Here is a 115343-nt window from a genome sequence, read left to right on the forward strand (position 1 = left end):
TATGCGCGCGCGATAACAATTCATCACCAACTGTTACGGTAAGTAAAAAGTCTATGAAAAGCCCCAAGGAAACGAGAAAACCAAATTCTCTAAACGCTGGTATCTTCACAAACAAAAATGATAAGAAACCGACAGCCGTTGTGAACATTGAGAAGAATATAGGAGTTGAAATATGCTTACGAACATTGACTTCGGTTCTGAAAATTGCATTGTAATAATGCAGAGGATAAGCTGAACCGATAATTATTAAAAACGATGCTGTCATCGATGTGAGGATATTTAGAACTCCTCCGAACGCAAAATGAATAGCATATGTGTAAATCGAAGCCATTATTGGTACGAGGAGTGAAACTATAGTTGCTCTTAAAGATTGCGTTTGATAAAAGAAAATAGCAAATATAACTCCAAACATCAAAATGGGATAGAAAAACATTGATCTCTTTAGCTCGTCAAAAAGCTTATTGTTTACAGAAGCTTCGGACAAAACAACTACTGGCTCATTTTTAAGAGCATTTGTAATTTTCCTGACGATAGGTTCAACTTGCCCGTCTATAGATATCATTACCAAAAACAGAGCATATCTTCCATCTTTGGATATAAAACTTCGATATTCTTTTGGCAGATTTTCTAAGTCCAGAGCGTCATTTTGTATATATGCCTCGGCTCCTGGGTAGTTCAATATAGATATTACAGTCTGAACATTTTCAAAATTCTCAAGTTTTTTGTGTAACCTTCTTAAGTCCTTCAAGCTTCCTGGTTTATCAAGTCTTGCAGTAGCTTCATAAATTACTGTTACCCTTGCCTTATCACCAAATTTAAGACTCATACGCACAAGGTTTTGAACCGAAGGGTCATCTATCTCCGTTATAGGCTTACCTGGTTTGTAGCCCGGTAAAAATGTTTCAATTCTAGTTTCAATTTTTGCATTATTTAGGATGATGATAACGGAAAGTACTAAAATCAGAAGGCTGATAATGGTAAACTTGTATTTGGCTATATAATCCAAAAAAGTAAACCCTAAGTTTTTTCTCACCTTGTTTATCACCTCTCCAGCGAGCAAATATTACATATTCAATCAAAATTGTTTAAAGAACAGAAGGAACAGGTCTCAAAAGTGCTTAGATATAAATCATTTTCTTCGTCATTCCGCCATCAACTACGAAATATTGTCCGGTAATGAAACCGCTTTTTTCTTCATCTACAAGGAACAGTACTATTTCTGCGATATCAGAAATGGTTCCAGCACGCCCAGTTAAATGTTGTGCATGTTCTTTCTCAGAAATTACCTCGCCCTCATGCAAAATCCAACCAGGACATATTGCATTAACTCTTATTTTTGGTCCTAATGAATTAGCCAGCGCGTGCGTAAGACCTAATATTCCTGCTTTCGATGCACTGTAAGCTTCGTTACCCGGTTCGGACATCAATGCACGGGTTGAGGAAATGTTTACTATAGCTCCTCTACCTGCTGTTTCAAGTATGAGTGGTACCCCAAACCGCGCCATCAGGAAGTACCCTGTCAAGTTCACATCTATAACTCTTTTCCATTCGGAAACAGAGAGGTCAAGAAAATTTTTGAATCCCCCTATCGCAGCGTTATTGACGATCGCATCCAGTCTTTCGAACCTTTCCTTGAGCAGTATGTAAAACTCACTTACTGAATATTCATCAGATGTATCTCCGTGGTATAAAAATACTTTCTCCTGATCCTTAATCGGAAAATTCTCAAGAGCTTGCTTATCGTAATCTATTATACCGACCCTCCAACCAATTTCGAGAAATTTCAAAGCAATTCCCTTTCCTATGTTTTTTGCACCACCGGTCACAACTACCACTTTTTGGTCATTGCTCCTCATGCTCTCACCTCAACCTTTTTTGATTTGGATCTTGTTGATTTACAAAATTATTATATCATTCATCACCGAAAGTGGTATAATTTTAGTAAGGAATAATACTTTGGTATATGGGGAAGGTGTTTCCCATGAGGTCCACGACTACGGCTAACAGGCTACCAATATTGTTGCGTGTAGCTGTGATATTTCTTGTAGCTACTCTAGTTATTACTTCGTTTCTTATATTACGTTCAGGATTGCAAAAAAAGGAGGTGAAACATATGGTGGTTTCCTCTGTTTTTAAAGACAAAGAATTCATACCTAAGAAGTATACGTGTGAAGGACAAGATGTCAATCCTGAACTGGTAATTTCTAATATCCCTGATGGTGCAAAAACAATAGCTATAATTTGCGACGATCCTGACGCACCAATTGGTACGTTTGTTCACTGGGTACTTTGGAATTATCCAGTGAATGGTCCAATCGTAAATATTCCAGAGGCCCTTCCAAAAGTTGAGAAACTTCAAAACGGAGCTATGCAAGGATACAATGACTTTGGAAAAGTTGGGTATAACGGACCATGTCCACCAAAAGGTCATGGTGTACACCACTATCATTTCAAAATTTACGCCGTTAACTCCCTTATAGAGCTGAAGGGAAAAGTTACAAAAAAAGAACTAGAAAAAGCGTTGAGTGGTAGAATCCTTGCACAGACAGAAATAGTGGGATTGTATGAAAGGAAATAGTATTAAAATCTCTGGTAAATTCCACCAATAAACTTTATTAACGTAATCGGTGTTTAACCTTAGATTGTGAAATTCTAGTGTACTATCAATCTTGAAACGAAATAGAACTGAAGATAATAACCTACAAGCCCTACGGATACTTGCCCAATATTTGATTTCAAAGAAACTGGTCTACTCTGTAAAGATCGATAAGCTCCTAAAATCCTCAACTCAAAGTAAGTGTCTGAAAAATTTCAGGAAATGGTAATCAATCTTGCAGTACCCTCAAGTGTACATAAAGCCACATCCCTTCATAAGGATTATTAGGTTGTGCTCACAAATTTTTAGGCATTTTACCTACATAAGCCATTCAACACGTATATTCCAAAGTAGTTTTCCTTAGGTTGTTGTTAGAAAGATTGTCAGGAATCTTTTCAACGGTTAGAATACATGTTAGAATTAATATTGTGTTCATTTTCGAATAAAGAACAAACTGGAGGTATTCTATGGAAACAGTCGTAGTTGTAAGGTATTCTGAGATAGGACTAAAAGGGAAGAACAGAGAATGGTTTGAAAAAAAGCTTATTGACAATATTTTGAAAATTGTCAAACCAGCCGCAGTGAACAAAAGGTATGGAAGAATCATTGTTAGAATTGGTAGGAATAACGCAGATTTGATTTTGGAACGATTGCATTATGTATTTGGAATTCAAAACTACAGCCTAGGGGTTTCCGTTGGGCATGACTTAGAGGAACTAAAGCAAGTTGTTCTCGATTTAGCTAAGAAACATGTGAATGAGGGGTTAAAAACGTTCAAAATTAACGCACAAAGAGGATACAAAGATTTTCCTATGACCAGTCTTGAGATAAACCGAGAGTTTGGGGCATATGTACTTCAGGCTTTCCCTCACTTGAAAGTCGATGTTCATAATCCCGAATTCGAGATTGGAATTGATGTTAGGGAAAAAGAAATATTCGTTTTTTCTGGAAAAATCCAGTCGTCTGGAGGGCTTCCTGTTGGAGTATCTGGAAGGGCTTTATTGTTGCTGAGTGGAGGAATCGATAGCCCTGTTGCAGGATGGTATGCAATGCGCAGAGGACTTGAACTTCAAACCGTTACCTTCCTGAGTCCACCACTTACAACTGAAAAATCGGAAGAAAAAGTTCTTAGTGTTGGAAAAGTGCTCAGCAAATACCTACCAAACGGTCTGCGAATGTGGATAGTCCCGCTAACAGAGGTTCAAACTTACATAAAGGAAAATGCACCTGACGAATATTCACTGATACTGCAAAGACGGTCTATGATGAGAATTGCAAGTATGATTGCACGTAGAGTGAAGGCAAAGGCAGTTATCACAGGTGAAAACCTTGGTCAGGTTGCTAGTCAAACGATAGAAAATATGGCAGCGATAGAAGAGGCAAGCTCGCTAATTGTGTTAAGACCTCTTGTGGGATTTGATAAAGTGGAAATAACTAACAAAGCAAAGGAGATAGGAACCTTTGAGATATCAATTAAACCTTACATTGATAGTTGTGTCGCATTTGCCCCAAAGCATCCGGCGACAAGGTCCAACATAAATGAACTAAGGGAAATCGAAGCAAAATTAGGGAAGCTACATGAATTGGAGTTCGAAGCATTTAAATCTCGAAAAAGTTACAGAATAGTAAGTGAGGAGTGATAGAGGATTAGTATTACCTTATCTGAAAGGAGGAAAGAAGATGCCTGAATTCTCAAATGCATTCAGTGGATTAAAAAATGATAGAAAATTAACAAAGGAAGAGTTGATAAGAGCTATAAGGTTTATGATAGCGGCAGAATATGAAGCTATTCAACTTTATACCCAGCTTGCCGAGTCAACTGACAACGAATTGGTTCGCAAAGTTCTTCTAGACATAGCGGATGAAGAAAAGGTGCATGCTGGAGAATTTTTGAGATTACTTATGGAGCTTGATGATAAGGAATTTGAGTTCTACAAAGAAGGGTACGCAGAAGTTGAGGAAGAAATAGAAAAGCTCAATAAGAGGAGACAACCGAAAAAGAAATCGTAAACTCAAACAGGGGACGTTTATCATTGCGTCCCCTTTTTAACTTCTTATTTTTCTCAACTTATGATATAATTCTTTTAGATTTTAAAGTTCCTAATACGAAATTCTGAAGACGAAAGGAGTGGAACTTATGTACGTGAACACGAAGGACATTTTGGAAAAAGCTAGCAAAGAGTACTACGCGGTTCCTGCTTTTAACATCAACAACATGGAGTTTTTCCATGCAATACTTGAAGGTGCATTGGAAAAAAGAGCGCCACTTATCATTGAAACAAGCGAAGGTGCGATAAAATATGCAGGAAACGGGGACATATTTAAGGGTGCACGATATTTCGTTGAGTTGGTAAGATTATTTGCCGATAGTGTTGATATACCGATAGCGCTCCACCTTGACCACGGTAAGCATTTTGAGTATATAATAGCAGCGATAAAGGCAGGATATTCTTCGGTTATGATTGACGCTTCTGAAAAGCCTTTTGAGGAAAATCTTAAGGAAACTAAAGAGATAGTAAAAATAGCGCATGCAGCAGGTGTTTCTGTCGAAGCCGAGCTTGGACAACTCGCAGGTGTTGAAGATAACGTAGTTGCTGCTGAGTCCGTGTTGGTAGATCCTGAGCAAGCAAAGATATTTGTCGAAGAGACGGGCGTCGACTTCCTGGCTCCAGCAATTGGAACGAGCCACGGCGCATTCAAGTTCAAAGGTGAAGCAAAGCTCGATTTTGAAAGACTCAAAAAGGTTAAAGAACTGACAAAAATTCCACTTGTTCTCCATGGTGCCTCGAGTGTTTTGCCAGAATACGTGAAGATGGCAGAGGAATACGGAGCAGACTTAGGCGGAGCAAAGGGTGTACCCGAGGACCAACTTAAGAAGTGCGTTGAGCTTGGTATAAACAAAGTCAATACAGATACGGATTTAAGAATTGCCTTTATCGCAGGACTTAGAAAGTTCCTAAAAGAGAATCCAAAAGAGTTCGATCCAAGGCATTACTTAGGGGCAGGTAAGAAATTAGTCAAAGAAGTTGTTATGAACAGACTTGAATTCCTTGGAGCAGCCGGGAAAGCATAATCCCAACTTCCTGAAATGAGAATTTGTGCTTAACTTTTAAACACATACAGAGGAGGGATCCAAGTGCGAGTCTTGGTTGTTAACTGTGGGAGCTCGTCGATAAAGTATCAGTTCCTTGATATGGATACAGAACAGGTACTGTGCAAGGGACTTGCGGAAAGAATAGGAATCCCAGGAAGCAGAATTGTTCACAAGAAAGATGAGCAAAAAGTTGTTATTGAAAAGCCAATGAAAGACCATGAAGACGCTCTCAAATATGTACTTGAACTGATAGTTGACGAAAAGGTCGGAGGAGTAAAAGACTTGAGTGAAATTGATGCGGTTGGTCACAGAGTTGTCCATGGTGGAGAAAAGTTCTCAGGCTCAGTTTTGATTGATGACGAAGTGATGAGAGCACTCGAAGAATATTCGTACCTTGCTCCACTCCACAACCCACCGAACATAATGGGTATAAGAGCTATGATGAAACTTTTGCCAGGAGTTCCAAACGTTGCAGTCTTTGATACAGCATTCCATTCAAAGATGCCAGCAAAAGCGTATCTTTACGCAATACCCTATGAATACTACAAGAAATACAAAATCAGAAGGTATGGTTTCCATGGAACAAGCCATAGGTATGTATCAAAAAGAACTGCAGAAATCCTGGGACTTGATTATCAGAAATCCAAAATCATAACAGTTCATCTCGGCAACGGAGCATCCGTAGCAGCTGTTATGAATGGTCACAGTATTGACACATCGATGGGGTTTACTCCACTTGAAGGATTGGTAATGGGAACGAGAAGCGGAGACATTGACCCATCAATTGTGACATTCCTTATGGAAAAAGAAGGCTTGACTGCCGAAGAGGTTTATACAATTCTTAACAAAAAAAGTGGAGTACTTGGCTTAACAGATGGTTTCAGCTCAGATATGAGAGATATAGAAGACAAAGCACTTGAGGGCGACCCAGTTTGCAGACTTGCCCTGGACATTTACGAATACAGAATTGCAAAGTATATCGGCGCTTACGTGGCTGCAATGAACGGTGTTGATGCAATAGCATTTACAGCAGGTGTCGGTGAAAACTCCCCAATAACAAGGAAAGAAGTTTGTGAAAACTACCTTGGTTACCTCGGCATAAAGATAGATGATGAGAAAAACAATGTGAAGGGTGAAGAAAGGATTATAACAACACCAGATTCAAAAGTAAAAGTTCTCGTAGTTCCAACAAACGAAGAGCTCATGATAGCAAGAGATACTAAAGAGATTATAGAAAAAGGTTTAAGGCAGTTGGAATACTAAAAACTGAAGTTCTCTAAACTAAAATTTGCGGTATAATATATATCGGTGACTTGGAAATGTTGGGCACTTACTCAAGTGCCCAACATTCTTTTAAAAAACAACGAAGTAAATTTAGTAAAGAAGGTGAATAAATTGATAATAAAGAAGCGCTATGTTTATCTTGACGCACCATTGAAGATAGAAAACAAAGAGGCAACTTCCACTACCACTGAAGAACAAGTAGAACAAACTAAGGAAAAAGAAAAACAACTCCTTGAAATCGTGGCTAAAGCAAATCGTGAAGCCGAACAGATTGTTTTGGAAGCGCAAAATCAAGCGCAACAAATACTTTTGCAAGCCCAGGAAGAGTACAATAGAATTATCGAAGAAGCAAATCAGAAAGCACTTGTCATTACCAAAGAGGCAGAGCAGAGTGCTCAGAGCATGCTCACGAATTTACAAAATCAGATACAGTATTTGCTTGAAAGTTTTGAACAACAGCTCGATATTTTCTACAATGAATATTGTGAGAAGCTAACATCTATTTCGCTCGTGCTCATTGAAAAGTTTTTAGAAAAGAACATAGACCCTGAGGTTGCAAAAAGAAAAATAGAAAAGATTCTTACACACCTTGCAGGTTCAACAAAGGTTAAAATTCATATTAATCCGAAGGATGCAAAGCTTATAAGTGAAGAAACGTTAGAATATGCAAAATCAAAAGGTTACGAGATAGTATTGAACGACAATGTGGAACACGGTGTTATTGCCGAAACCGAGCTTGGAACAATTGATGCAACTTTGAAATTTCAATTCGCATTACTGGAAGAGATTTTCGACGAAGTATTTAAAAAAGAGGAATGAAAAATTGCCATGAGGGGATAAGAACATTATGACCAATAAAAACGTTAATTTTAAGAAGTGTAATTCATTTAAGTTGATGGAACTATTCGAGGAAAAGGTTAAAGAAATAAATCCATATGAATACATCGGAGAGGTCCAAAAAGTCATAGGCCTTACAATAGAATCGAAAGGTCCAGATGCAGCCTACGGAGAACTTTGTAAAATCATAGTAGGCAATAAAAAGGCGCTTGCTGAAGTCGTCGGATTTAAAGAAGATATGACAGTATTAATGCCATTAGAAGACATAACAGGTTTGAAAAAAGGTTGTGAGGTCATAAAAACTAACAAGACCGTAAGCATACCTGTTGGTGAAGAATTGCGTGGAAGGGTTGTTGATGCACTTGGAAGACCTATAGATGGAAAAAGACTTGTACTTAGAGAGTATCGTCCCATTATAAACGAAGCCCCAAACCCACTTATTCGAAAAAGGATTTTAGAACCACTTCCGGTTGGTGTTCGTGCTATCGATGGCTTTATCACACTTGGAAAAGGACAAAGGATAGGTATCTTCGCTGGTAGTGGTGTTGGTAAGAGTACACTTCTTGGAATGATTGCAAGGAATACAATGGCTGACATAAACGTAATAGCGTTGATAGGAGAGCGTGGAAGGGAAGTTAGAGAATTTATTGAGAAAGACTTGGGAGAAGAAGGTCTAAAACGTTCCGTTGTTGTAGTCTCAACATCAGACCAGCCTGCTTTGTTGAGAATCAAAGCCTTACTTACGGCAACGACTATAGCAGAGTATTTCCGAGATAAAGGCTATGCTGTTATGTTAATGGTTGACTCGTTAACAAGATGGGCGATGGCTCAACGTGAGGTTGGACTTGCTATTGGCGAACCACCTACAACACGAGGTTATCCCCCAAGCGTTTTTGCACAACTTCCTAAAATCCTCGAACGTGCTGGTAACTCTGACAAGGGTAGTATAACTGGTATCTACACGGTTCTTGTTGAAGCTGATGATTTCAACGAGCCTATTTCCGATACTGTTCGTGGTATCGTTGACGGGCATATAATACTCTCTCGTCGCCTTGCTGAATCAAACCATTATCCGGCGATAGATGTACTCATGAGTGTTAGTCGTTTAATGACAGACATTGTAAAACCAGAACATCTTCATGCAGCACGCTTGCTAAGAGATATAATGGCCACATACAATGACGCAAAAGACCTTATAGATGTTGGAGCATACAAAAAGGGAACAAATCCCAAGATAGATAAGGCTATAGAACTCATTGACGAAATCAACAAGTTTCTTAGACAAGGTATTCATGAAAAGATGACGTTTGAAGATACTGTTGAGTATTTATTGTCCATCGCTAGAAAACTTTGATATTTAGGGTGGTAACGTTATGGACTTTGATAAACTGATTGAAAAGTTCTCCGAAGAGCTCAAGAAATCAAAGTTTGTTGTTGCACTCACCGGTGCAGGTGTCAGTGTTCCCAGTGGAATACCGGACTTTAGAAGTCCAAATGGGCTTTACGCGAAATATGGTCAGGATATCTTTGAAATCGATGAGTTTTACAGAAATCCAGATAGGTTTTACAATTTTGCAAGGGAAGGTCTTATACCTATGTTGTCAGCACAACCAAATATCGTTCACAACATGCTGGCAAGGCTGGAAGAAGCGGGAATATTGAAAGGGGTCATAACTCAGAACATCGATGGTTTGCACCAAAAAGCAGGCAGTAGGAATGTTGCAGAAATTCATGGAAGTGTTAGAGTTTGGAACTGTTTGAAATGTGCTAAACGTTACGAAATCCTTGATGATAAGCAAAGAGAGTTTCTGTTATCTACCAATTTCAGATGCTCTTGTGGCGGTTTGCTAAAGCCAGATATAACTTTCTTTGGTGAAATATTACCTATGGATGAGTTTGCAAAAGCTCAGAAATGGGCAGAAAGTAGCGATTTGTTCCTAACTTTAGGCACCTCGCTCGTAGTTTATCCAGCTGCACAATTACCTATTCATGCTCTCAAAAATGGAGCTAAACTTGTAATTGTGAATAAAGGAGAGACACCTCTCGATAGGTATGCAACATTTAAGTTTGATATTGACTTGATCGAATTTTCAAACAAGCTTCTTAAGGCACTTAACATTTCTTTGGATTGAATTCAGAATATCTTTCGCCTGTAATGACAATACGGCACTTTTCCTGTTTTCTCATAATAATCTTGGTGATAATTTTCAGCAAGCCAAAATGTCGAAGCTTTCCTAAGCAGAGTTGCAACCTTGTATCGTTTCTTTAGTTCTTCTATTATCTTTTCAGCAATTTCTTTTTGTCTCTCATTTGTGTAGAATATGGCACTTTTGTATTGCTCACCAATATCAGGTCCTTGCCCGTTTTCTTGTGTGAAGTCGTGAATTTCAAAGAAATACTTTACCAGTTGTTCCTCGTTTATTAAGTTTGGAACGAATATGACCTCTACGGTTTCCAAATGTCCTGTCAATCCGGTACATACTTGTTCGTATGTTGGATTGGGCCAACGTCCACCCATGTAGCCGACTCTTGTATCCACAACCCCATGGAGTTGTTTGAAAAGATGTTCAACGCCCCAGAAACAGCCACCAGCGAAAAACATTCTATCGATAGGTGGTTTTTGCCCTTCTGGTATAAACTTCAAAGAGACTGAATTCACGCAGTGCCTGACATTCTTTTTTGTGAACCCTTCTCCATAAAAGATATGTCCCAGATGAACACCGCAACAGGCACAAATAATTTCCGTCCTTATTCCGTCCTTATCGATTTGCTTAAATATCGCACCAGGAATCTCATCATCAAATGCTGGCCAACCACATCCAGAGTGGAATTTATCAGAAGAATTGTATAGTGGTATTCCGCAATTCTTACACACGTAAATGCCTTTTTCGAAATGGTTTTCGTATTCTCCAGAAAATGGTGGTTCGGTGCCTTTTTCAAAAAGCACGAATCTTTCAAATTCGCTTAGTTCCAGGTTGATGATTTTCTTTTTCATACTTTTTCCTCTCTTTACGCTTTCTTACTTATTACCAATTACCAAGGAACTCGACCGGGAGCAAACCTTCTTTCGAGAGCTTTTTTGGCTTCCAAAATAACAAACTCATCGCTTGAGTAGACAACAACACCGGTGGTTGCAAATGGCTTGTTTATATGTATTTCGCCCTGACTAATATAAATAACTGAGTTAACCAAGACAGCTTTTCTCAAAGTTTCGAGTTCCGGAGGCTTAATAGACCAATACAACTTTGCTGGCACACCGTTTAAGAATAAAAAACCATCCTTATCTTTTGTGATAAAAAGTGCTGAATATCCAAGGTTGCGTAGTAAATTTGCTTTCCCTTCGTCTTCAACTAATACCGGATATGTGAGTCTACGTGTCACGAGTGACGAGATCAAATTTACGTCGATTTTCCCTCTTGCATCAAAAATAGGAATTACTCCCGCAATGGAAAGACCAGTAGAGAACTTTTCATATATATCGGCAGTTATATAGGGAGACTTGTGCACTCTGTAAAAATAATCTTCGTCATCCACACTTAACGTATCAAGTGGACCAACAAGATAATAAGAAAATCCTTTGGATTTTACATACCATCCGACATATTTGCCAACGTCTTGGGCAAGTAGAGTATTTCCAAGACTTCCAAGTGTCAATAAACTTATATCTTCAATAATTTCTTCTAACCTTTGCGTGCAAATCAAACTAGCTTGAACTTTCAACGGCCATAATCTATTTAGATTAGTTGATGTTTCCACGTTAGTTGGAAGATTCAATGCCCCGAAGATACTCAGGGAAAAGGCGAACAAAACTATAAAGAACACCATTTTCTTCATTAGATTTACTAACAAAATCCGCCACCTCTTTTAACTTGTCTACGGCGTTTTCAACGGCAACTTTTGTACCTGCAACTTCGAACATATAAATATCATTCTCGTTGTCCCCAAAAACAACAGTGTTCTTAAGGTCGAAGCCCAAATAATCCGCTAAAAACTTAAGGGCATTACCTTTATTAGCATCAGCAGGGACAATATCCAAAAAGATTGGAAAACTCTTGAAAACATTCGCTCTTCCATCCACAATTTCTTTGAGAGGTTCGATTAAGTTGTCCAGAATACCTTGCTCGGCAATCGCTAACATTTTTATCGGTGGATGTTCGATTGCTTTTAAGTCATTAACTACGTAGTAAGGAACGTCCGCATGTTTTGCATATAACTTTATTTCTTCGTTGTCTTTTTCGCTGTAAAGCTTATCATCGACATATGTTTGAACGTGGATGTTCCTTTGCCTGAGAAAGCCTATAACCTTGTGTACTGTTTCCATATCTAATGTTTTCTCATAAATAAAACCTACGTTTGGAACGTATACAACCGCTCCATTGTAGGAAATTATTGGGAAGATATCCTCACCAAAAACATTTTCCAATAACTTTTTAGCAGATATATGCATTCGTCCAGTTGCAAAAATTACATTATCACCGTTTTCAAGGATGTTTAGTATCAATTGCTTCGTTTCTTGTGGAAATTCATTTTTAGAATTCAGCACGGTTCCGTCCAGGTCAAAGACGAAAGTTTTCGCATTTTTTAGTTTTCGAATATTACTCAACCTACTTCCCTCCGTTCCTTTCGTTTGTTACCTTTAATTCTCATTTGTAAATTTTAACCAAGTTTTCCACAGCATCAGAAATTGTTCCTCACTGAGCTGCTCAGGTCTTGCACTTGATGGAATGTTTGCTTCTTGGATTATCAGTTCTAAAACATTCGTATCTTTAGTTATGGTTTTTAGATTATTGTATATCGTTTTTCTCTTTTGAGAGAAGCTATTGGAAACAAATCTCCAAAAAGATTCAAGTTGTGAACCATCTGCAAATGGGAAAGGTTCTTTCCTTGTAATTTTCAAAACAACACTATCTACTTCCGGATTTGGCACAAATGCACTTTTTGGAATCGTCAAAATTTTTTCTACGTTTGCAACCGTTTGGAGCACAACAGTTAGAAATCCTCTATTAGAGCTACCCGGTTTTTCTAGTAATCTTTCCCCAACTTCCTTTTGCATCATGATAAATAATGCTGAAAATGGTGTAAAAATAAGCCTTTTAAGTATGGGAGCGGTGATGTAATAGGGAATGTTCGAAACACATTTGTATCCACTTGGAAGAAACGACAGGTCAAGTGCTAGGAAGTCGGAGAAAATTAGATGGACATTTGGAAATGTTAATAACCGTTCTTCAAGGATAGGCTTGAGCCTTTCATCTATTTCTATAGCGTAAACCGTTGCACCAGTCTCTGCCAGTGCAACGGTTAAAGTTCCAGCTCCCGCACCTATTTCAAGGACTGTGTCATTCTTGTTTACTTCTGATAATTCAACAATCTTTTTCGCAAAAACTTCGTTGGACAAAAAATTTTGACCCAAAGATTTTTTTAAAGTAATACCATATTTCTTCAAATAATCAGAAGTTTTCAGCTGCAAATTCACCATCCTCTGAATTTACTTTGTTGCGATTATTTTCCACTTTTCGGAGCATTTTGCGTATTTTTCATATTTTGTTGGTTTTGGTGCATTTGTGGCATTGTTGTTCCAGGTTTCTTTTCTGCCAATCGTTCTACCACAATTCCGTTATTGTATTCCATTCTTACGATACCCTTCTCGTCTGTTGTTATCTTTATTTCAGTTCCTTCGTAGCTGAGAACGTAAGAACGGTCAGATAGTCGTTTCAGCATTGCAATTCCTGATGCCTTGTCTGTCTTTGATGGATTGAAGAGTGCTTGTGGTATGAGTATTTGGAAACGTGGCTGAGGCATTCTCAATATCATTTCAAAATGAGGGATAATAAAGTTGTTATCTAATAAGACGATATTTGGTTCTGTGAATGTGAATGTTTTAACAGAGGGTGCTTTTGGATCATAATACGCGTATAGTGTTATTGTAGTTTTACCTGCTTTATTAACACCAAGTATTTTAGCAACCAACTCTCCGTTTGTCTTAAACGTTGCTTCGTAAACTTGGAAGAATCCGTTAGGACCATAAGCAGTTCTCGTTTCGATAGTATATTTCTCACCGTACTGTATTTCACTAACACTTATCCATCCGTTTTTTGTATATTCAACTCGAATACGCCCAAGTTCCATGTTGTCAATACGCGCGATGTATTCAACACCAAACGTTGTTGCAGAAATGACAAGTAGCAACATTCCAGCGTAAATTAACCCTACAATACGTTTTTTCATATGATTCACCTCCAAGATAATCATACAGGATAAACCTTAAAAAATCATTAGAATTTCGAATAATTCTTACCTCATTCCAGTACCTCTTCCACGGTTCCATACAACGGACCCGCTGTGATTTTTGTTACCTTTACTACAACGGTTTTTCCAATAAGTTCATGTGAACCTTCAAAAGAGATAATTTTGTTACGTATATCCCTTCCGTAAAATAGGCCATTCTTTGCTTGAGCCTCAACTATTACCTCAACTCTTTTGTCTTTGTAGGATTCATTTAACTCTCTGTTTATCATTTTCTGCAGATTCAACAAGTAAGACATTCTACGGACCTTTGTCTTATATGGTACATCGTCTTTAAAATGTTTCCATGCAACAGTTCCTTCACGTGGAGAGTAAATAGCAAGGTTGAGTCTTTCAAATTTTATATCTTTTACAAGTTTAACCGTCGCTTCAAAGTCCTCGTCAGTTTCTCCAGGGAAACCTACGATGATATCACTTGAGATAGAGGCATCCGGAACAATATTTCTTATGTTGTTTATCAAATCAATATATTCCTCACGAGTGTACCTTCTATTCATAGCTCTTAATATCTTATCACTTCCGTGCTGGACTGGGAGGTGTATGGATTTCGCAATCTTGGGATTTTCAACCATAGCTTGTGGTATTTCTAAAGAAAAGTCTGTAGGGTATGATGTCAAGAACCATAGTCGCTTAACTCCATCAATTTGTGCTGTTTCTCTTAGCAATTTAGCTAATGATGTTCCGTCATTCAGGTCTTTTCCATACGCATCTACGTTTTGTCCAAGGAATGTGAATTCCTTGTAGCCTTTTTCAACTAATGTGCGTACTTCAAGTAATACACTTTCCATTGGTCTTGATTTTTCTCTACCTCTTGTATACGGCACTATACAGTAAGTACAAAATCTGTTGCATCCGTATATGATGGTTATCCAGGCGTGGTGTTTTGAACTTCTGGTTTCCACCTTATGGTAATCAATCTCATCGAGTGTATCATCAAGATAAATTTGTTTGGCACCATTTTTAGCATTCAAAACAGCTTCTGGGACTTTAGCAATCGCACGAGTTCCAATAACAAATGAAACACCTCTTTTAAAGAGGTTCTCTTTTTCTTTATCGGCAACACAGCCCATAATTCCTATTCTTTTCCCTTTTTTTCTGAGCTTTCCAATATGACTATAAACCTTATCTTCTGACTTCTTTCTTACAGCACATGTATTGAGAATTACTATGTCAGCTTCATCCTCGCTATCAACAACTTCGAATCCTCCATCTAGAAGCAGTTGCTTAGCTATTTCCGTGTCGTTTTCATTCATCTGGCAACCGTATGTATAAATATGGACTTTCATACTGAACCTCCTTAAGATGCACATGTCATAGTTGTATATTTTCGTAAAGTAATTATACTTTATCTACTCAAAAATTCAATCTATGTGCACCAAGAAAGATAAAAAATTCGTCCATCTAATTAAAAAACAGATGGACGAATCTAAGGTATTCTCTCGAACGTTTTACACAGGACTATATTAAATTCTGCACATATTCAACTACGACTTCGATAGCCTTTTCGTTGTATCCCCCACGCGGTATGATTATATCTGCATGCTTTTTCGTAGGTTCAACATAAGCATCATGCATTGGCTTTACAGTATTTAAGTATTGGTCTATAACCGACTCGATAGTTCTTCCACGTTCGAAAATATCCCTTTGCAACCTTCTTATAAATCGTTCGTCTCCTTCTGTGTCTACGTATATTTTCAAGTCAGCCAATGCTCTCAGCTCGTCATAGTAAAGAGCGAAGATGCCCTCAATTAACAAGATTGGCTTCGGTTCGATCTTTGTAAAATTTCCCGTTCGCGTATACAAAGTAAAATCGTAATCAGGTAATTCTATAGCTTTTCCTGTTAAGAGTTCCTTCACATGTTTCACAATCAAAGTGTGTTCAATCATATCCGGGTGGTCATAATTGTATTTCTTCCTCTCTTCCAAGGGTATGTGCGACATGTCTCTATAATAATTATCCATTGGGAGCATGACACATTTTTCAGAGCCCAATCGTTCCATAATGCGCTTAGCAACTGTTGTCTTCCCTGAGCCAGTTCCTCCTCCAATAAGTATGATATACATTCTTCGCTACCTCCTGGAAGTAGTATCGAACTCTACAGTTTGGACGTCCGTGATTTTGAAAAGGTCTTCTTAACATAATTCACAGCAGCTTCTAATGAAACTCCCCTTTCGACAGCATCGCGTACATGACCATATCGAACAGAAAAGTTGAAATTTGGAGACAGGCTTTTTGCCTTCATCTCGATTTGCTGAGCTAGCCATTCGGAGCTTCCTTCTCCGTAAATCGCAATATTGCTAACACCCAAAATCAACGAAAGATTTCCAAGAACATATGCGAGCTTATCTATGACTTCAGAATAAATCTCTTTTGCCTTACTTTCGTTAGTTTTATATAAATTTCTAATTGTCTTCAATTCACTTAGATAATTTTCCTCGTGGGCTATGAACTCAACAAATGATATCGAACTTCCAGTATATTTTCTGAAAACGACAAAATCAGAAGCGACAGTTTCAAGGCATCCATAAGCTCCACAATAGCACTTTTCATCTCCACCGAAGTATATATGTCCTAAGGCAATGTTCTTAAACTCATCTTTACTGAAAAGAGCGTGGTATTCGTAATAACAAGCTCCGATACCTGTCCCGTAGTTCAAAACAAAGACACGTTCTCTTCCAGTAGTTTTGGATTCATAGGCTGCGATTGCTTCAACATCTGACAAAATGACGTAAGGAACACCCAAAGATTTGAGTTTCAACGATTTCACAGGTTCGTATCGCTCAAGTTTTAGAATCTTTGAGTAAACTTTGTCATCAACAACAGTTCCAGAGAACGCTATTCCAATGCTGTCAAAATCATAGAACTTCTCAATAGTCTTCCTTAGAAGTTCGTTGATACCTTCGTTGTTTAAAAACTCACTTTTCATTTTGTATTCCGCACTCTCTAATTCTTCACCTTTTCCATTGTAAACAACAGCTCTTATACGTTCCCTACCAACATTTATTGCCAGGATATGCCAAGCTTCTTCAGAAATCGAAATCAATTGAGGAGGTTTCCCCGTTGCTGGGAATTCCTCCTCAATCTCTATATAATCTCGTAATTTATCAAGTAGATATGTCATTGTTGAAGGATTAACACCGATAATTTTCTCAAGTTCCTTTCTCCTAAGTTTTTTTGCTCTCAAAATATGAAGCAGTATTTTAGCTTCGTTATTCAACTCCCTACCTCCAGTCCAGATAAAACAAAGAGTCAACTATTTTCTGTCCACCCTGATTTATATTATACAGAATAACTTTCATTTAACAACAGATTTTATAATTTCCAAATATCTCTTCACATGCGCAGTTGATAAATACGTTTTTCTAACCTTTTCTTTAGCATTTTTTCCAAATTCGCGGAGTCGGCTTTGATTTTCCAAAAGGTCACAAACAGCATCTGCAAGTTCTTCAACGCTTTGCCTCAAATATCCGTTAACACCATCATCAATCTGAATTTTAACCCCGCCAACTGGTCGTGCAACAACAGGATGTTCTTTCCACATCATTTCACTAATTACAAGTCCAAAGCCTTCCCTAGTAGCTGTGTGCAATCCTAAAGTAGAAAGTCTTTGAATAGCATTAACTTCTAAGTGACCCACACCTTTAAGGTCAGTGAGGAATAGGATATCCTTATCGACACCCGCATACCGCAGGACATCTTCAAAGAAAATCCAACCTTCCGGATCATCTTTCGCCATAGCTGAGACTATTGCAAGTTGTACGTCAAATCTTTCTTTCACTTTACGATACACATTGATAGCTGAAAACAAATCTTTCCAGGGGTCAAACCTGGCAACAACAGTTATAATAGGTCTTGAGACGTCGATTTTGTAACGATCAACTACGCTTTTTAACTCTGCTTCTGAAATTTCTCTGTTCTTTGGACTGAGAGGGTCAATGCTTGGAGGAAATTCAACTGCAATGTTGTCAAATGGTGCTCTTACATAGTCCATTATATGGAATAGTGCTTTTTCATACTTTGTCATCTTAGAAGTCAATCTATTCCAGACTTTCAGGTTGGGGGTGCTTGTGTCAATATGACATCTCCAAATGTATTTTGTGTGAGTACCAGACCTGAAATATGGGATGTAGGCAGGTTGAGGGTCGTGGATTATTACAACGTCGGCATCAAGATTCAGTCTTTTGGCATTTTCTTCGTTCACTTTTTCAAACAGTTCCCATTCTTCTTCTGAAATTTCAATATCAGCACCTTGAAGAGCATTGTGAAGTTTCTTAGTTACATTAAAAAACTCCATAGGTGCTTCAAGTACTTCCCAGGATGCATCCAACCCTGCATCCTTCATTAAAGGAACAATAGTCATGAGCAGTTCAGCGACACCACCACCATATGCAGTTGCGTTAACGTGCACAACTTTGAGCCCTTTCAGCTTTTTTCCAAGTTCGAATATAGCTTCCACATCTTCTTTCGAGAATACACTGTAATCAGCAAGCCTCTTAACTGGCAGTTCTACAGTCATAACCAACGCCTCCTCCTGACGGTTTTAGAGTTGAAAAAATACACTTCGTTCCATGGGAATTTTGAATTTCGAATTTTCTTCAAAGACATTGTATCACAAATCTTGAATTGCAGACTAAGTATAAAATAGACAAAAAAACTGTAAATTGTTTCATAATGACATATTATGGAACAAAAACCACCTATCCCTATGCCTTATGCGTTATTACTCGCAATTTCGATATTTTTTTATTCCACACATGTCGTGATATACTACATTTGAAATTCGAACATACCCACACTACTTGATAGTGTTAACTTGTAGTGATGAAAGAGTGTAAGTGTGAAAGAATGCAATTGATATTGCCATTGTGTGTTTTCCAAAGATTCTTCACTACACAAAAGCCTTGAATGTATTTTGCTAAATTCTTCGTATTCTTCAGCCCTCGCTTGAGTCGGAAAAAGTCTTTCAACAATGAAAACTTAGATTCACATTGATTGTTTTTACCGAGCGGTACCACTACGTGATTGATATTTCTGAACAACAGCTTTACTGCACTTTCATATGCACCAAGTCCATCAGTAATAAGTTCAATGTTTCTAGGTTTTGAATTACCAAAGAACTTCTCGAGCAATACTTTGACTTGTCCCATATCACGATACTTTGAGACATGCCAACAAAGAATTAAGTTAGTTTCGTGATCAACTAATAGCCAAACATAGTACTTTTGTTCTTTGAACACAAGAACAGTTTCATCAGCATGAACTGAGAAAACATTTTCGATGGTAAATGTTGGAAAAAGTACAGAGAATAAAGTACACAATTTAATAACCCATTTGTATATGGTGACATGAGATACTTTGATATTAAGAGAATGAGCAAGAGAGCGATAAGACATATTGTGTTTCATATACAAAACAAAAGCCTTTAAGACGAAAAAGATAGGGAAGCGGAAATATTTAAATTTCTCAGGAATAAGGGTGACTGGTTCGGGGAGGTTAAAAGGTACTCTATCTTTGGTACGACAAGCTCTACAACGGAAGACAACGAAAGAGCGACGGACTTTGTAAATTTGCATAGATTTACCACAAGAAGTGCATTTGGGATAAGGGAAAGAGAAGTTTTTGCGTTTGTGAGAATGGGAGAGTTTGAAAGAATGATGGCAGAGTTTGCAAAGGAATTGTTGGTTACCGTATTTGTCATGACCGTTTTTGTATAAGCTGGTGGAACCGCATTTTGGACAAGAGAGCGTTGAGTTGTTCATATCGGGATACCTCCTTTGTCGAGAGTTGGTTGGGGGGTGTCCCCTCTTTATAAGGATAATGCGGTTTTTGGAAAGTTTCAATACTTTTAGTTAACATTATCCACTACTTAATGGGAGGTGTAAGTATGAGGAAGTTCTTATTGGGAATTTTGTTGTTAACACTTGCGGTGGTAGCGTTTTCCAGCTCTCGAGTTACGATAACTATGACGGCAGGTGCAGTTGGTAAAGAACTTGAGGTTCTTTACGCTCAGCTTGATGTTTTCATGAGGCAGAACCCGAATATCAAAGTTTCCGTCATGCCTATGCCAAACTCATCAACAGAAAGGCACGACCTTTATGTTACCTATTTGGCTTCGGGAGAGAAAGAACCCACAGTTCTAATGCTTGATGTCATTTGGCCAGCAGAATTTGCGCCGTATCTTGAAGATTTAACAGCTGATAAAGATTATTTTGAACTTAACAAATTCCTTCCTGGTACAGTTAAAGCCGCTACAGTGAATGGAAGGATTGTAGCGATTCCATGGTTCACCGATGCAGGCTTGTTGTATTACAGGAAAGACTTACTTGAAAAATATGGCTTCAAGAATCCTCCAAAAACATGGGATGAACTTGTAAAGATGGCAAAGACAATAACAGCAAAAGAAAAGAACATGGTTGGTTTTGTATGGCAAGGTGCAAGGTATGAAGGTTTGGTTTGTGACTTCATGGAGTACCTTGTTTCATTTGGCGGCGATGTTCTTGATGATCAAGGCAATGTGATTATAAACAGTCCAGCTGCTGTAAAAGCACTCCAATTCATGGTTGACCTTATTTACACGCACAAAGTCTCTCCGCAAGCTGTTACAACATACATGGAAGAAGAGGCAAGAAGAGCCTTCCAGAATGGTCAAGCAGTGTTCATGAGAAATTGGCCATACGCATGGTCTCTATTGAACGATCCCAAAGAGTCAAAAGTTGCTGGAAAGGTTGGAGTTGCACCACTTCCAGCAGGCCCAGCCGGAAAATCAGCAGCAACTCTTGGTGGATGGATGCTTGGTATCAACAAGAATGCTACCCCTGAGGAGAAAGAAGCTGCTAAGAAGCTCATTAAGTTCTTGACAAGCTATGAGCAACAACTTTACAAAGCAATTAACGCAGGTCAAAATCCAACGATGATGGATGTTTACAAGGACCCAGCACTCAAAAAGGCAGCTCCATTTATGGTTGAATTGTATGGAATGTTCATTAACGCCGTTCCAAGACCAAGGACAGCAAAATACAGTGAAATATCCGATGTTATTCAGAAATACGTACACGCTGCTTTAACAAGGCAGACCACACCGCAAAAAGCTATCGAAGATATGGCGAAAGAATTGAACAAAATTCTTGGAAAATGAAATGAATCGAGAATCAGTACGAGTAACCAAAACAACGAGAACTACAACCGGGGGTTAGCCCCCGGTTTTTCAAGAACATGGAGGTGAAGCTTTTGAAGGCAAAGACCAGAGAGACAGTTATAGCATGGTGGATGGTGTTACCCGCACTTTTAGTAATTTCTGTTATTGCTTTCTTCCCTCTATTTAAAACATTCTACGATAGCTTCTTTGAATTTGGATTGAGACCAGATATAGAAAAAAAGTTTGTCGGGTTTAAGAATTACATAGATTTATTCCACGACGATCGTTTTCTTGATGCTTTGAAAACAACGATAATCTTCACTGTTGTTTCTGTGGCTCTTGAAACTGTATTTGGCCTTTTGATAGCTATTATTGTGAACCAGCCTTTCAAATTCAGAGGAGCTGTAAGAGCAGCCATGCTTATTCCTTGGGCAATACCAACAGCGATATCATCACAAATGTGGAAATGGATGTTCAATGACCAGGGAGGAATAGTGACGAAATTTTTAGAAAAGCTAAATATAATTGAACCAGGTTTTCCTATCCTTGGCTCACCAAAAACCGCACTTTGGGCGATTATCGCAGTTGATGTATGGAAAACGACACCTTTTATGGCTTTGCTTATACTTGCGGGGTTGCAATTAATTCCAGAGGAGTTGTATGAAGCTGCAAGAATAGACGGAGCTAATCTGTTACAGAGGTTCACAAAAATTACTCTCCCAATGCTGAGTTCAACGATAGCTGTTGCTTTGATATTTAGAACACTTGATGCTTTAAGGGTTTTTGATGTTGTATTTATAATGACTCGAGGAAGTGTAGGCACAGAAACTTTGGCTGTTTATAACCGTGTATTGCTGATGGACAGGGCTTTTACAGGTGCATGGTTTGGTTACGGTTCGGCACTTTCTGTGATCATATTCTTGTTAATCTCGATATTTGCAATAATCTATATAAAGAGCTTGAAGTTGAAACTGGATTAATGACCAAAAAAATAAGAGGTGATAACCGTGTCCACAAAAGCAAAAAAGTTGATTTTCAAGGTAACCTTAACCATTGCAGTTATATTCGTTTTAATATGGTGCATTTTTCCATTCTACTGGGCGGTGGTATCATCTTTGAAACCCAATATAGAACTCTTTGATCCAAACCCAACTTTATTGCCTAAAAATCCGACGTTTTCGAACTATGTAAAGGTCTTTGCGGAAAGGCCATTCCACGTAAACATCTGGAATAGCATAGTTGTGTCTGGTATAACCACATTAACTACACTTATTTTCGGTTCTTTTGCAGGATACGCAATAGCACGCCTACGCATGAAAGGTAAAGCATTTGTAATGGCTCTTATTCTTTCTGTTAGTATGTTTCCGCAGATTTCTATTTTAGGTTCGCTCTTTGTTATCCTTAGAAAACTTGGAATGATAAACACTTACCAAGGCTTAATTCTGCCATATGTGGCTATTACATTGCCACTAACTACTTGGATACTCCAAAACTTTTTCAGGGACCTTCCAAAAGAGATAGAAGAAGCTGCAGCGATTGACGGGTGCTCGCGCTTGAGAACTCTCTTCCAGATAGTTTTTCCTATGTCTGCACCAGGTTTGGTTGCAACGGGACTTTTAACGTTCATAACGGCATGGAACGAGTTCCTTTTTGCATTTACGTTCATGCAAAAACCACAGTATTACACTGTTCCTGTCGCTATAGCTATGTTTGCCGGCAGAACTCAGTACGAACAACCCTGGGGTCAGTTAATGGCTGCTGCTGTTATTGTGACTGCCCCATTAGTAGCCTTAGTTTTAGTGTTCCAAAATAGAATTATATCTGGTTTGAGTGCAGGTGCGGTGAAAGGATGAACAGGTCGAAAACAGGTATGATACTTTTTGTCGGAGAACTCCTAGCGGATTTTATAACTCTGCAAGATTTTTACGTTGCCGAGGAATTTGTCATAAAGACAGGAGGTTCTCCAGGGAATATAGCACGGTTTGCCTCTCAGCTTGGGGTTCCAACCAAAATCATTTCACGTGTGGGAGACGACCCTATTGGTAGCAGAATTTTGAAAAAGTTAGAGCAAGCTGGCGTGGATATTTCATCAGTTCAGATAGACAAACAACATGGGACAACACTTGTGTTTGTTCGAAAAACTCCAAACAGTCCTGATTTTTTCGTAATTCGAGGTGCGGATAGGTATCTCAAATTAGATGAGGATGAGATTGAGAATATCTTAGGAGGAGCTAATATCGTTCACCTGAGTTGCTGGATGCTAACACATGAGCAATTGTACGAAACAACAATGAAGATAGTCCGCAAAGCGTTAGAAATGGGTATTCAGATATCATTTGACCCAAATTGCCGAGATAAATTATTCAGTTGCAAAAAAATAAATCTCTCAAGAGTTTTTGAATTATTAAAGTACACAACGTATTCAAAGCCTTCCATAGACGATGCATTGGCCCTATTTGGAATGCCTGACAATCGAATTTCGGATTGTGAAAAGCGAAGTGAAGGGTTATTTTCTTCAAACGAAATAGACATTGAACTGGTCAAATATTATGTAAGCAAGTTTCATGAACATGGCGTAAAATACGTTGTACTCACGGTAGGCAAAGATGGCGCATTCGCTTCTGATGGAGAAAGCCTAGTTCATATACCAGCTTCCGCAAGGAAAGTAGTTGACGCAACAGGTGCAGGTGATGGATTTTGGGCTGGGATTTATTATGGACTAATCAATGGTTATGATTTTCTACAAGCTTGTAATATAGGTTCGATGGTTGCTGGTTACATAGTCGGATTTGTTGGTGCGGAGGTTGATATAACTGATCTGAAAAAAGAATTCGAAAATAATATTCTGAGAGGATGAGGTGAGACTTTGAGCACAACAAATACAATAAAAAAGGTAGCTTTCTTTAATCCGCAGGGGAATTTTGATAAAGATGACAGTCACTTAACAGAGCATCCTGACTTCGGAGGACAACTAGTTTATGTGAAAGAGCTTGCAAAAGCTTTCGGAGAACTTGGCGTAGAAGTCGATATTATTACGAGACAAATTATTGATAAAGACTGGCCTGAATTTGCAGAGCCTTTCGATTATTATCCAGACGCTCCTAATGTTAGAATAGTTCGAATACCGTTCGGCGGAGATAAATTTTTGTGCAAGGAAGATTTATGGAAATATTTGCCCGATTACGTTGACAAGATTTACGAGTTATACAAATCAGAAGGAAGATTTCCTGATTTTGTGACTACCCATTATGCTGATGGCGGTATTTCAGGGGTAATGTTCCTTAAAAAGACAGGGATACCGTTTTCATTTACAGCACACTCTCTTGGTGCATGGAAACTGGAAAAGGTCTTAGAATCAGGGATGTCACGTGAAGATGCCGAGAGGAAATACAAATTTACAGTGCGTATTACAGCTGAGAATCTCTCAATGCATTATGCTTCGTTCATAGTTTGTAGTACGAATCAGGAAAGATATGAACAGTATTCGCACAGGCTCTATGAGATAGACCCGTACGATGATAAGTTCAAAGTTATTCCACCAGGAATCAATCACAAAATCTTCAATCAAGAACCCAAACCTGAAGACAAACAGATGGAAGAATACATCGAACAGCTACTTGTGAAAGCACCTATAAAAAGGCACAGATTGCCGTTCATAATAATGTCCAGTAGAATCGATAGAAAGAAAAACCACATTGCCGTAGTGAAAGCTTTCTTGCAAAATGAACATCTCAAAGATAGAGCGAACTTACTTATTGTCGTACGTGGTATTAACAACGTCCTGGAATATGTAAACACTGAAAAAACAGAGGAAGCAATTATTCTTAAAGAAATAGTCGAAAGTTCTGATAATGAAATAGGAAAGAGCATATTTTTTGCAAATGTGTCCAACCAAAGACATTTGGCAAGCTTGTATCGCGTTGCTGCTGCAAGAGGGTCAGTGTTTGCACTACCAGCTCTCTATGAACCTTTTGGGCTGGCTGTTGTTGAAGCCGCTGCCTGTGGTTTGAAAATTGTTGTGACAAAAAACGGCGGACCAGCGGAAATATTTTCACATGGAGAAGGGCTTCTGATAGACCCAAGTAATATCAATGATATCGCAACAAAACTACTACTGGCTCTGGAAAAATTTGACTGCCGAAAGTCTGTGGAACTTGCGAAAAAGTTCAGTTGGGAAAACACAGCGTTAGCATATTTGGAAAATATAAAACATGTCTTAGCTAATCCGGACAGCATAGTTAGTGTAGACGAGCAAAGGCTTAAAAAATTCTATGACCTAATTAATACACTCTGAAAAAATGTCTGATTTTTTAAAATTGATAAGTCCCTCAGGACAGACCGAGGGACTTTTTTGCTTTTTAATTAAAGTATTGAGCAAATATTCTTTTCTCATCAGTTGAATAATTGTGTGGGGGTGGTATAATTTTAAACGATGACCCAATCTTGCGCTATGAAAAAGGGGTGGATTACTTTGAAATTAAGACATCTTTTGGAAGCCATTCAGAAGTTTGTCGTTTTTGACAACATACCAGAAGAATTAAAAGACAAAGATGTAACTGGTGTTTTCAACAATTCAAGAAAGGTTATTCCAGGTTCTCTGTTCATCTGCAGGAAAGGTACAAAGTTTGATTCACATACCATTGTTGACACACTTTACAAAGAAAGTGGAGTAATCGCCTTTGTCACAGAGAGAGAAATCAATAACAACCTTCCTTACGTCCAAGTTTATGATAGTAGACTTGCGGAAGCTTACCTCGCGGCTGAGTTTTACGAACATCCTTACAAGAAGCTAATAACTTTTGGAGTAACTGGCACAAATGGAAAAACTACATGTGCGCATTTATTTCACCATTTAATGCAGCAACTGGGACTCACAGGAAGTTTGTCCGGAACAGTCATGAACGACATTATGGGTGACAAGTTCTATATACATAACACCACTCCTGATGCGCTCACAATAATGGAAAACATGGCAAAAACGGTAAAGAGTGGTGGAAGCTATTATTCAATGGAAGTTTCCTCTCATTCGTTAGACCAAGCACGAGTAGAAACCATCAGATTTGATATAGCAGGTCTTACAAACATAACCAGAGACCATCTGGATTATCACCCGACTTTTGAACATTACGTGAATTCAAAGCTCCACTTGTTTGATTTGCTTAAAAAAGATGGAATAGCAGTTGTTCATGAAGATTATGCACCGCTTGTGTCAAGCAAAAAGCTGCCGAAGCTTGTCACATTTGGAACAAGTGAAAGTGCAATTTATAGGATTTCAGATATATCAACTACTTGGAATGGGACAACCTTTACACTCACATCACCTTACGGTACAAAGAAAGTCTATACACAGATGATAGGTGATTACAATGCTTTCAATGTTACGCTGGTCATTGCCGGGTTATTCGAGCTTGGATACGAACCCGACGAAATCATCAGTTATGTAAGCACGTTTAGAGGTGTTGACGGAAGGTTTGAACCAATTCCAGAAGCAAGAAAACTTGGAATTGAAGTAATAATAGATTTTGCACACTCACCTGACGCCTTAGAAAAAGTTATACTTGCCGCGAGAAGACTGACAAAAGGAAGAATTATAGTTGTCTATGGAGCTGGTGGACAAGCTGATAGAGGCAAAAGACCGATGATGGCAGAAGTGGTAACGAAACTCGCGGATATAGCGATACTTACAACAGATGACCCTCGTGGAGAAGACCCAGAGGAGATTATAAAAGAAGTTGAAAAAGGTGTCCAACCTAATTCCCTTTCACTCACCGTCCTTGATAGACGCGAGGCTATAGATACAGCAATAACACTCGCAACAAAAGGAGATGTTGTGCTTATTACCGGAAGAGGCCATGAACCATACCAGATATTCACGGAAACATTAAAGATACCTTTCAAAGATAGAGATGTTGCTTTGGACATAATTCTCTCAAAGATTAACAAAAATCACTCAAGAGATGTGGATAAATAATAATTGGGGTGTTGGTGAACGAAATGGAACTGAAAGACTTGGTTGGTCGTCGTTTTGTTACAGATTCCAGAGAAGTAAAGCCTGGCGATGTGTTTGTTGCAATAAAGGGTAACAGAGTAGATGGACATGACTTTGCCCATCAAGCAGTTCAAGCAGGTGCATTTGCTGTTATTGTTGAAAAAGACGTGTCACTGCCTAACCAAGTAGTTGTTCCAAACACAGTTGAGTTTCTTGGAATGTACGCTAGTAAGATACTAGAAAAATTCCGCCCGAAGATTGTTGGTATAACAGGGTCCAATGGTAAGACGACAACCAAAGAAATAGTTTCAGCTGTGCTCAGCGCAGAAATTCCTACATTTAAAAACGAGGGGAATCTTAATTCAGAGATCGGACTTCCCCTTTCAATTATCAACTCTTATCGTGGTGAACCTGTTGTTGTTTTGGAAATGGCTCAAAGAAATGTTGGAGATATTGAATACCTTTGTAAGCTCTTCCCTCCAGATATAGGTGTTCTTCTCAATGTAGGAAGTGCACATGTTGGTGTTGTTGGTAATGTTGAGAATATATTCAAAGGCAAATGGCAAATTGTTGAGAATTCAAAACAAGCTTTGGTTAATTTCGATGATAAACGGATGAGATGTGAAAAATGCAAATACTTTGGCACAAAAGGTGGAAACTACGTTTTGAAAGAAAGAAGGTTTGACGGAAAAAACACGTTACTAACGTTCGAAACACATGAAGGTGAATTTTATTACGCTTTGCCAGGTTTTTGGCCAAAAGCGATGGCTATATCTGTTCTTGTAGCATTCGCAATTGCCGATATGTTGGACATTTTATTCAATCCTGTAAAACTTTTAACTTTCAAACCTCTTAAAGGACGCTTTAACATCTATAGACTTGGGAAAGCTTTCATAATTGACGATACATACAACGCGAGCTATGAGTCTTTTAGGCACGGGATAGAAGAAATCAAAGAACATTTTCCCAGGCCAGCTTATGCAGTTGTTGGTGCAATGAAAGAGCTTGGAGAGTACTCTACATATTATCATCAGTTGCTATCAAAACTGCTTGAGGAAATTGATGGCGTCATAGTGTATGACAAAGAACCAGAATCCAAAGATATAGCCCCAAACAATCTTTTATTCAGAAGTGAGAAAGAAGATGAAATTGTAAAGTTCATTAAGGATAAGATATTGGTATCTGAGTTTTCTGGAACTCTTTATTTCAAGGCATCCCGAGCAGTTGAGTTAGATAAGATTGTTGACAAGCTCTTAGAAGGTTTAAATATATGAAAATATAACTTTACGGAGGTCCGAAAAATGCAAACATCGAATCTTTTTTTGGCAACAGTTCTAATTGCAGAATTCCTGATAGGTTTATTAGCCTTTCCACGATACATTGGCTATATGAAAAAACTAAAATTAGGACAGTACATAAGACAAGAAGGGCCTGATTTGCATAATTATAAAGAAGGCACCCCAACAGCAGGAGGTATAGTCTTTTTATCAATCGCACTTATAGCCGGAATCGTTCTTGGAGTGAAAAAAGAACTCCTGCTGACAATTTTGTTCTATGGTTTTATCGGGTTTTTGGATGATTTCGTTAGCATAGCAAAGAAGCGCTCTTTGGGACTTAAGGCCTGGCAAAAGTTAGCATTACAGATGCTGTTTTCGGTATGGATAGCCTTCACTGTTCTCCAATATCGTGAAAGCACTATATTTGGTCTTCCCGTTCCAAAGTGGTTTTTTTACATATTTACGATGTTTCTAATTTCTGGGTATTCCAACGCGACTAACCTGACAGATGGACTTGATGGACTTGCCGGATGGGTATTCATCACTAGTTCATTGCCATTTTTGCTTTTGGCAAATGATTATAATCAAGTAATCTCAATATTAGTTCTCATCATGCCATTGCTTTCGTTTCTTGTGTATAACACAAGACCTGCAAAAGTTTTCATGGGTGACACAGGTTCATTGGCACTCGGAGCTTATATCTCGACATATGCGTTAATGACAAGCAATGAACTTCCGCTTATTTTCTTTACAACCATATTCTTGTTGGAAACGATAAGTGTAATACTCCAAGTTGGTTCATTCAAACTCAGGGGAAAAAGGATTTTTAAGATGGCACCTATACACCACCATTTTGAACTGCTCGGCTGGCCAGAAGAAAAGATAGTTGGTGTCTTCAGTGCTTGGAACCTTGCAATTGCAATTACTTATCTCTCTTTCGCTTTAAAGTTTTAGAATATCAAAATCCTTTAACAACGGGGGTTTTTGTTACTTGCGTTACTTGAATCCGTATTCGTTGGGATTTATTTTTAGCACATTGTTTTCCGCTCTTTTTGTCTATTGTTGTAAAAAGTTTAACGTACTTCTTGACCATCCATCGGAGAGGAAAGAACACAAAGAAGCAGTTCCTCTCGTAGGTGGTGTGGTTCTCTTTATTTACACATTGTACTTAAAATTCAATCAACAGTTCACAGATATAAGGAAAGAATTGCCGCTCTATATTGTATTCACGATAGGTCTGATTGATGATTTGATAGAACTGCGTTATTACACGAAGTTACTTTTACAATTCTTTGCAGGTATGTTTTTTATCAACGCATATCATTTTGTATTTACAAACAATGCAAAGCTCGACACTTTTTTGACCCTCGTTTTTTTCATGACGCTTTTGAATGCTTTCAACCTTGTGGACGGAATTAACGGACTTCTCATAGGATTGGCAATAATTTACTTTACATTCACGCAGAATTTTATATACCTACCAGTGCTCTTTGTTTTGTTCCTTTTTAATGTTTTTGACAAATTGTTTATGGGTGATTCCGGTGCATTTTTGATTGCTTACTTGCTCATCTCTGATGAACAAGTTCCCAGGGAACTTACTAGAGCTCTGGTGTTTTTTGGCTATCCTATGTATGAAATAGCCTCCTCATTTCTGAGGAGGCTACTTTTGAAAAAGAATCCGTTCAAACCTGATAGGTTTCACTTGCATCACATAGGAACCAAACTTTTTGGCAGTACGTTCTTTTTGATTCTTGCATACTCGTTGGTCATAGGTTTTGTTTTGTTATCAGCCAAGAAATTCGGGTTGTTCGTCTATATCGCTATCAGCTTGTTGATTTTTCTCTTTCAGTTCATTTTTATCAAAAACAACTGTATCAACAGCTCCAATGGCATGACGGAGAGAGACAAGAGCAACTTCTAATTGTGAATCGTTTGGTTCAGCAGTAGTAAGTTTTTGTAAAATCATACCAGGAAGTGCCAAGAATCGGATTTTTGGATATCTGTCAAAAAGTCTCAACAACTCATAAGAGATTCCTGCAACCACGGGTATTGCGATGATTCTGAAAACAATGCGACCTAACATTGTAACTCCGAGAAGACCATATAAACTGTGCACCAGTATTGCGATTATTAAGAAAATCATAACAAAATTCGTTCCACACCTTGGATGTATTGTTGAGTATTTCCTTGCGTTTTCGACAGTCAGTTCCTCGTTATGTTCGTATGTATGAACTGCCTTATGCTCAGCTCCATGGTATCTGAATACGTTTTTGACATCCTCAAAGAGCGATATGAAAAACACGTATGATAGGAAAAAACCCAACCTTATCAAACCATCCACCAAAGAAAAGAGAAATTCGTTATCTTTGAATCCCAACCATTTTGTTAAATAAGCAGGAAGGACAATAAACAAGCCTACAGCCAAACCAACAGCAACAAGAATTGAGAAGAAAGATTCGCCTTTCTTCATTTTTTCATCAGAAGAGATTTCAGCACTGAGATTCAGCGCCTTTATACCAAAGTAAAGAGAGTAGTACAGGCTTATAAATCCACGTATAAATGGTATTCTCATCCATTTTTGACTGACACTTGGAGTTCCAAGCTCGCGAACTTGTATCTCCCCTGACTGCGTTCTAACAGCTACAACTACCTTTTTACCCATCATTAAAACGCCATCAATTACCGCTTGACCACCGACTTTCAAAATCTTCACCTCTTTCCCGTTTGCTTTACATTTAAAAAAGGTGCCACAACGGCACCTAATATTAAAATTATCGCTCACTTTCCTTTTTAATTTCTTGGTAAAATTCAATAATCTTCCTTGCATTTTGGTCTTCTAATATGATTTTGTAGAACTTGTAAGCTTCCATATCTTCGGGGGTGTTTTTTGTCATAAAATAGCTAACTACTTTGCTTCGGAATTGTTGCAAATCTTCTTGCGACATTTGTGATATTGAATAGACTATCTCGTAAATCCTTTCGTCTGTAATGCAAGCTTTTGCAATAACTCTCAGTTCTTCCAACCGCTCCTCCATCTTCCATCAAATTTTTTCAGTTCCACAAAATTAGTTTTTAGACTCACTTTTTTGAAGGTAAACCTTGAAAGATATACCGGTTCTTGTTTCATTACCGATTTGAATTTCAATGAAAGCTGGGACAACGTAGAGGTCTAATCCTTCCTGCTCCAAAAATCTTCTTGCAACCGCTAAAGATTTCGATGCTTGGTTAACTGCGCCAGCACCGATGGCTTGAATCTCTACCTTTTCGTTCTTCTTCAGTGATCCAACAATGGCACCCGCAACCTTGTTTGGACTTGACTTTGAGCTGACTTTCAAAATCTCCATAATGCCTATCCTCCTTGTTCTACAGAGATTAGAATTGGCTTAATATGTTACTAAGTTTGACTATATTTTACCACAAAATTGTTAAAAAAGCAAATTCTTTTTGCAAAAACCAATTTTAATAAGAGGATTCGTAGGTAGATATCAAAAGTTGTCCAGAGGTTGTATTTATGCGGGGAAAAGAATTTTATTGGCAAAATCTTATCCAAAATTTGACATTACTTCCTAAAAAGTGGTATACTATGTGCAGTAATGGGGGTACTGGGGATAGGTGGGAGCTGTCTCTATACGTTATGTGTGCACGCCACAGGCGTGCACACTTTCATTTTTATTATTTTCTACACAGAGAAGAAATATATTTCGAACCATCGTCAGGAAAAACGGTGGCAACGCGCTGTAAACCATATTTTTCTTTAACTAATATACTTGCGATTAGATTAGCAGCGGACGATATTCCCACAAATATTCCTTCCTTCCAAAGCTTAGAAGTCCATCTTATAGCTTCTTCGTCATCTACCTGAATTATTTCATCTACCAGCTGTAAATCTAAAATTTTAGGTACGAATCCAGCACCGATGCCTTGGATTCTGTGTTTACCTGGCGTTCCCCCGGTTATAACCGGTGATTGTAAGGGTTCTACACCTATAATTTTGATTTCAGAACAAAAGTTTTTCAGAAACTTTCCAACACCTGTTATTGTTCCACCGGTTCCGATACCCGCTACAAAGGCATCTAACTGAAAATCCATTTGGCTTAACAACTCTGGTCCAGTTGTCACAAAATGTGCATTGACGTTTTCAGGATTTTCAAATTGATTTGGCATGAACGCAGATTTTGTTGAAACAATCTCAAGCGCTTTTTCTACCGCCTTTGACATGTTTTCAGTAAGGATTACATCTGCACCTAAACTTGTCAATATTTGACGTCGTTCAACCGAAACAGTTTCTGGCATTGTAATGATTGTTTTTAGACCAAGTCTTGAACCTATCCAAGCGAGGGCAATTCCCGTATTACCACTGGTCGGCTCAACAATGATAGTATTGGGATTTATTAATCCATTCTGTATAGCCTTTAGAATCATAAAGTATACTGGTCTGTCTTTAATACTACCGGTTGGGTTATTTCGCTCAATCTTAACATAAATAGAGTATTTCTCCAGATAAACAAGAGGAGTCTTTCCAACGATTATATTTCGAAACAAACGGAGATATTCAGATAGTAACCGATTGCTGAGACATTCGTTCGTCACATTAATACCTCCTCTAAGTTGTTTTCATTTCTGAAACAAAGTCCATCAGACCCTTCACCGTCTTTGTGTATTGCAGAGTGAGATAGATGAGGGTTTGCATTTTCTGTGTTATTTTTAAAAACAATACGTGCAGGAATTCCAACAGCGGTTGCATCTTTTGGAACATCAGAAATAACAACACTGTTCGCGCCTATTTTGGCGTTGTCACCGATATACACTGGTCCAAGCACTTTTGCGCCTGCTCCGATTATCACATTCCTCCCAACGGTTGGATGGCGTTTTCCTTTTGTTATGTATTTTGCACCAAGAGTAACACCATGATACAGTACTGTACCACTACCGACTACCGCTGTTGAACCGATAACGAGACCTGCCCCGTGGTCTATTACAACCCCCGGTTCTAACAGTGCAGCTGGATGAATATCAACGGTGTACAATATTCGATTGATATGGTATATTAGATAAGCTAAGAACTTGAAACCCGACACGTAAAGCGCATGCGAAATTCTGTAAAGTCTTAACGCTCTGAAACCAGCGTGGAAGAGATACTGGTAGGAACTTTCGAAAGAGGGATCTAAACGTCTTAGGTATTCTTTGTCAAGCTTAATAGCCCTACTCGCATTAATTATCTCTGCTGTGAGCTTTTTAAATTTTCTGAAATCTACCAAAAGATGCACCCCATTACAACCACTCTCCATCCATGTGAATTTACTCACTTAGGTCAGACTAAGTATAGGGTATCATAACATTCCAAATTTGTCAAGCATGGAAGAAAAACCTTTAGATTCTTAAAAAGTTCACTTAAGAATAACAGAAACTCACTCTTGAAATTTTTGATAACTTTGTGGTATAATAGACTTGGACATTGTAAAAGGTTATACCAAAGTTCAAGGAGGAGGCGTGATGGTAAAAAGTGATGTGAAAGACGTGAAAAGCGAGATACGCGAGTTGTTGAAAGAAAAAGGTGTAAAACCTACTGTTCATCGAGTGGAGATTTTAGAATACCTTAGTAAGACTTACTCACATCCTTCGGCAGATGATATTTATGAGCACTTTGTTAAAGAGCAAAGACTATCAGTGCTTTCAAGGGCAACTGTATACAACACACTTAGAGCTCTGGCAGAGGCTGGATTGGTCAAAGTAATCATTACTCCCGATGCTATAAGATACGATTTCGCAAAGGAAAATCACCACCATTTTTACTGCACACAATGTAAAAAGATATACGATGTTGAACTTAACGTTGAGCTTCCTAACATTAGCAAAGTTGATGGTCATGAAGTTCGAAATGTGCAACTCGCATTGGTAGGTGTGTGCAAAAGCTGTTTAAATCGCTGATAATGTACCAGTTTTTCAGATATTTTTGTTCATCTGTCCTCTGTCAAGGGAAGATGAACATTGTAAAAAATTCGATAGTGTTAACTTGTAGTGATGAAAGAGTGTAATTGTGAAAGAATGCGATTGATATTGCCATTGTGCGTTTTCCAAAGATTCTTCACTACACAAAATCCTTGAATATATTTCGCTAAGTTCTTCGTATTCTTCAGCCCTCGCTTGAGTCGGAAAAAGTCTTTCAACAATGAAAACTTAGATTCACATTGATTGTTTTTACCGAGCGGTACCACTACGTGATTGATATTTCTGAACAACAGCTTTACTGCACTTTCATATGCACCAAGTCCATCAGTAATAAGTTCAATGTTTCTAGGTTTTGAATTACCAAAGAACTTCTCGAGCAATACTTTGACTTGTCCCATATCACGATACTTTGAGACATGCCAACAAAGAATTAAGTTAGTTTCGTGATCAACTAATAGCCAAACATAGTACTTTTGTTCTTTGAACACAAGAACAGTTTCATCAGCATGAACTGAGAAAACATTTTCGATGGTAAATGTTGGAAAAAGTACAGAGAATAAAGTACACAATTTAATAACCCATTTGTATATGGTGACATGAGATACTTTGATATTAAGAGAATGAGCAAGAGAGCGATAAGACATATTGTGTTTCATATACAAAACAAAAGCCTTTAAGACGAAAAAGATAGGGAAGCGGAAATATTTAAATTTCTCAGGAATAAGGGTGACTGGTTCGGGGAGGTTAAAAGGTACTCTATCTTTGGTACGACAAGCTCTACAACGGAAGACAACGAAAGAGCGACGGACTTTGTAAATTTGCATAGATTTACCACAAGAAGTGCATTTGGGATAAGGGAAAGGGAAGTTTTTGCGTTTTTGAGAATGGGAGAGTTTGAAAGAATGATGGCAGAGTTTGCAAAGGAATTGTTGGTTACCGTATTTGTCATGACCGTTTTTGTATAAGCTGGTGGAACCGCATTTTGGACAAGAGAGCGTTGAGTTGTTCATATCGGGATACCTCCTTTGTCGAGAGTTGGTTGGGGGGTGTCCCCTCTTTATAAGGATAATGCGGTTTTTGGAAAGTTTCAATACTTTTAGTTAACATTATCAAAAATTCAAGGGGAGGTGTGAACATGAGGGATATGACGAAAAAGTTCCTTGAAGATGCATTTGCGGGCGAGTCCATGGCACACATGAAGTATCTCATTTTTGCAGATGAGGCTGAAAAATCCGGATTTAAGAAGTTAGCAAAGCTCTTTAAAGCCATTGCTTATGCAGAATTCGTTCATGCTAGAAACCACTTCAAAGCGCTCAAGAAGTTGGGAGATAATCCAGTCAACATCCAGTCCTGTATTGCAGGTGAAACATTCGAAGTAGAGGAAATGTATCCTGTTTACAACGAAACAGCGAAGTTGCAAGGGGAAAAAGAAGCACAAATCAGCACATACTATGCGTTGGAGGCGGAAAAAATTCACGCTGAAATGTATAAGAAAGCGCTTGAGCTTGTAAACGCAGGAAAGGACTATGAAGCTGAGAAAATCTACATTTGTTCAGTGTGTGGTTATACAACTGAAGAAGAGGCACCAGAAAAGTGCCCAGTGTGTGGTGCTCCAAAATCAGCATTTGTTGAATTTTAAATCTTCACACCTATGGAACCCATGAAAGGGGGTTAAAAAATGATAGGTGATTTTGTGAAATCAGGAGATTTTAAAGGTGAAAAGCACGTCCCTGTAATCTGTGCTCCAGACAAGGTCAAGAAAGGCGAATGGTTTGAAGCTGAAGTATCTGTGGGAAAAGAAATTCCGCACCCAAACACAGTTGAACACCATATTGCCTGGATAGAACTTTATGCAATGCCAGAAGGCGCACCATACATATTGAGAATTGGAAGATACGAATTCTCACCAACGCTCGAAGAACCCATCGTCAAAGTCAAAATAAGACTTGAGAAAACATCAAAGCTAATAGCCTTATCCTACTGTAATCTCCACGGTCTTTGGGAAGGTTCCACCGACGTTGTTGTAGAAGAATAAGAATAATAGGTTTCCAATAAGTTAGCTTAAAGCCCCCTGGTCCAGGGGGCTTGTTATATTTCATTGTTTAAAGAGCATTGTTAGAAACGTAAGTATCGGGGAAACCAAAAGTGCCGGTAAGTAATTCCCCACCTTCGTATCTTTTATCTCAAGTATCCTCAGACCTATTCCAAAGACCATCAAACCACCGGCTGCAACAAGGTCATTTAGATACATCGGGTCTGTCAAAAAGGTTAGTAGTCCTGCAAAGAGTGTTATTCCACCTTGGACTACCAACACACTGACAGCGGAGAGCATCACTCCAAGCCCATAGGTTGACGAAAGAACGATAGACGAGACAAAGTCAAGCAGTGACTTTGTGTAAATAAGACTGCCATCACCTTTGAGACCTGCAGTTATGGAACCAACAATTGTCATAGGTCCTACAAGGAACAACAGTGAAGAAGTCACAAATCCAGTTGAAAAATCGCCTTCTTTGATGTTATCTCCAATTGCTTTTAACTTGCCTTCTATATTAAAAAATTCGCCGAACACACCACCCAGAACCATGGAAAACAATACTATTAAAAAATTATTTGCACCTAGAATCATCTTTGAACCTATTCCAATCGTCGATAAACCAACGGCTATAAATAAGACTTTCTTGTATCTTTCCGATATACCTTTCCTAAAGAAGAAACCAATAGAACTACCAAGAACAACGGCAACGGCATTTACAGCTGCTGGTATCAAACCTGTTACGTTTGCCATATTCAAATCCCCCCCTAGTTTTCAAAGGTTATTCATCCTAGAAAGGCAAATAAATTGCAAAATTGATAAAGCTTTTAGGTTTATCAAGTAAGTCTTTTCCGCCAGCTTCAAGAGAAAACGTTACGTAGTTTATACCACTTATTCGAAAGTCGTAACCTACTGACAAAAATAGGTTTAAATTTGACCTGTAAGGTAGATAAAAACCAGGCGATACATATAACCCTTGTGTCTGTTTGGAAGATAATCTAAGACCAAATGATACATAGTTAACTCCTAAGTCGGCGAAAATATAAGAATAAGAATCATTCGACATCCTTAACTCGATTCCGACAAAATTCTCAACGTTTAGAAACACAAAGACTTTCGAAACAGCGGTGTTTCCGAATGTACTAGAAGAAAAAGGCAGAAGCATAATGACGAGTAAAGTAAACAATAACCCCATTTGTTTCACAGTACCTTCACCTCCGTTTAACTGTTTATTTATTCAAAACTTTCGATTAAGGCGTTATATAATGCATTGTGTAATCGCTTGTCTGTCGCCTTTGGAAGAATCATATATCTATCTGGTTCAACCATTTTTGCGATTACTTGCGCGGCTTTCATAAGTATTGAAAGTGTTATTTTTCTTTGCTTTTCGACAGCAGCACGCATGATTCCTGGGAATGCCAGTAAGTTATTTACTTGGTTTGGATAATCGGACCGACCTGTCGCAACTATAAATGCCCCATTTTCATAAGCGACTTCAGGTGCTATTTCGGGTGTTGGATTAGCAAGAGCAAATATTATAGGCTTCCGTGCCATTCGCTTAATATCCTCACCTGTCAAGATATTGCCCTTTGAAACTCCGATGAAGGCATCAGCTTCCTTCAAACACTCTCTAAGAGTTGCAGAACTGTTGCTTGGATTTGTAAGTCTTGCAATTTCCAAATGGTATTTATGAAGTGATGTCTTTTCGTTCAATAAACCGTTGATATCACAAGCAAAAATATTCTTTGCTCCAAATTCGAGAAGAAGTTTTACTATATTGTAGCCAGCAGCACCTATACCGTTTACTACAATTTTCACATCTGATATTCTTTTATCTGCCAATTTCAAAGCATTTAACAACCCAGCTACCACAACGACGGCTGTTCCTTGTTGGTCATCGTGAAATATGGGAATAGTCACTTCCCTATCGAGGCGGTTTAATATATCAAAACATCTTGGAGCAGATATGTCTTCTAAATTTATTCCTCCAAAAGAAGGTTCAAGAGCCTTTACAATGTTTACTATTTCCTCTACATTTTGAGTGCCAAGACATATTGGAAACGCATCCAAATTTCCGAATTCTTTAAAAAGCATAGCTTTTCCTTCCATAACTGGTAAAGCACCGTAAGGACCTATGTTGCCAAGACCAAGGACCGCACTCCCATCACTTACAACCGCTATTGTATGTTTGCGTCTTGTATATATAAAGCAATGTTCTGGGTTTTTTGCACATTCGAGTGCAACCTCCGCTACTCCAGGTGTGTAGAGATATTTTAAGTTATCTTCAGTAACTTCCAAGGGTGTGGTTATCCTGTATTTTCCTTGTAAAAGCTTGTGAATATCTAAAGGTCCCACTTGTCATGCACCTCCTGCTATATGACCAAAAAGCAAATCAAGGATGATTCTCTGTTTTTATTCTATTTTTGTACTTTTTCCCGTTCTTTTTCCCAATAATTCGTTCTTTTTCCCAATAATTATGATATGATATAATTACCTTTAGAACTGGTTCCAAGTGGTGTATTACCGATTTTCAAAAGAGGTGATATATATTCTCTTAGTGTTGAACAAACTTTTGGCGTTGTCTGGGTTGCTGGTGTCCGTCGTTAACTTCGCATATGTATTAGATAGAAGAGTTTACAAAGTGTCTAAAGCTGCTATTTATGTAGCTGTACAGGTTTTACTGTTCGGTGGCATAGAGTTTTTCAAGTACGATGTGCCTAATATACTTTTTCTAGAAAGGTTTCAAGACATACTTTTACTATATATTCCAGTCGCTATCTTGTCTTTCAGCTTGGACTTGTCAGGTATTCAGAAATCTAAGCGAATGACTTTACCTGTATACTCTGTACCGACTTTTTACCTAATTTTAGCATCTACTAACAAATTTCACAAGTTGTTTTGGGTGAGTGAGATAAGAACCGAATTTTACGGTTCAGAGAAAATGCGCCCATATGGTGGGTTCATTCCCTGGACGTATTTTATTTTTTCAGTCGTTTTACTCGCGCTCGCTTTTATTTATATAGTCAATAGTAGGAAACTCGACTTGAGAACGAAGTACCTTGCAGGTTTGACTTTTGCCTTTGGAACACTTGGATCGGTTACAGCATATCTTCTGAATTTCAACTATACTTTTCTTTCTTTCATATTGTCACATACAACAATGTTCCTGGACCTTTTAGCTGTAAATTATGTGTGGAGGAAGCTATTACTTTCTGCACGATACAGTGCATACGAACACGCTGAAGAGGGATATATCGTGATTGATAAACGTAGTGAACGTGTTATTGATATTAATGAAAAGGCGGCTCACCTCTTGAATTTGGATAGAAAAGCTATAGTTGGGAGAAAAGATGAGAACGTACAAGCTTTAATTGAAAGGAGCGGAGAAATAGTCTTTGAAGCGAACAAATATCTGAAGATTTCTACCATCGAAGATGAGAAGAACGGAACGTTGCTTGTTGTTGTAAAAGACGTAACAGCAGAAATCATTTCTAAAAAAGATATTGAAAAAGTGCAAAGTCATTTCAAAACTCTTTTCGAGAATATTCCTGATGGAGCTGTGATTTTAGATGAAAAAGGAAAGGTAATTGAATGTAACAAGCAATTTTTATCGATGTTTGGGTATACGAAAGAAGAGGTATTGGGGAAAAATATAGGTGACTTGATAGCGCCAGATGATTTGAAAAATGAACCAGAAAAACTTCAGAAATTAGCTATCGAACAAAAAGCATCAAGGGTTGAAACAATCAGGAAAAGAAAAGATGGTTCATTAATCGAGGTTAGAGTTACCGTATCCACTATGGAAACGGGGGAAGAAACATTTATGCAGGCGGTGTATACAGACTTAAAAGCAGAAAGAGAAGCGATGAACAGGGTTAGGAACATTTTACAAAAAGACACACTTACAGGACTTTACACAAGGCAGTATTTCATAAGAAAACTGAGTTCCGTAATCGAATTTTCTTCCACAAATGACTACAATGCGGTTATTGCAATTAATATTAGAGGATTCTCGTTGTTTAACAGTACCAGAGGACATAATTTCGGTGATGATTTGCTAAGAGAAATTTCAAGGAGGTTGAAGAGCGTACTTCGCGAAGGCGATACCATAGCTAGGCCCTACGCAGATGAATTTTGGATTTTGCTTGAAAAAGTTGGGAAAGACTACAGACAAGCTAAAGTAACAGTGGCAAACATCGTTGGGAAACTTGAATCAGAACTTAGGAAGTTCTACAACATCAATGGAGAAATTTTGGACATAAGATTCTCAACCGGTATATACATCTTTACTTCAATGGATTCCCCGGAGGACGTGTTAAGAAAACTCAACTTAGCACTTGCACGTGCGAAAACATCGACTGATGGTGTGGTTTACTACAGTGCCCTTATTGATAATGAGCTCCAAGAATTAGCTGCCAGAGAAAGGGAACTGAAAGAAGCTGTCTACAACGGAGAATTAAAGATTTTCTTACAACCTATATGTAATTCATATTCGGAAGTGGTTGGAGCTGAAGCCTTATTGCGCTGGGTAAAGAAGGATGGTTCCGTAGTTCCGCCAATGGACTTTATAAGAGTTATAGAGGAAAATGGGATGATAATAACTGTTGGCGAAGAAGTACTAAGACAAGTGTGTGAATTCATACTTGATAACGATACTTCTATAGGTTTTATCGATGTGAATGTGAGTCCTGTACAGCTGAGATATCCAAATATGGCTGACCGCTTTATCGACATTATTTCAGCTCATAAAATTGATCCAAGAAAAATAGTAATTGAGTTCACAGAGAACATTCTTATAGAGATGAATCAAATAGTTAAGGACAACATAGAAAAACTGTTGAATTTTGGTTGCCAGCTTTGTATAGATGACTTTGGAACAGGATATTCATCGCTTTCTTACTTAACACTTTTACCGTTGAATAAAATAAAAATAGACAGGTCTTTTGTATCGCGAATACCAGAGGACTCGCGGTCAGTAAAATTACTTGAAGCGATTTTTAATATTGCACGGTCATTTAATTTGGATGCAATACCAGAAGGTGTGGAGAACGAAAAACAGCTAGAAGTGTTATCAATGATTGGTTACAGGCTATTCCAGGATTATTACTTTGGGAAGCCAATGCCTGTTGAAGATTTCGCCAAGATTTTACGTGAAAGGTCGAAGTTTACGAAAAGTTAATTTTTTAGATTAATTGATACAAAGCATTTTTCACTTAATCTCACCTCAGAGGAGTATAATTATCTCTGAGGTGATTTTTTTGATATATACAATTCTAAGTTCCAGAGAAGCTCAAGAATGGATAACTGAGCAGCGTAAGTTGTGTGTCAAACAATTCAACGTTTCCGTTGTTATTGATGTGCTGCGCGCAACATCTACTGTAATTACAGCACTGTCAAATGGTGCAAGAAGTGTTATACCGGTTTCAAACATTGAAGAAGCTCTGGAGTTGAAACATCGGCATCCAGAATATATAATTGCTGGCGAACGCGGTGGACAAAGAATAGAAGGCTTTCAACTTGGAAACTCACCTACAGAGTACGCTGAGGCAGTTGTTAGGGATAAAACCATTGTTCTTACCACAAGTAATGGAACAAACGCTATAATCCATGCCTCGAATTTGGCTGAGAGAGTTTTGATAGCATCTTTTCTAAATTTAACTACTGTTGTGCACGAATTAGCCGGTTATGATTCTTCAACAAACATTGCTATCGTTTGCGCAGGCAACAACGGTGAGATTTCTTACGAAGATACACAAGTTGCAGGAGCGATTATCTCAAAACTTACCAAGAACCGTGCTCATTATTTATCTGACAGTTCTAAAATAGCAATGAAACTATGGCATGCTCTTAAAAAACCGAATTTCTCAGGTGAACACGCAAAAAAACTTTCTCAGTTAGGTTTTGACAAAGATTTAGAATTCTGCCAAAAGGTGGATTACATACCGATTTTAGCCGAACTAAGGGATGGTAAAATAATTAAGGTGGAATATAACAGAAAATTCAAACGAGGTGAAAAAGATGTTAGAGCTGGTTGAGGTATCATACAAAACAAATGAGAAAGAGATATTGAGTAATGTGAGTATGAAGTTCCTACCTGGATACAAATATGCTGTAATAGGGACTAACGGTGCAGGTAAGAGTACTATTGGGTACGTTATAATGGGGCTGAGTTCGTACAAGCCTTACAAAGGAAAGATTTTACTTAATGGAAAGGATATTACAGACTTGCCAGTAACAGAGAGGGCAAAGCTTGGAATTACATTAATGTGGCAAGAACCCGCAAGATTCGAAGGAATGACTATCGAAAACTACTTGACGCTCGGAGGGAAATTGTCGGTTCAAAAAAGTGAAGTAGCTGAAGCTATGGAGTTTGTAGGTCTCAATCCAAATCTTTACTTGAAGAGATTTGTTGATAAAACTCTCAGTGGAGGGGAAAGGAAACGCGTAGAACTTGCTTCCATAATTCTACTAAAACCAAAGTACGCGATTCTTGACGAGCCGGATTCGGGTATTGATTTGATGAGTTTGAGCATAATTAACGATGTCGTCAACTACATTGCTCAATACGGTGGGACTCCAATAATTATAACCCATAGAGAGGAAATGGCCTATAACACGGATTATGGATACCTAATTTGTGCAGGAAAGGTGCTTATGCATGGTAAAACAGAGGATGTTCTGAATGCATTTCGTAACACCTGCGAAACATGTGCTCATCCGAATATTCCTGAAATTAACGAACTTAGAAAGTAAGGGGATGAAATTATGGACGTAAAAAGAGAATTTGAAGCCATTGTAAAGACTGCGGAAAAACTTGGAACTGATGCATCTAATTTTATGGATAAGCGTATTGCTTCAATCATAATTAGTGGCAATAGAGTTATAGGTCTAAACAATGTTCCAGGTTTGAAGCTAGTTCCGACAACGTTGGAGAATGGCGTACAAGTTGATATGGAAATCGAGGAGAACACTCAAATTCCTTTTCCTGTACATGTGTGCACAGGTTATCTAGAGAAGAAAGGATATCAACGTGTTATATTCAATATCAGGGTAAAAAGGAACGCCAAAGTCAAATTCACTGCACACTGCGTTTTCCCCCAAGCTGAAGAATTTACACACGAGGCAACGTCTAACGTTATTGTTGAAGACGGAGCTGTTATGGAATACAACGATGAACATTACCATAGCGATGCGGGGACGATAACGTTGAAAACGATAACAAATGCGGTAGTCGAAAATGGAGGAGTTTATAGAAACACATTTCATCTCACAAAAACCAGGGTTGGCAAGCTGGAAGTAAAGATGAACCTCACTTTGAAGGACAATGCTGTAGGTGAACTTGTCAGTAAGGTAAAAGCTTCGAAGAACGATGAGGTTGATATAAATGAAACAATTCATCTCGATGGTGAAAAGGCAAGAGGACTCGCTAAAACGGTCGTTGTTGGACTTGATGAAAGTAAGGTTAATGTTTTGAACGAGGCATATGGAAATGCACCTTATTCAAGAGCTCATATCTCGTGTGAGGAAATCACAAAAGGAGAAAAAGTCGTAGTAGCGACCACACCTATTTTGAAAATCACAAACGACCTTGCAGAGTTAACCCACGAAGCCTCCATAGGACGTGTGAGTGAAAAGCAATTAGAAACTCTCATGGCTAAAGGATTAACAGAAGAAGAGGCAACCGAATTGATAATCAAAGGGCTTCTTATGTAGCTTTTCCTCTGCAACAGGTGGTCTGAATGATAGCTACGATTATCACTATCCACTTGTTCTTTGCTACCGTTTATCTTGTTATTAAAGAACCGGAAGTTGTGGTAAAAAACAAAAAAGTTGTATTAGACTATGCTAGGGTTTCTTTGGGCGTGCTTGGATTGTTGCTGGCTTCAGGGATAGCGTCTCTTACAACGATAAAATCTGCTATAATGCCTCAAATGAATATAGTTCCCTGGCAGATACTTATCATTTTCTTTGGCTCTGCTTACATATGTGGTTCCCTTGATGCCTCAGGTGTGCTTAAGCTCATCGCTTATAAATTTGCGAGCGTTTCAAAGAATGGAAAAAGGTTGTTCATAAATCTTGTTCTTCTTGCAGGTATCCTTACCGTATTCACGTCAAATGACATCGTAACCTTGACACTGACACCTATCATAGTTTATATAAGCCAGTATACAAATATAAACCCTATGCCTTATTTGATAGCTGTTTTCTTTGCTTCGAATACTTGGAGTATGTTTTTTTACATAGGAAACCCAACTAATGTTGTGGTTGCACAAGCCTATTCGCTTAACTTTATGGAATATGCAAAGCTGATGTTCTTTCCAACAATTGTGGCTATACTCACTTCATTTTTCGGTTTTTATTTCAAGTATAGAAACATTTTACCAGGAAAGCTGAATATTGCATTCATTCGCGAAAATAGTAGGGTAGAACTTCAAAGTTTCATTAAAGACACGAAATACACTTTTCTATCGACTGGCTTTTTTGTATTATTCTTTATCACCATAGCCATTGGAGATTTGATAGGTCTGCAACTTTGGAAATCAATTTTGCTATTTTCTGGTATATATCTTCTGCTGAATACTGCTTTTTCAGATGTGCTTTCTGAAAGAGATGAAATCGTTGTTGAAATTGGAGGATTCGAGTATAATCTCACATTTTTGTTTGACACGGTGAAAAGAGTTCCATGGAAGATGTTGCCACTGGTGCTGACTTTCTTTGTGTTTGTTCATATTTTTACCCGGTTTGGCATAACAAGGTACGTTGGTTCACTCTTTAACTTTCAAAACGAGTTAATTGCAACGATTATCACAACCTTTACTACGGCTTTTGCTGCAAACGTTATGATAAACCAACCTATGACAATATTCTTTGCTCAAGCGTTTTATAAAAAGCCGATAAACTACGCAATGAGCTTAATTGTAGGTTCGAACATCGGTGGAAACATAACATTGATAGGTGCTTTAGCAGGTGTTATGTGGTCCAGAATACTAAAATTTTATGGAATAGAAATGAACAACAAAATATTTGTCAGGGAAACATTTTTTGTCGCCCTGTTAGTTTTATTTACCACTAGCATAGCGATTTATATGGTGTATATGCTATAATGTCACCGCTGGCTCTAGTATTACGGAAATGAACAATGATTGTCGTACCAAAGAAAGGAGAGTTAAAGAGAATTATAAAAATCTATAACACCTTAAGCGAAGCGTTGGGAGAGGAATAGTGACTTAGTGTTTCTTAAAAAATTCAACAGAAAAGTTTAAAGGAGGTTTGGTTATGTTTAACTTTTTTGTGTTATTCTTAGAATACATACTTTCGGCCATGATAATTTTGTTGGCACTGAGGTTTATGAAAAAAGAAGGTGCTTACGTAGCACTTGCTACTCTTATTATTGCATCCAACCTCGGTGTTGCAAAACTCTTCAAATTGTTTGGAATTGAAATGACGGCGGCAAACATGAGTATGGGTATGGCGTTTGTTATTTATTCTATTTTGACAGAAGTATATGGCAAAGAAGAAGGAAAAAAAGCTGTTTGGACCGGTTTCTTTGCACAACTTGCTTTTGTTTTGCTTGGTTTGGTTTACACAAGTTATCTTCCTTCGCAAAATGATTTTGCTCAGAGTTACTTATCACAAGTTTTTGCGGTAACTCCTAGGATAGCATTTGCAAGCTGGACAGCATTCATACTTTCTGGTTATACAGCGGTATGGATACATCACACGCTTAAAGGAAGAACGAAGTTGTGGCTGAGAAACAACGTTGCAACAAAAATAGGACAGATTGTTGATAACCTGATATTTGTAACTATTGCATTCCTAGGTATTGTGGACTTTAAGACATATCTCCAGATATTTATCACAACAAGTATCGTTGAATTCGCATTAGATTATGCAGATACATGGGTTGTATACCTCGGAGTTGGTTTTCTGAAGGATGAGGGGCACGATGGAAATTTTAAAATAGCAGAAGCTAGGGATTAAATTTTTCAACCAAATCGGTATAAAAAATCTTAGCTTCTTGCAAACAGGGGAGAAAGTTCCCCTGTTTTTTATCGTTACTTGGGTTCAGTCAATCAATTGCTTAAGAGTAATTCGTCGAAAATTATACAGCTTATGATACAATTTATTCTGATATACATCTGACCTTTTAAAAAGGAGGGTGCCTTGTGATTTATAAATTCCTGTTCTTTATGTCAGTTTTTTTCATAGCATTTGGATTAGTTATTGGTAACGTCAGCATACCATCACAAATTGCCACAATCATCAAATCGCCTGATTACTTGATAACGGATTATGTAGAAATTGCTGGAGTTGGTGGAGCATTCTTTAACAGCGGTTTACTTATGCTTTTATTTACATTGCTTCTCAAATTACTAAGGGTTGATCCTACTGGTGTTTCAATTGCTGCTATTATGACAATTGGTGGTTTTGCCCTATTTGGAAAAAATTTATTCAACGTTTGGCCAATAGTAACTGGTGTTTTTCTCTATACGTTAATGGTAGGCGAAAATCTCAGGACGTATCTATATGTGGCATTTTTTGGAACCGCACTGGCTCCAATAACCACTCATCTGGTATTTGGTAACGAATTTAACATATTAGGGATTGTGATAGTTTTGTTTATAGGTTTTTTTCTACCACCTATTGCAAGCTTTGCGTTAACACTTCACAAAGGGTACAATTTGTATAACGTTGGTTTCACGGCAGGATTTCTAGGAATGTTCATAGGTGCACTTTTGAGAGCATATGATCTTCACCCGGAACCAAGGTTGATATGGCATGAAAGAAATCAACTTTTATTAGCTCTTTTCTTATTTTCTTTGTTCTTTACCATTTTTCTTTTTGGATTCAAGTTGAACGGTTGGAAATTAACCAGTTACAAAAACATACTCAAGTACTCAGGAAAACTTCTAACTGATTTTGTGTTGCTGGAGAACGAAGCAGTAACTCTTATGAATGTCGGAATTCTTGGATTGTGTGGCACCATTTATGTTCTCGCAGTAGGTTCAAAGCTCAATGGTCCCACGATAGGTGGTATTATGACACTTGCTGGTTTTGGAGCTCTTGGAAAACATCCCAAAAATGTTTTGCCTGTGGCAGTAGGAGTTATTATAGGAGCTCTAACGAATTCGCAACCTTTTAATAGCCCGGCTATGGTTCTAGCTGTTCTGTTTGGAACTACTCTTGCACCGATTGCTGGAGAGTTCGGCTTTTTGTGGGGAGTTGTCGCAGGTTACTTGCATAGCGCTTTGGTTATCAATGTTGGTAGTCTACATTTCGGAATGAATCTATATAATAATGGCTTTTCTGGAGGGTTCGTTGCCATGTTCCTATTACCTATAATAGAGGCTTTTAGGAATATGAGAAATATATTTTTGGAACGAACGAAAGGAAAAAATGAGGAGTGATAAGCATGGAATTTGAAAAATTGATAGTGTCTGTTGTTAACGAAATGACCTACTACCTTTTAAAAAACGGTGCCCATGTTGTTTCCACAGAAATTGTAACTTTGGAAAGAAGTTTTTACATAGTGTTAGAAGCTCGAATGAATGTCAAAGATGAAATGTTAACTGAATTAAGGAAAATTTCCAAAATAAAAGACCATCCAGAACTGCGTTATTATTCAGCACTTGCGACAAGTGTAGGAAATTTGCAAGATATATTCATCATTGCTCCGAATATGAAAAAGTTTGAAGTTTTTGAAGATGACAACGGTATAAAAATAGAGATATTTGTTGAACGGTAAATTAAAAGTAAAGACTGCTTGAGAGGAGTGTCAGATTCTCTTATGTTCTACCTTGAAAGGATGCGCCATCCCCTAAAGATTTCAAAACCTGCGATTTTGGTTATTGATGTTCAAGAATACTTTTTTTCTGAGTCTTCACCAGCCTTTCTCAGAGGTAGTGAGAGAGTAAAAGAGAATATTCGCACATTTCTTAAACAAATTCGCCAGTTGTCGGAAGAACTTTCTGTGAGTACACCTGTTATAGCAACCATACATAAAGGTGGAAGCGAAAATATGAAGCGATGGTGGGGGAACGCTGTGGAAGACGTATGGGCTAAACTTGCAATAGAGCAGGAGCTGGTTGACGTTGTAATTTACAAAGATACCTACGATGCGTTTTACATGACAGAACTTGGGGATATTCTCAAGGCAGAATCAGTTGATCAGCTCATTATCACCGGTGTTATGACCCATCTTTGTTGTGAAACAACAGCACGTTCCGGATTTATTAAGGGATACGAAATTGTAATGGTCGAAGATTGTTTGTGGGACAAAGACGAGTGGTACCATTACGCATCATTGAAAAACCTGGCTCATGGATTCGTTGTTGTCTCCACAAGCCAGGAGGTTATTGAACGACTTAAACTTATCAAATAATTTTTCAACAGGGATTTCTTATTTAACTTCTGCAAGTTTAACTGAACGTTTCTTAAAGGAAAGCAAAATGCCAAGGAACACAGAAAGCAAAGCAGCAACTAAAACCCTGTAGTTGGAAGGTAGTAAGAATGTCACTGTGTGAGCTGGGATCCAGAAGAACGGGATAGTTTTCCCAAGCACAAACTTCACAAAAAACCTCCAATCAATAGCATTTAGAACATCATCGAATTTTGTGGTGAATATTTTCTTCAAATTGCCGTTGCCAAGGTCTATGTACGCATCTGTGATTCTGTGAAATGCCATGAATGTAGGAGCAAAGATTAGATTCATAAGAACGCTCGTATAAAAAGCTTGAAAGAAAGTTCTTGCATTGTTGGTATAAGGAAGCAATTGCTTTTCCAGTAGTGCTTTTGTTCCTGAGAAGAAAAGTTCAAAGACAGTAACAAACACTACGCCCAAAAACCCCCATACGATAAACCTATAAATTACACCCACCGGTGTTGAGTACTTTCCTTTCGATATTCTTAACGATAAAATCTCGCCGAATGTAGCTAAAATCCCAACTTTCAAAAAACCCAAGATGTAAGGATGTGATGAGTTCAAATTTACGTATATAGTTCTTGTCTTATCGTTTAACAAAAGGATCGCAAGTATCACGAAAAATAAAATTGTCAAAGTATCACCAAAAAGCAGTCTCGGACTTTTTTCCTGAGCACTTCTAATGGTATGCTTCATCATTTTTGAGCCTCCTTAAAATTAATTACTCAGCTAACCCAACAACGGCAGCAAATCGCTTTTTTGTCTTTTCTCTTCGGTAAGAATAGAAAAACTCCGTATGTTTGTATGTATCCACGTTCGAGAATTCTATCCTGAAAACCCCTACAGAATTTAATGTTAACTGAACTGCTTTCCACAGGTCCACATATATCTTTTCTTCAACTTCTTTGACAACCTCTCTTCCAAACTTCATTAAAAATTCGGTAGCCACTTCTGGCCCAACTTCAAAACTATTTGGACCAATTGATGGACCAATAGACACAAAAATTTCTGAGGGTTCACTACCAAATTCTTCATTCATTCTTAATATCATCTCTTTTGCAATTTCCAATAAAGTACCTCTCCAACCAGAGTGTGCAACCCCTACAACTCGTTTTACTGGGTCGTATGCAATGATAGGCATACAATCAGCGTATGTGGTGACAAGAAAAAGCCCTTTCTCATTCGTTATCAATCCATCAACTTCTCGAAGTTTTCTATTCCAGTATGGTTTTCCTATGTCTTCACTTGTCACAACCTTGACGTTTTTGCTATGGACTTGGTGTGAAAATACACATCTTTCAGGATTGATTTTCACCTTTTTTGCAAAGAACTCAAAATGCTTTGGAAAATCCTCACAGCTGATAGCCAAGTTCAGCTCAGAAAAAGCGTTATGTTCTTCATTGCGCGTAATTTTTCTGGTAGTTACATAATGTACAAGTTCAGGAAACTGGCTGAGTAATGGAGATTGAGAAACCCAAACACCATCAATTTCTTTCAATAAATAATTGCCAATGTGCTTTATTTTATCCATTTTCTCACCTCTTCTAATTGCACATTTTTTTACATGCAGGCCCAATTACTGAGCTACCTTCTTTCAATATTAATTATAGCATATATAGCATATGCTGCTGTGATGACTCGCTCTTTTCCTAACTTCTGCTTTTTTTGATAGCCACCGTTACAAACAGTACCTTAAACCTCTGCTAAGTTGAAACCGATTTTTCCTAAGCGTTTACAACTACTCTTTTTCTTCCTTTCCTTTGGAAATCTCTTTCTTCCTTGAGTATGCATTAGAAATTTCTAGTTTCCAACGTTAGAAAGAGCTTCTTATAAATGATATACTGAATATTGGGAAAATTAGCACCTAGTGTTTTGGAAGGGGGGAGTGAACTTGAAGGTAATATCCTTTGACGAAGCTGTTGAGTTTGTTAAACCTGGTAACACTGTTATGATTGGAGGATTCCTAGGAGTAGGCACTCCAGAAGGGATAATAGACAAAATCGTCGAAAAAGGTATTGGAAATCTCACAGTAATAGCCAACGATACCGCTTTTGAAGACCGCGGAGTTGGAAAACTTGTTAAAAACAAGCTGTGCAAGAAGGTAATAGTCTCACACATAGGAACGAACCCAGAAACGCAGAGGCAAATGATAGCAGGAGAGTTGGAAGTGGAGCTTGTTCCGCAGGGCACTTTGGCAGAACGTATTAGAGCAGGTGGTGCTGGCCTTGGAGGTATACTTACACCTACCGGCGTAGGAACTGTGGTTGAAAATGGCAAGCATGTTATTGAAATTGAAGGGAAGAAATATTTGCTTGAATTGCCCTTAAAAGCCGATATTGCACTAATAAAAGCCAAGAAGTGTGACTATTACGGCAACCTTGTTTACAACTTTACAGCCGAGAATTTCAACCCGCTGATGGCCATGGCTGCTGAAATTGTGATTGTCGAAGTTGAAGAGATCGTGCCCGTCGGAGTCTTGGCACCCAATGAGATAAGAACACCTGGAGTTCTTGTAGATTACGTCGTAGTTTCTCAGGGGGTGAAGTGATATGCCAGTTGACCCAAAAGAAAAGATAGCAAAAAGAGTTGCTCAAGAATTAAAAGAAGGGGACCTTGTAAACCTTGGTATTGGACTCCCAACACTTGTAGCTAATTATATACCAAAAGGCGTGCATATCTTTTTCCAAAGTGAGAATGGAATAATTGGAATGGGACCGGAACCGGAGAAAGGTTTTGAGAATAAAGATTTGACAAATGCAGGAGCAGGGTTTGTTACCGCACAACCAGGAGCAATGACCTTCGATAGTGCATTTTCATTTGCAATGATTCGTGGTGGCCATTTGGATGTAACTGTTCTTGGGGGCCTTCAGGTTGATGAAGAAGGTCACCTTGCAAATTGGATGATACCGGGCAAGATGATACCAGGAATGGGTGGTGCAATGGACTTAGTTACAGGCGCAAAACGAGTTATCGTTGCTATGACCCACACAGCAAAAGGCGAACCAAAAATAGTTAAAAAGTGCACATTACCATTAACTTCCATCCGACGAGTTGACCTCATTGTGACAGAACTTGCCGTTATAAGACCAACCGACGAAGGACTCGTGCTTGAAGAAATAGCCGAAGAAACGACACTTGAAGAAGTACTTAAATTGACAGAAGCGAAATTGATAGTCTCCGAAAAGTTAAAGAAGTTTTAATCCAAGATTTGCTGTGGAGGATGAGAAAAAATGGAAAATGCAAAAAATTCACGGTTGCCAAAGGCAATGATTAGAGTTCGTATGAGCCAAGCAGATGCACACTATGGAGGAAACTTAGTTGACGGTGCAAGAATTTTGCAGCTTTTTGGAGACGTGGCTACTGAACTCTTAATCAGATACGATGGGGATGAGGGACTTTTCAGAGCGTATGACAACGTAGAGTTTCTCGCACCTGTTTTTGCCGGTGACTATATCGAGGCATATGGGGAAATTGTGGAGGTTGGTCGCACTTCAAGAAAGATGAAGTTTGAGGCCTACAAGGTCATTCATTCCAGACCGGATATAAACGATAGTGCAGCTGAAGTTTTGGATGAACCGATTCTTGTCTGTAAAGCGAGCGGAACCTGTGTTGTTCCAAAAGATAAACAGAGATACAACCACGAAGAATGATAAAGTAAGTCAAAGACTGTATCAGCAATTTGGTAATTTGTGAGGTGAAAACCTATGGAAAAGTTAATTATTACAGTCGCAGTCACGGGAGCAGAAGTAACAAGAGAACAACAACCTAACCTGCCAATAACACCAGATGAAATTGCAGAAGAAGTTTACAGATGCTGGCAGGCTGGAGCATCTATTGCACATATACATGCAAGATTACCGGATGGGACTCCCACTCAGTCAAAGGAAGTTTATGCCGAGATTAAACGAAAAATCCAAGAAAAATGTGACATAATCATACAGTTTTCAACGGGTGGAGCTGTGTGGCACACACCTGAAGAGCGAATCCAATGTTTAGATGCTATGCCAGAAATGGCTACGCTTTCTGCTGGTTCTTGCAACTTTGGAAACGATGTATTCATGAACTCTCCATCTTTCATGGAATTACTTGCCAAGACTATGAAAGAAAAAGGCATCAAACCGGAGATAGAAATATTCGAACCAGGGATGATAGAAAATGCTTTGAGGCTTGTTAAAAAGGGATTGTTGGAACTGCCGCTCCATTTTGATTTTGTTTTGGGGGTTCCTGGTGCAATGACTGGAACTATCGAGGATTTGTTGTTCTTAGTCAAAAAAATACCAGAGGGTTGCACATGGTCGGTGGCGGGGATTGGTAGGTACGAACTTCCACTAGCTGTCCATGCAATAGTTATGGGTGGACACGTAAGGGTAGGTTTTGAGGACAACATCTATTACAGGAAAGGCGAACTTGCAAAAAGCAATGCACAACTCGTTGAAAGGATAGTAAGGATAGCAAGAGAAGTTGATAGAGAAATCGCCACACCTGATGAAGCAAGAAGAATATTGGGTATTAAGAAACAATAAACGAATAGATTTTTCAGGAGGTATCAGTATGAAAAACATTAAAGGATGTCCATTTGGAACACACAGGGTTATTGAACCAAAAGGGACTCTTCCTCAAGCAGCAACAAAAATTGATAACACAATGGAAATCTACACTAACGAACTCCTAATAGATGTCAAAACCCTAAACGTAGATTCCGCTAGTTTCACGCAAATTAAAGAATCATGCCATGGAAATGTGGAATGTATCAAGGATACTATATTAAAAATCGTTGCCGAACGTGGAAAATTGCAAAACCCAGTGACAGGTTCAGGTGGTATGTTGATAGGTGTTGTTGAAGAAATAGGTCCAGACTTTCCAACAGACCTAAAGGTTGGAGATAAGATAGCAACACTCGTTTCCTTATCGCTCACTCCTTTGAGGATAGATAAGATACTTAATGTAAATGTTGATACCGACCAAGTGGACATAGAAGGTAAAGCGATCTTATTTGAAAGTGGTATTTACGCTAAGTTGCCTGATGATATACCAGAAAAGCTCGCGTTAGCAGTTTTAGACGTAGCAGGTGCTCCAGCTCAAACACGCAAGTTGGTCAAACCAGGGATGACAGTCTGTATTATTGGTGGCGGTGGAAAATCAGGTGTGCTTTGCGCGTATGAGGCGATGAAAGCTGCTGGTAAAGATGGGAAGGTCATAGTTGTCGAATACTCACCAGAAAACGCAAAAAGGGTAGAAGAGCTCGGTCTTGCACACCATGTTATCATAGCGGATGCTACAAAGCCAGTTGAAGTTTATCAGAAAGTCATGGAAGTTACCGGTGGGCAGTACTGTGATGTAGTAATCAACAACGTTAATGTGCCAGCTACCGAGATGTCCTCAATTCTTATCACAAAAGATGAAGGTATTGTTTACTTCTTCAGCATGGCAACATCTTTCACAAGAGCTGCACTCGGTGCTGAAGGTGTAGGGAAAGATGTGACGATGATAATAGGAAACGGTTACACGAAAGGTCATGCAGAAGTGGCCTTGAATATACTCAGGGAATCGAAGAAGATAAGAGAACTATTTGAGAAATTGTATGTCTAACATGATGGGAGGTATCCTAAAGATGGCGAGACATTTTAAAGAAATTCCACTTTGGAGAAACGTTACGGAAGAAGAATGGAACGACTGGAAATGGCAACTAAGAAACAGGATAATGGATGTCGACACATTGAAGCAGGTTATAAACCTTACACCCGAAGAAGAAGAAGGTGTAAGGAACGCTTTGAAAACCCTGAGAATGGCGATAACACCGTATTACGCAAGTTTAATGGACCCAGATAATCCAAAGTGTCCAATAAGACGCCAAGCCGTTCCAACTGTAAAAGAACTTTACGTATCCCCATGGGACATGACAGACCCGCTCCACGAAGACGAGGATTCACCAGTACCTGGGCTTACTCACAGGTATCCTGACAGAGTTTTGATGCTTATTACCGATATGTGCTCAATGTACTGTAGACACTGTACACGTCGAAGATTCGCGGGTCAACACGACCGGGCAAGAACAAAGCAGGAAATCGATGCCATGATTGAATACATCAGAGAAACACCTCAGGTAAGAGATGTGCTTTTGTCCGGTGGCGATGCCCTACTGGTTGGAATTGAGATGCTTGAATACATTCTTAAAGAGCTCAGAAAAATCAAACACGTTGAGATAATAAGGATAGGAACAAGAGCACCTGTTGTCTTACCACAAATCGTGACTCCAGAATTAACTAACATGCTTAAAAAGTATCATCCAATTTGGTTAAATACACACTTTAACCACCCAAAAGAGATAACACCTGAATCATCAAGGGCATGTGAGATGTTGGCTGATGCAGGTATACCGTTGGGTAACCAAACCGTGCTTTTGAGAGGTGTCAACGACAGCCCATACATTATGATGGAGCTGGTTCACCAGCTTGTAAAAATAAGGGTCAGACCATACTATATTTACCAATGCGATCTATCTATGGGATTAACACATTTCAGAACCTCTATAAAGAAAGGTTTAGAAATAATGGAAGCGCTTATAGGTCACACATCCGGCTTTTGTGTTCCTTCTTTTGTTGTTGATGCACCAGCTGGCGGTGGAAAGATAAGAGTTATGCCAAACTACGTCATATCCATGTCCGACCACACGGTTATACTGAGAAACTACGAAGGTGTCATCGTTGCTTACCACGAACCTGAAGATACCACTAGTGATGTTGATGACTCAGAATACAGGGCAAAATACAAATTCTCGGGTGTTGCTAGCCTATTTACAGACAAAAAGATAAGTATCGAACCGGCACATCTTGAAAGACATGAAAGGATTAAGGAATGGAAAGAGAAAAAAGGAGGCAAGGAGAATGAACATTGATGATATTTACGTTGGTCAGGTTTACGAAGTGAAGAGAATTGTAACAGATGAGATGGTTAAGCTCTTTGCCGAAGCTACAGGTGATAAAAACCCTGTGCATCTTGACGAAGAATACGCCAAGAATACCATCTTCGGTGGGAGGATAGCGCACGGCATTCTATCACTTGGAATTATCTCATCTGTCCTCGGTATGGAATTCCCAGGCGCAGGGACAATTTACTTAATGCAAAATGCCAAGTTTAAAAGACCTGTTTACATCGGAGAAGAGGTCACTGTAAAGCTTATAGTCAAAGAAATCGATAGAGAAAAACGAAGAGTACTATTGGAAACCTACGTTGTAAAAGAAAATGGTGAAAATGCTATCGAAGGTGAGGCACTGGTAAAGATTTGAGATAATATGGCTGGAATAGAAAAAGTAGAAAGCGGAAGTGATTTTGAAAAGCTCATTAACGAAATCCTAAAAAGGAAAGTCATTGCTATCATAGGGCTTGAAAAGAACACAGGCAAAACAGAAACGCTGAACTTTATTGTAAAGCATGTAAGCCCTCAAAAAAGATTGGCACTAACATCCATAGGTACAGATGGAGAGGAAAAAGATTTAGTTTTCGGCACGTTTAAACCATCTGTATATGTAGATTACGGTTTTGTATACACAACAACCGAACTATTTTTCAAAAGAAAAACAGTGCTTTCAGAAATCATACATATTTCACAGCAACATACGCCAACTGGACGTGTTATCATCGCAAAAGCATTAGAGCCGGGAAAAGTCGTACTTTCAGGACCACCAACAGCTGTGTGGATGGAAGAGACTGTAAGATTGTTGAAAGAGCATTCAGACATTGTTATCATCGATGGTGCGCTTTCTCGCTTTAGTCAGGCAACACCTTTTATCGCCGATGGTATAGTTCTTGCAACTGGCGCAGCCTATTCTTTGGATAAAAGAGAAATAGTAAAACATACCCGATACATTTACACACTCTGCCAGTTGCCTGAAGTAAGCATGGAAGACAAAGAAAAATTGGCGCTGGCCAATACCGTTCACGTATTTCAAGATGGAGATTGGAAAGATTTGGGTATAGAGTCCGCACTCCAGCTTAATAAAATCTTTGATACGAGTTTAGATGCCAATACTAAAAAAATATACATTCCCGGGGCACTTACCGATAACGTCTTGAGATTTGTAAGCACCAAGAGCGTTGATGAAGTAATAGTTAGAGATTTCACGAAGATTTTTGTTTCGTATGAAAACTATATAAAATACAAGCCGACAATAAGAGTACTGAAACGTGCAAACATAATAGGTATCACTGTTAACCCGTTTTCCCCAACAGGGTATGTATTAAATTCACATGAAATTATCAAAGAGCTTAAGAAACATGTCGATGTTCCTGTAATCGACGTGAAACTAGAAACAGTTAACAATATTTGACCAGTTAAGTGGGTGAATTCTCTTATGTCACTTAAAACAATTCCTCCCAAAAGGGAAGACTTTGAAAGATTAACAGGGTATGAGTACATTAAAAATAAACTTAATCCCAAAACACAGATGGGACAAAAATACTTTAAACACATTCAACCGATGACTTACGAGCATATACTCGAGCACTTTGATGATACCGCATTTGTCATACGCTTGATTGAACGTGAAGCTAAATTAATCGCTGATATTGAACATGATTTAGAATGCATCCTTGATGTTTCAAGAACGATAGAGAAAATAACAAACAGCGAAATACTTGATGAGATAGAACTGTTCGAATTGAAGAATTTCGTTCTTGTTGCACAGGAAATCAGAAATAAAACCCAGCAGGTGTTTTCTAGTCATGAACGTTTTTCATTGCCCGATTTAGAAGAAGTAATAGACCTTCTTGACCCTGAACGCCTCAGACTCCCGACGTTTTACATTTACGATGCTTACGACGAACGTCTTTCTCAAATCAGGAAACAGAAAAGAGAGTTATTACAAAAGAAAAATGCAAAGGATGATAATTTAAAAGAACGAGAAAGTATTGAAGACGTTGTTCTTCAATTAACAGAGCAGGAAAGAAGTGTAGAAAACGAAGTATTAGAAAGGCTATCTAAAAAACTTTGGAATTTCGCTGATTTATTGGAAAAAGCTCTTCAAAAAATTAAATATCTCGATATCATACTCGCAAAAGCTAAGCTATCGGTAGAGTTAGAACTTTCAAAGCCAATTGTACATAGTAAAGACCACGAGCTCCAGAACATACGAATAACTGGAATGTTTAACCCCCAATTAAAAGAAGAGCTTGCAAAACATGGCAAAAGCTACCAACCTGTTGATGTAACGATTAAGCGTGGGGTTACTGTGATTGTTGGAGCGAATATGTCAGGTAAAAGTGTGGTCTTAAGAACTGTTGCATTAATTCAATACATGGCACTCTTAGGATTTTTTGTACCGGCAAAACATGCAGAACTTCCGTTTTTGGAACTCATAGCACTTGTAACTGAGGATTTTCAGCGACCATTGAGCGGACTTTCCTCGTTCGCTTCGGAGATAACTTTAATAGATAGCGCGTACAGAGATTCTCAGAATACTTCTGCACTTATACTGATAGACGAGCCTGCAAGAACCACAAATCCATACGAAGGTACAGCAATAGTTAACGCACTTGTAAAATGCTTTGAAAAAACAAAAAGCTTTGTAGTGATAGTTACTCACTTTGATGATGTTGAATGTCATACACGTTTCAGAGTCAAAGGTTTAAAGGAAGATGCACTGAAAAATATCCAATCAGTTAACGACATACAAGAACTGATGGATTATGAACTCATTCCCGATGATGGAAAGACAGTTCCAAAAGAAGCTATAAGAGTGATGGATTTGTTAGGCGTGAGCAAAGATATAGTATCGCAAGCATTGAAACTCTTGGACAGACATTCCGAAGAATACAAATAACATAAGACAATTAGATCCTACTATCAGGGAGGGGAAAATCGATGGAGCATTTTGAAAGCAAACTGGGGATAGATCCGAAAAGGGTGGAAAAAGCCCGGCAATTGGCAAAAGATATCGCAGTTGATGTTGTTAATTTTGTTCAAAAATACTCAACTGTTAGTGTTGAAAGGACCATTTGTAGGTTCTTTGGAATAGATGGAATTAACGAAGAAGGTGTGCCATTACCAAACGTTGTTGTTGACCATCTAAAAGAAAAAGGAGCTTTAGAAAATGGTGCTGCCTTATACATCGGTAATGCTGTGCTTGAGACCGGTATGACTCCTCAAGAAATTGCCGAAGCCATTGCTGCTGATAAACTCGACCTCACAAAATTACCGATGCATAACATTGATGATATCAAAGGCGTTGTCGATGAGTTAGCTGACAAAGCAATTAAAATCATTGACGAGAAAAAAGCAGAAAGGCAAAGAATGCTTGAAGAACTGGGTGACCCACCACAACCTTACATATACGTTATCGTCGCAACTGGAAATATATACGAAGACGTTGTACAAGCACAGGCCGCAGTAAGACAAGGAGCAGATATCATTGCAGTTATCAGGTCGACCGCCCAAAGCTTGCTAGACTACGTGCCTTACGGAGCAACAACGGAAGGGTTTGGTGGGACATACGCAACACAAGAGAACTTCAGAATAATGAGAAAGGCACTTGACGAAGTGGCAAGGGAGGTAAAAAGGTACATAAGACAAACGAATTATAGTTCAGGTCTATGTATGCCTGAAATTGCAGCACTTGGTGCCTTGGAGAGACTTGATGTAATGCTAAACGATGCATTGTACGGTATTCTATTTAGAGATATTAATATGATAAGAACAATGGTTGACCAGTACTTTTCCAGAATTATACTCGGGTATGCTGGGATTATTATCAACACAGGTGAAGATAATTATCTAACAACAGCCGATGCCTACGAACAAGGTTACACTGTAATCTCCTCACAACTCATCAACGAACAACTCGCGTTACTCGCAGGTATTCCTGAGGAGCAGATGGGACTTGGGCATGCATTTGAGATGGACCCATCACTGGAAAACGGATTTCTGTACGAATTGGCGCAAGCACAGTTATCAAGAGAACTTTTCCCAAAAGCGCCTCTTAAATACATGCCTCCAACAAGATTCATGACCGGTAACATCTTCCGCGGTCTTGTCCAAGATGCTATGTTCAATGTCGTTGGTATTTGGACAAAACAAGGTATCCAACTACTCGGAATGATGACAGAAGCCATACACACACCGTTCCTCTCAGACAGATATGTGGCTATCGATACAGCAAAGTACATATTCAACAACATGCGTAACATCGGCGATGAAGTTATTTTCAAGCCCGGCGGAATAATCCAAAGAAGGGCTCAACAAGTACTTGAGCAAGCGATAGAACTGTTGGAAAAGATGAGAGAAGACGGTTTATTCAAATCACTTGAAAAAGGCGTTTTTGCCAATACAAAACGTCCGATAAAAGGTGGAAAAGGACTTGACGGAGTCTTCGAAAAAGGAAAATATTATTACAACCCGTTTGTTGAAAAGATGCTCAAAAAGCAATTAGACCTGTGAGGTGAAGAAGATGGGTGGAGGACTCTACTCTCTCGAGAAAAAAGATTTCGATAAAACGTTGAATTTAAAAGCCATAAAGCCATATGGCGACACAATGAACGATGGTAAAGTTCAAGTTAGCTTTACATTACCTGTTCCAGATGGTGATGAGGCTGTAGAAGCGGCAAAACAACTCATGAAAAAGATGGGCTTAGACAACCCAATGATTGTTTACCATTACCAACTCACACCGGGGTTTACGTTCTTCATAGGCTATGGCGACTGTGTGCACACTGTAGATTTCACAGCTATTAAGGTTCCAAAAGTAGAAGTTCACAAAATGACGATGGAAGAAATAGACGAGTTCATTGAGAAAAACATTGGAAGAAAGCTTGTAGTCGTCGGTGCAACAACCGGAACAGATGCACATACAGTTGGGCTGGACGCTATTCTTAACATGAAAGGGTTTGCTGGTCATTATGGACTTGAAAGATACAAAATGTTTGAAGTATACAACATGGGAAGCCAAGTACCAAACGAAGAATTTGTTGCGAAAGCTATAGAAGTGAAAGCCGATGCTTTACTTGTTTCACAAACCGTAACGCAAAAAAACATTCACATAAAGAACTTGACGCACCTCATAGAATTACTTGAGGCGGAAGGGATCAGGGATAAAGTGATAGCTATCGTTGGAGGTCCAAGAATTACCCACGAACTTGCAAAGGAACTTGGTTTCGATGCTGGTTTTGGTCCCGGAACATTTGCCGAAGATGTTGCCGCATTCATTGCACAAGAGTGGGTTAGAAGGTTCGGAAATAAGAAATAAAGTCCATAAAAAAAGAAAAAAGCCCTGGATTTTCCAGGGCTTTTAATTTTGGTGGAGCCGATGGGATTTGAACCCACGGCCTCTACCGTGCGAAGGTAGCGCTCTCCCAGCTGAGCTACGGCCCCACACATAGTATCTTTGTACCTCCGAAATTTTAGCACATAAGTTCTATTTTTTCAAGAGGGTCATCAACAGAAGAGAAGTTGTGTATGCAAACTAAGTCAGTTAAAAATTCCACGAAAAAGGGTATAATAGTATCAGAAGATAGTAACACTTTGTTATTCATAAAAGGGGGTATGATACGTGAGGAGATACATTTTTAAGAAAGGTCGGAGGTATACGTTCTTATCGATAGTTTTAATAGGAATCGTCGTTGTTATACTCCTGGCTTTAGTGTACTACAATTCACTTAAAGGCATAGTCGAAAGGCACTACGGTGATTTCAAGGTACTCACAATCAGGGAAGCTTTCGAAAATGCATTCAAGAACGTGTCAATTCAACCTTCTGGATTTGCAATAGTCACTATAACGGCCATAGATGAAATGGGTAACATATATACTGCCCGTGTAACAAAAGAGGGTTTGATGAGTATCGCTATTGGTAACCAAATTAGTCAAAATCCAGAAGAGCTGTATAAAGCAATCTACGCGAAGGCGTTTTATAACCTGGTCTTAACCCAACCCATTGCAGACTTTGAATCTTCGGACCCAAAAAATGTGTTGAAGTATCTAAACGATGTTAGCTATGATTATTTCCAAGAAGATGGACGAGAGTATGTTGTGTTGGTTGGAAAGGACGAGCCTGGAAACACGATACAAATCGTATACAACATCAGCAAAGTCAACGGTAAAATAAGAATAATTGCTGAGAAAGTCTTTGTGAATGGCAAGTTATTGAGCGATGCTGGAAAGAGAATTTTCCTTGCGAAGGTGTATAAAAAATCCATAGAGTATGACCTTATTGAAGTTGTAAAAAATAGCTTTTTGAAAGATTATCCCGGAGTATCGATCGGTGAGGTATTTTCCAAACTAAACAACGCAAGGTGGACGATAAAAAACGAAGGTAAAAAGATGGTAGAATTTAACGGAATGGATGTTATAGAGGGAAAAGAGACTGTTATAACCATTGGCTTTAAAATAGACGAAAACGGCGAAACTATTGTTTCTTATGCCTTGTTGAACGGTCAGGATGTGGATAAAGAGAGTATACCCTATTTACTATCATATTTGTATAACAGATATTCTAATATCGATAGGAACAAGGAACTTGACAAGTACAAACAAATCATATTCTCAACAAAGATTCCAAATTCAACGAAAACCTTTGGAGAGCTTTTCACAGAATATGCTACGAATGACAAGTGGAATATAGAATATGCTATCGACAGTGTAAAATTAAGTGTTACAGCACAAACTATGAAGAACGATAAATTCTATATGGAGTTCATCTTCAGAAAGGATGGAGTTTATCTTGGCAAAGCTACGCTTAATGGTGAGGAAACAGAGTTTGACGTTTTAACCAACGTGATATTTGGAAATAATGCTGACAAAGTACAAAAAGTTAAATCAGGCAAGATTGTGAAGTACTCAAGCTTTACAAACAACGAAGAGGCTTTCAGAAGCTATCTGAAAAATCCTACATGGTCATATGATAAAGAAAAGGACAGAGTCATATTGACAGGTGTTGGGAAGTACGGAACGAAAAACTGGAACTTCACATTCGTTTTTGACCTTTATTTCGGGAGGGAACCCATTCTTGAAAGTATGTATATGGACGGAATTGCTGTCATCGATGAGGTATCGGACTATATAGTTTCTAAGATCTTCAAAGTTGACACCTTAGGTAACAACTTAGTTGAACTTGTAAAAAATTCCATATTCATATCGAAGACGTATGAGGAAATACTGGGACCAAAGGGTTGGAAACTTGATAGAAACAACGATAGAGTCCTCTACACAAGCGATAATTTGCAAATAACATTTGCAGTAGAACCGGCTGGTCAGGTAAAAGTTGTTCAACTTTTCTACAACGGTGAAGATTGGACAACAAGATCTTATGATGTCTTAAAAACACTTGAGAATGGTGGTAGCCTCATATCTTTAGAACAATCGCAACAGAAACCAGTGGAACCAGAACAACCTCAGGAACAACCTCAAGAACAAACAACAACACCGCAATATGGACAGTTCTGATTTTCGTACCCCAGCAGATGAAACAATTTTAACCTTTAACACACAAGGCAGGCTGACTTCAGCCTGCGCTTTTTCTTTTCTTAAAGCTGAAAGAATGTGAGGCTTCCCGTCCAATTAGTTCGTCACTAAACTTGAAGAATGCCGAGTGGCAAATAGGAAAGTACTTCAAAAGTGCTTAAAGAGAGGAACATATATGGAAAACAAGTGTGATTTGAGGCTTATGGTTTTAGCAGTCCTATTCCTGTTGGCAATTACTGTTTATTTACTCAGAGCGAAAGTCGAATTTCTCGAACTTATGGAAACTAGCGTAGAGACCGAATTTGAAAAATCCACATGCAGATTCCAAAGTTTGGAAATACATATAATTCTGACTTTGAAGACAGTTTAAACAGTAACGTTCAGGAGAAGGTCAGAAATATAGTCGAAGAGGTTAAAGCTGTTGCACACCAAGTTGCAAAAGATAGGATGCTACGAAGCAAATACGAAGTCCGCATTTCGACAGAAGTAAAGTTTAAATCGAAAGATTTTGTGAGCTTGGTAATATACTGCTACACATTCACAGGCGGTGCTCACGGTGTTACTACCTTTGACACATACAACGTTGACCTCAAAAATTCAAAACTCCTTACACTGAACGACATTTTCTTTGACACATGCGATTACGGGTAAACCATTAAGGATTTTATCACTAAGCAAGTAAGGAATCGAAAAGAAGAATTCTTCCCAGAAGCGGTTGAATACATCAAAAAAGAGGACATAACCAAACACCCATTTACAGTTACAAAAAAAGCCACTTCAGATTTGCTACGACGACTACGAATTCGCGCCACATGCAACAGGATTACCCGTATTTGAAATTCCACTATCAATTTTCAGGACTTGTCTTCGAATTAAAATTGACTAAACGAAAAGTTCTTATAGCCTAACAATACAATCTGTACCATACTTACTTAGGTTATGTTAAGAACCATTGTGTTGTCTTATTTTCTTTAGAACAAGATAATACATAAGACTATACTATCATATATAGTCTTAATAGATGTCATTAGTATAAACTACTTCTCTATCATCTAACCCACATATTTAGTGCTGACTTTCTTACATGGTGCCTATCTCCAATTAACACATATGCTGTACTTTCTGCCCTAGAAGATAAGAATCACATGAATACAGAGCTAAACAATACGCTTATGTTGGTTACAGTCTTTTTTAAATTTAAAATCTTACCATCGTGACTTTTGCAGGCAAATGTGGATAGCAATTTCCATAACAGAGTTCTAAGAGAGGCATAAAAGCTTGTTTTTCGAAGCCTTGCCTTTAGAACGGCCTATAACACTTTTCAATGGAACGTTTTGATAAAAATATCGCGTTTCTCCAAAACACGCTGTTATAAGCCAAATAAAGCGGACGAGGTTTTCTTAAGCAGTTAGGCTATTGTTTGAAGAAGATTTTAGAGATTTCTCTTCTGCTTTTCCAGGGTAGACCAAAAAATGCAATATAAGGTTTCTTATATTGCAGTTTTTGTTCCCAATGTCAATCTTCATATAAACAATTAATTTGAGATTATTTCAAGCCGATTTAAAACACCATCCTTTTTATTTGACCTATAAAGCATTTCATGACAGCCGATAATTCTTAATATATCTTCTCGTTTTTGAATGTGTTATAGGGCATTTTACAAGGGTGGCGTTCAAAAACTTTTATTTATACTATTTGTTGCGCGGTATGTTATGTGATTAGCATACAAACAATTGAGAAGTGCGGTGCGAAGGATAGTATTTAATACGATAATAGACGACTGTAAGACCGTACTCTGTTTTCTTATTTGTCTGTAAGATAAATACTGACGAAATGTGAATTTAAGAGCCTAAGAATAAGGGAAGACCATATAACTTAGGTATAGCTATGTTATATCTATGGTAGAAATTACACAGTTCTGACTAAGAAAATAATATATAAGAAAAGTACATTTGTCAGGCATAATAAAGTAGTCAAGATATATACAGTGTGGTTAAGCGCCGTTACTTGCTATTGGCATACTAAATTGTGTCATGGTAATCATGATAGATATACTAAGTAACAATATGAGCACTAATGAAATTTATATCTCAAACAGGTTTCAAGTTTTCAAAATGGAATTTCGAAGATTGGCATACCAGTTAAGTAAGGGGCAATCTCGTAATCTTGGTAGCATATTTGCAAGGCACCTTTTGTTATCGTAAATGGTCTTTGTGACAGGGAGGCTTTTTCAACATACGCAACGGTATCTTCGAAGTGAACATCTTTCTGCAAATTGATTTTGAGTTCACAAAAAACACTGCTAATAATCAATACGACAATAAATGCTACCAAAAGTGTGATTAAAAAACCAAAGTTTTTCCCTCTGTTTCCTCCCACATTAGATGAAGGAGTATGTCTTCGCATACATTATTAATTATACAGCGCACGATAAAGGCCATGGATTCGAATTCCATCGGCTCCACCAGATTTAACAACATATTGATGCGATGGATATGAGCCTTGAGAAATCAAGCCTATGCGTTTTAAAGGATGAACAAAGATAAGGTGAAAAATGAAGTGGTTCGACAGCAAAGTGAAAGCATTGAAAGGTCTAAAAAGTCGGTTGATGTAAAGAAAAAAAGAAAGTATTTGAAATATTCGGGCGATATGATATATATGATATAATTGTGATGATATACTAAAGTTGTAACATATTAACCTAATAGATGTAATAGACCTATAAGAAAGGAGAGGTACCTATGCAAGAATATTAGGTTAAGTGGTTAAGCGGAAAATATGGAGTTTCATTTAAAACAAACTTAGCTATTCTGATAGTAGTACTTTATTTTGTTAATCCCATAGATGCCCTACCAGATGTTATTCCTTTTCTTGGTATAACAGATGATGCAGGTGTATTTGCGCTAATAATAAACCAAATTAGAGTTGAGTTGGATAGATACAAAGGATGGAAGCAATGAGTTATTCATCTTGCGAACCTACCTTTTTCAAGAGTTGTTTGTGAGTGTCTCATATTTAAAGGATAATGTGCTTTTTGGAAAGTTTCAATAGTTTTAATAAACATTATAATAAATTTATTAATTGGAGGGATCGATTTGGCTGGTGACAAAATAACCTTAAGACAGCTTGAAACACATCTTTTCAAAGCAGCTGATATACTCAGAGGTAAGATGGACGCCTCTGAATATAAAGAATATATTTTTGGTATGCTTTTTCTAAAATATGCATCAGATGTCTTTGAGGAAAAAAGACAGGAGTTAAAAGATACCTATAAGCTCATGGGATTTTCTGAAGAGCAAATACATGAGCTCTTAGAAGATCCAATCTCTTATGGCGATGCCTTTTTTGTACCTGAAAAGGCAAGATGGGAAAATATTTTGAAATTAAAAGAGGATGTAGGAAATCAACTAAATAAAGCCCTGAGCGCTTTAGAAGAAGCAAATCCAGAGCTTGATGGAGTTTTGAAACACATAGATTTTAACGCAGTAAAGGGAAAAACCCGACTAAAGGATCAGCAGCTTATTGACCTTATTAATCATTTCAACAAGTATAAACTGACACCTTCAAACTTTGAATTTCCTGATCTGCTTGGTGCTGCTTATGAGTATTTGTTAAAGGAATTTGCCGATTCAGCTGGTAAAAAAGGAGGCGAATTTTACACACCGCCACATGTCAAAAAATTAATGGTAAGATTAGTTAAGCCCCGTGAGGGCATGTCAATTTATGACCCAACTGTGGGCCTGGTGGTTTTTTGATTGAAGCGTTCCACTACGTTGAGGAACAAGGACAAAACCCAAGAAACTTAGCTCTTTACGGGCAAGAACTCAATGGATTGACATGGTCTATATGCAAAATGAATATGATTTTGCATGGCATCAATGATGCAAAAATTGAAAACGAAGACGTACTAACAACCCCCATGTTTTTGGAAAATGGATACATAAAAAGGTTTGATAGAATATTAGCCAATCCACCTTTCTCAGAAAATTATAGCCGCGCAAATATGCAGTTTGAAGAAAGATTTAAATATGGCTTTACTCCTGAGAATGGGAAAAAGGCAGACCTTATGTTTTTGCAGCACATGATTGCAAGCCTGAAAGATGACGGAGTAATGGCAACAGTTATGCCCCATGGAGTTTTGTTCAGAGGCGGTCAGGAAAAGGTTATAAGGGAAGGGATTGTAAGAGATGATTTGATTGAGGCAATAATAGGACTGCCACCGAAGCTTTTCTACAACACCGGAATACCTGCTTGTATTATTGTGATTAATAAAAACAAGCCAGAACATTTAAAAAATAAGATCTTGTTTATTAACGCTGATAGAGAGTATGGAGAAGGTAGAAATCAGAATTTCTTGAGACCAGAGGACATAGAAAAAATAGTTACAGTGTTCGATGAAAAGAAAGAAATACCTAAATACTCCAGGTTGGTTGATATAAAGGAGATAGAAGAAAACGATTTTAATCTCAATATTAGGCGTTATGTGGACAATTCTCCAGATCCTGAAATCGAAGATGTTCATGCCCATCTTTTTGGTGGTGTACCGAAGAAAGAAGTATTGCTGTATGAAAAACTGTTGAGGAAATTTAACTTGAGTTATGATATTTTGCTGGCAGAGAAAAGCGAAAATTATTTGGAGTTTAAAAAAGACATTACTGACAGAAATCAAATTAGGGAACTGATTGATAATTGCACTGAAGTGAAAGTTACAATAGAAGAACACAAAGAAAAACTTTTGGAGTGGTGGCAGGTTGTAAGAACTGAAATTGAGCAGTTTTACGGCAAAAACAATCTTTGGAAGTTTAGAAATGAAGCTTTAGAAAAATTGAAAGATATCTTATTGCCAATTGGAACATTTGATGAGTTCAAAATATCGGGCATATTTGCAAATTGGTGGGAAGAACTTGTTTATGATTTTAAAAGTATAGTTTCTGCGGGTTGGAACAAGAATTTGGTTGAAAGAGAAAAAATTAAAGAAAAATATTTTAAAGAACATATGGAAGAAATTGAAGATCTTGAAAACAGACTTGCCGAAATTGAAGCAGACTTAAGTGAGCTTTTAGAAGAGGTTGAAGACTGGGACGAAGAAGAGCAAGGAGATAAAACTGCAAGCAAGGTCAAAGAGTTTCTGAAGGACTTGGTTAAAGATTTAGAATCAAAAGACAGCGAGGCTGCAAGAAGAGAAGCAAAAAAATGGAAAGATTTATTAGAAAATATTGCTCAAAAAGAAAAGGAATTTAAAAATGTAAAAAGTGAGATAGGCAGAAAGCAAAAGGAACTTGAAAATAAGATTGATGAAAAGATTGAATCTATTACTGAAGAAGAAGCAAAAGAGCTATTGCTTGAAAAGTTCTTTGAATTAATTAGCAATCAACTTGAAAAGTACTTAAATGCAGAGAAAAAAGAACTGATAAAGATTTTTGAAAAGCTGTGGGATAAATACAAAGTTTCTTTGCAAGACTTGAAAGCTGAAAGAGATGAAGAAATCAAAAAATTGGAGGAATTTTTACAAAGGCTGGGATATTGCTATGAGTGAGAATGTTAATTTGCCTGATGGATGGCAGAAAGTAAAACTGAGCGAAATAATTGAAGAAGTTAAAGAGAGAAATATTACTAATAATAAAGAGTATCCTATATTAACTTCTTCTCGTAAAGGAATATATATTCAAGAAGAATACTTTAATCGTGTTGTTGCAAGTGAAAACTTATCTAATTATAAAATCATCAGAAAAAATGAGTTTACGTATCGCTCGATGAGCGATGACCAAACTTTTGTTTTTAATAGACTTGAATTACTTGAGGTTGGATTAGTGAGCCCTGCTTATTATGTTTTCAAAGCAAAAAATTCTTTGAGCACATTCATTAAATATTTTCTAAATAATTCACAAGAAATAAAATCGCAGATTTCTAAAGTAATAGAAGGAACAACAAGGACAGCTCTAAGATTTAATCAAGTTTTAAAGTTTGTAGCAATGGTTCCCCCTCTTCCCGAACAACGCAAAATCGCTGAAATACTTGAGACAATTGATAATGCAATTGAAAAAACTGATGCCATTATAGAAAAATACAAACGCATAAAACAGGGCTTGATGCAGGATTTACTCACCAAAGGCATAGATGAAAACGGCAACATCAGAGATGAAAAAACACACAAGTTTAAAGATTCACCACTTGGCAGGATACCAGAAGAGTGGGAAGTTGGTTATGTTAGTAATTTTACTGAGATAAATCCTATTACAAAAATTAACCCAAAAGAATTATACCCATTCATTGAAATGGACGCTACTCCTATTATGGGAAAACAATATAAATACATCACTCTCAGAAGAGGCATTGAGGCAGGATCCAAATTTAAGAAAGGTGACATTTTGCTTGCAAGGATAACTCCAAGTGCAGAAAACGGTAAAGCTTTACTCGTTCCTGACAATATAGAAATTGGGATAGGATCGACAGAATTCATAGTTTTTAGAGCAAAAGAAAATATTGATAATAATTTTCTCTTCTATCTTCTAATAAGTAATTATGTTAGATCAATTGCTATTGGATTAATGGAAGGGACTTCTGGGAGACAAAGGATACCGAAATATGTTTTTGAAAAAGTAATCAAAGTTGCTATTCCAAAATCTAAATCCGAGCAACAACGCATAGCTTCAATTTTATCCCAAATAGATGAAGCCATAGAAAAAGAGCAAGCCTATAAGGAAAAACTTGAAAGAATAAAAAAAGGCTTAATGGAAGATTTGCTAACAGGCAAAGTTAGGGTAAACCATCTTATTGAGGAGGGAAATAAAGATGGTAACTAAATTGGATGAGGAGCATTATGTTGAAAATCCATTCCTCTTTCAGCTTAAAAAGCTTGGATGGAAGATTTATAGACAAAACAAAGATAATCCTGAGGATACAAAAGAAATAATATCGTTCACTTCTTCATTAGAACCTGAATATGGTAAAAGCCAAAAATTCAGAGAAAGTTTTAGAGAAGTGGTCCTTGAGGAAGTTTTAAGTGAGTCTTTAAAGAGAATAAACCCATGGATAGAAGATGACCAAATAAGTGAAGTTGTTCGAAAAATTACAACACCACAGTCAAACTCTCTTTTAGAGGCAAATAAAGAAATCCATGACTTGCTTTTAGAGAATACCTCGGTTTCTGAAAATAGAAAAACAGGAGAAAAGAGCCCAACTGTTAAGTTTATTGATTTTAAAAACCCAGACAATAATTCATTCATTGCGATATCACAGTTTAAAGTGAATATAACAGGGACTGAAAAACATATTGTTCCCGATATAGTTCTTTTTGTAAATGGTTTGCCTCTTGTGGTGGTTGAATGCAAATCTCCAGCAATTGCTGACCCAATTTCTGAAGCAATTACTCAGCTTATGCGCTATTGTAACAGACGTGGTGCAAGTGAGGGAAATGAAAAGCTTTTCTGGTACAACCTATTTGTAGTAGCTACCTCTAACCAGGTTGCGAAGTATGGTACAATAACCTCAGACTACGAGCACTTTGTTGAGTGGAAAGACCCTTATCCTTTTTCACTGTCAGACGTAAATCCAGATGGAAATGTAACAAGCCAGCAAATTTTGATTCATGGTATGCTTTCAAAAGAAAACCTTCTTGATTTGCTTCATACATTTACCATCTTTAAAGAAGATCCAAAGAGCAAAATGATTAAGGTTGTTGCAAGATATCAGCAATTTAGAGCAGTAAAGAAGATGATAAAAAGACTAAAAGAGGGCAAAACACCAGACGAAAAAGGGGGAATTGTTTGGCATACTCAAGGTTCCGGTAAATCTTTGACAATGATGTTTATGGTTCGAGAGCTTTATCACAATCCTGAGTTTGGAAACTACAAAGTCGTTTTTGTCACAGATAGAAAAGATCTTGAAAAGCAATTAAATGAAACATCAAGAAGTGTTGGATTTACAGTTAAGTTAGCAAGAAGCATTCAGGAGCTTAAAGAACTTTTAAAAACTGACACACCCGAACTTGTTATGGCTATGGTTCATAAATTTCAAGAGAGGGAATTAAAAAGTGAATTTCCCGTCCTTAATACATCACCTAATATACTAATAATGATAGATGAAGCACACAGAACCCAGTACAAGCTTCTGGGCGCAAATTTAAGAAAAGCTCTTCCAAATGCAACAAAAATAGCATTTACAGGCACACCTATAGAAAAGACCGAGATGACATTTGGCGATTACATAGACAAGTACAGCATAAAGCAGGCAGTTGAAGATGGTGTGACTGTTGAGATTGTATATGAAGGAAGAGTACACAACGCAGAGCTTTCAGACGAAGAGGCAGCAAATGCAAAGTTTGAAGATGTTTTCAAAGACGCTGATAAAGATACAAAAAGAATGATAATGGGAAGATTTACATGGAGAGCATATCTTGAAGCTGAAGAAGTTATCCGTGACAAAGCAAGAGATATGATAGAGCACTATATAACTCATGTATTCCCAAATGGATTAAAAGCTCAAGTTGTTGCAGTATCTCGCTGTGCTGCAATAAGATATAAAAAAGCACTTGAAGAGGCTCTCAAAGAAAAGATTTCTGAATTGGAAAAAGAAAATAATTCAAAAATAGATTTAGAAACATTGAAAAAGTTAGAGGTTGGTGTGGTTATTTCAGGAGCTCAGAATGACCCACCTGAGTATCATCCTTATACTGACCCAAATGATCACGAAAGGATAATCAAAAGTTTTAAACTCCCATTTGACAAAGTAGATGAAAATGGTATCAACGGCAATGTTGGTATTTTAGTTGTTCAAAATATGCTAATAACTGGTTTTGATGCACCTGTAGAGCAGGTTATGTATCTTGATAATGTGATTAAAGGACATAACTTGCTGCAAGCTGTTGCAAGGGTGAATAGAGTATACAAAAATAAGTCTTGTGGTTTTGTTGTAGATTATGTAGGTGTTTTGAAACATTTGAAAGAGGCACTTGCTATTTACGCAGATGAAGATATTGACGAGATTTCACAGGTAGTTCGGAACAAAGCAAAAAGCGTTGATGAATTGAAGTTGAATCACCGCAGGATTGAAGAGTTCTTTGAAAAATATAAGATTAAAAATTGGCGTCAGAATATAGACGAGTGTATTGACATTCTTGTAGATGAAGAGATTAGAGATGAATTCATAGCACTTGTAAGACAATTTAACCGTAGTATGGATGCAGTTCTTCCCGACCCAGAGGCCTTAAAATATGTACATGATTTAAAAATTCTGGGTTTTATAAAAGAATCAGCAAGGAATAGATACAGAGATGACAAACTAAGTATAAAAGATACAAGTAACAAGATAAGGGGGATTATTGAAGAGTATCTACATTCTCAAGGTATTGATCCTAAAATACCACCCACTCCGCTTTTTGAAGACAAATTTCTCGAAAAACTTCACAAGGAACCAAGTAAAGCAAGGACACAAGAACTTCAATATGCCATCGTTGAGCATATTGAGAAACATTGGGAAGAAGACCCAGAACTCTATGAAAGATTTTCTGATAGGTTGAAAAGACTACTTGAAGAATATAAAGAAAATTGGGACGTTTTGTATGATGAGCTTGAAAAATTAAGAGGAGAGATGAAAAAGGGAAGAGAAGTTGAACAAACATTTGGACTTGATCCTAAGAAAGAAATGCCATTCTTTGGTCTGCTCAAAAGTGAAATATTTGGTAAAAAACCTGTCAGTGAACTAACTGATAGCGAGATAGATTTTCTTGTTAACACGACTAAAGATATTATAGAAATAATAAGTAGAGAGGCTCAGAATGTTGATTTTTGGGAAAATGCAGTCAAACAAAAGAGGCTTAAATCTCATATAACTTCACAGTTGCTTAAGAAAATATCATCTTCTACTCTTAAAAATAATGATACTGTAAGTGAAGAGACTGTACCTTATATGGTTAATTCTATAACCGATATTGTATTCGGCAAAAGAAATGAAATAGCTCAAAAATTAATAGAACTTGCTTATCATCACTTCAGGAAGTGAGATTAATGGAAGACATAAAAATTGAAAAGATAATACGCTCGAAAAGAAAGACCATAGCTTTGCAGATAACAGAGAATGCAACGCTAATCGTTAGAGCACCATTTGAGTTAGATGAACAGACTATTTGGAAAGTTATAAATAAACATAAGAAATGGATTTATAAAAATAAAAAAGAGATAGAAGCAAGAGATCCAAAAGTTTTGCCCAAAGAATTTGTGAGTGGAGAAGGATTTTTATACCTTGGCAAGTATTATAAATTGCATATAGTAGATGGGCAAGAACAGCCGCTTAAATTTGAAAATGGGTTTTATCTTTCAAGAAGTGCTTTGCCAGAAGCAAAAAAGGTGTTTATAGATTGGTATAAAAAAGCTGCTTACGAGAAGATTATAGAACGGGTAAACTGGTGGGCTCAAAAAAGAGGTTTTAAATATAACAAAGTAAATATAACAAATGCCCAAAGAAGATGGGGGACTTGTTCTTCTAAAGGGAATTTAAACTTTTCTTGGCGGCTTATTATGGCCCCCCTTTCTGTTATTGATTATGTTGTTGTGCACGAACTTGTGCATCTTGAAGAAAAAAATCATAGCAAGGCCTTTTGGACAAAAGTAAAGATGCTTATGCCTGATTATAAAAAATATGAAGATTGGTTAAAAAAGAATGGGTATTTACTGAAACTCTAATGAAATTTGTGGAGGGTGGTAAAGTGCAAGAGATATTTAAAAAATATAAAGAAAGGTTGGTTAATTTAAGCGGCAGAAACAGAAGTTTGATGATGAAAAAGATATATAAAAAGCATTCATTTGATTTGTATCTATTAAAGAACTTTCAAGATAAAGATATTTATGCAGGAGGTATTATTTATGAACAATTCTGAATACGAATCTGAATATAAAAAATATAGGAATAAAGCTGAAGAATATATAAATGATAGAGAGAAAACCAGAAATCTTTTAGAACAAGCTACGAAAAAGGCTAAAAAACAAGGGCCTTTAGACAAAATATGGGATGATATTCAACTTATGTTTGGATTATTAGGCGATTGGTTAAGTGGAACATATAAAGTTTCAACAGGAACAATCTTAGCTATTTTGGGAGCAGTAATTTATTTTGTTACTCCCATTGACGCTATAGCAGATTTTATTCCTGTTCTTGGTTGGATGGATGATGCAGCTGTATTTACGCTAGTAATAAACCAAATTAGAGCTGAGTTGGATAGGTATAAAGAAAGGAAACGATGAGTTATTCATCTTGGGAAACCTGCTTTTGTCAAGAGTTAGTTGGGGGTGTTACCTATTTAAACGATAATGCGGTTTTTGGAAAGTTTCAATATTTTTAGTCTACATTATCTTACTAGAAAGAGGAGGAGTTATTTGTGATTGAAACAGACATTTTAGTTATCGGTGGTAGTGCAGGAGGTATACTTACAGCAACCACGGCAAAAAGAATCTATCCAGACAAGAGGGTCGTCGTGGTAAGGAAAAATAAAACAGTTATGGTTCCTTGTGGGATTCCTTACATATTTGGTACTCTCTATGACACCTCAAAGAACAGAATTCATGATGAAATGGTTAAAAGTGCTGGCGTTGAACTACTCATAGACGAGGTCATTAGTATTGACAAAGACAAAAAAGTAGCGATTTTGAAGAGTGGTGAAGAAATCAAATGGGACAAACTTGTTCTTGCAACAGGTTCACTGCCGGTTATTCCAAAGTGGCTACCTGGGCACGACCTTGAAAACGTCTTCCCAATTATCAAGGATGAAGAATATCTCTCAAACATGCTCAATAAACTCAACGAGATTAACAAAGTTGTTATAATCGGTGCAGGGTTTATCGGTGTGGAATTTGCTGAGCAACTTGCACTTGCTGGCAAAAGTGTAACACTTGTTGAGATAGCTCATAAGATACTTTGGCAAGCATTTGATGACGAATTCGCATCAATTGCAGAAGAAGATCTCGAAAGCCATGGTGTTACACTCAAGCTGGGTACTAAAGTCAAAGCAATCCTTGGGAACGGTAAGGTAGAAGAAGTGGAATTTGAAACTGGAGAACGAGTCAAAGCAGAAGCAGTCATACTCTCCATGGGTGTCACGCCAAATACGGAGCTTGCAAAACAGCTTGGACTTGACCTCACAAGAAAGGGTGCAATAGTTGTTGATGAGTACATGAGAACAAGCGCTCCGGACATTTTTGCTGTTGGTGACTGTGCGCTAAAAAGAGACATCTTCACCAGTAGACATGTTCCAATACTTCTTGCATCAACTGCCGCTATGGAGGCAAAAATTGCAGCAGCCAACCTGTATGGTATCAAGTTCATTAGAGAAAACAGAGGTACTGTAAGTGCATTCTCTACAAAAATATTTGGTAAAACGTACGGAGTTGCCGGTATAATCGAAAGATTTGCAAAAGAAGATGGGTTTGACTATGTGATTGGAAGAGCTGCCTCTATGGATAGACACCCGGGGTCTTTACCAGGAGCAAAGAAAATTGAAGTTAAACTGATCTTCTCAAGAACATCAGGCGTTCTTATAGGTGCCCAGGTAGTTGGTGGTGATAGTGTTGGAGAAATGATTAATATACTAAGTCTTGCAATCCAAAAAGGTCTAACAGCTAACGAACTTAACACTATGCAAGTTGCGACACATCCACTCGTGACTGCTTCACCTGTGACTTATCCAATAAATGCAGCAGCGCTCGATGCTCTTGTAAAAATCTGTACAAAATGCTGAACAAAAGACTATATATAAAAGGTCTGGGGTGTTCCCAGACCTTTCTTATTAACCAACGGCACCGGTAATTTACTAATTTACTTTTTAACCAACGTTCCAAACCTTTTAAGTGCAACTACAGCAATAACTGCTCCGAAGGCTATTGTTCCAAGTTTTCCACCAGCACCACCAAAATATGGGGCACTAAAGATGAAGATAATGCCACAAAAAATCCCAGCAATAATCGCATAAAACTCGTTTGGTAGTCTCTCCTTACTCGACATACCAGCAAACGAAGCACAGATGACTACCAATGCCAAAATCGGACCTATCTCTGGAAATATTTCAGGTAAGACAAGTCCTCCGGTGAGTCCTACTGTTGCCGAACTCAAAACAGGACTCTTTCCATACCTCACATTCAATGTGTAAGTTGCCAAGATTCCAATTACAGCAAAAATAATTATCAAAAGCCCTACTTCCCTTCCTGGCAATGAACTTTTGGTAAATTCTCGCCCCGTGATAACAGCGGTAAGAACTCCTCCAATCAATGCCACAGTTCCAAGCTTACCACCAACTCCCTTGAATATACGCTTGGTAATTACAAAAATTATCCCAGCAAGTACAGAAGCTATTAACAGATGCTCCAAATCATATACTGATGCGGAGCTCATTCCTACAAAGCTGCCACAATAAATTGGCACCTCGTATTTCGGTGCAACGACGTAGCCAAGAATTCCAACAATTCCGGCAGCAACAACCGCACCCAGTCCGACATGATTATTTAGATAAAAGGTAACCACCGCACCTACCACAACTGCAAAAAAGTCTGCTAACTTAATAAACCACCGTTCACTCTCATCACCTTTGGTATATTTGCCCGAGCTTATTTTATTCTTAATTTCCTTGTATCCTTCAAATATCAATAAACCGGTTAAAAGAAAAATCAAAAGTGAAATGAGTCCAAACCCTTCGTTTCTCAACGACTCAAAAATACTAACAATAAAAAGGATAATTGCTTTACCTAACAACAGTAAACCACCGAGGATTGTTGTTATCATAACCATCAACTCCTGCAAGAGAAGTCATCGCATAGCAAATCCAAAGATTATTTTACCATAGAGAATCGAGAAGATTGGAGGTATTAATATCGATGCACGAAAATCAGTTAATGACTTTATAAACACTATGAAAGAACTTGCGAAGGTCGATAAAGCATATAAGGATCTGAACAAAGGATAAAAAAGTCCTGGATTTTTCACAGGATTTTTAGTTATTTTACTTACAAAGGATAGTCATGAAGAATTTTAAAAGTAGTATAATTAAATTACAATGTTTTGCTTCAACTTGAACCATGAGCGGATAGACGGCTTCAAGTCGTTCAAAAATGCATAGTTAGTTCCAAACCTTATAGAAAGGGGGAAATCGGTATGGCAAGAAAGTTTGTTTTGACAGTTGTTTTCGGCATGTTGTTTTCGACATTATACCTATTCGCTATCACCATATCCGTTCCAGGAAACTCTGATTTCGTTATGTACATTAACCTTAATAACATCGCTGATCAGGAACTTACAACCATATTCCAAGATGCGGGTATTACTCCAATAATCTCTGTGTATGGAAAACTTTCATTCGGTAGTGCACTAAACCTCTCTTTTTTCGAAGAACTTGAAGATTTTTCGCTTAAAGCGCTAGTCGGTTCACCAATAGGTGTAGTGCTTCCAGGAAAAATTGGTGACAAGAGTTTAGAATTTTTGCTTAACTACGTGTTTGATGCCAACGTCCGAATCCCAAAATTAACGGTCAATGAAGCGACGATGGTCACAATTGATAACAAGAAATTCTACATCATACGCTCAAAAGATAATATTTACCTATGTTTCAACAAAGACATTTCCATGTTCACAAAAGACATGCTAAATTCCAAGATTTCAAGTATATCTCTCTCACCAAAAGATGACGTTGTAGCTTACTTTAAGACATACAAAAAATCACTCATAGGCGAACTCTTATACACGTTCGGAGATTATTTTGGTATTCCTGTTTCCGATGAACTTGTTATCACCAAGAAAGGTGAAAACTATCGCTTATCGGCGACAATTAACAAAACATTTTCTGACTACGAGAAAAAACTAGTACTTACCAGAAGGGGTATTCTGAAAGGACTTTCCTATCTGGATAGCGCCAACGTAATTGTTGCGTTAGGCACAAGCGACATTGAAGACTGCCTTCTTTTGAGTGGTGATTTGGATATGGATATTCCACAAGAAATACAAGAAGTATTCGAATTCTTAGACATCTTTAACTCAATTGCGTTTTCTTCAACCCTTGATGGATACTTCGCATTTTCAGGTATATACAAACCTGAAAATGAACAAGATGCACAATTTATAGCATCACTAATGAAAAATCAACTCTCAAGCATGGGATATCAAGTGCTTGTCGAAAATCAAAAAATAAATATATATCCAGCCGAGATAGACAAAACCTTGCTAAAGTCGATAACCGAAAACGCTTCGTTTATACTCTCAATGAACTACTCTGATGAAGAAAACTCGGCAACACTTAATATAAAAACTGAAATTTTAGACAACGGAAATTTGTCAATAACTGGAGAGTTTGAAAACTTAGCCTGGTTATTTGAAAACATCGAAGAAGTTGTAGAAGCATTTTTCGAAGAAACATATGAAGAGGAATGGGAATACGATGAATATGAGGAAGAAGAGGAGTCGGACGAAGAATATGAAGAAGACTACACGACAGAAGAAACCATAGACTACACAACAGAAGAAGAATACTATGAAGAATGGTATGAGGAAGAATACACAACAGAAGAATACAGCTATTCTGAGCTTGAATACGAAATAGTAGATGAGATTGTCAAAATATTTAACGCATGTGCTGATTACATTCGTGACCAAGGAGCTCAAGAGGTTACTTTAGAAGACTTGTACGACTATGGCTATATCGATTACATACCAGACTACTTCGATGTAAAAAGTGCTGTTATGAACGATGGGACGGTTTATGTTGTTATACATGTTGACGTTTCACAATATGACGTCGAACCAAGCAATATTGTAGATATACTCTATTACGACAACGATATCTACTCAGATATAATCAACGGAAAAATAAGTGTGTTTCTGTACGTTGTACCTCAGCAAGAATAAGACCCAGGACCAAAAAGAGAATTCAGTAACTTCGCATAAAATTGAGCAAATCGTGTCCCAACTGGGACACGATTATTTTTGAAGGTAGTATAATTGTAGAGGTGAGCCACATACAAGGAGGCTTAAAAATGCAAAACAACAGTCCATTAATTACCATCGGTTCAACTAATTTAACCATTCTTTGCGATGATACTCTTCAATCACCACTACACTCTGAACACGGCTTTTCTTTGCTGGTAGAAAGAACAGGAGAGCCGACTATTCTTTTTGATACCGGCACGACAAATATTTTTATGAAAAATGCTGAAATACTCGGCAAAGACCTCACAACAGTAGAATACATCGTTATCAGCCACGGTCACTATGACCATGCAGGCGGTTTGAAATATTTAACTTATCTTGGCAAAAAATTCAAAGTTTATCTTAGGCAAGATGCATTCTTACCCAAATACAGTGGTGAGAGATTCACAGGAATAGACTGGGAAGTCATAAAAGATGCATTCGAATATGTAATTGTCAAAGACAAAATCGTCAAAATAACAAATTTCATTTATGCTTTTGGACCTGCATGGATGAGAAACAACTTTGAAGAGCCAGATCCTAATTTTCAGATTATAAAGAACAACGAACGGGCCAGGGACTTTTTTGAAGAAGAATTAAACCTTATCATAGACGAAGGCGATGGAATTGTTCTCATAACCGGATGCGCACATAGAGGGATAGTAAACATTGTTCTTGATGCACTTGAATTGTTTGATAAGAAAATCAAACTTCTCATTGGAGGATTTCATCTCTACAAATCATCGGAGGAAAAAGTTGATAAAGTTGTCTCGATTCTTAAAAGCTTGCCAATTGATCAGATAATACCACTACACTGCAGTGGGGAATTGGCGAAAATGAAATTGACAGTAAGGATACTTTAACGTGTCCAGTTCAAAAGCAAAATGGGGCTGATGTTTCATATATTTTGTAATCATCCAAATAGAACTCGACTTTTTCAAAACTGTTCGTTGGGTCGTCAACTTCAACCTTAACTTAAACAACACCCGCAACCGTTGAACCGTCTTCAGGGCTCATGATTTTTACATCAACTCCAAAAACGAATGTTGCTATGACTACAGCAATTAAAAATATCCAGAATGTTTTTCGCATACCCGCCCCTCCTGTTTAAAAAATGTAATCCAAAGTTTTCTTCGAATATTATACCGCTACCAAGCAATTGCAAACAGCTAAGTCAATTCTGCAAAATACCTAAGCGCTTGTGGAATTTTTTTCTTTTTGCGAAAAGATGTGTTACGTGAATAAGAAAGTGAGGTATAATATTCATAGTATGATTCAAAGAGTATCAAATTCTCCGTTTTTTTTACTATAATGGGGGAGAATTATTTTGCATGAAAATACGCCTTCATTCGCATCAGGTTACAGCAATCGACATGTGGTTTAATAATAACTGCCGTGGGATAATTTCGATGGCAACGGGCACTGGAAAAACATTCACTGCAATTGGTGCTGTAGATAGATTGTTTAAGGAAATTGAGAAGAATGCAGTATTTATCTCTGCCCCGTATTCTCACCTTGTTACGCAATGGAAAAGTTCAATCGAGCGGTATGGTTTGAATGCCGATTCAATTATAGAATGCCACTCAGGTATTCCAAATTGGCATGAAAGAGCGCTAAAGGTTCTTAGAAAAGTTAAACTCGGTATCTTCAAGAACGTTATATTTCTCTCTACGCACAATACCATTGTAGGAGAAAAAATGAACAATCTCATCGAGGAAATTGCTCTTGATAAATTCGCGAAGTTAACTATCATTGCGGACGAGGTACACGGCATCGGTTCTAAAATGCGAAGGAAAAACCTTTCTAATCACTTCGAAAACAGGCTCGGATTAAGTGCAACACCCAAACGTATGTATGATGAAGTTGGAAACAGCTTCCTTCACGAGTACTTTGGAGAGATAGTATTTGAATTTTCACTTTGCCAAGCTGTGAATAATGTGAATCCTGACACATTGAGAACATACCTGACTCCATATTACTACTATCCGGTCCCATGTTATTTAACAGATGAAGAGATGAAGAAGTATAGGGAAGTTACAGAAAAGATAATCAAGAAAGCTAACTATCTACAGAAGTTTAATTATGGAGACCTTGAAGATGATCCTGAGCTTCAGAAATTGCTGTTCAAAAGAAGCAAAATTCTCAAGGCTTCGGTCTCGAAATACGAAGCTCTACATCGAATACTGAACCTGCTAAAAGCACATGGAAAGATCCAAAAAACAATAATCTTTTGTGATGAACAACTCATTGACCAAGTTATGGACATTCTAGACGCAGAGAAAATAACCGCTGTTAAATTTATACAAGAACTTTCCAAACAGGAAAGAGAGTATGTCCTCAAGCTCTTTCAAGAGGGGCAGATAGACATTCTTGTAGGAATTAAAATGCTTGATGAAGGTGTAGATGTCCCGGGAGTGGACAAAGCTATAATTCTCTCGAGCTCTACAAATCCTCGTGAATATATCCAGAGACTTGGTCGGGTATTGCGTATAGCTCCTGCAAAGAAATCTGCATATGTATATGATGTTGTAGTATTCCCGAAACCAACTGGTTTTGAAAGTGATAAGGTCTATAAGCGAATCTTAGAAGTGGAGTTTTCTCGAGTTGAAATAATGGCTCAATGTGCTGAAAACGCGTTTGAAGCGATACAGACTGTGTCCGGAATAAAGAGGGGGTTTTTCACATGAAACCAACAAGAGTTTCCGAACAACTCTACAAAATAATTTTAGAAGACTGTTCATCAGTATTTGGAGCAGATGGTGATCTGGTTGCAGATTTTGTAATGGAGATTTTCGGAATATATCTAAGCGAAGTTGGTTGGGAAAACGAAAGGAGAGTACTCGAAAAAGTGAAAGAAAAAATTGAAAATTTCCTTGCAGAAGATTTGAAAGATTGGAATAGGAACGATTCAAACCTACCTCAAAAAGAAAACGTTGAAAACAGCAAGGAGATGTGAAGTATGAAGCTTACTAAAGTTGAGATTGCTAACTATCGTCAGTACGTTAATGCTCAGTTCGACTTCGAAAACAATAAAAACAGCGAGCTCCATGTAATTGTAGGAAAGATGGGGTCAGGAAAAACAACGTTCCTTGAGGCTGTTAACTGGGCACTGTTTGGTGAAGAATTCTTTTCTACAAAAAGACACTATGGACCAGCAGATATTAATAACATTGAAACTTCTCTCGATAGTGGCAGGAATTCAAGCTCTGTTCCGGATATAGGCATATTGTCAAAGATTCGCTTACAGAATGATGGTGATTATAGAACATATGTCAAATTGGTTTTCGTTGGGGAGAAGGAACACTTAAGAATCAACAGAAATGCAAAATTCCTTGTCTCAAATGGCAAGATTAGTCCATCAATAGAAGCCGTGCCTTTGTCTGTTTTTTTGAATAATTCTCCTGTAACGGTTGACAGAGAGTTAGAAATTCAAAAACGTTTTCCGAAAGATCTAAGAGAACACTTCTTCTTTGATGGTGAAAGCCTTGATGTTTACTTAAAAGAAGCACGTGGTACGCATATAAAGAGGACCGTGGAACGTTTGTCTGGAATATCAAATATTCAGGACTTCACAGATTTCCTCTCAGGAGTCAGAACCAAAGTAATATACAAGGAACTTCGCAATATGGAAAAAAAGGGTAACAATCGGTTAGAAGAAATTTCGCGGAAAATAGAAGTGCAGGAAAGGACTCTAAAAGAACTGAACACACGGTTAGAGGAAGCAAAGCAAGAAAAAGAAAAAGTCACGAGAAGGCTCGAAGAAGTGGTTCAGAAGCTTCAGTCTCTTCAAGACTACGAACAATTAAAGTCTAAACTTGAGCAACTTGAGTCAGAAAAGCAAGCAAAAATAGAGAATAAAAAACGATTAATAAGTGAAAAGCTACTTCTTACTCTTGATGAAGCCTCGTATTTGTTTGGCTGGAAAGCAGTTGAAGAGTTCTACAAATTTGCTGGAACAAAGGAATCTTCTATCTTAAAAGAATTACCCAGGCCAGCTGTTGAACGCATGATTAATGAGAAAACATGTGCAATCTGTGGAAGTCATCTCTCTGAAGAGCTTTTGAACATACTCTACAAGTCTCTGACTTCAGAATCATTAGTTATTTCTGAGGAATATTATAATTTGCTAAAAAGAACAATTGTTAAGAACATATACCAAATAAGGATTCTAAATGAGCAAATCAGTGTTGTTGAAAAAGAAATTTCAGAAATTGACAAAAACTTGAATGAACTTTCAAAGAACCTTCCAAACGATGTATCGTCTGCCTTGGAACAATACCAGAATGAGAAAATCGAACTTGAAAGGCTTAAGGAAAACATTCAACAGAAAATATATGACATAACTAACAACATAAAAAGCATACAAAAAGAGCTGGAACAAAACAAAAGAGAATTGCAAGAAATTTTAGAAAGCAACAAATCGCTTGCGATTATAAAAAGGCAACTTGAGTTTGTACAGACACTTGAAGATATCTTAAGTAGAGGACTGGGGAAATTGAGGCAAATCATCTCCGCGGACATAACATCTCACACAAAGGAATACATAAACCGTGTCATGTGGAAGAAGGACATAATAGATAGTATCGCCTTCACTGAAGAATTTGAATTAATCGTGTCTGATAAATCCGGAGTAATCCAAATAAAAGAACTCTCTGGAGGGGAACGTTCAATTCTCACACTTGCTCTTGCTCTGGCAATACATAAAACAGCGGGTGTCTCAATTCCCATCTTCATTGACCGACCATTGACCAATATCTCGGGCGAGTCGTATTATGAACTGATAGAACTATTATCAAGATTTTCAGAAGAAAGGCAGATAATAATAACCATGACAGACCGAGAATACGATGATTTAAAGGAGCGTTTGGTAAAATTAGCCTCTACGGTTCACTACCTAAACACAGAAAAAAAGGGTGATTACTACATAACTACCGTGGAACGGTATCTGTGAAGCTTGAGAGAGGTGAAATATATGGCATCCGAAACTATAATCTTAAGACTAGATAAGGTAAAAAATGAAAGACTGGAAGAGATAATCGATTCTCTTAAAAAAATATATCCGCAAATCAGAAAAATAAAGGTTTACCTACTTGCAGGTTTCTATGGCTACTACTTAGGTGAGAGAAAACCATCACAAGGTGAGAAAATAGACGTTTCCCGTGGTGAATTCTTGGAAAAGAGCGAGTATAAAGACTTTAACCTTTATATCAAGGCAATATATGAACTCGCTCTAAAAGAAAATGAAAATAAAGGCGTCGAAGGACGACAAAGGACAATGAAAGATATGTATTCACTATTCGAAGAATATGTTAATGCTGGTGTGGACAAACTAAGTGAGCTTTTTCAAAGAGCCAATAAACCAGAGGAATTTCTGGAAGAATTAGAACTGGAGATACAAAAATCATATGAATCACTTGGACTAAAATATTTTGAACAGGAGGCACAGAGCGAATATGGACATGAAGAAGTTTGAAAGAGAATTTTACCAAGCTCTTGAAGACCTTTTCATCGGAGCAAAGATTGAAGGAAAATCTGGGTACATCAACCTTATGAAATTCAAAAGTGGGTATTACAACAATGTTGTAAAACCGGCTTTGATAGAACTTGTTGACCAAGAGCTTGAAAAAAATGGAATAGAAGATTTCAGAGAGGAACTTTTTGAAAAGCTCTACACATTTTTCAAAAGATACTTTTCTGAAAGTGGTTCAATATATTTTACCTACACACCTTGGAGTGAACGCATTTACGAGCGTGTTTATGACCCAGAAAGCGATGTTGCGCTTTTCTGGAAAACCCACATGCTTTACTATGTGAAAACTGAGAAAAACTATCAAAGCATGGAAGTAACGATAAAAGGTGTCAATGGCGAGGAATTATCGTTCTGGTTTGATGTCAGCAATTTGGAACACAAGAAAGCTAATGAAAAGAAGGAACTTAACTTTATATTTAGAAACATCGACGAAAAAGGAAGAATAATACTTGATTGTTATTACAAAGAAGGAAATAAAGAAACGAATGTTGAAGAAATTGTTAAGCAAGTTAGAAGCAAAGTGAAAGAGATATCTTCCGAAGAAATAAGGAAGAAACTGCAGAGTATAACGACAGATGATATAGAGAGGGCATTTCAGATTTTCAATAAGCAGTCGGAAGTGGATTATTTTATAAACAAAGATGCAGAGAAATTCTTGAAGGAACAACTCGACATGTTTATTTACCAATACATGTTCGATTCAGAGAACATTTGGTCAGCAAAAAGAGTAACGGAGATACAAACGTACAAGAAAATAGCAGAGAAAATTATAGAATTCATTGCTCAGTTCGAGAATGAACTTGTCAGGATATGGAACAAGCCGAAATTTGTTTTCAACAGCAATTATGTAATAACACTCGATAGGATATTAGCAAAACCAGGTGGAAGAGAAGTAATAGAAAAGTTACAAAACCATCCTGGCATGGAAAATCAGATAGCCGAGTGGAAAGAGTTGGGAATAGTGGAAGAAGGTTTTACTTTTGAGGAAGTCTTTAATACTAAAACAGGTAGTCTATTTAATGAGGTTAATGCAGAAATCAACCCAAAATACAAATTCTTACCGATAGATACTAAGTATTTTAAAGGTTTGGAAATAGAAATAATTAAGTTGTTTGACAGGCTCGATGATGAACTTGATGGATGGCTGATAAAGAGTGAGAATTATCAGGCATTGAATACAATACTACAAAAATTCAAAGAACAAGTGCAAACAATTTATATTGACCCACCGTTTAACAAAGGACAAGAAGCAGATTATCTATACAAAGTAGGTTATAAGGATGCTACATGGATAACAATGCTTGAGAATAGAATAAGATTGGGAAGGGATTTATTGAATGAAAAAGGGAGCATTTTTGTTAGGTGTGATTACAACGGAAATGCTTATGTTAGGCTTTTGATGAATGAGATTTTTGGGGACGAGAATTTTAGAAATGAGATAGTGATAAATAGGACAAAGAAAATTTTTACGGGTGTTAAAGGTTATAATGTAGCCACAGACAGCCTATTCTTCTACACAAAAACAGAGGAATTTAAGTTTTATGCTCAATATAAGCAAAGAGAAAAAGAACAGAAATGGTTAAATATGCATTCTCCTGGAGAAAGAAGACCGCCTGAAAGAATTATATTTGGTAAGGTTTTTTATCCTCCTAAAGGGAGACATTGGACGTTCGTTCAAGAAACCATAGACAAAATGATCCAAGAGGGAAGAATAAGAATAAAAGAAGATGTGGAATATGTGGATTTAATGGGAAATAAAGTAAGGGGAATGCCACAGTACTTAACCGGTGAGGAAGAACTTTTAGATTCTAATTGGACAGACATCCCAGGTTACTCTCAAACCCAAGGTTTCCCCACCGAAAACTCCGAAATTCTTCTTAAGCGTGTCATAGAATCCACTTCCAACGAAGGAGATCTGGTTTTAGACTTCTTCCTTGGTTCAGGAACAACAACAGCAGTAGCCCACAAGCTTAAAAGAAAATGGATAGGCGTTGAGATGGGCGAACATTTTTATACAGTGATTTTACCAAGAATGAAGAAAGTTTTGGCTTATGATAAATCAGGAATTAGCAAAGAAAAAGATGTAAAAGAAAAATACAATGAAAAACAAGCAGGTGGCTTTTTCAAATACTACGAACTTGAACAATATGAAGATGTTCTTAGAAATGCAAAATATGAACATGCAGACCTCATGCTCCAGCCTTCACAAGGCAAAGATGTCTTCAGTGAATATGTCTTTATGCGCTCTCCAAAGTTTGTAGAACATGTTTTGGAAAAAACAGATTCAGAATTTAAAGTGTCGTTTGAGAAGTTGTATCCAGATAAGAAGATAGATATAGCCGAGACTTTGTCGAATGTTTTGGGCGAAAAAATCTTAAGGATTTTAGACAACGCTGTTATTTTAGAAAAGAGTGGAAAAATAGAATTCGACAATATTCCTATCGAACACATTAAGCCTTTGATTTGGTGGTGAAAATATGCCAAGAGTTTCAAACAAAACTAAGTCGTCAAAAAATACAAGCTCTATGGAAATCATTCCACTACTTAGGGAATTTGTGGATACCAATGCCCCGGATTTTGAAAACCTTCCTGCAGAATGGAAGGAGATAGATATCCACAGTTTCTCGAACGAAAAAAGTCTCTGGGAATTCCAAGTTGAAGCAATCAAGTATGCTATACGCGCCTTGTATTATTACTATGGCATTAAAAACGGAGACAAATATGCGTTCTGGGAAGAATTAAGAAATTTCTCATTGCAAGATTTTAATATGGATTTAGAGAATGCTCTAATGATAAGTCCGTCAGATGGGGATATATTCTCAATTCTCAGTAAGTTTTTCTACAGCTATGATGAAGGCATTTCATTTGGTAACTTCTCAAATAGAATGAGCTTTTGGATGGCTACCGGAAGCGGGAAAACGCTTTTAATTGTGAAGTTAATTGATATTCTTGCAACCTACATGGAACGTGGGCTCATACCAAAAAGAGATATACTGTTTTTGACATATAGAGACGACTTGATTGAACAATTTAAAAAACATTTTGAAGAATATCGATTCAACACAAGCAAGAAACCATATCTATTCGAACTGAAACAGTTTGGTGATGTAAAAGAAAAGGGAGATTTCCTATTGTTGCCAGTTTTCTACTACAGGTCGAACAACATTAAAGACAGGCAAGGAGACAAGACCATTGACTTCAAAGACTACGACAACAACGGAAATTGGTACATAATCCTCGATGAGGCACACAAAGGTGATAAGGAATCGAGCAAGAGCCAGCAGTATTTTTCAATACTGTCAAGAAACGGGTTCCTTTTTAATTTCTCGGCAACCTTTACGGACATTCGTGATATTCTAACAACAGTCTACGAATTCAACCTTCGCTCGTATATCAGGGAAGGCTATGGTAAGGTGCTGAGAATCTTTCAGGAAAATTTAAATATAGGTGCCAAAGTAAAGAAGAGTGAGGATTTTACCAGTAAAGAGAAGGAACTCATAATACTAAAGATATTACTTTTGCTGGCTTATTTGAAAAAGAAAGCAAAGGAAATAAGAGAGCACACGGAACTAAGTGTTGAATATCATTCCCCCCTTGCAGTATTTTTGGGAAACTCAGTAAACGTTGATGATTCTGATGTGAAGCTTATATTTGAAAAGCTAAAGCAGATATCTTCTATTGAAGGATTTGAAAAGTACCTTGATAACAAAGAGGTTTTTGAGAAACTAAAACAAGAACTGCTTAGCTCACCGGTAAGTCGTCCGTTTGATGAGAACGAAGAAGATGATGATAATTTAAGGCTATCCAAGGAAGAATTCTTGTTAATAACACCCGGTGATGTATTGAGGGAAGTTTTCAATGCCGAGACTCCTGGGGATATTGAAATCATAACCTCTAATTCAGATAAAGAATTTGCTCTGAAATTAATGACCAGTGATAAACCATTTGCCCTTATAAAGGTCGGAGATGCTAAGAAACTTGCCGATATGCTTATAGAAGAGTTTAACCTCAAGGTGCAAGAACGGTTTGAAAAGGTTGATTATTTCTCTAATTTGGATGAATATGAGCATATAAATATACTCATTGGTTCAAGGGCATTCTACGAAGGTTGGGATTCCAACAGACCGAATATTATAGCTTTCGTAAACATCGGAACAGGTGACGAAGCTAAGAAATTTGTGCTTCAATCAATAGGAAGAGGACTCAGAATCCAGCCAACAAAAAGCGGTGACAGAAGAAGGTTAGAAACTGACAAACGTTTTAGAAGATACTGGAACTTAATAAAGCCTCTGGAGACGTTATACATATGGGGTACAAAGAAAGATATAATTGGAAAGATACTTGAAAACGTTAAAATTGTGTCTGATTTCTCGGGTAAGGAGATTACATTACGCAAGAATGAAAAAAGGATAGGTAACAACAAGCTTCTTATACCTGTTGCAAGAAAAATCGAAGTAGAATTTGACAAACACTTCTTGGAACGTTTTAATCCCCTGTCCGCTTACGAAAGGGATTACCTTGACGCAAAGAGCGTTGTTGAGAACACATCTGATGAGATGCTGTATTTTATGTTCTTTTATAGAAGCAAATATGCCAGTGTCAAGATACAACTACTCAGAGAGATTTTTAACGAGAGTAATAAAAACAAGTTCTTCGTGATAGACCATTCACGAAAAACAGGTATAGGTTGGTATTACACAATTCAAAGATTAGTCAAAGCAATTGAAAATAACTATGGCTATAAATACACCACTTTGTTCTCAGATGATGATGAAGAACATATTAATCATTACAAAAGGATTCTTATCAGACTTCCAGAGGATAAAGTCCAACATGTAAGGGAAGCCGTTGACGAAATCTATGGAGGTAAGAAAGGAAGAGAATTTCTCTCAGTTGGCGAATCCTCAGGGATTGACCTTTTGATAGAGTTCTTTGAAGAACACTATTACGTTCCCGTCTTAGAGGCACTTAACCGAGAAGTAGTTAGAAACAAAATAGCTGATTTGATTAAAGAACCAAGCGAAATCGAGTTCTTAAACGAGTTACGCTCAGCGTCAAACAAGTTCGAGGTTGACTGGTGGCTTTTCAGTAAACTCGTTGAACGAAAAGATAATATTTACATACCGTATCTTGATAAAGATGACCAGGAGGCACGCTTTTATCCTGATTTCATATTCTGGTTCAAGAAAGGCAACAGATATTTGGTCGTTTTTGTTGATCCAAAAGGTACCGAACATGTTGATGCAGAAAGAAAAATAGATGGTTTTGAGGAACTTTTCACAGACAATGGGGTGCCGAAAAAATTCCACGTTGAAAATTACGAAGTAAAAGTGAGATTGTTCTTGTATAACAAAGAACGAGAATCTTCGAAGAAATATTCGCAATATTGGATAAGGAGTATCAACGCACTTGTTGAACAGGTGAACAGTGAGTTCACAAATGAGTGGTAAGATGCTTTCCAACGACGAATTAAAACTGAGAATTCTTGAAAAGAGCCCTCAGTTTTTTTTGAGGAGCTCGTTTTGGAATTTATTGTGAAGATGGGATATGGTAAGTTGTTCGAAGAAGCAAGAAGCAAGCAAAGTGCTTGGAAAAAGTGGGGATGAAGGTGTTGATGGCGTGATTAAGGAAGACGTTCTCGGGTTGGATAATATATACCTTCAGGCGAAAAGATAAAATCTTGAACAATCGAGAGGTAGAGATAAGTAGAAAGGAAATACGAAGCTTTGGCGGTTTATTTTGAAGAGGAATAATTTATTCTGATTAAAATACAATCCCCAATAAAAAAACTGAGCGGAGCAACTTTCCGCTCAGTTTTTCTTGATTATCAAGCAATTTTTTACTTACTCAGCAATGCCTTTGCTTCATCCAATGTTGGTATCTTTCCGCTTAAAACTATTTTCCCATCAATTGCCACTGCGGGTGTTGCGACTACTCCTCTGGAAATGATTTCGTTGATTTCTTGGACTTTTTCGATAACCGCATCGATTCCAAGTTCTTGAACTGCCATTTCCATGATTTTGATAGTTTGTTTACACTTTGGACAACCAGCACCGAGAACTTCGATTTTCTTTGCCATACAACTTCCTCCTCCTTGTATACTTTTGTCATATTAGGCTATTAGCCCGTATATCATTCCAAATACTGTTGAAAAGAGTACAACCAGTCCGAAATATGTAAATGCTTTCTTTTTACCCAGAAGTCTTGTGATAACTATCATACTTGGCAAGCTAAGTGTGTTTCCAGCCATGAGCAATGCAAGTGTAGGACCTTTTGCCATTCCAAGTTGTGTGAGTGCTTGAACTATGGGGACTTCTGTAAGGGTTGCAAAGTACATTAGTGCACCGATAACAGAAGCTATAAAGTTTGAGAAGAGATTATTTTTTCCAAGTAGGTAAACAACCACATCTTGAGGCAATAATTTTGTAATTACTCCTGCAAGAAATACACCGACAAATAGATATGGAAGTATCTTTTTTGCAAAATCCCACGTTTCAGCTATCCAGCTCTTTGTTTGGTCTTTTTCAAACGCAAATACTGCCATTGCTAATGTACTTATTCCAAGGACACCCAAACTCGAGTATTTGACGGTTGGGTTAATCTTTAGTCCCGAGACAATGATGAAGAGTAGTTGAATTAGGAAGAAAACTACTGCTTTTACATTGTCAGTACCATCCGAGGTTGTTTGAACAAAGCCTCCGATACCTTTTTCTTTGAAGAGAATTTCCATTATTAGACCAATTATTATCGCTGCCGTAATTGTTGCTATCATTCTGGCAATACCTAAATCCCAACCAAGTACGCGAGCTGTTAAGAATATAGCAGCGATATTTATTGCAGGTCCTGCGAATAGGAATGTCGTAGCTGGTCCTATCCCAGCACCTTTTTTGTATATACCTCCAAAGAGTGGAAGAATTGTACAAGAACACACAGCAAGAATAGCACCGCTGACTGCAGCAATCGGATAAGAGATGTATCGTTTAGCGTCAGGACCAAGTAGTTTTAGAATAGCATCCTTTTTTAGCATGACAGAGATTGTTCCAGCGATAAAGAATGCGGGAACAAGGCAGAGAAGGACATGTTCACGTACATATTCATTGAGCATCTTGAAACCGTTCAAAATACTTTCACTGACAATAGGTGAATCAAATGGAACAAAGTAGAAAATCAAAAAGACGATAAGGAGAGCTATAAACAGTTTAATCTCACTTACCATTTATACTCACCTCCGAATTCGTGTGTCTTTCGATGATTTCTAAGATTTCGTGCAATAGTTCGTTATCTGAGAGTCGATATCTGATAGTATTACCCACTTTGTTATTTTCAACCAATCCACTCAATCTCAGAATCGATAGGTGTTGAGAAAGGTTCGGTTGACTTACTTTTAGCAAAGAAAGAAGCTCACAAACACACAATTCAGCATTTTGTTTTAGAAGCTGTAGTATTTTTAATCTTATTGGATGACCGATTATTTTTAATAATTCTGCCACGTTTTCCAATTCCATATAGACCACCTTCCATAATGAATTTTGATTTCTAGTTTTAGTATATAAGAAAATTCGAATATTGTCAATAACGAAATATGAAAGTCAGGGGCCTTGATTTTAATTACTTGGAAGTTGAATGAGAATTATTAGATTTTTGAGTATTGAGTATCGACTATTAGGATAATCAAAGAAGCCCTTTACTTGTATAACCTGGATATTTATACCTTCGCACCAAGCAAGTATTTTGTATTTTTTTGATTTGCAAAAACTTTTTATGTAATGCTTTGCTTTGATTCGGTTTTGAAAAGCGGAAGGTATAATGAAAAAGCACGGCTTCAAAAACGATTGAAGCCGTGCGAGATGAACTGCGGAATATTTTACATATCACGTTTCGCAGGTAAGAATTTGTGCAGTTTCAGATTTACCATTTTACAAACACCCGGATTACATGTTCGCTTGCATTCCCGAAAGTGTCGTAAGCAACAGCCTTAATTGTGACTGCACCGTCCGATACACCATACTTATCCCCAGACCTTCCTGTGTTTAGGTTATTTGCTCTGTCTTTGGGCCAAGGTGTGTTAGCCAATCCAAATGATGTTGTGTAAAGTGCGTAAAGGTGGTTGTCATCGCTTCCAAAATATATTACACCATCTTTACTAATTGTCAGACCGGAAGCTATATCTTCGTCAGCTTGGAATCTCCATTTGAGCTTTCCGTCAGGAGTCATCGCGTACAAATTGTTATCGTTGCTACCTATGTATATAACGCCATCGGCACCAATCACTGCGGAGGAAGTTATCGAATCTCCAGTTCTGAGTTTCCAATTCAACCTTCCGTTAGGTGATACAGCATAGAAATGGTTGTCTGTACTGCCAAAATAAACCGTGCCATCAGGTCCTATCACCGGACATGAGAGTATTTCACCATTTGTTTTGAATTTCCATTTCAATTTTCCATCAGGTGAGATTGCATATAGATAGGTATCTCTGCATCCAACATAGATTGTACCGTCAGCTCCGAGAGCAGGTGAGGATAATACTTCTGCATCCATTTTAAATTTCCATTTTAATTTCCCTGTGGGCGAAATTGCATACAAGTGCTTGTCAGTGCTTGCTACGTATATGGTGCCGTCGTTACCAATCGCTGGGGAAGAGTAAATCCAATTTCCGGTTTGGAATATCCATTTCAGTTTGCCTTGAGGTGTAAGAGCGTAAACGTAACTATCTTTGCTTGCAATATAAATCGTTCCATCGGGAGCTATAGCAGGTGATGACCAGATTTCATAGCCAGTTTTAAATTTCCACTTTAGTTTACCATCTGGTGTAACAGCATAAAGATAGCTATCACTACTTCCAATGTATATTGTTCCATCATTGCCTATAGCAGGTGATGACCAAATCTCATAGCCAGTTGGGAATTTCCATTTGATTTCCCCATCAGGAGATATTGCATACAAGAAGCCATCAAGACTTCCAACGTAGATTGTTCCATCATCTGCCACGGCTGGTGTTGAGAGTATGTCACCGTTAGTTTTTATTTTCCACTTAAGTGCACCTTCACTGAGGTTTAAATTGAATTCGTAAGGTTCAGAGGTTACCTCACCTACTTTTTGTCCGGCAACGTACAATTCAACTTTGGAAACTCCGTTCTCATCACTTGCTGTTACAGCAATCCTCGACTCTTTCGTTATTGTTGAAGCATCTGTCAAATCTATAAATGATAATTTCGGAGGGGTTCTATCGATGATGAGGGTTATGTATTTTTCTGATTTGTTTCCATACTTGTCCTGTGCAACTACTTTCAATGTGTATGGTTTTTCTTCGAATTCTGAAGTATTGATGTTCAAAAGCCCAAATCCTGTGTTAGCTTCGTGGACTTTTTGTTCGCCTAGGTATGTTTCCAGTTTTTCTATCCCGCTCTTATCAAATGCGTAGATAGTGACCTGGATATTTCCAGTAACTACTGTTTTCTCATTGTAGGGTGAGATGTAAACCTGAGGTTCACTGTTGTCTATTTTAACAAATACCGTTTGCTTCTTTTTGTTTTCCGCAACGTCGTAAGCAACTACGGTTAGTTCCAATTTGATTCCTGAATAGTCAAGTTCATCGAGGATATTTGCCGTATTTGCGAGATTTCTGCCAAGCTTGGGCCAAGGACTTGCTGCTAATCCCAACGAAGAAGATTGAATTGCAAACAAATAACCATTTGAACCTGAGATGTACAACCTGCCGTCATCACTAATTGTTGGAGGCATTAAAACCCCTGCATCTTCTTCAAGTTCTAAAACCCATTTCTTTTCACCTGAAACAGTTATCGCATATAGATACTTACCAGCTGTAACGTAGATTAAATTATCAAAGCCAAGTGTAGGAGATGAGGTAACAGGATTATCAGTTTCAAATTCCCACTTTAGCTTACCATCTGGTGAAATTGCGTAGAGTTTGTCGCTGCCTATGTAAATCGTCCCATCTGGACCTATTATTGCTGAGTACTTTATACCATCAGGTGTCAGGAATTTCCATTTGAGTTTTCCCTCGGACGTGATTGCGTAAAGGTATTTATCACTACTTGCGATAAATATGCTACCATCAATGCCTAGTGCTGGAGATGTGTCTATTTCACCTTCTGTTTTAAATTCCCAAAGTAATTTACCTGTTGGTGTTAGTGCATACAGATGCCCGTCCTTACTACCGATATAAATTGTCCCGTTATAGTCTATAGCTGGTGACGAAAGAATTTCACCTTTTGTTTGGAACTTCCATTTCAGTTTTCCATCAGCATTCACAGCGTATATGAATCCATCTCGACTTCCAAAGAAAATAGTACTATCTTCTGTGCTAATGGCTGGTGATGAGTATATTGCATCCCCAATTTTAAAATTCCATTTCAAGGAACCATCCGGGCAGAGGGCATATAAATACCCATTGAGATTTGCAACATATATGGTTCCATCGTTCGATATCGATGGTGAAGCGTGAATTCTTCCGTTTGTTTGGAATTTCCATTTAACTTGTCCAGAAGGGGTTAACGAGTACACAAAACCATCGTAAGTTCCTATGTACATTGTTCCGTCTCTTGCCAGCGCAGGACTTGACCATACTTCAGTATTCAACTTTGCCTTCCATATTTCTCTTCCTACGTTTTCTATGTTTGGAGTTCCAATTTTTGGAATTTGAACTGTGTTCAGGTCGATAACAAATGTATATGGCGGAGTTAGTTTTTCTGCTATCTTCTGACCTTGTAAATACAATTCTACTTTGCTGATACCATTATCATCTTTTGCTTCAGTTTCTACAGTGAACTCCTTTTTTACAAAATCTCCATGCTTTGGAGCTTTGAAGTAAAGAACTGGTGGCACGTAATCTGGAATGACTTTTATAACTTCCTGTGCCTTGTTACCAGATTTGCTATACGCAATTGCTTTAAGCTCCAAATATGAGCTAATTCCCGATTTGTCACCAAAAAGTGCTGTATTGCAGGCATTTCCTTTGAACTTGGGCCACGAACTGTTCGCAAGACCAAACGAAGAAGTTTGAACTGCATAGATAATTCCATTTGCCGTTGTGAAGTAAATCGTTCCACCGAGATTTATAGCAGGTGATGAGATAATAGCAGCTGCTGCTTTGAAGCTCCAGGATAACTGGCCATTGGAAGATAGACAATAAAGCATGTTATCTGAACTTGATACGTAAATCTTGCCATCAGCACCTATTAGTGGAGAGGAGGTTATTTCTTTCTCTGTTTTGAATTTCCACTTTTGTGTTCCGTCCGGAGAAATCGCATAGAGATAGCCATCTTTACTTGTTGCGTAAATCGTTCCATCAGGTCCTATAACAGGTGAAGAGACGATGTCATCACCAGTTTCGAACTTCCATTTTAGTGTTCCGTCAGGATTGATTGAATAAAGGAAATTGTCGAGGCTTCCAAAGTAAATTGTTCCATCGTTTGAAATTGCAGGTGAAGAGGTTATATCGTTATTCGCCTTGAACTTCCAAATGAGTTTACCTGTGGTGGTGACTGCGTAAAAGTAGTCGTCAGAACTTCCAAAGTATATTGCATTTTCTGTAATAGCCGGTGAAGAGGAAATCCAACCACCGGTTTTAAATTTCCATAAAAGCTTACCATCCTTCGTAACAGCGTAAAGATGCCCATCGTAGCTTCCAACATATATCGTGCCGTCTTTTCCTATGGATGGAGAAGAAACTATGCGGTCGTTTGTTTTGAACTTCCATTTCAGTGAACCATCTGGTTTTATAGCGTAAAGATATGTGTCTGAACTACCGATATATACAGTTCCGTCCGGTCCTACTGCAGGTGAAGAAAGGACCTCACCACCGGTTTTAAACTTCCATTTTATTTTTCCATCAGAAGATATGGCGTAGAGATTAGTATCTTTACTCGCGATATAAATTGTTCCATCTGCTGTCAGTGCCGGGGAAGATGCTATGTAGTTGCCAATTTGAAGTCTCCACTTGAGTTGACCAACGTTAACCGGAAATTGGAAATTATAAGGTTCATTGGATTTTTCCGAAATTTTGAAACCGTTAACGTATAGCTCTACTAATTTAATACCCTTTTGGTCGCTGGCTGAAACACCAACTAGGAACTCTGATGAAACGTAGCCCCCATTCTTAGGAGAGATAATTTTTACGTCGAGTGCAAATGCCAAGAGTGACAAAAAGATTAGGATAACAGGCAAAACTTTAAATCCCCGTTTCCGATGGAACTTCATAACTTCACCCCCTGATTGCATTTACTCTGATTTTACTAGAAGTACATTATCCCCCCTATTTTGCTCTGCATAAAACAAATCAATTAGTCAACTATTTTAGAGTTAGCTTTGGCACTCAACATGGTATTATTCAAAAATAAAACAAGCTTGCATGTTTACATACAATCACCATAGTTATTTTTTGAACAACACCATAGTTATATCGTCTTCTTGTAAAACAGAAGCACGCAAATGCAATGTTTTGAGATATATTGTTGATGTAGTATCACTTGGTGAAATTATATCAAGCAACCCCTGAGTAGTAAGCATCCCTGATTTTGTCTTCATTTCCGTTAATCCATCGGTGTACAACAGCAAGTTCCCATCGCTTAGATTGTAAGTGTTGATGATGGATTCGTCGTATTCTTCAGAGAATCCAAATCCGACGGGTATCACATTTTTCGTTTCAATCAATGTCTTCTTGGTCACATTTATTGGTGAAGGATGTCCCATGTTAACGAATCTATAAACCCCTTCGCTAAGTTGACCAATAACGCCTGTGAGGTATATGTTTTGAAAGCTGAATTTTTTGAGTTCGTTTTCCAGAAGGAACGGTAAACCTTGTAATGGAGGGTCGAACGCAATTATTGTATCCAAAGTAGTACGAACAAGCATACTTACAAGCGCAGCCGCAATACCGTGTCCGCTTATGTCTATTATGCCTACCCAAGGTGGATTGTAATATATCATATCCCCTCCAAGTCCAGTAGATGGACGATAGAAGAATTCGATATTTTCGGTGTTTTGTGGGACAAAACTTTCTTGAATTCTTATAGCAAGGCTCATATCTGCATCCATTTTTTCGGCATCAGTGAATAATTCAATGGCACCAAGTACTTCGTTATCCTTTTTTATGGGCAAACCAACAACTGAAAACTGGCGCCTTTTTCCTGATTTGGTAAGTCCATACACCGCAAATGGTACTTGAACTTAAGTCCATACACCGCAAATGGTACTTGAACTGGGATACCATTTTTGATTGATTGATAAAGTGGACACAGCTCAGTATTACACACAGGAATACCCGTTCTGTCAACATGGTTCAATACTTGTTCAGCACAAAATTTACCAACTACTTCATTTGCTTCGTAACCTGTTAACTTTGTAGCCTGCTTGTTCCAAAAAACGATACGTCGGTTTTTATCTACAACGTACGCAGGTATTTCTAGCTCATCAAGAAAATCTACAACTTTCGTTTCTTGAAGATGTTCTAATATCCCTTCTGAGAACATACTCTCACCACCCTAAGATTTTTTGCTGACTTTATTTTATTCTAGAAATGAATTCTTTAAGCCAGTCTTTGTATGCCGTTTTGTCGAACAGCAGACTTTCATTAAAGGTCAGATTAACAATTTGAATCTGGTCCTCTTCTAAATTGTTTTCAACGATTACCTTTGATAACGGCATTACAATATAAGCTCTTGTGTTTGGAAGAATCTTCCAAAACTCGTCTGTGTAGAATGAAAGGTCTGAGAAAAGTGTGCTTGTTTCATTCTCTGTTGTTAGCACTTTCCCAATCTTATTAGTTGCAACAAAAGAAAGCAGAATTTTGTGGGGTGTGTAAAAACAAGAACTGTCTACAATGAAATAAACGTCTTTGGAAATTCTGGCGCTGTCTGGTTCAATGGGAATTTGCTTCTTTTCTACTTGACGGTATCTATAGCGTGTTATTAGTTTCGGGTAAAGATAAGTTGGTTCATCTATAAGTCTTGAGATGATGGCTGAAGGGATGGTAGCATCACCATCAGAGGCGTAACGCAAATCGAAAATTATGCTTCCGTTCTTGTTTGACAATTTTTGAAATACATCTTCTACGACTTTCATATCCTCTTTTTTTGAAATATTAAAGGTGTTAATCTTCACAATGGTGTATTGTCCCAGGTTGTATAGTTCAACGGGTGTTAAATGCATATCTTTTTGAAAATCTTTAAAGGAAATGGTTTTGATGTAAGATGTGCGCTGAGCAGATGAATTGGGTAGTTGATACTTTATTTGTAAAGTACTTGCATCAATTATCTTAGGATAGTGTGGTAGGAGCTTATCTACGAAGGAGTAGACCTGTTGGAAGTTCTCACACGTGGGATACAAATTCTTATACTTTTCTAAGATATCCTCTATAGGATAACCATTTATCGACAATATAGTCGAACCAACGGGTATTTCACATTCGCTCATCGAAACAACGACTTTTCCATCGACGTACTTAAACCTTAAGGGTAATACTTTGTCCGTTGATTTTAGTGGTATTTCCAAACGGGTTGTGTTGTCTTTAAAAATCGAAAGTAACGGGTAAACCGCGAGGGCAAACTCGTATGGTGTTTGACGTTTATCGATTGTTAGTTTTGTGTTGGTTAATTCATAAATTAATTTGGCATCAACGAGGTCAACATGTCTGTCTCTAAGCCATTCTATGACAACTCCTAAATCGACTTGCAGAGCATATGGAGAGTAACGAAAGTGCTCGTAAGCATAAATGGCGATGCCACCTATTACGAATACTGCAATTATGAAGATTATAGTAAAATTAATCCCTTTCATTACCTATCACCTCACTTTTAAATCGTGTTTCTTCGTTTTTATTATACTACTTTTTTTCAAACAAGTGTGTGAAGTTAGGGCTGTGGTTGGTTGAAAAGTAATAGATTGAGAGTATAATCTTTTTAGAACGCGGTCTGCCAGGAGTGAGATTGGATGGGGAAGTTAAAATTTTTAAACATAAATGTTATTTTTGCAGCAATGACTCTAGTAATATTGCTCAGTTTCAGTCTATCATTTGGTCAAACTTGCGGTAGTGCGGATTATTTTGACGAGTTGAAAGTGGACTTATCGTCTTTATTTAAGACCAATGATTCGCAAATTTATCTGTTCTCATTAGGAGCGTTTAGCTTCGCACTCGACAGCACTGTTAACGAAAGTCTCCCGAGCTCGGATTTTTTCAAAGTCTTGAATGACATTGATATTTTTGATTTTGCATTAATTTCAATAATAGCATCGGGATTGATATTTCCATTTGATAGCTACACAGCGTGGACTGTTATCGAAAGTTTTGCAGTGAGTGTGCTTATAACAGGAACTATAAAATTTCTGGTGGGGCGTGCAAGACCTTTTGTTAATGGAAATCCTTTTCTTTTTAAATTCTTTTCAATGGAAAACGCCTACCAGTCGTTCCCATCAGGACACGCCGCGATAAGTTGGGCGATATTTACACCTATTGCCGAAAGGTTCGGGAAGTTTTGGTACGTTGTTCCGACAATATTCTCACTTCAACGACTTTGGTCAAAAAACCACTGGTTTTCAGATGTTTATTATGGATTTCTTCTTGGATACACAACGGGATATTCTTTGTATTATTCCAGAAGTGAGTGAACAGATATTTCAAACAATGTTCACCTTTGATGGGGGTGATAGGATTGTTCATCTACGAGTATGATAGGACACTACCGTTTAACCTTGAGGTTGAAAAAACAGAAAAATACGAGCTATTGTCATATGATACAGTATACGAGCCTGATATCCCCGAATCAAAGAAGATTTACACATATCGTTTCCGTGCAACAAATCCTTGGGCAAAGGTTGTATTTTTACACGGAATAGGCAATGGACATATACCCTATCTTATGTGGTTTGGCGAGTATTTTGCTTCGAAAGGTATCGAAACGTTTTTTGTGATTCAACCCTATCATATGCAGCGTGCCAAACCTAACTGGAATGGTGGCGAACCGTTCTTCCATCATTCACCGGCACATTGTATCGTTAGATTTCACCAGGCAATCAAAGATGTCAGAAGAACTATTGATTTGCTTGAGACACTCGAAGATGTTAAAAATCTTCCAACGGGTATCATTGGATTTAGCTTCGGTGGTATGATAACGGCAATGAGTATGGCTTTAGATAAACGATTGGAGGCTGGTATCATCGCATTTTCAGGCGGAGATTGGCGTTGGATAAATTGGTATTCACCATATGTGGAACCCGTTAGGGAAGGATACGCGAAATACAGTAACGAATGGGGATGCAAGGATGAGCAAAAATGTGTTGAACTAAGGAGCGCGAGTAGAAAAAAGGTTCACACGCTGAAAAGCATAGACGAGATATTCTCACTTACTCCAACGTGTTTTCATTACGACCCAATTTCGTATGCGAAGTTTATCGACCAACCAGTTTTAATGTTCACAGGGGTGTTTGATAAAGTTATTCCGCCTCAAGCCTCTAATGGTTTTTACAGATTACTACCAAATGCAAAAAAGATATCTGTGCCATCTGGTCACAAGTCATCATATTTGTTTAGAAGGTTCATCGGTAGAGCAAGTGTAAAATTTTTGAGAGATTGTCTTATCAAAAATCGAAGCCAAAATGCTAATCTTAATATCGTTTGACGTTTCATTTTTAAGAAGTCTTCTCAAACTGTCGGTTCTTATGGATAACCTTTCAAACGAAGTCCCAGGAGGAACCACAATTTGCCAAGTATTACGACAGTTATAATAAGAATAACGAGCACCGCTACAAGAACACTGCCGTTTCTAAATTTTTCTAATGATTTCAGGAATAGAGCATTTTTTCGTTTTTTCATGAAAATTTCCCCCATCCCCGAAACGATAATGTTAACTAAAAGTATTGAAACTTTCCAAAAACCGCATTATCCTTTAAAGATGGGACACCCCCAACCAACTCTCGACAAAGGAGGTATCCCGATATGAACAACTCAACACTCTCTTGTCCCAAATGCGGTTCCACCAGCTTGTACAAAAACGGTCATGACAAATACGGTAACCAACAATTCCTTTGCAAAGCCTGCCATCATTCTTTCAAACTTTCCCATTCTCACAAACACAAAAACTTCCCTTTCCCTTATCCCAAATGCACTTCTTGTGGTAAATCTAAGGTTTTTGTGTAGTGAAGAATCTTTGGAAAACGCACAATGGTAATATCAATCTCATTCTTTCACACTTACACTCTTTCATCACTACAAGTTAACACTATCATATATTTTTCAATTTATCTTAATACGTGATATAATAATTATACCACATAATTTTGAAAAACTACAAACGTGGAGGAATTGTTATGTGTCGAATGGCGGGATTCAGTTCGAGTGATGGTCTAAGAATAGCAAGAATAATCGATTTTACAAAACATATGGCAAATTACGGTATGGAATCCCCACACAACGACGGCTGGGGCATTATTGCTATGAACGATGAAGAAAAAATTATTTTCAAATCAATTAAGCCTATATACAAAGATTCAAAAGTTAATCTTTTTTCTGATAACACGATATACACTCTTGGCATTGTTCATGCAAGATTAGCATCTGCAGGTTTACCAAAGACCACGCTCCAGCTTCATCCATTTTATATCGATGGAAAATATTTTGCACACAACGGTACAATCAAAAGTGCAAAAAGAGAGAATATATACAGCAGCGATACTTATGAGTATTTCGAAAATATCGCTTTATTTAAAGATACGTTTGACCTTGGTCAAAAGATAAAAGATTATGCTCAGAAAAATGAATACAGTGGAATGAACTTTTTGATGATAGATGAAATTGAAAAAGCGTTGTACGTGTGTTGTCTATATACCGATTCCGAGAGGAATCGAGAGTATTTTACCTTACACTATTACAACGATGATGCCGATTTCATAGTTTACTCAGAAAAATTTTCCAACGACTACAAATCGATGGAAAACGGTGAACTGATAAAAGTAGTCGCTGGAAAGATAGTTGATAGACTTATTGTGCTTTGATATCTCCACGTTTTACAAATTGCAGTGTAATCAAAGATAACGTCAAGAAAGTTATCGAGAGAGCAAAGAGTGTGTTGTAACCGATATAATCGATAAACAATCCAGCAAGCGGTGGAGCTATTATATTCGCAGCCATGGAGAAGAAGTAATAAAGCCCTGTGTAACCACCAACTTTTTCTTCAACAGTCATATCAACAATCGTTGGCAGAGAATTCACATTCACCATCGCCCAACCAAGTCCACCGATTGCAAATAATGCAAAATAAACTTTTGTAATCAAACTTGGATTATCCAAGCTAACTCCCACGAAAAATGCAAATATTAAAACCAAGATCACTATCGATAAACCTATACTCATCGTTTTTCTTCTACCAAGCTTTGCACCTATGAAGCCAGCTGGTATTGCGAAAATCATGAACGTTAAAGAGAAAAATCCAAGAACAAGAGCACCCGTACTTTCTTTGATACCGAGGTTGAATTTAACAAAGCTTGTAAAAAACGTCTCAAGTGCGTTGTAACCTATGAACCAAAATAGTATCGAAACGAGCATGAATAACAAACTTTTTTCCTTGGAGTAAAATACATCTCTCATATTTTCTCTTAGCTCATAGAACGTCTTTTTGTAAATGTTTTCAAATTTCATCTTTTCAGAACTTTTTCTTTTGTATTTTTCGTCTTCTTTTATGAATAGCACAACAAGTAACTGAGACAACAGTAGTGTAACTCCTCCAATGTAAAAAGGCAGTCCATAGCTTTTATCGTAAAGTGGTTTTCCAGCAAAATAAGCAAGTAACGCACCAACTCCACCCATGAAGTTTATAACACCGTTAGCTTGACTTCTGTATTCAGAAGGTGTTATATCCGGCATCAACGCGATGACCGGAGATCTGAAAAGCGCCATGAAAAAGTTCATGAATATGATATTCAACATCATGAGCCACAGCAATTGTATCGCACGTGTCAAAGGTATGAGCCCGAAAGTCACAACAGCTAAAGGTGCACCGATAAGTATGTAAGGCATCCTTCTACCAAGCCGTGTACGTGTTTGGTCACTCATAACACCGATCAATGGTAACATGATAATCGCAAATAGATTATCGATTGTCATTATAAAACCTATGACCGTTGATGATAAGTTGAAATCTTTCAGAAAGACGGGTACGTATGCATTGTAAAGAGGCCAAACTAAACTGATACCAAAAAAACCAAAACCAAGAAGCAGCAAGTTTTTAAAACTCATTCCACGTTTAGTATCTTCCACGACTATCCCCCCCTGAGCTGTTTTGTACATTGCTATTTTAGCATAGATTTGTTAATTTTCTTAGAAATTAATCGCTTAGTCTATATCACTATTTTTCGTTTCAACACCCAAAAATGCAACGACGATTGCGGAGATAATAGATAACAAAGATATATAAAAGAATATTTCAAACAGCGATTTATTTTTCGACAGCATGAAACCAGCGTACTGTGGCGCTAATATACCGGCAATTCTTGCAACAACTCCAGCCATACCATTCCCAGTTCCCCTTACAGATGTTGGATATAATTCAGGTGTGTACGCATAAACAAGTCCCCACGTACCAAGCACGAACAACGAAAGTAAGATAGCCACAATTATCAAAAGCGCTTCAGAACTCACAAACGCCCACAACAGAGCACTTAAAGCCATTCCCAGCGTGTAAACAACCAACGATTTTTTTCTTCCAATTTTTTCTATAAAATACGCAGCAGATAAATAACCAGGAAGCTGTGCAACTATCATAAAGAAAGTAAACCACAACGATTTTGCACTACTTAGACCCTTTTGAGCAAAAATCTTTGGTGCCCATGAAAATAGAGCATAATATGTAAAACTGACGTTGAACCATTGAACCCATATCATTATCGTTCGACTCAGATATTTGCTTTTTAGTATCTCCGTTATCTTTGCTTTGTGATTAATCGAATACTCTATATCACCAGACGTCTCTATTGAGAATAGTTTTTCGAGTTTCTTTTTTCCATGCTTTTGAAATGCAAATTTTGGAGATTCAGGGAATTTTGCTAACAATGGTATTAACAATATTCCGCTGATAAAAACAAAATAACTTATACGCCAGTTTGTATTTACCGTAAGAACTGCTATAAGACCGATGATGATACTTCCAATCGCCCAACTTGCTTCGAGCAAGACAAGGTACATCCCCCTGAGATTTTTCTTAGTAAATTCGGCAAGATAAGCATTAGCTGAGGGCATCAAACCGCCGTAACCTACACCAGCCAAGAATCGAAACACGATAAACTGAATTGGGGAATTGGAAAAACCGATAAACGTTGTAAAAAGTACCGTGAATAAGAAATATATCATATTAGAAATCTTCCTTCCGAACAAATCAGATACCACGCCTACACTCAACGCACCGACTAACATCCCAAAAAACGTTGAGCTGATGATATTTGCCGATGTGGAAATATCCAAATTCCACAATTTGGAAATCGTTGGAAGCGTGAAAGACAACACAAGAACACCAGCCGCATCGAACATCCACATCAAAGAAGTGATAAGCAAAATCTTCTTCTGGTACTTCGGCGCTATCTGTTCTTCCAAAACCGCATCCAAGCTTACCATAAACTCATGCCTCCTTTGTGAAAATATATAAAGTTAATATTTTACCTGTTCCAAACAATATTTTACTATACAATACAGCACATGTCTATTAGTGTAAAAGTAATAAAAGCTTTTGAAAAATGCTCTAAGAGGACATAGAAAAAACAAAGACCTATCCACACTTTTTTGCGGATAGGTCTTAATTAGAATCATTTTCAGTTTTAGATACCATTTTATAAATAATTCATAGTGTTTTCACTTCTTCTGAAATTTTTTCACCAAACTTATATCTTGCAAAGTAATCCAATAGAACATAAATAGTTTGAGAAATTGTGATCAAGATTATAACAAAAATCCCGTCTTCAAGGTCAGCGTTCAGTGCTCTTGCAAAGAAATAATTCACAGAAAAATGTGCACCAAGAGATGTCCAAAAACTTTGTCGTGAATCGAGCAAGTATATGTATAAAAATCCAGCAGAAAAATAGTAAGGTACTTGTATCATATAGAGTTGAAAATCGCTCAGTCCATTTAAGCCAATACCACCCAACCTATTTTCATGAAGTATTGTGAATAGAGACAGAGAAAACAGAAGTGCAAACGTATTGTTCAAAGCCTTGCTATAACCTTTATAAATAAAAACTCTTATAATCAATTCTTCATAGAAAGCCAATACAAATACTTGCAGTATTTCTAACCAGAAGAGCCAACCTTCAATTATATCCACTTGACTCTTTACATAAAACAACGAAGCGATATGTATTCCAGGAAGTAGTATCACCGTAACGTGTGTAAGAAATGGAACGTACAACCCGAATAATAGCGATTTAATTGGCTTTTTTGTAAATAGAGAAGAAATCTCTCCAAAATAGTTTTTTAAGCCTTCTTTAGTATTTGAAAGATATACAACGGTAATCGATAGTAAAAAGTAAAAAAATGTATTCACGGCAGGTTCGAGAAGTCCGTAAATAAAGTTAAGCATGTTGTCTTTAAAGAATGGAGAACCGATACTACGTTGGAAAAACTCTCCACCGTTAATCAGTTTCTCTATCGAAATGGTTATATGCGTGCTATACTGCATCCACAAGACGACAAAAGCTATAGAAAGTACATAAAGTAATACTTGCTTTGATTTACGCATCTTTAATTACTCCTTTCACGAACTTTGATTTCTTGAAAAAATAACTCTGGAAAGACCTCACCCGAGTCATACACTTCCAATTTTATTTTAGATGAACCCGTCCCTGGATAATAATATCTTGACTTACTATCCCCTCTGATTTTGTAAGTAACCCTTGGAGCGTAGTAAATCCAGTTTACGTTAAAATCGTTACAAAAACCATAAAATGCGTATTCTAAGGATTCACCGGGTTTAATTGTACATGGTAATCTTTGGCTCACATCGACAGATGTTACGTATTTCTTTACATTACCGACTATCTCTATTTTTAATACTTCAACATCTGCTTGTGTGACATTCTCAATCCTTTCTTTGTAAAAAGGTAATTCTTTATTCGATTTTTTGAAGAGCACTCCATTACTCTCTCCCTCACTTCTAAAAACTAATAACCTTTCTTCTTCGGGAGTAGTTCCTATAATTATTAAATCCAATGGATATTCGTACTCTCTATTTTCAAACGTAAATATAAGTTTTTTCAAATTGTATTCTTTACCAGGTTCAACATCTTCATTTGAGAATCTTAGATAATATATACAAGAATACAAATCTGGAAATATTATTCTGGAAATATCGACAATTTCTTGTTGAGATATTCTTATTTTCTTACCATCATCGCATACCATTTCCTTAAAAGATAATGTTTTTAACACATTTTTTCTTCCAAAAATTTCTATTTTGAAATCTTCAAAACCTTCGATACCTTTTTGTTCTTCTTGAAGTATGTTGCTATCTAATATGCCCGTTTTCGTTTTTGAAAAAACAACGTGGCGAACACTAACATCGTTTGGAGGTTCAATGACAAATTTTTTACTTCCAGTGCACCCTCTTCTAATATAAACTGAATTTCGATCCCATTTAGCGAAAATGATTCTATCGCTTATTTCTCCAGATATAATGAGAATGAAAACACTAATCAGTAAAATGAGAGAAAAGACTATAGTTGATAGGTGCTTAAGGATAAACTTTTTCATCCACTTACCTCCCCTGTAAGCAAAATTATACCAAGCCTGGATACCAGGCTTGGCTTGGTTAAGTATTGTTAGACTTTAAAGTTTATCTTAAGGTTTATAGTCAACCCATTTCCAGCCTGGAGTTGCTGGTGAATGATCCGTATAATTTCCAGATCCTTTATATTCATATCCGGAACCAAAACCGACTGGTACATACTTTTTTACTGTTGTGACCTTTATGTTATTCATTGTATTATAAAGTTTAGAAATCCATCCAGGCTCTATTACTTTTTCAAATTCGTTAGTTTCTTCTCTTTTGTAACTAATATTAACTGTAACTCCTGCTTTCGCAAAATCTTCCATACCAAACTCACCTTTACAACCAACGTTGTTTTCCCATACTTCCCTTACTGTTCGCCTAACTTTTACAGGTGTTGCTCCTTTGCTGTTGTCATACACAAAAGCTAATTTTTCTCTGGTTATATATGATACTGATACCTCATAGCGAGTAGGTTCCCAAAACCATTCTGGCGAAATTGTTCCTTTACTTATGGAGGCTAACGATTCACTTGTTTCTGGCATTAATTCTGCCATAATCAACGAATTGTTCAATAGAAGAAATAAACTTGCAAGAACTATTAACACAACTTTACCACCCTTCATTTCCATCCCTCCTATGCGTGATTCCCTAAACCGCGGTTTAGTGTACGCTCAAATTTTAGTACATATTATGTTATCTATCAATCTCAATTAAGTACAGATACTAAAAAAAAAAAAAAGCACTATTTTGATTTATACGGTTATTTCTTTCATTTACTCATTTTTATTATGTAATTGAAATGTAACATCAAACACCAAAAAAATCCAAGTTAAGTATCAAAACAATTGAAAGTTCAAGAACTAAGTTTGGTACCAAAAGTCCTGTGCTTGAATAAAATGTATATTATGCTATAATATACTCGCAAAGTGCGATATCGCAAACTGCGAGGTAAGTGGTATGAAGAATCCTTTCAAATTTGGAACGGTTGTTAAGGGCAGTGATTTTTGTGATAGAGAATCTGAAATGGAGATGATTCTTTCGGATATTAGATCTGGAACACATATAACACTTATCTCACCAAGGCGGTACGGTAAGACTTCGTTGATACTGAATCTGTTTGATAGGATAGACTTTGCCGATACGTTTTACATCGATGTTATGGGCTTAACAACTGTGAGTGATTTTCTAAATGCTTATACAAAAACCTTCATTGAGAAACTCGGTGGCAAGAGTAAGATTGATACGATCGTGAAGAAATTCTTGCCTAAAGTTGAGGGATTACAGTTGACCTACTCCCCGCACTGAAGTGCGAGGATTCTTCATGCGGTATGTTAGGAAACTAACCTTAACCGCATCGGACTGGTCAAAGTCCCTACTCCTATTCCATTATAGGAATTCGGAGATACCTTTTTGAGTATATTCAATTCTCCATTTACATCGGCGTTTAACACTGTTCCACAGTGCTTACAAATATACAGTCCACGGTGTACTCTGTTAGTTTTATCAATTGTTCCACACCTTGAACATGTTTGTGATGTGTATGATTCGTTTACTTGTATCACTGTTATCCCATTTACCTTTGCTTTGTATCTTAGTTTCTCTATGAACTTTCCATACGGCATCTGATGAAGTTTTTGATTATTCTGTTTTCCTATATCGATATTCGTTATCCCTTTGTTTAGTTGTCCTATTACTATCGTTCCTATTCCGTTGCTTAAACAATATTCAACGATTTTCTTTGACGCTTTGTGCACAAAATCGTTGATATAGTTTTTCTTGTATCTGTATAGCTTATGCAAACGTTTAGATGTTTTGATTTTTTGCCTATCAAGTATAGCTTTTAGTTTTGCTGTTGTTTTGTTAATTAATCTTAGTTTCGATAGTAATATCTTTCCATCGATAATGAAACTATTTACTCCATCAGTGCACGTTGCAAAGTTACTTACTCCAAGGTCAATGGCTAAAAACTTGCTACTATCCAAGTGGATTTGTTTTTCTTGGTCTTTGAGAACATCGATAAGTTGTCTGTAAATTATCCTGAGAGAGTAACTGATATATCCAAAGGATTGGTATGGTACAAGTTCAACTTGCTGGATTTGTATAGTATCGAACGATAGAGTTTTTGGTAACTCTATCCATATGTAAGTGGATTCGATACTATACTTAGATTTGAGATATTCTTTTGTTTGCTTGGAAAGAGATAAACGAAGTTTGTTACCAATTAACCTGAAGCCTTGTTCTTTCCAAATGACAGGAAAATGACCGTCTTTAGGTTGGTATCGAGGACATTTGGTGTGTTTATCGAAGGTATTCTTCCAAGCGATTTGAAGCTTTTCAATTACGGCTTGAGCACTTTGAGAATGAAGATTACGAGCAAAAAAGCTATCCTTAAGTTTTTGCTTAAGTTCGTAAATTGAAGTACCATTTTCGATTACTTCGTGATTAGCAACGTTCCAGAGCTTGGAAGCTGAGTAAGTGAGATGACCAAAGATGATGGCAAGTTTCTTATCAGTTTTCCTCGAAAGGTCTAACATGAAGCACTTAGTTAAGTATTGTTTCAACGACATCACCACACTTTGGAATGTACTAATACAATTATGCCATACAAAACTAGATAACTCATAGGCTCTGTATCCCCGCATTGAAATGCGAGGTTTTAGAGCCTTGAAATTCTATAAATATCGGTTCGTTTGGTATAAGCTTGAATATATCACCGACTAATTCAAATATAGAAGAGGTTATCTCATTACCGGAAAAGTTGAATAAGAGAGTTGTCGTAGCTATCGATGAATTTCAAGAGATCGCAAATATAAAAGAATTCGATTTGCTTGCGATTTTCAGGAAAAAGGCTCAGTTTTTTCAAAATACAACATTCTTATTCGCTGGTAGTCGAAGACACGTTATGAGGGATATCTTTTCAAATCCAGAAAGACCTTTCTATAGATTCTCTAAGATAGTAAATATCGATGTACTTGATAAGACTGAAACAGTGAACTTTATAGAGTATAAGTTCAGGTCAAGTCTGATAGATATCGTTAAAGATATTTGTGAGATGATCTACGATATATCAGAAGGGCATCCGTATTATATACAGTATCTTTCATATACGTTGTGGAATGTCATTAGTCTCAAAAGGCGTTCACGTTGTGAAATAGAAGATTTCAACGAAGCCTTGAATCAAGTCTTATACTCAGAACACCCGATGTTTGAAATGCTATGGGATTCTTTAACGCCAAATCAAAAGACGGTTTTAAGAAATATCGCATTTGATAAATCGCCGTACGATTTGCAAATGAGTGCCGGGAGTGTGAAAAGAGTTATCGATACACTTGTGAAAGCTGATGTTATCGAAAAGCGGAACGAAAAGTATAAAATAATTGATCCTATGCTAAGATTGTGGCTGAAAAAAGAATAAAAAATATTTCATTTTATGCTCATGAAACTTTTCGGTAGTAACTTAAGATTTTTCAATTCAAAAGATATCCGCACTTGTATGAATTAGTGCGGATGATTATTAAGTACAAAGTATTAAGATAATAATATTGATACCTTCTTTTGCAACTATCATGTCAATTTCAATTCTTCAACTTCTTCTCTGTTGACCTTATGCCTAAGGATGTAATCCAGAAAAACATAAATAACTTGGAAAACTGTAATTAGAAGAATAACAAAAATTCCATCCCTAACGTCAGATTTCAAGCATTTAGCAAAGAAATGGTTTACAGAAAAATGTGCACCAAGAGATGTCCAAAAACTTTGTCGTGAATCAAGCAAGTATATGTATAACAATCCAGCAGAAAAATAGTAAGGTACCTGTATCATATACAGTTGAAAATCACTCATCCCATTCAAACCAATACTACCAAGCCTGTTATTGTGAAGTATTGTAAATAAGAACAGAGAAAATAAAAGTGCAAAAGTGTTATTTAAAGTTTTACTGAAACCTTTGTAAATAAAAACTCTCATAGTTAATTCCTCATAAAACGAAAACACAAATACTTGCAATATTCCTAACCATAATGGCCATCCTTCAATTATGTCTACTTGCATTTTTACGTAATATAATGAAACGTTATTCATCCAAGGAAGAAGTATTACTATAATGTGTGTAAGAAACGGTACATATAATCCAAATAATAGCGACCCAATTGGTTTCTTTGTAAACAGCAAAGAAATCTCTCCAAAATAATTTTTCAAACCTTCCTTACCTTTCGAAATGTATACAAGAAGTATCGATAAAAACAAGTAAAAAACAACATTCACAAGAGGTTCAATAAGACTGTAAATAAAGTTGAGCATGTTATCTTCAAAAACGGTGAGCCGATACTGCGTTCGAAAAGTTTTCCACCGTTAATTAATGTTTCTATAGAAGAAGCTACATCCCCACTATAATCCAGCCATAAAATGATAGCAACTATAGAAATTGTGTAAAGTAATGCTTGCTTTAATTTACGCATATTTAATTACCCCTTTCGTGAGTGTTGATTTCTTGAAAGAGCGATTTGGGAAATATTTCCCCCGAATCGTCTACTTGCAATCCTATCTTTGATAAACCTGTACCTGGATAATAATGTCTTAACTTATTGTCTCCTCTGATTTTGTAAGTAACCCTTGGAGCATAGTAAATCCAGTTTACCTTAGAATCGTTGCAAGAACCATAAAAAGCGTATTCTAAGGACTCACCAGGTTTAAGTATACAAGGCAATTTTTGGCTTACGTCAACGAATGTTATATATTTATTTACATTACCAAATATTTCAATATCTGCTTGTGTAACGTTCTCAATTTTTTCTCTGAAAAATGGTAATTCTTTATCTAATTTTTTGAAGAGTACGGTATTAGTCTGACCTTCACTTCTGAAGACTACTAAACTTGCTTGCTCTGGGGTACTCCCTATAAAGGTTACATCCATTGGATATTCGTACTCTTTATTTTCAAACGTAAATATAATTTTTTTCAAATTATACTCTTTACCTGGTTGAACATCTTTATATGAGAATCTTAAATAATACAAGCAGGAGTACAAATCTGGAAATATTATCTTAGAAATATCAACAATTTGTTGTTGTGATATTTTTATTCTCTTACCATCAGCACACACCACTTCTTTAAAAGATAATTTTTTGATACATCTTTTCTTCCGAAAACTTCTATTTGAAAGTCTTGAAAACCTTCGATACCTTTTTGGATTGTGTCATTGTCTAAGATACCCGTTCTTACCCTTGAGAAATTAACAGAACGAACACTGACATCGTTTGGAGGCTCAATTACGAAATGCTTGCTTCCAATATATCCTCTTCTGAGATAAATTGAACCTCGATTCCATTTAGCAAAAATTATTCTGCTACCGATTTCTCCGGATGCGATGAGCACAAAGACATTAATAAGTAAAACGAGAGAAAAAAACTATAGTTGATAAATGTTTAAGAATAAACCTTTTCATGCATCTACCCCCTACAAAAATCCATACCAAGCCCGGATACCGGGCTTGGTTTGTTTAATTATTGTTAGACTTCAAAATTTATTTTAAGGTTTATAATCAACCAAACGGGACATGATTATTACTCAGTTTTCTCCATGATACAGTTTGTAATATCTTATAGAGAAGAGAAGTATAATAATATACAGGTAAACTCTCCAGAAAGCAATAAACGAAAGACTAAAATTGGCTGGACAAAAGTTTGTAATTAAGGAAGAAATACTGAAAGCCAAAAAATTATAAAGTGTATCACTGACTCTAATCAGAAGTATCAGTACAAGAGAGACTACCAATAATATTTCAAATGCTGTTGCCTTCTGTATTATTCCTATTGAAAACACTGTGGTGGATGATATAATAATTAATATGCGCTCAAGTTTAGGAATAACGTTGTCTTTTAAAAGTATTAGATACGGTAAAGTATACATAAATATCAGCTCTAGATAAAAAGACCTCGGTGAAAATGTTCTAAGAACAAAAAGCGAACAAAAGTATAGAAGATTAATATAAGAATAAGTTACTAAGGTTCTCTTGATTTGGGTTGTTCCGATAAAATGAAAAAGAAAACAGAATATTACAGCGGAAATTAAATATAAACAAATGATCAAATCAACCTTTTTTTCATCGTAATTTTGAGTAGAAGATAATATTATGGACGTAGGTAATAATATGTATGGAATTTGAAAAATCATATTTGTTATCAGATTTGATATTTTTCTACTCTTTAAACTTAGTTTAAATGATTCCAAAGTTACCGGTGTTTTTTTTACAGAAAAATAAACAATAAATATCGCCATGATAAAGTAAACCACTTGAGATGTCGAAAATAAGGCTGAGAAGGAATTATCAGGTAAAAATAGCAAAAAATTATTATTCAAAAAGTGCATAAGAGAGATTATCAAAATAGAATTTGTGAAGTCATATACAACGGTTAAACCGAATCCGTGAATAAATAAATGAAGTAGAAGTATAAAATTCGGATAGTATTGTATATGTGCAAGTGAAAATATAATCGAAGAAACAACGGCGCTGAACATGGCGCTGTTGTTTCTTTTTAGGTATGTATAAAGTTTCACTCTGAATATGAATTCTTCAAGTAAAACGAGAGCAAATTCTAGAAAAAAATTATTTTCACTAAAATTCTCACTAAATCTGTTAAGTTTGCTAAAATACGTCAAAAGTATAAAAATAACAAATGTATAAATAATATTCTTTTTTAAACTTTCTAAAGCATCTACCGATACTTCTCTATTCGAATTCATTTTATCACCACAACTGAAGCATTTATGACAGCATTGTTTTAGGTCCTAATCATTTAATGATTTATTGGGTAAAGACATTGTTATATGAGATACTTCATAGATTCTTTCTATAGACATCGTACTGGAGAGAACAAGGTAATTATATTTTATCATCTCGTTGTACTCCTTCGCATTCTCCACACAATCTTCTACAGAATCACCAATTATTCTAACTAAATAATCACAAACTTTTCCACCAATGTACTCTACAACAAATTTAACTATAGCAATAAATATTTTTCCTGTTGAATTAGGCGAATGCATGTTCTTAACATAACTAATGTTTACTTCATTAAACGTCTCTGTAGAGATTTTTAATATGTCGGCTTTAACCACTGAAGGTACATACAAACCAAGAACGCATAAAAAAACAATCGTTACTATTTTCTCAATTTTCACTTTCTATCCCTCCTTAATTTTAATCTACTAAACCGCGGTTTAGTGTACACACTTATTTTAGTACATACCGTGCCATTCATCAATCTTAATTACAGGCTAAAAAAAAAACATTATTCCAGTTTATATAACTTTTTCGTTCATTTACTCATCTTTATTAAGTAATTGAAATGTAACTTCAATTACGAGAAGTCAGAGTTGCAAATTGAAACTTGAAAAACACACACCATAGAGCATTATAAATCTAAGTAATCGAGCAAAATATTAAATTATCCTGCTATAATAAATAAAAAGTCCGGAATTAATCCGGACTTTTTTCCTTTTCGTTTGTTTTAATTATTCCCTGAAGAATGTTAGATAAGCCACAAAAAGTATCGCAAGAAACCAAGTAAACCAATGTACTTCTTTTCTTTTTCCAGAGAGAGTTTTTACTATTGGATACGTGATGATTCCGAGAGCGATACCGTTAGCTATTGAGTACGTGAATGGTATCATCGTAAGCGTTACAAACGCAGGAACTGCATCCGTTATATCATCCCACTTGATACTCATCAAACTTTTGACCATAAGAAC

Annotated in this window: 109 protein-coding genes, 1 tRNA gene and 3 pseudogenes (2 of these 113 running past the window's edge); 67 read left to right on the forward strand and 46 right to left on the reverse strand. The window is 37.3% G+C overall.

What is annotated here, in order from left to right:
• Window positions 1-1033 carry the 5' portion of an efflux RND transporter permease subunit gene (locus FERPE_RS02390; RefSeq protein ID WP_014451088.1) on the reverse strand. 1052 nt of this gene lie to the left of the window's left edge, so only the first 1033 of its 2085 coding nucleotides appear in the window; its start codon is at window positions 1031-1033; its stop codon lies off the left edge, out of view.
• Between the two features lie 85 nt (window positions 1034-1118).
• Window positions 1119-1856, reverse strand: coding sequence for an SDR family oxidoreductase (locus tag FERPE_RS02395; protein ID WP_014451089.1), 738 nt, complete (start codon window positions 1854-1856; stop codon window positions 1119-1121).
• A 257-nt stretch (window positions 1857-2113) separates the two neighbouring features.
• Between FERPE_RS02395 and FERPE_RS02400 the strand changes: the two genes are divergently transcribed.
• The 8 genes from FERPE_RS02400 (at window position 2114) to FERPE_RS02435 (ending at window position 9943) form a co-directional block, all read left to right on the forward strand.
• A complete protein-coding gene (locus FERPE_RS02400; protein ID WP_014451090.1) occupies window positions 2114-2578 on the forward strand; it encodes a YbhB/YbcL family Raf kinase inhibitor-like protein in 465 nt (154 codons plus the stop codon).
• A gap of 485 nt (window positions 2579-3063) precedes the next feature.
• Window positions 3064-4236, forward strand: a complete 1173-nt coding sequence (thiI, locus tag FERPE_RS02405; protein ID WP_014451091.1) for a tRNA uracil 4-sulfurtransferase ThiI — start codon at window positions 3064-3066, stop codon at window positions 4234-4236.
• A gap of 40 nt (window positions 4237-4276) precedes the next feature.
• Window positions 4277-4606 (forward strand): ferritin family protein, encoded by a 330-nt coding sequence (locus tag FERPE_RS02410; RefSeq protein WP_014451092.1) that lies wholly within the window; start codon window positions 4277-4279, stop codon window positions 4604-4606.
• Window positions 4607-4733: 127 nt separating this feature from the next.
• Window positions 4734-5669, forward strand: a complete 936-nt coding sequence (gene fba, locus FERPE_RS02415) for a class II fructose-1,6-bisphosphate aldolase (protein ID WP_014451093.1) — start codon at window positions 4734-4736, stop codon at window positions 5667-5669.
• A 63-nt stretch (window positions 5670-5732) separates the two neighbouring features.
• Entirely contained in the window at window positions 5733-6953 is a 1221-nt protein-coding gene (gene ackA / locus FERPE_RS02420) for an acetate kinase (protein WP_014451094.1), read from the forward strand.
• A 123-nt stretch (window positions 6954-7076) separates the two neighbouring features.
• The gene (locus FERPE_RS02425) at window positions 7077-7793 is read left to right on the forward strand and encodes a FliH/SctL family protein (RefSeq protein ID WP_372589586.1); all 717 of its coding nucleotides are present in this window, start codon (window positions 7077-7079) and stop codon (window positions 7791-7793) included.
• 76 nt (window positions 7794-7869) lie between these two features.
• Window positions 7870-9165, forward strand: coding sequence for a flagellar protein export ATPase FliI (gene fliI, locus FERPE_RS02430; RefSeq protein WP_041263120.1), 1296 nt, complete (start codon window positions 7870-7872; stop codon window positions 9163-9165).
• Between the two features lie 19 nt (window positions 9166-9184).
• On the forward strand, window positions 9185-9943 hold the full coding sequence (locus tag FERPE_RS02435) for an SIR2 family NAD-dependent protein deacylase (protein ID WP_014451097.1): 759 nt from the start codon (window positions 9185-9187) through the stop codon (window positions 9941-9943).
• A gap of 2 nt (window positions 9944-9945) precedes the next feature.
• Here FERPE_RS02435 and FERPE_RS02440 read toward each other — a convergent pair whose 3' ends face one another.
• The 10 genes from FERPE_RS02440 to FERPE_RS10550 all read right to left on the reverse strand — a co-directional run bounded on the left by FERPE_RS02440 (window position 9946) and on the right by FERPE_RS10550 (window position 19874).
• On the reverse strand, window positions 9946-10806 hold the full coding sequence (locus FERPE_RS02440; RefSeq protein WP_014451098.1) for a bifunctional methionine sulfoxide reductase B/A protein: 861 nt from the start codon (window positions 10804-10806) through the stop codon (window positions 9946-9948).
• 38 nt (window positions 10807-10844) lie between these two features.
• Window positions 10845-11660, reverse strand: a complete 816-nt coding sequence (locus tag FERPE_RS02445) for a hypothetical protein (RefSeq protein WP_155804081.1) — start codon at window positions 11658-11660, stop codon at window positions 10845-10847.
• Window positions 11569-12414 carry a Cof-type HAD-IIB family hydrolase gene (locus FERPE_RS02450; protein WP_014451100.1) on the reverse strand — a complete coding sequence of 282 codons (846 nt, stop codon included), beginning with the start codon at window positions 12412-12414 and terminating at the stop codon, window positions 11569-11571. Before FERPE_RS02450 ends, FERPE_RS02445 begins: the two co-directional genes overlap by 92 nt.
• A gap of 33 nt (window positions 12415-12447) precedes the next feature.
• Complete coding sequence (rsmA, locus tag FERPE_RS02455) at window positions 12448-13278, reverse strand: 16S rRNA (adenine(1518)-N(6)/adenine(1519)-N(6))-dimethyltransferase RsmA (RefSeq protein ID WP_014451101.1); 831 nt, start codon at window positions 13276-13278, stop codon at window positions 12448-12450.
• Window positions 13279-13310: 32 nt separating this feature from the next.
• A complete protein-coding gene (locus FERPE_RS02460; protein WP_014451102.1) occupies window positions 13311-14036 on the reverse strand; it encodes a hypothetical protein in 726 nt (241 codons plus the stop codon).
• A 71-nt stretch (window positions 14037-14107) separates the two neighbouring features.
• The gene (miaB, locus tag FERPE_RS02465) at window positions 14108-15400 is read right to left on the reverse strand and encodes a tRNA (N6-isopentenyl adenosine(37)-C2)-methylthiotransferase MiaB (RefSeq protein ID WP_014451103.1); all 1293 of its coding nucleotides are present in this window, start codon (window positions 15398-15400) and stop codon (window positions 14108-14110) included.
• 172 nt (window positions 15401-15572) lie between these two features.
• On the reverse strand, window positions 15573-16178 hold the full coding sequence (gene udk, locus FERPE_RS02470; RefSeq protein WP_014451104.1) for a uridine kinase: 606 nt from the start codon (window positions 16176-16178) through the stop codon (window positions 15573-15575).
• A gap of 32 nt (window positions 16179-16210) precedes the next feature.
• Window positions 16211-17332, reverse strand: coding sequence for an ROK family transcriptional regulator (locus FERPE_RS02475; RefSeq protein WP_014451105.1), 1122 nt, complete (start codon window positions 17330-17332; stop codon window positions 16211-16213).
• A 78-nt stretch (window positions 17333-17410) separates the two neighbouring features.
• Window positions 17411-18631 carry a glycosyltransferase gene (locus tag FERPE_RS02480; RefSeq protein ID WP_014451106.1) on the reverse strand — a complete coding sequence of 407 codons (1221 nt, stop codon included), beginning with the start codon at window positions 18629-18631 and terminating at the stop codon, window positions 17411-17413.
• Window positions 18632-18923: 292 nt separating this feature from the next.
• Window positions 18924-19874 carry a DDE-type integrase/transposase/recombinase gene (locus FERPE_RS10550; RefSeq protein WP_014451107.1) on the reverse strand — a complete coding sequence of 317 codons (951 nt, stop codon included), beginning with the start codon at window positions 19872-19874 and terminating at the stop codon, window positions 18924-18926.
• Window positions 19875-19999: 125 nt separating this feature from the next.
• Here FERPE_RS10550 and FERPE_RS02490 point away from each other — a divergent pair, with 125 nt between their 5' ends.
• The 9 genes and pseudogenes from FERPE_RS02490 to FERPE_RS10675 form a co-directional block, all read left to right on the forward strand.
• Window positions 20000-21250: an ABC transporter substrate-binding protein gene (locus FERPE_RS02490; RefSeq protein ID WP_014451108.1), complete on the forward strand. Its 1251-nt coding sequence runs from the start codon at window positions 20000-20002 to the stop codon at window positions 21248-21250.
• A 77-nt stretch (window positions 21251-21327) separates the two neighbouring features.
• Window positions 21328-22230, forward strand: a complete 903-nt coding sequence (locus FERPE_RS02495; RefSeq protein WP_041262777.1) for a carbohydrate ABC transporter permease — start codon at window positions 21328-21330, stop codon at window positions 22228-22230.
• 27 nt (window positions 22231-22257) lie between these two features.
• On the forward strand, window positions 22258-23103 hold the full coding sequence (locus FERPE_RS02500) for a carbohydrate ABC transporter permease (RefSeq protein WP_014451110.1): 846 nt from the start codon (window positions 22258-22260) through the stop codon (window positions 23101-23103).
• Entirely contained in the window at window positions 23100-24107 is a 1008-nt protein-coding gene (locus tag FERPE_RS02505; RefSeq protein ID WP_014451111.1) for a carbohydrate kinase family protein, read from the forward strand. Before FERPE_RS02500 ends, FERPE_RS02505 begins: the two co-directional genes overlap by 4 nt.
• A 9-nt stretch (window positions 24108-24116) precedes the next feature.
• A complete protein-coding gene (locus FERPE_RS02510) occupies window positions 24117-25544 on the forward strand; it encodes a glycosyltransferase (protein ID WP_014451112.1) in 1428 nt (475 codons plus the stop codon).
• 177 nt (window positions 25545-25721) lie between these two features.
• Complete coding sequence (locus FERPE_RS02515) at window positions 25722-27221, forward strand: UDP-N-acetylmuramoyl-L-alanyl-D-glutamate--2,6-diaminopimelate ligase (protein ID WP_014451113.1); 1500 nt, start codon at window positions 25722-25724, stop codon at window positions 27219-27221.
• Window positions 27222-27244: 23 nt separating this feature from the next.
• Entirely contained in the window at window positions 27245-28513 is a 1269-nt protein-coding gene (locus FERPE_RS02520; protein WP_155804201.1) for a UDP-N-acetylmuramoyl-tripeptide--D-alanyl-D-alanine ligase, read from the forward strand.
• A gap of 27 nt (window positions 28514-28540) precedes the next feature.
• Window positions 28541-29470: a phospho-N-acetylmuramoyl-pentapeptide-transferase gene (mraY, locus tag FERPE_RS02525; protein WP_014451115.1), complete on the forward strand. Its 930-nt coding sequence runs from the start codon at window positions 28541-28543 to the stop codon at window positions 29468-29470.
• 187 nt (window positions 29471-29657) lie between these two features.
• Window positions 29658-30071 (forward strand): annotated as a pseudogene (locus FERPE_RS10675) (MraY family glycosyltransferase); the annotation flags it as partial.
• A 231-nt stretch (window positions 30072-30302) separates the two neighbouring features.
• Here FERPE_RS10675 and FERPE_RS02530 read toward each other — a convergent pair.
• From FERPE_RS02530 to epsC, 5 genes are all read right to left on the reverse strand, one after another.
• The gene (locus FERPE_RS02530; RefSeq protein ID WP_014451117.1) at window positions 30303-31220 is read right to left on the reverse strand and encodes a DUF1385 domain-containing protein; all 918 of its coding nucleotides are present in this window, start codon (window positions 31218-31220) and stop codon (window positions 30303-30305) included.
• A gap of 67 nt (window positions 31221-31287) precedes the next feature.
• Window positions 31288-31539 carry a hypothetical protein gene (locus FERPE_RS02535; RefSeq protein WP_014451118.1) on the reverse strand — a complete coding sequence of 84 codons (252 nt, stop codon included), beginning with the start codon at window positions 31537-31539 and terminating at the stop codon, window positions 31288-31290.
• Between the two features lie 42 nt (window positions 31540-31581).
• On the reverse strand, window positions 31582-31860 hold the full coding sequence (locus FERPE_RS02540; RefSeq protein ID WP_014451119.1) for a stage V sporulation protein S: 279 nt from the start codon (window positions 31858-31860) through the stop codon (window positions 31582-31584).
• A 328-nt stretch (window positions 31861-32188) separates the two neighbouring features.
• On the reverse strand, window positions 32189-33106 hold the full coding sequence (locus FERPE_RS02545) for a PLP-dependent cysteine synthase family protein (protein WP_014451120.1): 918 nt from the start codon (window positions 33104-33106) through the stop codon (window positions 32189-32191).
• The gene (gene epsC, locus FERPE_RS02550) at window positions 33103-33783 is read right to left on the reverse strand and encodes a serine O-acetyltransferase EpsC (RefSeq protein ID WP_425357275.1); all 681 of its coding nucleotides are present in this window, start codon (window positions 33781-33783) and stop codon (window positions 33103-33105) included. The genes FERPE_RS02545 and epsC overlap by 4 nt, the downstream gene beginning before the upstream one ends.
• Before the next feature lie 226 nt (window positions 33784-34009).
• Here epsC and FERPE_RS02555 point away from each other — a divergent pair, with 226 nt between their 5' ends.
• The gene (locus FERPE_RS02555; protein ID WP_014451122.1) at window positions 34010-34444 is read left to right on the forward strand and encodes a Fur family transcriptional regulator; all 435 of its coding nucleotides are present in this window, start codon (window positions 34010-34012) and stop codon (window positions 34442-34444) included.
• An 80-nt stretch (window positions 34445-34524) separates the two neighbouring features.
• Here FERPE_RS02555 and FERPE_RS10555 read toward each other — a convergent pair whose 3' ends face one another.
• Window positions 34525-35475, reverse strand: coding sequence for a DDE-type integrase/transposase/recombinase (locus FERPE_RS10555; protein ID WP_011993230.1), 951 nt, complete (start codon window positions 35473-35475; stop codon window positions 34525-34527).
• A gap of 125 nt (window positions 35476-35600) precedes the next feature.
• Between FERPE_RS10555 and FERPE_RS02565 the strand changes: the two genes are divergently transcribed.
• A complete protein-coding gene (locus FERPE_RS02565; RefSeq protein WP_014451123.1) occupies window positions 35601-36104 on the forward strand; it encodes a rubrerythrin family protein in 504 nt (167 codons plus the stop codon).
• A 39-nt stretch (window positions 36105-36143) separates the two neighbouring features.
• Window positions 36144-36500 carry a class II SORL domain-containing protein gene (locus tag FERPE_RS02570; protein ID WP_014451124.1) on the forward strand — a complete coding sequence of 119 codons (357 nt, stop codon included), beginning with the start codon at window positions 36144-36146 and terminating at the stop codon, window positions 36498-36500.
• Between the two features lie 60 nt (window positions 36501-36560).
• Here the strand turns inward: FERPE_RS02570 and FERPE_RS02575 are convergent, their stop codons facing one another.
• From FERPE_RS02575 to FERPE_RS02585, 3 genes are read right to left on the reverse strand one after another with little or no spacing between them, the layout of a single operon-like run.
• Window positions 36561-37250 carry a DUF554 domain-containing protein gene (locus FERPE_RS02575; protein ID WP_014451125.1) on the reverse strand — a complete coding sequence of 230 codons (690 nt, stop codon included), beginning with the start codon at window positions 37248-37250 and terminating at the stop codon, window positions 36561-36563.
• 37 nt (window positions 37251-37287) lie between these two features.
• Window positions 37288-37701: a hypothetical protein gene (locus tag FERPE_RS02580; protein ID WP_014451126.1), complete on the reverse strand. Its 414-nt coding sequence runs from the start codon at window positions 37699-37701 to the stop codon at window positions 37288-37290.
• A 29-nt stretch (window positions 37702-37730) separates the two neighbouring features.
• A complete protein-coding gene (locus FERPE_RS02585; RefSeq protein WP_014451127.1) occupies window positions 37731-38852 on the reverse strand; it encodes an NAD(P)-dependent malic enzyme in 1122 nt (373 codons plus the stop codon).
• Between the two features lie 202 nt (window positions 38853-39054).
• Here FERPE_RS02585 and FERPE_RS02590 point away from each other — a divergent pair, with 202 nt between their 5' ends.
• The 9 genes from FERPE_RS02590 (at window position 39055) to FERPE_RS02630 (ending at window position 48879) form a co-directional block, all read left to right on the forward strand.
• The gene (locus tag FERPE_RS02590) at window positions 39055-41676 is read left to right on the forward strand and encodes an EAL domain-containing protein (RefSeq protein ID WP_041262780.1); all 2622 of its coding nucleotides are present in this window, start codon (window positions 39055-39057) and stop codon (window positions 41674-41676) included.
• 70 nt (window positions 41677-41746) lie between these two features.
• A complete protein-coding gene (locus tag FERPE_RS02595) occupies window positions 41747-42532 on the forward strand; it encodes a 2-phosphosulfolactate phosphatase (protein WP_372589436.1) in 786 nt (261 codons plus the stop codon).
• Window positions 42516-43250, forward strand: a complete 735-nt coding sequence (locus FERPE_RS02600; RefSeq protein ID WP_014451130.1) for an ATP-binding cassette domain-containing protein — start codon at window positions 42516-42518, stop codon at window positions 43248-43250. The genes FERPE_RS02595 and FERPE_RS02600 overlap by 17 nt, the downstream gene beginning before the upstream one ends.
• A 12-nt stretch (window positions 43251-43262) precedes the next feature.
• Entirely contained in the window at window positions 43263-44210 is a 948-nt protein-coding gene (locus tag FERPE_RS02605) for a SufB/SufD family protein (RefSeq protein ID WP_014451131.1), read from the forward strand.
• Between the two features lie 26 nt (window positions 44211-44236).
• Window positions 44237-45601, forward strand: a complete 1365-nt coding sequence (locus FERPE_RS02610) for an ArsB/NhaD family transporter (RefSeq protein ID WP_014451132.1) — start codon at window positions 44237-44239, stop codon at window positions 45599-45601.
• Window positions 45602-45773: 172 nt separating this feature from the next.
• The gene (locus tag FERPE_RS02615; RefSeq protein ID WP_014451133.1) at window positions 45774-46478 is read left to right on the forward strand and encodes a queuosine precursor transporter; all 705 of its coding nucleotides are present in this window, start codon (window positions 45774-45776) and stop codon (window positions 46476-46478) included.
• Window positions 46479-46663: 185 nt separating this feature from the next.
• Window positions 46664-47905, forward strand: a complete 1242-nt coding sequence (locus FERPE_RS02620; protein WP_014451134.1) for a DUF1576 domain-containing protein — start codon at window positions 46664-46666, stop codon at window positions 47903-47905.
• Between the two features lie 5 nt (window positions 47906-47910).
• Window positions 47911-48243, forward strand: a complete 333-nt coding sequence (locus tag FERPE_RS02625) for a hypothetical protein (protein ID WP_014451135.1) — start codon at window positions 47911-47913, stop codon at window positions 48241-48243.
• A gap of 42 nt (window positions 48244-48285) precedes the next feature.
• On the forward strand, window positions 48286-48879 hold the full coding sequence (locus tag FERPE_RS02630; RefSeq protein WP_014451136.1) for a cysteine hydrolase family protein: 594 nt from the start codon (window positions 48286-48288) through the stop codon (window positions 48877-48879).
• A gap of 18 nt (window positions 48880-48897) precedes the next feature.
• Here the strand turns inward: FERPE_RS02630 and FERPE_RS02635 are convergent, their stop codons facing one another.
• Both FERPE_RS02635 and pgeF read right to left on the reverse strand, forming a co-directional pair.
• Window positions 48898-49614: an Mpv17/PMP22 family protein gene (locus FERPE_RS02635; protein ID WP_014451137.1), complete on the reverse strand. Its 717-nt coding sequence runs from the start codon at window positions 49612-49614 to the stop codon at window positions 48898-48900.
• Between the two features lie 25 nt (window positions 49615-49639).
• Window positions 49640-50449 carry a peptidoglycan editing factor PgeF gene (gene pgeF, locus FERPE_RS02640; RefSeq protein WP_014451138.1) on the reverse strand — a complete coding sequence of 270 codons (810 nt, stop codon included), beginning with the start codon at window positions 50447-50449 and terminating at the stop codon, window positions 49640-49642.
• A 354-nt stretch (window positions 50450-50803) separates the two neighbouring features.
• Between pgeF and atoD the strand changes: the two genes are divergently transcribed.
• The 11 genes from atoD to kamE are packed head-to-tail and all read left to right on the forward strand — an operon-like array spanning window position 50804 to window position 61154.
• A complete protein-coding gene (gene atoD / locus FERPE_RS02645) occupies window positions 50804-51466 on the forward strand; it encodes an acetate CoA-transferase subunit alpha (protein ID WP_211204750.1) in 663 nt (220 codons plus the stop codon).
• 1 nt (window position 51467) lies between these two features.
• Complete coding sequence (locus tag FERPE_RS02650; protein ID WP_014451140.1) at window positions 51468-52118, forward strand: 3-oxoacid CoA-transferase subunit B; 651 nt, start codon at window positions 51468-51470, stop codon at window positions 52116-52118.
• A gap of 30 nt (window positions 52119-52148) precedes the next feature.
• Complete coding sequence (kal, locus tag FERPE_RS02655) at window positions 52149-52568, forward strand: 3-aminobutyryl-CoA ammonia lyase (RefSeq protein ID WP_014451141.1); 420 nt, start codon at window positions 52149-52151, stop codon at window positions 52566-52568.
• A gap of 54 nt (window positions 52569-52622) precedes the next feature.
• Window positions 52623-53441: a 3-keto-5-aminohexanoate cleavage enzyme gene (gene kce, locus FERPE_RS02660; RefSeq protein WP_014451142.1), complete on the forward strand. Its 819-nt coding sequence runs from the start codon at window positions 52623-52625 to the stop codon at window positions 53439-53441.
• Between the two features lie 28 nt (window positions 53442-53469).
• Window positions 53470-54507, forward strand: coding sequence for an L-erythro-3,5-diaminohexanoate dehydrogenase (gene kdd / locus FERPE_RS02665; protein WP_014451143.1), 1038 nt, complete (start codon window positions 53470-53472; stop codon window positions 54505-54507).
• 22 nt (window positions 54508-54529) lie between these two features.
• Window positions 54530-55813, forward strand: coding sequence for a lysine 2,3-aminomutase (gene kamA / locus FERPE_RS02670; protein ID WP_014451144.1), 1284 nt, complete (start codon window positions 54530-54532; stop codon window positions 55811-55813).
• Window positions 55803-56204, forward strand: coding sequence for a MaoC family dehydratase (locus FERPE_RS02675; protein WP_014451145.1), 402 nt, complete (start codon window positions 55803-55805; stop codon window positions 56202-56204). Before kamA ends, FERPE_RS02675 begins: the two co-directional genes overlap by 11 nt.
• Window positions 56205-56210: 6 nt before the next feature.
• Window positions 56211-57245, forward strand: coding sequence for a lysine 5,6-aminomutase reactivase subunit KamB (gene kamB, locus FERPE_RS02680; RefSeq protein WP_014451146.1), 1035 nt, complete (start codon window positions 56211-56213; stop codon window positions 57243-57245).
• A 24-nt stretch (window positions 57246-57269) separates the two neighbouring features.
• Window positions 57270-58736, forward strand: a complete 1467-nt coding sequence (kamC, locus tag FERPE_RS02685) for a lysine 5,6-aminomutase reactivase ATPase KamC (protein WP_014451147.1) — start codon at window positions 57270-57272, stop codon at window positions 58734-58736.
• A 41-nt stretch (window positions 58737-58777) separates the two neighbouring features.
• Window positions 58778-60349, forward strand: coding sequence for a lysine 5,6-aminomutase subunit alpha (gene kamD / locus FERPE_RS02690; RefSeq protein WP_014451148.1), 1572 nt, complete (start codon window positions 58778-58780; stop codon window positions 60347-60349).
• Between the two features lie 10 nt (window positions 60350-60359).
• A complete protein-coding gene (gene kamE / locus FERPE_RS02695; protein WP_014451149.1) occupies window positions 60360-61154 on the forward strand; it encodes a lysine 5,6-aminomutase subunit beta in 795 nt (264 codons plus the stop codon).
• A 49-nt stretch (window positions 61155-61203) separates the two neighbouring features.
• Here the strand turns inward: kamE and FERPE_RS02700 are convergent.
• Window positions 61204-61279 (reverse strand) — tRNA-Ala (locus FERPE_RS02700).
• A gap of 178 nt (window positions 61280-61457) precedes the next feature.
• Here FERPE_RS02700 and FERPE_RS02705 point away from each other — a divergent pair.
• The 4 genes and pseudogenes from FERPE_RS02705 to FERPE_RS10815 all read left to right on the forward strand — a co-directional run.
• Window positions 61458-63347, forward strand: coding sequence for a hypothetical protein (locus tag FERPE_RS02705; protein WP_014451150.1), 1890 nt, complete (start codon window positions 61458-61460; stop codon window positions 63345-63347).
• Window positions 63348-63540: 193 nt separating this feature from the next.
• Window positions 63541-63735, forward strand: coding sequence for a hypothetical protein (locus FERPE_RS10425; RefSeq protein ID WP_014451151.1), 195 nt, complete (start codon window positions 63541-63543; stop codon window positions 63733-63735).
• The gene (locus FERPE_RS02710; RefSeq protein WP_041262781.1) at window positions 63681-64016 is read left to right on the forward strand and encodes a DUF4163 domain-containing protein; all 336 of its coding nucleotides are present in this window, start codon (window positions 63681-63683) and stop codon (window positions 64014-64016) included. The genes FERPE_RS10425 and FERPE_RS02710 overlap by 55 nt, the downstream gene beginning before the upstream one ends.
• A gap of 121 nt (window positions 64017-64137) precedes the next feature.
• Window positions 64138-64251: pseudogene (locus FERPE_RS10815) on the forward strand (DUF3298 domain-containing protein); the annotation flags it as partial.
• Between the two features lie 1223 nt (window positions 64252-65474).
• On the opposite strand, the gene FERPE_RS10820 reads toward FERPE_RS10815, so the two are convergent.
• Window positions 65475-65771, reverse strand: a complete 297-nt coding sequence (locus FERPE_RS10820; RefSeq protein ID WP_082204731.1) for an RsiV family protein — start codon at window positions 65769-65771, stop codon at window positions 65475-65477.
• 407 nt (window positions 65772-66178) lie between these two features.
• Here FERPE_RS10820 and FERPE_RS10315 point away from each other — a divergent pair, with 407 nt between their 5' ends.
• The 8 genes and pseudogenes from FERPE_RS10315 to FERPE_RS02745 all read left to right on the forward strand — a co-directional run bounded on the left by FERPE_RS10315 (window position 66179) and on the right by FERPE_RS02745 (window position 76092).
• Window positions 66179-66325 carry a YkvA family protein gene (locus tag FERPE_RS10315; protein ID WP_280985154.1) on the forward strand — a complete coding sequence of 49 codons (147 nt, stop codon included), beginning with the start codon at window positions 66179-66181 and terminating at the stop codon, window positions 66323-66325.
• A gap of 210 nt (window positions 66326-66535) precedes the next feature.
• Window positions 66536-68901, forward strand: a pseudogene (locus FERPE_RS02720) (type I restriction-modification system subunit M).
• Window positions 68843-70168 (forward strand): restriction endonuclease subunit S, encoded by a 1326-nt coding sequence (locus FERPE_RS02725; RefSeq protein WP_169312189.1) that lies wholly within the window; start codon window positions 68843-68845, stop codon window positions 70166-70168. The pseudogene FERPE_RS02720 and the gene FERPE_RS02725 overlap by 59 nt, the downstream one beginning before the upstream one ends.
• On the forward strand, window positions 70158-73364 hold the full coding sequence (locus FERPE_RS02730; RefSeq protein WP_014451155.1) for a type I restriction endonuclease subunit R: 3207 nt from the start codon (window positions 70158-70160) through the stop codon (window positions 73362-73364). Before FERPE_RS02725 ends, FERPE_RS02730 begins: the two co-directional genes overlap by 11 nt.
• 5 nt (window positions 73365-73369) lie before the next feature.
• Window positions 73370-74044 (forward strand): M48 family metallopeptidase, encoded by a 675-nt coding sequence (locus tag FERPE_RS02735; RefSeq protein ID WP_014451156.1) that lies wholly within the window; start codon window positions 73370-73372, stop codon window positions 74042-74044.
• A gap of 23 nt (window positions 74045-74067) precedes the next feature.
• Window positions 74068-74238: a hypothetical protein gene (locus FERPE_RS10430; RefSeq protein ID WP_155804085.1), complete on the forward strand. Its 171-nt coding sequence runs from the start codon at window positions 74068-74070 to the stop codon at window positions 74236-74238.
• Complete coding sequence (locus FERPE_RS02740) at window positions 74225-74602, forward strand: YkvA family protein (RefSeq protein ID WP_014451158.1); 378 nt, start codon at window positions 74225-74227, stop codon at window positions 74600-74602. Before FERPE_RS10430 ends, FERPE_RS02740 begins: the two co-directional genes overlap by 14 nt.
• Window positions 74603-74736: 134 nt before the next feature.
• A complete protein-coding gene (locus FERPE_RS02745; RefSeq protein WP_014451159.1) occupies window positions 74737-76092 on the forward strand; it encodes an FAD-dependent oxidoreductase in 1356 nt (451 codons plus the stop codon).
• A gap of 77 nt (window positions 76093-76169) precedes the next feature.
• Here the strand turns inward: FERPE_RS02745 and FERPE_RS02750 are convergent, their stop codons facing one another.
• The gene (locus tag FERPE_RS02750; protein WP_014451160.1) at window positions 76170-77129 is read right to left on the reverse strand and encodes a hypothetical protein; all 960 of its coding nucleotides are present in this window, start codon (window positions 77127-77129) and stop codon (window positions 76170-76172) included.
• A gap of 369 nt (window positions 77130-77498) precedes the next feature.
• Between FERPE_RS02750 and FERPE_RS02755 the strand changes: the two genes are divergently transcribed.
• The 9 genes from FERPE_RS02755 to FERPE_RS10320 all read left to right on the forward strand — a co-directional run bounded on the left by FERPE_RS02755 (window position 77499) and on the right by FERPE_RS10320 (window position 90507).
• A complete protein-coding gene (locus FERPE_RS02755; protein WP_014451161.1) occupies window positions 77499-79241 on the forward strand; it encodes a hypothetical protein in 1743 nt (580 codons plus the stop codon).
• A gap of 128 nt (window positions 79242-79369) precedes the next feature.
• On the forward strand, window positions 79370-80164 hold the full coding sequence (locus FERPE_RS02760; protein WP_014451162.1) for an MBL fold metallo-hydrolase: 795 nt from the start codon (window positions 79370-79372) through the stop codon (window positions 80162-80164).
• Between the two features lie 468 nt (window positions 80165-80632).
• Window positions 80633-81988, forward strand: a complete 1356-nt coding sequence (locus FERPE_RS02765; protein WP_014451163.1) for a DEAD/DEAH box helicase — start codon at window positions 80633-80635, stop codon at window positions 81986-81988.
• Entirely contained in the window at window positions 81985-82257 is a 273-nt protein-coding gene (locus tag FERPE_RS02770; RefSeq protein ID WP_014451164.1) for a hypothetical protein, read from the forward strand. The genes FERPE_RS02765 and FERPE_RS02770 overlap by 4 nt, the downstream gene beginning before the upstream one ends.
• 3 nt (window positions 82258-82260) lie before the next feature.
• The gene (locus FERPE_RS02775) at window positions 82261-84252 is read left to right on the forward strand and encodes an AAA family ATPase (RefSeq protein ID WP_014451165.1); all 1992 of its coding nucleotides are present in this window, start codon (window positions 82261-82263) and stop codon (window positions 84250-84252) included.
• A 21-nt stretch (window positions 84253-84273) separates the two neighbouring features.
• On the forward strand, window positions 84274-84774 hold the full coding sequence (locus FERPE_RS02780) for a hypothetical protein (RefSeq protein WP_014451166.1): 501 nt from the start codon (window positions 84274-84276) through the stop codon (window positions 84772-84774).
• The gene (locus FERPE_RS02785) at window positions 84755-87304 is read left to right on the forward strand and encodes a site-specific DNA-methyltransferase (RefSeq protein ID WP_014451167.1); all 2550 of its coding nucleotides are present in this window, start codon (window positions 84755-84757) and stop codon (window positions 87302-87304) included. Before FERPE_RS02780 ends, FERPE_RS02785 begins: the two co-directional genes overlap by 20 nt.
• 4 nt (window positions 87305-87308) lie before the next feature.
• Window positions 87309-90281, forward strand: a complete 2973-nt coding sequence (locus FERPE_RS02790; RefSeq protein WP_014451168.1) for a DEAD/DEAH box helicase family protein — start codon at window positions 87309-87311, stop codon at window positions 90279-90281.
• Window positions 90282-90378: 97 nt separating this feature from the next.
• Window positions 90379-90507, forward strand: coding sequence for a restriction endonuclease (locus FERPE_RS10320; protein WP_211204751.1), 129 nt, complete (start codon window positions 90379-90381; stop codon window positions 90505-90507).
• A gap of 163 nt (window positions 90508-90670) precedes the next feature.
• On the opposite strand, the gene FERPE_RS02795 is transcribed toward FERPE_RS10320, so the two are convergent.
• The 7 genes from FERPE_RS02795 to FERPE_RS02825 all read right to left on the reverse strand — a co-directional run bounded on the left by FERPE_RS02795 (window position 90671) and on the right by FERPE_RS02825 (window position 99627).
• Window positions 90671-90910: a thioredoxin family protein gene (locus FERPE_RS02795; protein WP_014451169.1), complete on the reverse strand. Its 240-nt coding sequence runs from the start codon at window positions 90908-90910 to the stop codon at window positions 90671-90673.
• Between the two features lie 33 nt (window positions 90911-90943).
• On the reverse strand, window positions 90944-92047 hold the full coding sequence (locus tag FERPE_RS02800; protein WP_014451170.1) for a permease: 1104 nt from the start codon (window positions 92045-92047) through the stop codon (window positions 90944-90946).
• Window positions 92037-92336 carry an ArsR/SmtB family transcription factor gene (locus tag FERPE_RS02805; protein ID WP_014451171.1) on the reverse strand — a complete coding sequence of 100 codons (300 nt, stop codon included), beginning with the start codon at window positions 92334-92336 and terminating at the stop codon, window positions 92037-92039. Before FERPE_RS02805 ends, FERPE_RS02800 begins: the two co-directional genes overlap by 11 nt.
• 403 nt (window positions 92337-92739) lie before the next feature.
• Window positions 92740-97050 carry a beta-alanine-activating enzyme beta-propeller domain-containing protein gene (locus FERPE_RS10325; protein ID WP_014451172.1) on the reverse strand — a complete coding sequence of 1437 codons (4311 nt, stop codon included), beginning with the start codon at window positions 97048-97050 and terminating at the stop codon, window positions 92740-92742.
• Between the two features lie 174 nt (window positions 97051-97224).
• Complete coding sequence (locus FERPE_RS02815) at window positions 97225-97950, reverse strand: PP2C family protein-serine/threonine phosphatase (RefSeq protein WP_041262783.1); 726 nt, start codon at window positions 97948-97950, stop codon at window positions 97225-97227.
• Window positions 97941-98321, reverse strand: a complete 381-nt coding sequence (locus FERPE_RS02820) for a PAS domain-containing protein (protein ID WP_041262784.1) — start codon at window positions 98319-98321, stop codon at window positions 97941-97943. The genes FERPE_RS02815 and FERPE_RS02820 overlap by 10 nt, the downstream gene beginning before the upstream one ends.
• A 31-nt stretch (window positions 98322-98352) precedes the next feature.
• On the reverse strand, window positions 98353-99627 hold the full coding sequence (locus FERPE_RS02825; protein WP_014451173.1) for a S41 family peptidase: 1275 nt from the start codon (window positions 99625-99627) through the stop codon (window positions 98353-98355).
• Between the two features lie 153 nt (window positions 99628-99780).
• Between FERPE_RS02825 and FERPE_RS02830 the strand changes: the two genes are divergently transcribed.
• Window positions 99781-100455, forward strand: a complete 675-nt coding sequence (locus tag FERPE_RS02830; protein ID WP_014451174.1) for a phosphatase PAP2 family protein — start codon at window positions 99781-99783, stop codon at window positions 100453-100455.
• A gap of 35 nt (window positions 100456-100490) precedes the next feature.
• Window positions 100491-101465, forward strand: a complete 975-nt coding sequence (locus FERPE_RS02835) for an alpha/beta hydrolase family protein (RefSeq protein ID WP_425357277.1) — start codon at window positions 100491-100493, stop codon at window positions 101463-101465.
• Window positions 101466-101503: 38 nt separating this feature from the next.
• Here the strand turns inward: FERPE_RS02835 and FERPE_RS10435 are convergent, their stop codons facing one another.
• Window positions 101504-101659, reverse strand: a complete 156-nt coding sequence (locus FERPE_RS10435) for a hypothetical protein (protein WP_014451176.1) — start codon at window positions 101657-101659, stop codon at window positions 101504-101506.
• A gap of 123 nt (window positions 101660-101782) precedes the next feature.
• Between FERPE_RS10435 and FERPE_RS10560 the strand changes: the two genes are divergently transcribed.
• Entirely contained in the window at window positions 101783-101983 is a 201-nt protein-coding gene (locus FERPE_RS10560) for an IS1/IS1595 family N-terminal zinc-binding domain-containing protein (RefSeq protein WP_231882323.1), read from the forward strand.
• Window positions 101984-102153: 170 nt separating this feature from the next.
• Window positions 102154-102837, forward strand: coding sequence for a class II glutamine amidotransferase (locus FERPE_RS02840; protein ID WP_014451177.1), 684 nt, complete (start codon window positions 102154-102156; stop codon window positions 102835-102837).
• Here FERPE_RS02840 and FERPE_RS02845 read toward each other — a convergent pair.
• The 5 genes from FERPE_RS02845 to FERPE_RS02865 form a co-directional block, all read right to left on the reverse strand.
• A complete protein-coding gene (locus FERPE_RS02845; RefSeq protein ID WP_041263165.1) occupies window positions 102824-104077 on the reverse strand; it encodes an MFS transporter in 1254 nt (417 codons plus the stop codon). The genes FERPE_RS02840 and FERPE_RS02845 overlap by 14 nt on opposite strands.
• 96 nt (window positions 104078-104173) lie before the next feature.
• On the reverse strand, window positions 104174-105448 hold the full coding sequence (locus tag FERPE_RS02850) for an MFS transporter (RefSeq protein WP_014451179.1): 1275 nt from the start codon (window positions 105446-105448) through the stop codon (window positions 104174-104176).
• A gap of 223 nt (window positions 105449-105671) precedes the next feature.
• Complete coding sequence (locus FERPE_RS02855) at window positions 105672-106565, reverse strand: CPBP family intramembrane glutamic endopeptidase (RefSeq protein ID WP_014451180.1); 894 nt, start codon at window positions 106563-106565, stop codon at window positions 105672-105674.
• Window positions 106566-106567: 2 nt separating this feature from the next.
• The gene (locus FERPE_RS02860) at window positions 106568-107575 is read right to left on the reverse strand and encodes a hypothetical protein (RefSeq protein WP_014451181.1); all 1008 of its coding nucleotides are present in this window, start codon (window positions 107573-107575) and stop codon (window positions 106568-106570) included.
• 87 nt (window positions 107576-107662) lie between these two features.
• Entirely contained in the window at window positions 107663-108217 is a 555-nt protein-coding gene (locus FERPE_RS02865) for a hypothetical protein (protein WP_014451182.1), read from the reverse strand.
• Between the two features lie 334 nt (window positions 108218-108551).
• Here FERPE_RS02865 and FERPE_RS02870 point away from each other — a divergent pair, with 334 nt between their 5' ends.
• Window positions 108552-108899, forward strand: coding sequence for an ATP-binding protein (locus FERPE_RS02870; protein WP_041262786.1), 348 nt, complete (start codon window positions 108552-108554; stop codon window positions 108897-108899).
• 26 nt (window positions 108900-108925) lie between these two features.
• On the opposite strand, the gene FERPE_RS02875 is transcribed toward FERPE_RS02870, so the two are convergent.
• Window positions 108926-110161, reverse strand: a complete 1236-nt coding sequence (locus tag FERPE_RS02875) for an RNA-guided endonuclease InsQ/TnpB family protein (protein ID WP_014451183.1) — start codon at window positions 110159-110161, stop codon at window positions 108926-108928.
• A 134-nt stretch (window positions 110162-110295) separates the two neighbouring features.
• Between FERPE_RS02875 and FERPE_RS02880 the strand changes: the two genes are divergently transcribed.
• Window positions 110296-111009, forward strand: coding sequence for an AAA family ATPase (locus FERPE_RS02880; RefSeq protein WP_155804087.1), 714 nt, complete (start codon window positions 110296-110298; stop codon window positions 111007-111009).
• Window positions 111010-111158: 149 nt separating this feature from the next.
• Here the strand turns inward: FERPE_RS02880 and FERPE_RS02885 are convergent, their stop codons facing one another.
• The 6 genes from FERPE_RS02885 to FERPE_RS02915 all read right to left on the reverse strand — a co-directional run.
• Entirely contained in the window at window positions 111159-111764 is a 606-nt protein-coding gene (locus FERPE_RS02885) for a CPBP family intramembrane glutamic endopeptidase (protein ID WP_169312190.1), read from the reverse strand.
• Window positions 111765-111853: 89 nt separating this feature from the next.
• The gene (locus tag FERPE_RS02890; protein WP_014451185.1) at window positions 111854-112051 is read right to left on the reverse strand and encodes a hypothetical protein; all 198 of its coding nucleotides are present in this window, start codon (window positions 112049-112051) and stop codon (window positions 111854-111856) included.
• A 2-nt stretch (window positions 112052-112053) separates the two neighbouring features.
• Window positions 112054-112695 carry a hypothetical protein gene (locus FERPE_RS02895; protein WP_014451186.1) on the reverse strand — a complete coding sequence of 214 codons (642 nt, stop codon included), beginning with the start codon at window positions 112693-112695 and terminating at the stop codon, window positions 112054-112056.
• 464 nt (window positions 112696-113159) lie between these two features.
• A complete protein-coding gene (locus FERPE_RS10825) occupies window positions 113160-114335 on the reverse strand; it encodes a CPBP family intramembrane glutamic endopeptidase (protein WP_014451187.1) in 1176 nt (391 codons plus the stop codon).
• Window positions 114336-114380: 45 nt separating this feature from the next.
• A complete protein-coding gene (locus FERPE_RS02910) occupies window positions 114381-114773 on the reverse strand; it encodes a hypothetical protein (protein ID WP_014451188.1) in 393 nt (130 codons plus the stop codon).
• A 333-nt stretch (window positions 114774-115106) separates the two neighbouring features.
• Window positions 115107-115343, reverse strand: the 3' portion of a protein-coding gene (locus FERPE_RS02915; protein WP_014451189.1) for an NCS2 family permease. The gene runs 1128 nt beyond the window's last position; the window shows 237 of its 1365 coding nt (coding positions 1129-1365); its start codon lies off the right edge, out of view — the gene reads right to left on this strand; its stop codon occupies window positions 115107-115109.

Origin of the sequence: Fervidobacterium pennivorans DSM 9078, assembly GCF_000235405.2 — a bacterium.
Taxonomy (GTDB): Bacteria; Thermotogota; Thermotogae; order Thermotogales; family Fervidobacteriaceae; genus Fervidobacterium; species Fervidobacterium pennivorans.

Excerpts from the sequence above, each read along its gene's own strand:
- FERPE_RS10435 (WP_014451176.1), bottom strand. The coding sequence starts at position 101,659 with ATGAAAAAACGAAAAAATGCTCTATTCCTGAAATCATTAGAAAAATTT.
- FERPE_RS02410 (WP_014451092.1), top strand. The coding sequence starts at position 4,277 with ATGCCTGAATTCTCAAATGCATTCAGTGGATTAAAAAATGATAGAAAA.
- FERPE_RS02520 (WP_155804201.1), top strand. The coding sequence starts at position 27,245 with ATGGAACTGAAAGACTTGGTTGGTCGTCGTTTTGTTACAGATTCCAGA.
- FERPE_RS02400 (WP_014451090.1), top strand. The coding sequence starts at position 2,114 with ATGGTGGTTTCCTCTGTTTTTAAAGACAAAGAATTCATACCTAAGAAG.
- fba (WP_014451093.1), top strand. The coding sequence starts at position 4,734 with ATGTACGTGAACACGAAGGACATTTTGGAAAAAGCTAGCAAAGAGTAC.
- FERPE_RS02860 (WP_014451181.1), bottom strand. The coding sequence starts at position 107,575 with ATGAAAAAGTTTATCCTTAAGCACCTATCAACTATAGTCTTTTCTCTC.
- FERPE_RS02630 (WP_014451136.1), top strand. The coding sequence starts at position 48,286 with ATGTTCTACCTTGAAAGGATGCGCCATCCCCTAAAGATTTCAAAACCT.
- FERPE_RS02790 (WP_014451168.1), top strand. The coding sequence starts at position 87,309 with ATGCCAAGAGTTTCAAACAAAACTAAGTCGTCAAAAAATACAAGCTCT.
- thiI (WP_014451091.1), top strand. The coding sequence starts at position 3,064 with ATGGAAACAGTCGTAGTTGTAAGGTATTCTGAGATAGGACTAAAAGGG.
- FERPE_RS02840 (WP_014451177.1), top strand. The coding sequence starts at position 102,154 with ATGTGTCGAATGGCGGGATTCAGTTCGAGTGATGGTCTAAGAATAGCA.
- FERPE_RS02890 (WP_014451185.1), bottom strand. The coding sequence starts at position 112,051 with ATGCGTAAATTAAAGCAAGCATTACTTTACACAATTTCTATAGTTGCT.
- FERPE_RS02795 (WP_014451169.1), bottom strand. The coding sequence starts at position 90,910 with ATGGCAAAGAAAATCGAAGTTCTCGGTGCTGGTTGTCCAAAGTGTAAA.
- fliI (WP_041263120.1), top strand. The coding sequence starts at position 7,870 with ATGGAACTATTCGAGGAAAAGGTTAAAGAAATAAATCCATATGAATAC.
- FERPE_RS02495 (WP_041262777.1), top strand. The coding sequence starts at position 21,328 with ATGGAGGTGAAGCTTTTGAAGGCAAAGACCAGAGAGACAGTTATAGCA.
- FERPE_RS02435 (WP_014451097.1), top strand. The coding sequence starts at position 9,185 with ATGGACTTTGATAAACTGATTGAAAAGTTCTCCGAAGAGCTCAAGAAA.
- FERPE_RS10820 (WP_082204731.1), bottom strand. The coding sequence starts at position 65,771 with ATGCGAAGACATACTCCTTCATCTAATGTGGGAGGAAACAGAGGGAAA.
- FERPE_RS02755 (WP_014451161.1), top strand. The coding sequence starts at position 77,499 with ATGGCAAGAAAGTTTGTTTTGACAGTTGTTTTCGGCATGTTGTTTTCG.
- FERPE_RS02490 (WP_014451108.1), top strand. The coding sequence starts at position 20,000 with ATGAGGAAGTTCTTATTGGGAATTTTGTTGTTAACACTTGCGGTGGTA.
- FERPE_RS02730 (WP_014451155.1), top strand. The coding sequence starts at position 70,158 with ATGGTAACTAAATTGGATGAGGAGCATTATGTTGAAAATCCATTCCTC.
- FERPE_RS02615 (WP_014451133.1), top strand. The coding sequence starts at position 45,774 with ATGTTTAACTTTTTTGTGTTATTCTTAGAATACATACTTTCGGCCATG.
- kamB (WP_014451146.1), top strand. The coding sequence starts at position 56,211 with ATGGCTGGAATAGAAAAAGTAGAAAGCGGAAGTGATTTTGAAAAGCTC.
- FERPE_RS10425 (WP_014451151.1), top strand. The coding sequence starts at position 63,541 with ATGGAAAACAAGTGTGATTTGAGGCTTATGGTTTTAGCAGTCCTATTC.
- FERPE_RS02800 (WP_014451170.1), bottom strand. The coding sequence starts at position 92,047 with ATGGTAAGTGAGATTAAACTGTTTATAGCTCTCCTTATCGTCTTTTTG.
- FERPE_RS02725 (WP_169312189.1), top strand. The coding sequence starts at position 68,843 with ATGAAGAAATCAAAAAATTGGAGGAATTTTTACAAAGGCTGGGATATT.
- FERPE_RS02480 (WP_014451106.1), bottom strand. The coding sequence starts at position 18,631 with ATGACTGTAGAACTGCCAGTTAAGAGGCTTGCTGATTACAGTGTATTC.
- kamD (WP_014451148.1), top strand. The coding sequence starts at position 58,778 with ATGGAGCATTTTGAAAGCAAACTGGGGATAGATCCGAAAAGGGTGGAA.
- kamC (WP_014451147.1), top strand. The coding sequence starts at position 57,270 with ATGTCACTTAAAACAATTCCTCCCAAAAGGGAAGACTTTGAAAGATTA.
- FERPE_RS02825 (WP_014451173.1), bottom strand. The coding sequence starts at position 99,627 with ATGAAAGGGATTAATTTTACTATAATCTTCATAATTGCAGTATTCGTA.
- FERPE_RS02740 (WP_014451158.1), top strand. The coding sequence starts at position 74,225 with ATGAACAATTCTGAATACGAATCTGAATATAAAAAATATAGGAATAAA.
- FERPE_RS02830 (WP_014451174.1), top strand. The coding sequence starts at position 99,781 with ATGGGGAAGTTAAAATTTTTAAACATAAATGTTATTTTTGCAGCAATG.
- pgeF (WP_014451138.1), bottom strand. The coding sequence starts at position 50,449 with ATGGATAAAATAAAGCACATTGGCAATTATTTATTGAAAGAAATTGAT.
- FERPE_RS02540 (WP_014451119.1), bottom strand. The coding sequence starts at position 31,860 with ATGGAGATTTTGAAAGTCAGCTCAAAGTCAAGTCCAAACAAGGTTGCG.
- udk (WP_014451104.1), bottom strand. The coding sequence starts at position 16,178 with ATGTATATCATACTTATTGGAGGAGGAACTGGCTCAGGGAAGACAACA.
- kamA (WP_014451144.1), top strand. The coding sequence starts at position 54,530 with ATGGCGAGACATTTTAAAGAAATTCCACTTTGGAGAAACGTTACGGAA.
- kamE (WP_014451149.1), top strand. The coding sequence starts at position 60,360 with ATGGGTGGAGGACTCTACTCTCTCGAGAAAAAAGATTTCGATAAAACG.
- FERPE_RS10325 (WP_014451172.1), bottom strand. The coding sequence starts at position 97,050 with ATGAAGTTCCATCGGAAACGGGGATTTAAAGTTTTGCCTGTTATCCTA.
- FERPE_RS02850 (WP_014451179.1), bottom strand. The coding sequence starts at position 105,448 with ATGGTAAGCTTGGATGCGGTTTTGGAAGAACAGATAGCGCCGAAGTAC.
- FERPE_RS02605 (WP_014451131.1), top strand. The coding sequence starts at position 43,263 with ATGGACGTAAAAAGAGAATTTGAAGCCATTGTAAAGACTGCGGAAAAA.
- mraY (WP_014451115.1), top strand. The coding sequence starts at position 28,541 with ATGCAAACATCGAATCTTTTTTTGGCAACAGTTCTAATTGCAGAATTC.
- FERPE_RS02780 (WP_014451166.1), top strand. The coding sequence starts at position 84,274 with ATGGCATCCGAAACTATAATCTTAAGACTAGATAAGGTAAAAAATGAA.
- FERPE_RS02610 (WP_014451132.1), top strand. The coding sequence starts at position 44,237 with ATGATAGCTACGATTATCACTATCCACTTGTTCTTTGCTACCGTTTAT.
- FERPE_RS02875 (WP_014451183.1), bottom strand. The coding sequence starts at position 110,161 with ATGTCGTTGAAACAATACTTAACTAAGTGCTTCATGTTAGACCTTTCG.
- FERPE_RS02865 (WP_014451182.1), bottom strand. The coding sequence starts at position 108,217 with ATGAAGGGTGGTAAAGTTGTGTTAATAGTTCTTGCAAGTTTATTTCTT.
- FERPE_RS02760 (WP_014451162.1), top strand. The coding sequence starts at position 79,370 with ATGCAAAACAACAGTCCATTAATTACCATCGGTTCAACTAATTTAACC.
- FERPE_RS02440 (WP_014451098.1), bottom strand. The coding sequence starts at position 10,806 with ATGAAAAAGAAAATCATCAACCTGGAACTAAGCGAATTTGAAAGATTC.
- FERPE_RS02565 (WP_014451123.1), top strand. The coding sequence starts at position 35,601 with ATGAGGGATATGACGAAAAAGTTCCTTGAAGATGCATTTGCGGGCGAG.
- FERPE_RS10550 (WP_014451107.1), bottom strand. The coding sequence starts at position 19,874 with ATGAACAACTCAACGCTCTCTTGTCCAAAATGCGGTTCCACCAGCTTA.
- kce (WP_014451142.1), top strand. The coding sequence starts at position 52,623 with ATGGAAAAGTTAATTATTACAGTCGCAGTCACGGGAGCAGAAGTAACA.
- FERPE_RS02600 (WP_014451130.1), top strand. The coding sequence starts at position 42,516 with ATGTTAGAGCTGGTTGAGGTATCATACAAAACAAATGAGAAAGAGATA.
- FERPE_RS10560 (WP_231882323.1), top strand. The coding sequence starts at position 101,783 with ATGAACAACTCAACACTCTCTTGTCCCAAATGCGGTTCCACCAGCTTG.
- FERPE_RS02460 (WP_014451102.1), bottom strand. The coding sequence starts at position 14,036 with ATGAAAAAACGTATTGTAGGGTTAATTTACGCTGGAATGTTGCTACTT.
- miaB (WP_014451103.1), bottom strand. The coding sequence starts at position 15,400 with ATGAAAGTCCATATTTATACATACGGTTGCCAGATGAATGAAAACGAC.
- FERPE_RS02770 (WP_014451164.1), top strand. The coding sequence starts at position 81,985 with ATGAAACCAACAAGAGTTTCCGAACAACTCTACAAAATAATTTTAGAA.
- FERPE_RS02555 (WP_014451122.1), top strand. The coding sequence starts at position 34,010 with ATGGTAAAAAGTGATGTGAAAGACGTGAAAAGCGAGATACGCGAGTTG.
- FERPE_RS02775 (WP_014451165.1), top strand. The coding sequence starts at position 82,261 with ATGAAGCTTACTAAAGTTGAGATTGCTAACTATCGTCAGTACGTTAAT.
- kal (WP_014451141.1), top strand. The coding sequence starts at position 52,149 with ATGGAAAATGCAAAAAATTCACGGTTGCCAAAGGCAATGATTAGAGTT.
- FERPE_RS02785 (WP_014451167.1), top strand. The coding sequence starts at position 84,755 with ATGGACATGAAGAAGTTTGAAAGAGAATTTTACCAAGCTCTTGAAGAC.
- FERPE_RS02505 (WP_014451111.1), top strand. The coding sequence starts at position 23,100 with ATGAACAGGTCGAAAACAGGTATGATACTTTTTGTCGGAGAACTCCTA.
- FERPE_RS02805 (WP_014451171.1), bottom strand. The coding sequence starts at position 92,336 with ATGGAATTGGAAAACGTGGCAGAATTATTAAAAATAATCGGTCATCCA.
- FERPE_RS02845 (WP_041263165.1), bottom strand. The coding sequence starts at position 104,077 with ATGAGTTTTAAAAACTTGCTGCTTCTTGGTTTTGGTTTTTTTGGTATC.
- FERPE_RS02625 (WP_014451135.1), top strand. The coding sequence starts at position 47,911 with ATGGAATTTGAAAAATTGATAGTGTCTGTTGTTAACGAAATGACCTAC.
- FERPE_RS02765 (WP_014451163.1), top strand. The coding sequence starts at position 80,633 with ATGAAAATACGCCTTCATTCGCATCAGGTTACAGCAATCGACATGTGG.
- FERPE_RS02635 (WP_014451137.1), bottom strand. The coding sequence starts at position 49,614 with ATGAAGCATACCATTAGAAGTGCTCAGGAAAAAAGTCCGAGACTGCTT.
- FERPE_RS10825 (WP_014451187.1), bottom strand. The coding sequence starts at position 114,335 with ATGAATTCGAATAGAGAAGTATCGGTAGATGCTTTAGAAAGTTTAAAA.
- FERPE_RS02570 (WP_014451124.1), top strand. The coding sequence starts at position 36,144 with ATGATAGGTGATTTTGTGAAATCAGGAGATTTTAAAGGTGAAAAGCAC.
- FERPE_RS10555 (WP_011993230.1), bottom strand. The coding sequence starts at position 35,475 with ATGAACAACTCAACGCTCTCTTGTCCAAAATGCGGTTCCACCAGCTTA.
- FERPE_RS02650 (WP_014451140.1), top strand. The coding sequence starts at position 51,468 with ATGCCAGTTGACCCAAAAGAAAAGATAGCAAAAAGAGTTGCTCAAGAA.
- FERPE_RS02710 (WP_041262781.1), top strand. The coding sequence starts at position 63,681 with ATGCAGATTCCAAAGTTTGGAAATACATATAATTCTGACTTTGAAGAC.
- FERPE_RS02820 (WP_041262784.1), bottom strand. The coding sequence starts at position 98,321 with ATGTTCTCAGAAGGGATATTAGAACATCTTCAAGAAACGAAAGTTGTA.
- FERPE_RS02575 (WP_014451125.1), bottom strand. The coding sequence starts at position 37,250 with ATGGCAAACGTAACAGGTTTGATACCAGCAGCTGTAAATGCCGTTGCC.
- FERPE_RS02855 (WP_014451180.1), bottom strand. The coding sequence starts at position 106,565 with ATGCGTAAATCAAAGCAAGTATTACTTTATGTACTTTCTATAGCTTTT.
- FERPE_RS02735 (WP_014451156.1), top strand. The coding sequence starts at position 73,370 with ATGGAAGACATAAAAATTGAAAAGATAATACGCTCGAAAAGAAAGACC.
- FERPE_RS10320 (WP_211204751.1), top strand. The coding sequence starts at position 90,379 with ATGGTAAGTTGTTCGAAGAAGCAAGAAGCAAGCAAAGTGCTTGGAAAA.
- FERPE_RS02675 (WP_014451145.1), top strand. The coding sequence starts at position 55,803 with ATGAACATTGATGATATTTACGTTGGTCAGGTTTACGAAGTGAAGAGA.
- FERPE_RS02395 (WP_014451089.1), bottom strand. The coding sequence starts at position 1,856 with ATGAGGAGCAATGACCAAAAAGTGGTAGTTGTGACCGGTGGTGCAAAA.
- FERPE_RS02870 (WP_041262786.1), top strand. The coding sequence starts at position 108,552 with ATGAAGAATCCTTTCAAATTTGGAACGGTTGTTAAGGGCAGTGATTTT.
- FERPE_RS02750 (WP_014451160.1), bottom strand. The coding sequence starts at position 77,129 with ATGATAACAACAATCCTCGGTGGTTTACTGTTGTTAGGTAAAGCAATT.
- kdd (WP_014451143.1), top strand. The coding sequence starts at position 53,470 with ATGAAAAACATTAAAGGATGTCCATTTGGAACACACAGGGTTATTGAA.